This window comes from Bacillus sp. FSL R5-0447 (assembly GCF_038606125.1).
Lineage (GTDB): Bacteria > Bacillota > Bacilli > Bacillales > Bacillaceae > Bacillus > Bacillus velezensis.
Genome location: NZ_CP152012.1, coordinates 4124847 through 4240189 on the forward strand (window position 1 = coordinate 4124847; position 115343 = coordinate 4240189).

The 115343-nt window shown below is 46.4% G+C and carries 103 protein-coding genes and 1 riboswitch (1 of these 104 only partly in view); of the genes, 24 read left to right on the forward strand and 79 right to left on the reverse strand.

The features are described from left to right. From NYE68_RS20785 to NYE68_RS20825, 9 genes are all read right to left on the reverse strand, one after another. Positions 1–6024, reverse strand: partial view of a DNRLRE domain-containing protein gene (locus tag NYE68_RS20785; protein ID WP_324636212.1) — the 5' portion only. The gene continues 1014 nt to the left of window position 1, outside the view; only the first 6024 of its 7038 coding nucleotides appear in the window; the start codon lies at positions 6022–6024; the stop codon falls past the left edge of the window. Between the two features lie 160 nt (positions 6025–6184). Further along, complete coding sequence (locus tag NYE68_RS20790; protein WP_014306116.1) at positions 6185–7249, reverse strand: pectate lyase; 1065 nt, start codon at positions 7247–7249, stop codon at positions 6185–6187. 141 nt (positions 7250–7390) lie between these two features. Further along, positions 7391–8302, reverse strand: coding sequence for a DMT family transporter (locus tag NYE68_RS20795; RefSeq protein WP_015418544.1), 912 nt, complete (start codon positions 8300–8302; stop codon positions 7391–7393). A gap of 147 nt (positions 8303–8449) precedes the next feature. Further along, positions 8450–8896, reverse strand: a complete 447-nt coding sequence (locus tag NYE68_RS20800) for a universal stress protein (protein ID WP_007407802.1) — start codon at positions 8894–8896, stop codon at positions 8450–8452. Positions 8897–8977: 81 nt separating this feature from the next. Next, positions 8978–10375, reverse strand: coding sequence for a 6-phospho-beta-glucosidase (locus NYE68_RS20805; protein WP_015418545.1), 1398 nt, complete (start codon positions 10373–10375; stop codon positions 8978–8980). Positions 10376–10393: 18 nt separating this feature from the next. Next, positions 10394–12229: a beta-glucoside-specific PTS transporter subunit IIABC gene (locus tag NYE68_RS20810; RefSeq protein ID WP_015418546.1), complete on the reverse strand. Its 1836-nt coding sequence runs from the start codon at positions 12227–12229 to the stop codon at positions 10394–10396. A 461-nt stretch (positions 12230–12690) separates the two neighbouring features. Continuing rightward, positions 12691–13863 (reverse strand): DUF262 domain-containing protein, encoded by a 1173-nt coding sequence (locus NYE68_RS20815; protein WP_015418547.1) that lies wholly within the window; start codon positions 13861–13863, stop codon positions 12691–12693. A gap of 1 nt (position 13864) precedes the next feature. Further along, on the reverse strand, positions 13865–14614 hold the full coding sequence (locus tag NYE68_RS20820; RefSeq protein WP_324636211.1) for an FRG domain-containing protein: 750 nt from the start codon (positions 14612–14614) through the stop codon (positions 13865–13867). Between the two features lie 204 nt (positions 14615–14818). Continuing rightward, positions 14819–16225 (reverse strand): glycoside hydrolase family 43 protein, encoded by a 1407-nt coding sequence (locus tag NYE68_RS20825; protein ID WP_254003479.1) that lies wholly within the window; start codon positions 16223–16225, stop codon positions 14819–14821. Positions 16226–16466: 241 nt separating this feature from the next. On the opposite strand from NYE68_RS20825, the gene hutP reads away from it, so the two are divergent. From hutP to NYE68_RS20855, 6 genes are all read left to right on the forward strand, one after another. Beyond that, positions 16467–16913: a hut operon transcriptional regulator HutP gene (hutP, locus tag NYE68_RS20830; protein WP_004393292.1), complete on the forward strand. Its 447-nt coding sequence runs from the start codon at positions 16467–16469 to the stop codon at positions 16911–16913. Positions 16914–17025: 112 nt separating this feature from the next. Continuing rightward, positions 17026–18564: a histidine ammonia-lyase gene (hutH, locus tag NYE68_RS20835; protein ID WP_254003832.1), complete on the forward strand. Its 1539-nt coding sequence runs from the start codon at positions 17026–17028 to the stop codon at positions 18562–18564. After that, entirely contained in the window at positions 18561–20225 is a 1665-nt protein-coding gene (gene hutU / locus NYE68_RS20840) for a urocanate hydratase (protein ID WP_160216646.1), read from the forward strand. The genes hutH and hutU overlap by 4 nt, the downstream gene beginning before the upstream one ends. Before the next feature lies 1 nt (position 20226). Then, positions 20227–21492, forward strand: coding sequence for an imidazolonepropionase (gene hutI, locus NYE68_RS20845; protein ID WP_254003480.1), 1266 nt, complete (start codon positions 20227–20229; stop codon positions 21490–21492). Continuing rightward, positions 21485–22435 carry a formimidoylglutamase gene (gene hutG, locus NYE68_RS20850; RefSeq protein WP_033574318.1) on the forward strand — a complete coding sequence of 317 codons (951 nt, stop codon included), beginning with the start codon at positions 21485–21487 and terminating at the stop codon, positions 22433–22435. The genes hutI and hutG overlap by 8 nt, the downstream gene beginning before the upstream one ends. A gap of 70 nt (positions 22436–22505) precedes the next feature. Then, positions 22506–23924, forward strand: coding sequence for an amino acid permease (locus NYE68_RS20855; RefSeq protein ID WP_033574317.1), 1419 nt, complete (start codon positions 22506–22508; stop codon positions 23922–23924). Positions 23925–23963: 39 nt separating this feature from the next. Here NYE68_RS20855 and NYE68_RS20860 read toward each other — a convergent pair whose 3' ends face one another. The 7 genes from NYE68_RS20860 to NYE68_RS20890 form a co-directional block, all read right to left on the reverse strand. Continuing rightward, positions 23964–25265 carry a pyrimidine-nucleoside phosphorylase gene (locus NYE68_RS20860; RefSeq protein WP_015418556.1) on the reverse strand — a complete coding sequence of 434 codons (1302 nt, stop codon included), beginning with the start codon at positions 25263–25265 and terminating at the stop codon, positions 23964–23966. Between the two features lie 27 nt (positions 25266–25292). After that, a complete protein-coding gene (locus NYE68_RS20865) occupies positions 25293–26474 on the reverse strand; it encodes a NupC/NupG family nucleoside CNT transporter (RefSeq protein ID WP_004393280.1) in 1182 nt (393 codons plus the stop codon). A 92-nt stretch (positions 26475–26566) separates the two neighbouring features. After that, positions 26567–27235 carry a deoxyribose-phosphate aldolase gene (gene deoC / locus NYE68_RS20870; RefSeq protein WP_324636210.1) on the reverse strand — a complete coding sequence of 223 codons (669 nt, stop codon included), beginning with the start codon at positions 27233–27235 and terminating at the stop codon, positions 26567–26569. 90 nt (positions 27236–27325) lie between these two features. Beyond that, positions 27326–28267, reverse strand: coding sequence for a sugar-binding transcriptional regulator (locus NYE68_RS20875; RefSeq protein ID WP_007407818.1), 942 nt, complete (start codon positions 28265–28267; stop codon positions 27326–27328). 70 nt (positions 28268–28337) lie between these two features. Further along, positions 28338–29150 (reverse strand): sugar-phosphatase, encoded by an 813-nt coding sequence (gene yidA / locus NYE68_RS20880; RefSeq protein ID WP_015240895.1) that lies wholly within the window; start codon positions 29148–29150, stop codon positions 28338–28340. A gap of 68 nt (positions 29151–29218) precedes the next feature. Next, positions 29219–29743 carry a hypothetical protein gene (locus NYE68_RS20885; RefSeq protein ID WP_061046544.1) on the reverse strand — a complete coding sequence of 175 codons (525 nt, stop codon included), beginning with the start codon at positions 29741–29743 and terminating at the stop codon, positions 29219–29221. Further along, the gene (locus NYE68_RS20890) at positions 29733–30152 is read right to left on the reverse strand and encodes a DUF3255 family protein (protein WP_007407821.1); all 420 of its coding nucleotides are present in this window, start codon (positions 30150–30152) and stop codon (positions 29733–29735) included. Before NYE68_RS20890 ends, NYE68_RS20885 begins: the two co-directional genes overlap by 11 nt. A 110-nt stretch (positions 30153–30262) precedes the next feature. Between NYE68_RS20890 and NYE68_RS20895 the strand changes: the two genes are divergently transcribed. Together NYE68_RS20895 and NYE68_RS20900 are read left to right on the forward strand one after the other, a co-directional pair. Continuing rightward, complete coding sequence (locus NYE68_RS20895) at positions 30263–30649, forward strand: hypothetical protein (RefSeq protein ID WP_007407822.1); 387 nt, start codon at positions 30263–30265, stop codon at positions 30647–30649. 160 nt (positions 30650–30809) lie between these two features. Beyond that, positions 30810–31172, forward strand: a complete 363-nt coding sequence (locus NYE68_RS20900; RefSeq protein ID WP_007407823.1) for a hypothetical protein — start codon at positions 30810–30812, stop codon at positions 31170–31172. A gap of 50 nt (positions 31173–31222) precedes the next feature. Here the strand turns inward: NYE68_RS20900 and NYE68_RS20905 are convergent, their stop codons facing one another. After that, positions 31223–31615: a hypothetical protein gene (locus NYE68_RS20905; RefSeq protein WP_007407824.1), complete on the reverse strand. Its 393-nt coding sequence runs from the start codon at positions 31613–31615 to the stop codon at positions 31223–31225. A gap of 129 nt (positions 31616–31744) precedes the next feature. Here NYE68_RS20905 and NYE68_RS20910 point away from each other — a divergent pair, with 129 nt between their 5' ends. Further along, positions 31745–32707, forward strand: a complete 963-nt coding sequence (locus tag NYE68_RS20910) for an iron-hydroxamate ABC transporter substrate-binding protein (RefSeq protein ID WP_053573897.1) — start codon at positions 31745–31747, stop codon at positions 32705–32707. Between the two features lie 40 nt (positions 32708–32747). On the opposite strand, the gene NYE68_RS20915 is transcribed toward NYE68_RS20910, so the two are convergent. From NYE68_RS20915 to iolA, 15 genes are all read right to left on the reverse strand, one after another. Then, complete coding sequence (locus NYE68_RS20915; RefSeq protein WP_053573896.1) at positions 32748–33095, reverse strand: YxeA family protein; 348 nt, start codon at positions 33093–33095, stop codon at positions 32748–32750. Positions 33096–33108: 13 nt separating this feature from the next. Beyond that, complete coding sequence (gene yxdM, locus NYE68_RS20920) at positions 33109–34977, reverse strand: ABC transporter permease YxdM (protein WP_053573895.1); 1869 nt, start codon at positions 34975–34977, stop codon at positions 33109–33111. Continuing rightward, positions 34952–35725: an ABC transporter ATP-binding protein YxdL gene (gene yxdL, locus NYE68_RS20925; protein WP_007614823.1), complete on the reverse strand. Its 774-nt coding sequence runs from the start codon at positions 35723–35725 to the stop codon at positions 34952–34954. The genes yxdM and yxdL overlap by 26 nt, the downstream gene beginning before the upstream one ends. Before the next feature lie 143 nt (positions 35726–35868). Beyond that, positions 35869–36846 (reverse strand): two-component system sensor histidine kinase YxdK, encoded by a 978-nt coding sequence (gene yxdK, locus NYE68_RS20930; RefSeq protein ID WP_015418563.1) that lies wholly within the window; start codon positions 36844–36846, stop codon positions 35869–35871. After that, entirely contained in the window at positions 36843–37532 is a 690-nt protein-coding gene (yxdJ, locus tag NYE68_RS20935; RefSeq protein WP_015418564.1) for a two-component system response regulator YxdJ, read from the reverse strand. Before yxdJ ends, yxdK begins: the two co-directional genes overlap by 4 nt. Positions 37533–37639: 107 nt before the next feature. After that, positions 37640–38512, reverse strand: coding sequence for a class II fructose-1,6-bisphosphate aldolase (fba, locus tag NYE68_RS20940; protein WP_254003490.1), 873 nt, complete (start codon positions 38510–38512; stop codon positions 37640–37642). Positions 38513–38514: 2 nt separating this feature from the next. Next, positions 38515–39357: a 2-keto-myo-inositol isomerase gene (gene iolI / locus NYE68_RS20945; protein ID WP_007407832.1), complete on the reverse strand. Its 843-nt coding sequence runs from the start codon at positions 39355–39357 to the stop codon at positions 38515–38517. Between the two features lie 88 nt (positions 39358–39445). After that, positions 39446–40315, reverse strand: a complete 870-nt coding sequence (locus NYE68_RS20950; protein WP_007407833.1) for a sugar phosphate isomerase/epimerase — start codon at positions 40313–40315, stop codon at positions 39446–39448. Positions 40316–40334: 19 nt separating this feature from the next. Next, on the reverse strand, positions 40335–41369 hold the full coding sequence (locus NYE68_RS20955; protein ID WP_015418570.1) for a Gfo/Idh/MocA family oxidoreductase: 1035 nt from the start codon (positions 41367–41369) through the stop codon (positions 40335–40337). Positions 41370–41391: 22 nt separating this feature from the next. After that, positions 41392–42687 carry an MFS transporter gene (locus NYE68_RS20960; protein WP_163094125.1) on the reverse strand — a complete coding sequence of 432 codons (1296 nt, stop codon included), beginning with the start codon at positions 42685–42687 and terminating at the stop codon, positions 41392–41394. Between the two features lie 12 nt (positions 42688–42699). Then, positions 42700–43596: a myo-inosose-2 dehydratase gene (iolE, locus tag NYE68_RS20965; RefSeq protein WP_163094128.1), complete on the reverse strand. Its 897-nt coding sequence runs from the start codon at positions 43594–43596 to the stop codon at positions 42700–42702. Positions 43597–43611: 15 nt separating this feature from the next. Continuing rightward, positions 43612–45525: a 3D-(3,5/4)-trihydroxycyclohexane-1,2-dione acylhydrolase (decyclizing) gene (gene iolD / locus NYE68_RS20970; RefSeq protein ID WP_022554007.1), complete on the reverse strand. Its 1914-nt coding sequence runs from the start codon at positions 45523–45525 to the stop codon at positions 43612–43614. Positions 45526–45549: 24 nt separating this feature from the next. Further along, the gene (iolC, locus tag NYE68_RS20975; RefSeq protein ID WP_324636209.1) at positions 45550–46542 is read right to left on the reverse strand and encodes a 5-dehydro-2-deoxygluconokinase; all 993 of its coding nucleotides are present in this window, start codon (positions 46540–46542) and stop codon (positions 45550–45552) included. 23 nt (positions 46543–46565) lie between these two features. Beyond that, a complete protein-coding gene (gene iolB, locus NYE68_RS20980; RefSeq protein ID WP_136396737.1) occupies positions 46566–47381 on the reverse strand; it encodes a 5-deoxy-glucuronate isomerase in 816 nt (271 codons plus the stop codon). A 73-nt stretch (positions 47382–47454) separates the two neighbouring features. Next, positions 47455–48918 carry a methylmalonate-semialdehyde dehydrogenase gene (iolA, locus tag NYE68_RS20985; RefSeq protein ID WP_069007567.1) on the reverse strand — a complete coding sequence of 488 codons (1464 nt, stop codon included), beginning with the start codon at positions 48916–48918 and terminating at the stop codon, positions 47455–47457. A gap of 444 nt (positions 48919–49362) precedes the next feature. On the opposite strand from iolA, the gene NYE68_RS20990 reads away from it, so the two are divergent. The 3 genes from NYE68_RS20990 to NYE68_RS21000 all read left to right on the forward strand — a co-directional run bounded on the left by NYE68_RS20990 (position 49363) and on the right by NYE68_RS21000 (position 52636). Next, entirely contained in the window at positions 49363–50118 is a 756-nt protein-coding gene (locus tag NYE68_RS20990) for a DeoR/GlpR family DNA-binding transcription regulator (protein WP_007614879.1), read from the forward strand. A gap of 77 nt (positions 50119–50195) precedes the next feature. Continuing rightward, positions 50196–51128 (forward strand): aldo/keto reductase, encoded by a 933-nt coding sequence (locus NYE68_RS20995; RefSeq protein WP_324636208.1) that lies wholly within the window; start codon positions 50196–50198, stop codon positions 51126–51128. 119 nt (positions 51129–51247) lie between these two features. Continuing rightward, complete coding sequence (locus tag NYE68_RS21000) at positions 51248–52636, forward strand: sugar porter family MFS transporter (RefSeq protein WP_007407844.1); 1389 nt, start codon at positions 51248–51250, stop codon at positions 52634–52636. Positions 52637–52678: 42 nt separating this feature from the next. Here the strand turns inward: NYE68_RS21000 and htpG are convergent, their stop codons facing one another. Further along, on the reverse strand, positions 52679–54559 hold the full coding sequence (htpG, locus tag NYE68_RS21005; protein WP_324636207.1) for a molecular chaperone HtpG: 1881 nt from the start codon (positions 54557–54559) through the stop codon (positions 52679–52681). A 171-nt stretch (positions 54560–54730) separates the two neighbouring features. Then, a complete protein-coding gene (locus tag NYE68_RS21010) occupies positions 54731–54979 on the reverse strand; it encodes a hypothetical protein (protein WP_324636206.1) in 249 nt (82 codons plus the stop codon). Between the two features lie 127 nt (positions 54980–55106). Between NYE68_RS21010 and NYE68_RS21015 the strand changes: the two genes are divergently transcribed. Next, entirely contained in the window at positions 55107–55928 is an 822-nt protein-coding gene (locus tag NYE68_RS21015; RefSeq protein ID WP_324636205.1) for an SDR family oxidoreductase, read from the forward strand. Positions 55929–55985: 57 nt separating this feature from the next. Here the strand turns inward: NYE68_RS21015 and NYE68_RS21020 are convergent, their stop codons facing one another. The 4 genes from NYE68_RS21020 to NYE68_RS21035 all read right to left on the reverse strand — a co-directional run bounded on the left by NYE68_RS21020 (position 55986) and on the right by NYE68_RS21035 (position 60290). Next, positions 55986–56585, reverse strand: a complete 600-nt coding sequence (locus NYE68_RS21020) for a response regulator transcription factor (protein ID WP_007407848.1) — start codon at positions 56583–56585, stop codon at positions 55986–55988. Next, positions 56582–57718: a sensor histidine kinase gene (locus NYE68_RS21025; protein WP_033574306.1), complete on the reverse strand. Its 1137-nt coding sequence runs from the start codon at positions 57716–57718 to the stop codon at positions 56582–56584. The genes NYE68_RS21020 and NYE68_RS21025 overlap by 4 nt, the downstream gene beginning before the upstream one ends. A 118-nt stretch (positions 57719–57836) precedes the next feature. Next, positions 57837–58886: a fatty acid desaturase gene (locus tag NYE68_RS21030; RefSeq protein WP_031379177.1), complete on the reverse strand. Its 1050-nt coding sequence runs from the start codon at positions 58884–58886 to the stop codon at positions 57837–57839. A gap of 246 nt (positions 58887–59132) precedes the next feature. Further along, positions 59133–60290 (reverse strand): TetR/AcrR family transcriptional regulator, encoded by a 1158-nt coding sequence (locus NYE68_RS21035; RefSeq protein ID WP_268540396.1) that lies wholly within the window; start codon positions 60288–60290, stop codon positions 59133–59135. A 141-nt stretch (positions 60291–60431) separates the two neighbouring features. Here NYE68_RS21035 and NYE68_RS21040 point away from each other — a divergent pair, with 141 nt between their 5' ends. After that, positions 60432–61769 (forward strand): aldehyde dehydrogenase family protein, encoded by a 1338-nt coding sequence (locus NYE68_RS21040; protein ID WP_060673788.1) that lies wholly within the window; start codon positions 60432–60434, stop codon positions 61767–61769. Positions 61770–61806: 37 nt separating this feature from the next. On the opposite strand, the gene NYE68_RS21045 is transcribed toward NYE68_RS21040, so the two are convergent. Then, entirely contained in the window at positions 61807–63027 is a 1221-nt protein-coding gene (locus NYE68_RS21045) for a PQQ-binding-like beta-propeller repeat protein (RefSeq protein WP_105322168.1), read from the reverse strand. Between the two features lie 130 nt (positions 63028–63157). Beyond that, positions 63158–63577 (reverse strand): DUF5391 family protein, encoded by a 420-nt coding sequence (locus tag NYE68_RS21050; RefSeq protein ID WP_015418581.1) that lies wholly within the window; start codon positions 63575–63577, stop codon positions 63158–63160. A 145-nt stretch (positions 63578–63722) separates the two neighbouring features. Between NYE68_RS21050 and NYE68_RS21055 the strand changes: the two genes are divergently transcribed. From NYE68_RS21055 to NYE68_RS21065, 3 genes are all read left to right on the forward strand, one after another. Beyond that, positions 63723–64034, forward strand: a complete 312-nt coding sequence (locus NYE68_RS21055) for a helix-turn-helix transcriptional regulator (RefSeq protein WP_015240918.1) — start codon at positions 63723–63725, stop codon at positions 64032–64034. Positions 64035–64112: 78 nt separating this feature from the next. After that, a complete protein-coding gene (locus tag NYE68_RS21060) occupies positions 64113–65279 on the forward strand; it encodes an MFS transporter (protein ID WP_015418583.1) in 1167 nt (388 codons plus the stop codon). Positions 65280–65348: 69 nt separating this feature from the next. Continuing rightward, positions 65349–65804 (forward strand): RDD family protein, encoded by a 456-nt coding sequence (locus tag NYE68_RS21065; RefSeq protein ID WP_014419310.1) that lies wholly within the window; start codon positions 65349–65351, stop codon positions 65802–65804. A 37-nt stretch (positions 65805–65841) separates the two neighbouring features. Here the strand turns inward: NYE68_RS21065 and NYE68_RS21070 are convergent, their stop codons facing one another. Next, positions 65842–66528 carry a VOC family protein gene (locus tag NYE68_RS21070; protein WP_061890913.1) on the reverse strand — a complete coding sequence of 229 codons (687 nt, stop codon included), beginning with the start codon at positions 66526–66528 and terminating at the stop codon, positions 65842–65844. A 298-nt stretch (positions 66529–66826) separates the two neighbouring features. On the opposite strand from NYE68_RS21070, the gene ahpC reads away from it, so the two are divergent. Together ahpC and ahpF are read left to right on the forward strand one after the other, a co-directional pair. Continuing rightward, positions 66827–67390, forward strand: coding sequence for an alkyl hydroperoxide reductase subunit C (gene ahpC, locus NYE68_RS21075; RefSeq protein ID WP_004393188.1), 564 nt, complete (start codon positions 66827–66829; stop codon positions 67388–67390). A gap of 13 nt (positions 67391–67403) precedes the next feature. Next, positions 67404–68933 carry an alkyl hydroperoxide reductase subunit F gene (gene ahpF / locus NYE68_RS21080; RefSeq protein ID WP_324636204.1) on the forward strand — a complete coding sequence of 510 codons (1530 nt, stop codon included), beginning with the start codon at positions 67404–67406 and terminating at the stop codon, positions 68931–68933. Positions 68934–68977: 44 nt separating this feature from the next. Here the strand turns inward: ahpF and NYE68_RS21085 are convergent, their stop codons facing one another. Together NYE68_RS21085 and NYE68_RS21090 are read right to left on the reverse strand one after the other, a co-directional pair. Further along, positions 68978–70210, reverse strand: a complete 1233-nt coding sequence (locus tag NYE68_RS21085) for a Fic family protein (protein ID WP_077392051.1) — start codon at positions 70208–70210, stop codon at positions 68978–68980. A 139-nt stretch (positions 70211–70349) separates the two neighbouring features. Further along, the gene (locus tag NYE68_RS21090) at positions 70350–71696 is read right to left on the reverse strand and encodes an amino acid permease (RefSeq protein WP_007614904.1); all 1347 of its coding nucleotides are present in this window, start codon (positions 71694–71696) and stop codon (positions 70350–70352) included. A 145-nt stretch (positions 71697–71841) separates the two neighbouring features. Continuing rightward, positions 71842–71922: riboswitch (glycine riboswitch) on the reverse strand. A 298-nt stretch (positions 71923–72220) separates the two neighbouring features. On the opposite strand from NYE68_RS21090, the gene fbp reads away from it, so the two are divergent. Further along, a complete protein-coding gene (gene fbp, locus NYE68_RS21095) occupies positions 72221–74146 on the forward strand; it encodes a fructose-1,6-bisphosphatase (RefSeq protein WP_014419314.1) in 1926 nt (641 codons plus the stop codon). 39 nt (positions 74147–74185) lie between these two features. On the opposite strand, the gene NYE68_RS21100 is transcribed toward fbp, so the two are convergent. The 6 genes from NYE68_RS21100 to NYE68_RS21125 all read right to left on the reverse strand — a co-directional run bounded on the left by NYE68_RS21100 (position 74186) and on the right by NYE68_RS21125 (position 80520). Further along, positions 74186–74644: a (2Fe-2S)-binding protein gene (locus tag NYE68_RS21100; RefSeq protein ID WP_015418586.1), complete on the reverse strand. Its 459-nt coding sequence runs from the start codon at positions 74642–74644 to the stop codon at positions 74186–74188. Then, the gene (locus tag NYE68_RS21105; RefSeq protein ID WP_324636203.1) at positions 74637–75479 is read right to left on the reverse strand and encodes an FAD binding domain-containing protein; all 843 of its coding nucleotides are present in this window, start codon (positions 75477–75479) and stop codon (positions 74637–74639) included. Before NYE68_RS21105 ends, NYE68_RS21100 begins: the two co-directional genes overlap by 8 nt. After that, positions 75466–77796 carry a xanthine dehydrogenase family protein molybdopterin-binding subunit gene (locus NYE68_RS21110; protein ID WP_225045640.1) on the reverse strand — a complete coding sequence of 777 codons (2331 nt, stop codon included), beginning with the start codon at positions 77794–77796 and terminating at the stop codon, positions 75466–75468. The genes NYE68_RS21105 and NYE68_RS21110 overlap by 14 nt, the downstream gene beginning before the upstream one ends. 5 nt (positions 77797–77801) lie before the next feature. Then, positions 77802–78422 carry an NTP transferase domain-containing protein gene (locus tag NYE68_RS21115; protein ID WP_324636202.1) on the reverse strand — a complete coding sequence of 207 codons (621 nt, stop codon included), beginning with the start codon at positions 78420–78422 and terminating at the stop codon, positions 77802–77804. Beyond that, positions 78419–79435, reverse strand: coding sequence for an XdhC/CoxI family protein (locus tag NYE68_RS21120; RefSeq protein WP_040238697.1), 1017 nt, complete (start codon positions 79433–79435; stop codon positions 78419–78421). Before NYE68_RS21120 ends, NYE68_RS21115 begins: the two co-directional genes overlap by 4 nt. A 68-nt stretch (positions 79436–79503) precedes the next feature. Next, positions 79504–80520, reverse strand: a complete 1017-nt coding sequence (locus NYE68_RS21125; protein WP_095352497.1) for an FUSC family protein — start codon at positions 80518–80520, stop codon at positions 79504–79506. A gap of 313 nt (positions 80521–80833) precedes the next feature. Between NYE68_RS21125 and NYE68_RS21130 the strand changes: the two genes are divergently transcribed. Then, complete coding sequence (locus NYE68_RS21130; protein ID WP_064108051.1) at positions 80834–81388, forward strand: hypothetical protein; 555 nt, start codon at positions 80834–80836, stop codon at positions 81386–81388. A gap of 58 nt (positions 81389–81446) precedes the next feature. Then, entirely contained in the window at positions 81447–81608 is a 162-nt protein-coding gene (locus NYE68_RS21135) for a hypothetical protein (protein WP_004393168.1), read from the forward strand. Positions 81609–81853: 245 nt separating this feature from the next. Here the strand turns inward: NYE68_RS21135 and NYE68_RS21140 are convergent, their stop codons facing one another. From NYE68_RS21140 to NYE68_RS21180, 9 genes are all read right to left on the reverse strand, one after another. Beyond that, positions 81854–84154 (reverse strand): P-loop NTPase fold protein, encoded by a 2301-nt coding sequence (locus NYE68_RS21140; protein WP_342493992.1) that lies wholly within the window; start codon positions 84152–84154, stop codon positions 81854–81856. Positions 84155–84326: 172 nt separating this feature from the next. Then, entirely contained in the window at positions 84327–84980 is a 654-nt protein-coding gene (locus NYE68_RS21145; protein WP_324636200.1) for a HEPN domain-containing protein, read from the reverse strand. 2 nt (positions 84981–84982) lie between these two features. Further along, on the reverse strand, positions 84983–86182 hold the full coding sequence (locus tag NYE68_RS21150) for a DUF262 domain-containing protein (protein WP_324636199.1): 1200 nt from the start codon (positions 86180–86182) through the stop codon (positions 84983–84985). An 82-nt stretch (positions 86183–86264) separates the two neighbouring features. Beyond that, positions 86265–86744 (reverse strand): 23S rRNA (pseudouridine(1915)-N(3))-methyltransferase RlmH, encoded by a 480-nt coding sequence (gene rlmH, locus NYE68_RS21155; RefSeq protein WP_053573868.1) that lies wholly within the window; start codon positions 86742–86744, stop codon positions 86265–86267. Positions 86745–86824: 80 nt separating this feature from the next. Then, positions 86825–86995 carry a CxxH/CxxC protein gene (locus NYE68_RS21160; RefSeq protein ID WP_004393147.1) on the reverse strand — a complete coding sequence of 57 codons (171 nt, stop codon included), beginning with the start codon at positions 86993–86995 and terminating at the stop codon, positions 86825–86827. 153 nt (positions 86996–87148) lie between these two features. Further along, positions 87149–87319, reverse strand: coding sequence for a hypothetical protein (locus tag NYE68_RS21165; protein ID WP_165458403.1), 171 nt, complete (start codon positions 87317–87319; stop codon positions 87149–87151). 287 nt (positions 87320–87606) lie between these two features. Then, positions 87607–88302: a hypothetical protein gene (locus NYE68_RS21170; protein ID WP_039063862.1), complete on the reverse strand. Its 696-nt coding sequence runs from the start codon at positions 88300–88302 to the stop codon at positions 87607–87609. A 111-nt stretch (positions 88303–88413) separates the two neighbouring features. Then, on the reverse strand, positions 88414–89592 hold the full coding sequence (locus NYE68_RS21175) for a hypothetical protein (protein WP_324636198.1): 1179 nt from the start codon (positions 89590–89592) through the stop codon (positions 88414–88416). Positions 89593–89602: 10 nt separating this feature from the next. Further along, positions 89603–90352 (reverse strand): YiiX/YebB-like N1pC/P60 family cysteine hydrolase, encoded by a 750-nt coding sequence (locus tag NYE68_RS21180; protein WP_015418599.1) that lies wholly within the window; start codon positions 90350–90352, stop codon positions 89603–89605. A gap of 182 nt (positions 90353–90534) precedes the next feature. On the opposite strand from NYE68_RS21180, the gene NYE68_RS21185 reads away from it, so the two are divergent. Beyond that, on the forward strand, positions 90535–91515 hold the full coding sequence (locus tag NYE68_RS21185) for an aldo/keto reductase (protein ID WP_254003498.1): 981 nt from the start codon (positions 90535–90537) through the stop codon (positions 91513–91515). 30 nt (positions 91516–91545) lie between these two features. Here the strand turns inward: NYE68_RS21185 and NYE68_RS21190 are convergent, their stop codons facing one another. The 8 genes from NYE68_RS21190 to NYE68_RS21225 form a co-directional block, all read right to left on the reverse strand. Next, positions 91546–92019, reverse strand: coding sequence for a GNAT family N-acetyltransferase (locus tag NYE68_RS21190; RefSeq protein ID WP_254003499.1), 474 nt, complete (start codon positions 92017–92019; stop codon positions 91546–91548). Between the two features lie 47 nt (positions 92020–92066). Further along, on the reverse strand, positions 92067–92201 hold the full coding sequence (locus NYE68_RS21195; RefSeq protein ID WP_007407881.1) for a hypothetical protein: 135 nt from the start codon (positions 92199–92201) through the stop codon (positions 92067–92069). After that, positions 92188–93303, reverse strand: coding sequence for an aspartate phosphatase (locus NYE68_RS21200; RefSeq protein ID WP_324636197.1), 1116 nt, complete (start codon positions 93301–93303; stop codon positions 92188–92190). The genes NYE68_RS21195 and NYE68_RS21200 overlap by 14 nt, the downstream gene beginning before the upstream one ends. A gap of 130 nt (positions 93304–93433) precedes the next feature. Further along, on the reverse strand, positions 93434–94324 hold the full coding sequence (rocF, locus tag NYE68_RS21205) for an arginase (protein ID WP_007407883.1): 891 nt from the start codon (positions 94322–94324) through the stop codon (positions 93434–93436). A gap of 73 nt (positions 94325–94397) precedes the next feature. Further along, the gene (locus NYE68_RS21210; protein WP_015418603.1) at positions 94398–95798 is read right to left on the reverse strand and encodes an amino acid permease; all 1401 of its coding nucleotides are present in this window, start codon (positions 95796–95798) and stop codon (positions 94398–94400) included. Positions 95799–96021: 223 nt separating this feature from the next. Further along, complete coding sequence (locus NYE68_RS21215) at positions 96022–97227, reverse strand: ornithine--oxo-acid transaminase (RefSeq protein WP_004393130.1); 1206 nt, start codon at positions 97225–97227, stop codon at positions 96022–96024. A gap of 229 nt (positions 97228–97456) precedes the next feature. Beyond that, complete coding sequence (locus tag NYE68_RS21220; RefSeq protein ID WP_015418604.1) at positions 97457–98092, reverse strand: SdpI family protein; 636 nt, start codon at positions 98090–98092, stop codon at positions 97457–97459. Continuing rightward, positions 98089–98376 (reverse strand): autorepressor SdpR family transcription factor, encoded by a 288-nt coding sequence (locus tag NYE68_RS21225; protein ID WP_015240946.1) that lies wholly within the window; start codon positions 98374–98376, stop codon positions 98089–98091. The genes NYE68_RS21220 and NYE68_RS21225 overlap by 4 nt, the downstream gene beginning before the upstream one ends. A 204-nt stretch (positions 98377–98580) precedes the next feature. On the opposite strand from NYE68_RS21225, the gene NYE68_RS21230 reads away from it, so the two are divergent. Beyond that, on the forward strand, positions 98581–99966 hold the full coding sequence (locus NYE68_RS21230) for a sigma-54-dependent Fis family transcriptional regulator (RefSeq protein ID WP_033574425.1): 1386 nt from the start codon (positions 98581–98583) through the stop codon (positions 99964–99966). A 41-nt stretch (positions 99967–100007) separates the two neighbouring features. On the opposite strand, the gene NYE68_RS21235 is transcribed toward NYE68_RS21230, so the two are convergent. From NYE68_RS21235 to walR, 13 genes are all read right to left on the reverse strand, one after another. Beyond that, a complete protein-coding gene (locus NYE68_RS21235; protein WP_007407887.1) occupies positions 100008–100727 on the reverse strand; it encodes a cupin-like domain-containing protein in 720 nt (239 codons plus the stop codon). A 13-nt stretch (positions 100728–100740) separates the two neighbouring features. After that, a complete protein-coding gene (locus NYE68_RS21240; protein ID WP_031379192.1) occupies positions 100741–102366 on the reverse strand; it encodes an ABC-F family ATP-binding cassette domain-containing protein in 1626 nt (541 codons plus the stop codon). A gap of 27 nt (positions 102367–102393) precedes the next feature. After that, positions 102394–103584, reverse strand: a complete 1191-nt coding sequence (locus tag NYE68_RS21245) for an MFS transporter (protein ID WP_015418607.1) — start codon at positions 103582–103584, stop codon at positions 102394–102396. 18 nt (positions 103585–103602) lie between these two features. Then, positions 103603–104925, reverse strand: coding sequence for an ABC transporter substrate-binding protein (locus tag NYE68_RS21250; RefSeq protein WP_007407889.1), 1323 nt, complete (start codon positions 104923–104925; stop codon positions 103603–103605). Continuing rightward, the gene (locus tag NYE68_RS21255; protein WP_324636196.1) at positions 104922–105929 is read right to left on the reverse strand and encodes a ThiF family adenylyltransferase; all 1008 of its coding nucleotides are present in this window, start codon (positions 105927–105929) and stop codon (positions 104922–104924) included. Before NYE68_RS21255 ends, NYE68_RS21250 begins: the two co-directional genes overlap by 4 nt. 231 nt (positions 105930–106160) lie before the next feature. After that, a complete protein-coding gene (locus tag NYE68_RS21260) occupies positions 106161–107579 on the reverse strand; it encodes an ATP-binding protein (RefSeq protein WP_324636195.1) in 1419 nt (472 codons plus the stop codon). Continuing rightward, complete coding sequence (locus tag NYE68_RS21265; protein ID WP_015418611.1) at positions 107576–107785, reverse strand: winged helix-turn-helix domain-containing protein; 210 nt, start codon at positions 107783–107785, stop codon at positions 107576–107578. The genes NYE68_RS21260 and NYE68_RS21265 overlap by 4 nt, the downstream gene beginning before the upstream one ends. 490 nt (positions 107786–108275) lie before the next feature. Further along, complete coding sequence (locus tag NYE68_RS21270; RefSeq protein WP_021494631.1) at positions 108276–109472, reverse strand: S1C family serine protease; 1197 nt, start codon at positions 109470–109472, stop codon at positions 108276–108278. 86 nt (positions 109473–109558) lie between these two features. Then, entirely contained in the window at positions 109559–110353 is a 795-nt protein-coding gene (locus NYE68_RS21275; protein ID WP_004393110.1) for an MBL fold metallo-hydrolase, read from the reverse strand. Positions 110354–110367: 14 nt separating this feature from the next. After that, positions 110368–111207 (reverse strand): two-component system regulatory protein YycI, encoded by an 840-nt coding sequence (gene yycI / locus NYE68_RS21280; protein ID WP_014419340.1) that lies wholly within the window; start codon positions 111205–111207, stop codon positions 110368–110370. Continuing rightward, the gene (gene yycH, locus NYE68_RS21285; protein ID WP_014419341.1) at positions 111194–112552 is read right to left on the reverse strand and encodes a two-component system activity regulator YycH; all 1359 of its coding nucleotides are present in this window, start codon (positions 112550–112552) and stop codon (positions 111194–111196) included. Before yycH ends, yycI begins: the two co-directional genes overlap by 14 nt. After that, positions 112542–114377 (reverse strand): cell wall metabolism sensor histidine kinase WalK, encoded by a 1836-nt coding sequence (gene walK, locus NYE68_RS21290; RefSeq protein WP_004393106.1) that lies wholly within the window; start codon positions 114375–114377, stop codon positions 112542–112544. The genes yycH and walK overlap by 11 nt, the downstream gene beginning before the upstream one ends. Positions 114378–114383: 6 nt before the next feature. Next, a complete protein-coding gene (walR, locus tag NYE68_RS21295; RefSeq protein WP_004393104.1) occupies positions 114384–115091 on the reverse strand; it encodes a cell wall metabolism DNA-binding response regulator WalR in 708 nt (235 codons plus the stop codon). Positions 115092–115343 lie beyond the last annotated feature (252 nt).

A 115343-nucleotide genomic window follows, 5' to 3' on the forward strand; every position in this document is an offset into this window, starting at 1 on the left:
GACGGCGGTCAGGTTGTCTTCCGCGTCCCACGTATATGTGTATTTGCCGTCGGATGTGCGGTTGCCGTTTTTATCGTAGGACAGGTCTTCGTCATTCACCTTCGTCAGCTGGTTCATGATGTTGAAGGATGCGTTGACTGATTTGCTTGCGCCGTCCTTTGTGGTGGTAACATTTGTCCGGTTGCCGAAGCCGTCGTACGTATATTGAATGACGGTGCCGTCTTCATGAGTTTCTTTGACGAGCTGGTTGAGCTTGCCGTATTCGTACTGCACCTTTCCGCCCGCTGAGCTGTCGATGACCGTGCGGTTGCCGTTGGCGTCGTATTCATAGCTTTCCCGGAAGATGCTGCCGCCGTTTTTCGCTCCGATATGAAGAGAGCTGACAAGATTCCGCTCATCATATGAGAAGCTCGTGCCGACTTCATTTCCGCTGATGAATGTCTGGACATTGCCGTTTTCATCATAATCAAATGTATAGGCTGAAGTGCCGTCTTTCATTTCAATCATTTGATCAAGTTTGTTGTACGTAAAGCTGTTTGTTCCTTTTTGGCCGCCGTGGCTCCATGAGAAAGTTTTCAGCTTATCCGAATCAGCCGGATACGTCCAGCTTTGGCTGCCGCCGCGGTCGGTTAATTCGGTCAGGCGGTTTTTGTTGTCAAAGGTGCGTTTTTTCGTTGTATTTTGTTCTTTGTTCGTGACCGACGTTTCATTGCCGTTTTTGTCATAGGTAAAGTTGTATTTTTCAGTGCCGTTATACGCTTTTGACTTAACCCGGTCGGTGCCGTCATAGGTCAGCGACACTTCATTGCCGTTGGCGGAAACGGTTTTCGTCAAGTTGCTGTTGGCGTCATATTCACTCTTCAGTACATTGCCAAGCGGGTCGGTTGTTTTGACGAGCTTGCCCATGACGTCATATTCATATTGATAGGTCTGGTCCGCGCCGGCCCGAATCGTTTTTGTCAGCTCATTTCCTTCCTTGTCATAGCTGTGAAGGATGGATGTGCCGTTTGACAGGGTCAGCTTTGTCAGCTGGTCGGCCTGATCGTATTCGTAGGCGGTTGTTTCGCCTTTCGCGTCGGTTTCAGACATTTTCTTTCCAGTCTCGTCATATGAAGCAGTGCTTGCATACCCTAGTTCGTCTTCTTCTTTTGTGACGTAGTTTCCTTTTTCGTCATAGGTGTTTTTCGTCAGGATGCTTCCTTCGATTAAACGGATATCATCAAACCACGCCGTTCCTGTGGCGCTTTTTTGGAACAGAATGCTGAGTTCGATTTTATTGATCGGCTTTGTTTTCGGAATGACTGCCGCCGCCCGGTTCCATTCCTGTGTCCCCTGCGGGAATTTGGCGGTGTAGACGCCCGTCGTGCCGTCCGCATAAGTGACGTCAGCCTGAAGAGCGTAATCATTGTCGTTCGTTAATTTTACGCCGTCAGCCTTGGACATCCCTGTCAGCGTGATATATACCGGCTTATCGTCCGCGCTTTGGCCTAGCGTAACGGTTTGTTTTGCGGCCGCATTGGCTTGTGATGCATTTGTGCGGGACGCTTTTAATGAGCTGTCATCATCGAAGCCTTCATCAAGGTCAGCAGCGGCTCCGCTTGTGCTCCAGCCATCTGTTTTGGCCGTGAAACTGCTGTTTTGCACCGGGTTATAGCTTGAAGAGACTTCGCCTTTTTCCAGCTGAACCTGATCAAACCACGCTTTTCCTTTGCCGTCCTTGTCGTTATGATCCACTTCCATATAGACGATGGCTTTTCCTGCATTGGCCGGTGTTGTAAAGGTGATCTGCCGTTTCGTCCAGTCATTCTTTCCGGCTAATGCGCCTGATTCATTGTGAATCCATTGAATGCGTTTTTGGTCTTTGTCACGCAGATCAATGTTGAAATACGCTCTCGCCTTCGTCAGATCCGTTTTGATCTGGCCGCTGAGTGTATACGTCGTATTCGGCTCCAGCTGCACTTCCTGCGTTGCGGACGCATGGCCGTGCTCTGTTCCGGCAGTAGAGGATTGTGAGGTGATCTCCAATGCTTTTTGTCCGGACAGCGCGCCGCTTCTTCCTTTGACAGACGCGATGCTTCCGCTGTCTCTCGTAGCAGTGAGATTCCAGCCAAGCTTTGTTCCTTCAAAGCTGCCGTCTTTCAGCAGGCTCGCCGAAGCTGCCAGCTCTTTGCTTGATTGAATGAGATTTCCGTACTTGTCATACACGGCGGCGGATGAGGATTTTCCGCTTTGATCCGTCTCAGAAACGGCATCAAGTCCGTCGTACGCAATATCAGTGATGTTCCCCTCGGTATCCTTCATTTTCGTTACGTCATTGTTTTTGTTGTACTGATACGTTTCGGTGCCGTAGTTGTCTTTTACGGCTGTGACGTTGCCGTCTTTATCATATTGATAGCTTTCTGTCGCTTTGCCCGCATCCGCGTCGTTCGGGTCGGTGTCCTGAATGACGTTGTTGCCTTCGTATACAGTGTTGGTCGTGATTTTCAGCCCTTCGGCATCATCGATCATCTGGATCGGGTTGCCCGCCTCGTTATAGCCGTACTGCACTTTGCGGCCGTTCGGCTGCGTCATGAGCAGCGTTTTTTTGTCCGCGTCATAGCTGTAGTCGTACGTTTCTTTTTTCGCATTGACGGCTTTGGCCAGACGGTGGCCGCTGTATTGGTATTCAGTGAACAGCGGTTTATCATCCGTGCTGTTTGCGGAATACTGCTTGACGAGGCGCCCTTCGGCATCATAGTCGTAGCTTGTGACGCTGCCGTCAGTATCCGTCACCTTTTTGAGAAGGTCTTTGTCATATGAATATGAAATCTTTTTGTTTTTCGGCCCTGTAAGAGATGTGACATGGCCGTTTTCATCATAGGTAAATGTCAGCTTGCGCCCTGATGCGTCTGTTATGGCGGTCAGCTGATTGCTGTCGTTATATTCGTATACGGTTGTGTTGTTGTGTCCGTCAACGATTTTTTGGAGCTTGCCGCCTTTTTTGCTGAAATAAGCGTTCGTCTGATCTTTTGTTTTTAATACAAATTGATCGCTTGTTTCCGTAAGTTCGAGATAAACGCCCGTCGGCGGCTGATACGTGCCGTCAGATTTTTTCGTGAAGACATGTGTTGTCGCGTCCTCATCAATATAAACGGCTCTGCCGTCTTCAGAAAGGATCGACGTTTCCGCATCGGCATACCAGCCTTGGCCGAACATATGGTCAGAGCTGTCAAGGCTGTTGAAGGTCCGGGAGAGTCCGAGCCCCGGTCCGCGTCCGTCGATTGACATATCTTCCTCATTGACGATGACATTTCCCGTCGCGCCGTTCAGCTGTCCGTCCGGAATGTCGATAATAGACCAGAATTCTTCCGTTCCGAGGAATTCCGCCCCTTCATGGAAAACAGGGTTAAAAGGTGCCGTCGGTATGCTGTCACCGTTTGCGTCATAGGCGGTCAGCGTGAAGGAATAGTTCTTCTTCCCTTTGTAATTGCCGTTTGCGTTTTCGTAAACAGGTGAAGGGTCAAGCGCCAGTTCGCCGCCCTTTCCGTCCGTGTGAAGCTGGAATCTTCCCGCTTTCACTTCATCGGCTGAAGGCCAGATGTGTTTGTTTTGGGTCGTCCAATGATCGGTATCCCCGACATCGAATGATTGATAGTCTTTTCCGTTGTAGATGTTGATTTTGTAGCCTTTGGCGTTTTTGACTTTATCCCATATGAGATTGACATAACCCGTTTGGCTCGATTTCGTGTTCGTATAGACATAGCCTGTCAGGTTTTTCGGCTTTGCGATATCAGGCAGCGCCGGACTCGCTTCCGGTGAGGCGATCGCTTCTCCGTCTTTGTTATAAGCAATGACTTTAAATCCGTAGGTTTTCCGGTTCGCATCTCCGCCGGCGTTTTTATAAACGGGGCCCGGGTTGATCGGCAATTCCGCGCCTTTTTTGTCTTTCAGGTGAAGCGCATATTTTCCGGCGCTGATTTCCGCCTTTGTCGGCCAGATGTTTTGATCTTTTGTGGACCAGGATGTTTTATTTCCGAGGTCAAGCGTTTCAAAGCCTTTGCCGTTAAAGACTTGCATTTTATACCCGGCTGCGCCTGATACGGCTTTCCAGGAAAGATCAAACCAGCCTGTGGCGTTGTTGTTATTAAAGCCTTTCGTGCTTGGCTTCTGAACTCTTCCGATATTCGGAATGACGGGCTTGGCGGCCGCAGACATGGCGCCCTCTCCCTGGTCAAACACCGCGCTGACCGCGACCCAGTAATTTTTACTTGCCGGATAGCTGCCGCCGGCGTTTTTATAGACCGGCGAAGGATTAAGCGCTAATTCAGTTCCGCCTTTTCCGTCTGTATGCAGCTTATATTTGCCGGAGTCGATTTCCGCTTTTGTCGGCCAGATGTTTTTTCCTTTTGTGCTCCAAGAGGTTGCATTGCCGACCGGAATGGCCTGGTATTCTTTCCCGTTATAGAGCCAGACTTTATAGCTTTTGGCGCCTTCAGCTTTTTTCCAGCTGATATTGAAAAATCCTGTCGAATCTCCGTTATGATACGCTTTGACAGACGGCGTGTCCGCCTTCGGAATTGTGTATGTCACTTCAATGTATGGTTTTTTAGCAGAGTTTGCTGATGACATCAGCTTCTTCCAATATTCTTTTCCGTTGCCGTTTGCGTGAAGCTTAAAGCCGTAATTGGCGCCGCCGCTGTTCCACGACTTGACTGCGGAGGTGACATCGAAGCTTGCCCATTGGCCTTTATAGACCTCGGCTTTGCCGATGTTTTTGGAGCCCGGCTTGTTCTTCCACGTAATCTTGGCATTGTCGTAATTGCTGTTAACGGTGTCGAGCCAAAGCCCCGTCGCTTTTGATCCGTAATAGGAGTGGGCTGTGTACGCTTTGAGCGTCGCTTTCGTCACCGTCATGTTTTTGATCGGCTTTAGATTATCAAACTTCATAAAAGCGTAGTTCGTTCCGGTTGTGCCATCATAATATCCAGTTTTCAGCACGTACGCTTTCAATCCGGCATCCCATTTCTGCGATGCGGCAGAGTAGTTTGTCGTCGGGTACGCGCTCATGACAAAGGTATCGGATGACACAGATACTGATGTTGAAGGGTCAATAGATACCGGATAAACCCGCTTGGGATCTTTCAGCCATTTTTCATCGGCCGTTACATGGAGCAAGTAGCCTTCACTGTTTTTTTCAAGCTTGAAGCTGACATCTTCTGACCTGCTGACTTCACCTGACTTTTCGTCGAGATCTGAGTCGGTCATAAAGGGCTTCGGCACGGTGTAGACGACATTGTCTTTATCATCAGAAAACGCGATCGAGCCGTCTTCCTGTTCTTTAGCCTGAAGGTCGGTTTTGATTTGAAAGGTGAAGGAATTGTAGCCTTCATATTTGTGAAGCACAAGGTCTTCTTTTATGTTTTCGTTAAATGTGTAGGTTTGTAAATCAATTGCAGGAAACACTTGCTGATACGTAAGCTCGTTGCTGTCTTCCCTTACTTTTGCTGAGGCATCTGTCGGAGTGATTGCAGCCTGATCGGGGCCTTTTGCGCCGGTTAATGAGTATGTGAGCTTATGATCATCATGTTCAAATGTAGCGTATAATCCGTTTTTCATTTGCTTCAGAAAATCGGAATTCAGCACTGTATTTTCCGTTCCGACTTCCTTTGAGCCGGTTTTCAATTCAGGAGAAACGTCTTCCCAGTCCGCATTGGCGGTTTCTTTCGTATGTATGGGGTCTGTGTAGATTTCCTGTTTGTACACACCCTCGCCTTCATAGTAAAGCTTTGAATTCTCAGTTCTTTCTGACGTGATCTCACCGTCTTGATTGATATCTTTTTGATCAAAAGGCATCTGCTCAGATGCTTTTTCCGCCGGAAGATCTTTTTCCGGGTCTGCGGCCGGAATGGCGGCGGTTTTCGCTTGATCTTGTTTTTCACGCGTTTCTGCCGCAAACACATCGGCAGGCGCAATGGAAATCATCAGCGTTGCCGCAAGAGTGCCGGCCAGCCATTTTTTCCACTTGTTCTTTTTTCCTATTTTCATAGGTTCTCCTCCTTCTTTTGTAATATAGGCTTAACAATAGTAATATTATTGAAATTGTTTATCAATATTTTCCTAGGTATTTAAGGTTATTTTAAGGATTATAGGGATTTTGAACCTTTTATCATATAAAAAAACCGCCGGCTGCCGGCGGTTTTTCGTATTATGGATAGCGGAGATTTGTATTTTGCGCTCCCGCGTAAGATTGGGCGAAGTTTTTGGCGTCCTGGGCTGAAAGGGTTCCATAGCTGTAATTTGATCTCGGATTCCAGCCGGTGCGCGGTGATTTCGGGGCTTTGAGCGACGGGAATGAACCGATGTCGGTGAATTGGGCCGTCCCGTAGTCGTCTATCATTCCGCCTTTTTCATTTCCGTTACCGAAATAGTTGGCTTCTGAGAAAACAGTCGCGTTTGTATGAATGGTGAATCCTAAATTGAAATTGGTCACATAGTTGTTTTTCGCGTGAAAATAGCCGTATCTCATCAGGCCCGGTGAACGCACATAGACGTTATTAAAATAGTTGTTGGTGATCGTCATATGCGGATAGCCGATATAATTGCGTCCCTCGTTATCATCATTCGGATAACCGAGAATCAGGCCGTACAGATGGTCTGTGAATTTAGAGTTAGACAGCGTCACAAAATCCGCTTTGGCGCCGACATACAGAAGCTTTCCCAAATCGCTGTGGCTGTTCGGATTGTAACTGTGTCCTTCAAACCAGACGTGGTCAATCCAGTAATTCTGTCCGTTCGCTATGTACATCGGAATGTCGTTGTTGCCTGTAATGGCGGCATTATGGCTGATAATGAGATTTTTGAAAATCACATTGTTTGAGCCGGAGCCGGTGGTCAGATAGATGTTGGTCAGCCTGTGGCTGGTATAAGAGCCGACGATGGTTTTATTGGCGCCGACTGTCACAACGGCTTTACCCGGGGAAGAAATATCACTTGTGATGACGATGGTTTTGCGGTCCGTTCCGCCCGCATTGTTTTTCAGATCATTGAGATTGCTGACGTAGACGACAGGGCCGCCCTGGCCTCCCGATACGGCGGATTTTGCTTTTCCGTTATGATCCTTCGCATTGCCAGCGAATCCGGTAAGTCCCTGCATCACATCCGGATAAGCCGCTGCCGCTTCTGCCTGCTTGGATGCGGAACATACGATGGCCAGACAAAGCGCAAAGCCGAGTGCAGCCAAGAAAGCGAGATGACGCGTCTTCTTTTTCATGCCCTTCACTCCTTTAATCTCTTAAATTGTAAACACATGAAGTATTATACAATTACTATCCTCTTTTTCCATGATCTGTTTGTCTGCTTTTTCGTTATGGCTGAAAAGACCCAAAATAAAAAAAGCAGCCGATACGGCCGCCTATATACGGGTGCTGTCTGCCTGAGTTTCCGCCGGCACGGCTTTTTGCTTTCGAATCAGAGACAGCGCCATTCCCGCAAAAATCAATACAATCCCCAAAGATTGATAAAGGTCGGGGCGAAATCCCGTAAATACGGTGTCAAGCACAATCGCCACCGCCGGATCAAGAAATACGATGATTGAAATAAACCGGGTGGATAAAAACCGCAAGCTGTCAAAAAAGAGCAAATACACAATTCCCGTATGAATGATACCGGTCGACACAATCATGATCCAGTTCACATGCGACAAATCAGAAAAAGCGCCGAAACGGACGAACGGGAGAAGGATGATAACGCCCAACCCGGTCTGCAAACAGGTGACGGCGTATGGGCTGAGGCTGTTGATGCCTTTCCCGGCCAGTGTCGTAAAAGCATAAAAAAGGGCGGCCAGCATGGCCCAAATAATACCCGATCCCATCAGCTGAGAAAATGATGTACTCCCGTTAATGCCGGAAATCAGGGCGGTGCCCAGAAAACAAATCACGATAGAAGTGACGGACACAATATGCAGTTTCTCCCGGTATATAAGGCTCCCTAGGAGAAGGACGAGAACCGGAGCCAGATGATAAACGGAAATCGCTATCGTCACTGATGTCTCCTCAAACGATTTAAATAAAAACACCCAGTTTAACACGAGAAAAAATCCGCAGGCCAGTGTCTGCAGCAATTCACGCCGGTTCCATTGTTCGGTGCGGTATCGTCCGGAACCAAACCAGCAAACGCCCAGAAACAATGAGGCGCACAGACATCTCACAAAGACCAGTTCAATTGAAGGCACATTCGTATGTTCTGAGAAAAAGCCGATTGATCCGAAAATGACCATGGAAATGACCATTTTGATGACGGCATTTGATGTTTGTTCAGCTTGCATTGATTTGCTTCCCCCATATCATTGACTGTTTATTCAGATAAATACTAACAGCCATTTTACTTGATTCAGAGGAAGATTTCACCCTGTTTTTTAAAAGCCGGCGGTCTTTTCTCATGAAAAAAACCCCGCATCAGCAGGGTCTTCTGTTTAATGAACGATCAGTACAGGACAAGGAGACAATTGTGAGACCTTATGGCTCACGCTTCCGAGCATCATTTCTTTAAATCCGCTGATTCCGCGGCTTCCGACGACAATCAGATTGAAATGCTGTTCTTTCGCTATGTTTAAAATTTGATGCGCAGGTTCGCCTTGGACGTACAGGCTTTCCGCGTTTACTCCGCTTTCTGCCGCTTTCTGCTTGGCATCTTCCAGAATGGCCGCTCCTTTTTGCTCGACTTCATGTTTGATGTCTTCAATGAAGTTTTCCGGAACATAGACAATCCCTGTTAAGGCTGATGTGGAGACAACGGCTTCACGTCCCGCATAGAGAATGGTGAGTTCAGCCTGCTGTTCTTTCGCCAAATGGATCGCTGCGTCCAGGGCTTTATTGCTCATGTCTGAACCGTCTACTGCTGCAAGAATTTTTTTAAACATATGAATCCCGCCTTTCTGCTTTTATTGTCCTCCTCTCTTTGCTGAATGTCAATTTTGCCGGCTTTCTCCGGAACATTGCGCTTACAGACTTTCTCCGTTTGTGGCGATGACGTCTTTATACCAATAAAAACTTTTCTTTTTCTTTCTTTCAAACGTGCCTTTTCCGTCATTGCCGCGGTCGACATAGATATAGCCGTAGCGTTTTTTCATTTCTGCCGTTGAGGCGCTGACGAGGTCAATCGGCCCCCACGACGTGTAGCCGATCAGGTCGACGCCGTCTTCAATCGCCTCTCTTGCCTCTATTAAATGATCTCGCAGATAATTGATGCGGTAGTCATCCTGAATGGTTCCGTCCTCCTCCGGCTGATCAACCGCGCCGAGTCCGTTTTCGACGATGAAGAGCGGTTTCTGATAACGGTCGTACAGCGTGTTTAAGGTGATGCGCAAGCCCTTCGGATCAATCTGCCATCCCCATTCGGAAGATTTCAGGTACGGATTTTTCACGCCGCCGAGAAGATTCCCCTTAGATTGCGCCAAATCCTCAGGAGCCGTGCTGGCCGTCATCGACATGTAGTAGCTGAAGCCGATGTAATCCACCGTATGTTCTTTCAGAAGCGCCTCGTCTCCTTCCTTCATCTCGATCGTAATTCCGTTTTCTTTAAAGAAGCGTTTCATGTAGCCCGGATAGCTGCCCCTCGCCTGTACATCAGAAAAGAACAGCGTGCTCCGCTCTTTTTGCAAAGCCGCATATACATCCTCCGGCTTCGGCGTCATCGGATACGTCGTCGTCGCGGCGATCATACAGCCGATCTGTGAATCCGGAATGATCTCATGACCGGCTTTTACCGCCAGCGCGCTCGCCACAAATTGATGGTGGGCCGCTTGGTACATCGTGTTTTGTTTATTTTCGCCTTCCCGGAATATAAGGCCGCCGCCAGTAAACGGAGCGTGAAGAACAACGTTGATCTCATTGAAGGTCATCCAATATTTCACCTTGTCTTTATAACGGGTGAAAACCGTGCGGGCGTACCGCTCATAGAAATCGACCATCCGGCGGTTTCTCCAGCCGCCGTAGTTTTTCACAAGACCGAGCGGCATCTCATAGTGAGAAATCGTGACAACCGGTTCGATCTGATGTTTTCTCAATTCGTCAAACAAACGGTCGTAAAATTGCAGCCCTTCTTCGTTCGGTTCTGTTTCATCACCGTTTGGAAAGATTCTCGTCCACGCAATGGAGGTGCGGAACGCTTTAAAGCCCATCTCCGCAAACAGGGCGATATCCTCTTGATAGCGGTGATAAAAATCAATCGCGTCGTGATACAGATTCAGCGCATCGTCTGTCTCATGAAACGGAGACATAATGCCATCCGGGGAGACATCCGCCGTAGAAAGTCCTTTGCCTCCTTCTTTATAAGCTCCTTCAATCTGATTGGCAGCCGTTGCGCCGCCCCATAAAAAACCTTCCGGAAATCTCTTCATGTTTTCTCCACCTTTTTTTCAGGATAACGCCAGAAGCGCTTCGTTCGGTTTGACCATTCCGCTTTTTTTCACGTCTGTAAATGAATATTGATCCGTATTCGTAATGATGACCGGCGTGATTACGTCAAAACCGGCAGCCTTTATCTCGTCGATATCAAAAGTAATCAGCAGATCTCCCGGCGCGACAGTATCGCCTTCTTTGACGTGCATCTCAAAATGCCTGCCATCCAGCCGGACGGTATCAAGCCCGATATGAATGAGAACCTCGGCTCCCCGGGTGCTCGTAATGCCGATGGCGTGCTTTGTTTTAAATACGGCTGTCACCCTCCCTTCTACGGGAGAAACCGCCGCGCCCTCTTCAGGCAGAATCGCAAAACCTTTTCCCATCATTCCGCCGGAAAAGACGCTGTCGTTCACTTCGCTTAATGCTTTCACTTCGCCTTTAATCGGGCTGTGAATGATTTCTCCGCCTGCCGTCACCCCCGGCGCTTCAGACGCTTTGCCCCGTTCGGACTGTACATCCTCAAACCCGATCAGCAATGCCGCCGCAATACCGGCCGCAAACGAGATAAAAAGCCCGATCAGCGCGTATAGAAATGTCGGCCCGATAAAGACCGGAATGCTCGGCAGACCGGCGTTTCCGCCGACAATGTAGGAAGCGACGCCCGTTACACCGTAAAAAGCTCCGCCTGCCGCGCCGCCGATTAAAGCAGCCGCGAACGGTTTTTTCAATCTCATGTTGACGCCGTACATCGCGGGTTCGGTAATGCCCATCAATGCCGTAATGCCCGTTGTAAACGCCAGCGATTTGAAGGTTTTGTTTTTTGATTTTAAGAAAACCGCAAATGACGCGCCGGCCTGCCCCATATTCGCCAAAAACATCGCAGGCAGAATGTAATCATGTCCGTTTTGAGCGATGTTATTGATCATGATCGGCACAAGGGCATAATGCATCCCCGTCATAATAATGAGCGAAAATGTGCCGGCAAGCAGAATCATCGCGGCAATACCCGCATGATTGAACAAATCATTGACGCCGACAGACAGGTAATTCCCGAGAATCGCGCCGAGCGGGCCGACTGTGATCAAGGTGACAGGGACGACGATCACAAGCGTAAGCATCGGAACGGCAATCAATTTCAAAGATGAAGGCGTGATTCGGTCAATCCCTTTCTCTACATAGGACATCAGCCATATCGCCAGCAAAATCGGGATAACTGTCGATGAATACGTGGCAGCGGTTACAGGAAGACCGATAAAGGAGATGCTTTTTCCTGCCCCAAGCAGGGCCGTTAAATCCGGATGCAGAATCGCACCCGCCACAGCGGCCGCCACGTACGGATTACATCTGAATTTTCTCGCCGCGCTTACCGCAAGCAAAAGCGGCAGAAAATAAAACGCACCGTCACCGACAGCCGTGAGAATGCTGTGAGTCTGGCTCTTCTCCGACAACCAGCCGAATGTCACCGCTAGCGCGACAAGCCCTTTTATCATGCCGGCTCCGGCAATGGCCGGCAGAATCGGTGTAAACACACCGGAAATCACGTCAAACATGGCGCTCAGCACATTTTTCTTCTGCTTCGAAGTTTTGTTTGCGCTTTCATCGTTGAGCCCGCTGTTCTCCATTAAAGCCTGATACACCTTCGGCACATGATTGCCGATAATGATCTGAAATTGCCCGCCACTGATATTTGTCCCCATCACGCCTTCCGTCTGTTCCAGCCCGCTCCGATCTGCTTTCGCATTGTCATACAGATTAAAACGAAGCCGCGTCATGCAATGGATGACACTCTGAACATTCTCCTCGCCGCCGACAAGTTGTAAAATCTCTTTTGATATTTTATGATAGTCCATGAGTATACCTCCTTAAAAATGGGGGAACCGCCGGACGAAAGGTGCCCGCCTTTCTCCGGCTTTTTTTGTTATGAAATCAGCATCACCTCCGAAAAAAGGGTATAAAAAAAACCCAAACTGCACAGCACACGGGGGTCTTCCCCTGTCTGACGCAATTTAGGTTTTGCCTGCGGTTTGCAGTAACAATCCTGGGTGAATGATATTGGGTTGATATGTATACTTTAGCACTGGATTTATTGGGTGTCAACGCTTACATTTAAATATTGCTCCAACTACCATTTAATGCTTTATTTATAAAATAATTTGTTTATTTCTATTATAATCAAAAATCTATTCCATATCCTTATAGAACAATTTAACATTAAGTTTGTCCATAAATCAGCGTGGAGTAAAGAAAGTATAATTTATAACAATAGTCCGTAGCTGTTCTAATCACTACGGACTTATAGCAATTTAAACTTTTAGTCTTCAACAACTTGTAAGAATTCAAAGTTCATTTCGTTAATCAATTCGTTCATAGCTCGAGCATTTGTAGAAGAAGCGTTAAACTTAGGATCTTCTAAATACGAATTTTTTAAAGCATCAGATATATAAGTGAGAAAGTTATCTATTCCAGCTTTTTGTTTTAATCTAGATAGTGAGATACCTTCTTTAATCATTTTGTGAATAACACCAGAAAGTATCATTGCTATAGTTATCTGAAACCTATAACCTTTGCTTGAGACACCATAAATTTCTTTAGAAAAGGGGTGCTCAATCCTTTCTCCAATTACTTCAATTATTTCATTAAATGTATTAAATCTATTTATGATCTCATCATATTCCTTTTGTGATTGTTGTGGATTACGTACTTCTAGTTTAGATTTATGTTTCATATACTCTTCAGCATAAACTGATGATTTCGCGTATCCTGTATTGAGTCCATTTTCAAGTATACTCATTATCACAAAAATATTTTCTTGTATTTTCTTCTTTTTCACCCTATCTGTTGTTGCATTGTAAGCCCTTTGAATCTTACTAGAAACCTTTTTATCATTCATTTTTTGAGCAAATTTATTTACAAAACTATTCAATTTAGAATTATAAACAGCATGCCGTATATCCTGCGGTGTTAATGGCTTAGTACCTTTATTATATCTACTGAAAATCTCCAATTCTAATTCGAGACCAGGGAAATCAGTAAAAACGATAGAGGCAAGTTTGTGCGATAAAATTTTCTCTTTAATTTCAAATTCGCAATCACTAAATTTTTTTCCATTTAACTCCACCATTATATTTAGTCCTGAAAGTTTAAATTGATTTTCTTTAAACCTATGAAATGCTCTCAGTCGATGTTGTCCATCTACTACGTTTAAAACTTTAACTCCCTCATAACGATCATTAGCTAAAAAAACAGGTGGTATTGGTATACCAAGAAGAATTGACTCAATTAAAGAACTTTCGTCAGCAACTGATGCTCTGTAATCTCTCTGATAGTCAGGGGCAATTATAATTGAATCAGTATAATCAAGTTTGAGTTCATCATCTAGCTCTTCCTCTTTATCTAGTTTTTGAAGTTTATATCCATTTGTAATCATAGATATAATATCTTTTATAGCGATATCCTGAGGTTTATAATTTATTTTAGCTAGCAAGTTACTCACCATCCCTTACATATTCTAAAATACTCTTTTTCATTATTATATCTTTTGTAACAGATTCCAATTCTGGATAAAGTGTTGTATAACCTATTCCCATAGAATAAAGAGAGGACAGTATATCTTTTTTGCACTCTCCTTTGATCACTAATCTTCTAATTATATTTTCATCTTTCAAATTTGATAAAGGTTGGCAGTTATCTTGAAAATATACAAAAAGCCCATTTTGTGCGTTAATTCTTTCATTTAACTTTCTAGCTTTGAATGCTATCGGCCCATCAAAATTGTCTAAGTTTATTCTTTCACCATTAGAAATATTAATTATATCTGAACGTGATGCAAACTTATAATTCAATTCTAAAGGATTTAGAAACCATACTTCTGCATCACATTCTTCATTTTCATGGAAGGAGTTTTCAACAGCAAACATTAAAGAAACTACATGCGAATGAGTAAAATCTAACAATTTAGTTGGGATACCGTAATGTTGTGCATAAACCATCCACTCATAGTCATCTCTGATATCTATAGGTTGCTTCACATAATTGTGACAATTCACTTTAAACTCATTTAAAAAATATTGAATTGATCCTCTCGAATATTTCCTCTTTTTGTTATTATCCAATCTAAGGGCACCAGGTAACAATTCGTATTCTTTTTCCTGTCCTCTTGATAAAATAAACTCTTTAGGTAGCGCTTCTACAAATTCAGTAAATTGACTTAGCCTTTCAATAGGTTCATCTAACAATATAAATTTCCTCCTATTTTTTAACGTGTCATTTATTTTATGTTGTAGTCTAATAAATTTATCGGCTAACTTTCTTTTTTATTTAGTTGAATATTACGTATCTGTAAAGGTTTAACTATATAAAAAACGAATCTCTTCTTCAGATAATAATAAAGAAGAGATTCATTCCTTAGAGATTTATATCATATATTAAACTTTAATTGGTTACTTCACTCCCCAAACAGCCTCCCCATCACCGCTCAGCACACTAAACGTCACAACTTCTTTCTCTCTCGCTGAGTCCCATTCTTTCAGGAAGACGCCGTCATAATTTGTGCCGTTCAGGTTGATTCGGGCTTTGCTGCTGTCCGTTTTTGTCCAGGTTCCGGTCATTTCCCCGGAAATGGTGCCGTCGTTGTTAAGCCGGATGGTTTTTGGGGTTTTGATCGTAGCTGTAATGTCTTTTCCGTGCTGGATGAGTTTGTAGGCTCCGGATGCGGCGGATGCCGATATCTGTGTATCCGGTTCTCCCGCGTAGCGGTATGGCGCTGCAACGGGCCATCCGTCTTTGTTCATGTACAGCCGATGTACTCTGACTTCGTGCTCTTCGCCTCTGTTCGGGAAACGGGTGTGGAAAATGAGGTATGATCGTTTCGTTTTCCCGTCGTAAAACACGGAGTTGTGTCCCGGCGATACGTAGCCCGAGCCTTTTTCAGATTGTGAGGCGAAGCTGTAGCCGCCCATGAGTTTGACCCCGTACGGTTCAATTGCTTTGTCGTCGAAGAAACTGCCGTCTTTTCCTTTGGCATCAAGCATGTTATGGCCTGCGGCGTCATAGTACGGACCGTCCGGATTTTTAGAGCGCGCCACACGCATATGATAACCGCCGGCTGCGTCAAGTCCGCCGAATGACAGATACAGATAGTAATATTTCGTTTCCGGATTGTAGCTGATGTACGGGCCTTCGATTCTGCTGTGATTTCCGCCGAGCAGTTTTTTTCCGTAGCCTTGGTTCGGGAGCGGGAAACCGGTTTTCGGATTCATTTCCAGTATAAAAATCCCCCCGGAGTAAGAGCCGTACACCATCCAGAGCTTGCCTTTATGGTCAAAAAACGTTTGCGGATCTACGACGTTCGGGTGAACGTTTGCATTATACGTCGTGCCGTCTTCGCTTTTTCCTTCCATGCCCGATTTCAAAAAGATGCCTTTGTTTTTGTAGGGCCCTTCGATTTTGTCACTCACGGCAACACCGAGAGCGGATCGCGGCGAGTCTCCTTTACAGGCGTTATAGTACATGTAATATTTCCCGTCAGACAGCTGGGCGACGTCCGGCGCCCACAGCGTATCAGACTGGGCCCAATCGAATGTCTCTTTTAATTCGGTGTAGACGTTCGGGATCAGGGGATTATTGGGATTGACGCTTGAAGACATCTGCTGCCACTGCATCAGGTTTTTCGACTTGGCGGAAGCCAAATGCGAGCCGAATACATAATATGTATCTCCTGTTTTAATGACGGACGGATCATGCACGCTGACCTCTGAAAAAACCGGATGCTGGGCTTTTGCCTGCGGCAGAGTGAATCCGATGACCGCTGCTGAGACCAGGCACACACGAAAGAAACTGGTTTTCATTTTCTATAATCTCCTCGCTCTCTTCTTTTCTTAAAACGCTTTCAAGACAACGCTCCATTTTATGACGCGGATGGCGGAAATATGTGATCAACAGCGCCGGCTTCGCGATGTACCGCTTTACTTCGATAACAATCTGATTTGTGAAAGACTGGAAAAAAAGTTTTGACTTCTGATTCGCAAACACTTAATATAAAAAACAGTTACTAGTTATCAGAATATTTGAGAATTGAGTGAAGCATATATGACCTTACACAAAGACCGCCGCATCGGGCGCTTGTCCGTCCTTCTTCTGCTTCATGAGACTGAAGAAAACCAGCAGATCAGCCGGCTGGAACGGGACGGCTGGAAAGTCTGTCTCGGCAGGGTGGGTTCAATGGATGCGCATAAGGTGGTAGCCGCAATTGAAACCGCTTCCAAAAAGAGCGGTGTCATTCAATCTGAGGGTTATCGCGAATCACATGCGCTGTATCATGCCACAATGGAAGCTTTGCACGGAGTGACGAGGGGCGAAATGCTGCTTGGCTCGCTGCTTCGTACCGTGGGCCTGAAGTTTGCCGTCTTACGGGGAAATCCGTATGAAAGCGAGGCGGAAGGCGATTGGATCGCCGTTTCACTTTACGGCACGATCGGAGCTCCGATTAAGGGGCTTGAGCACGAAACATTCGGAGTCGGAATTAATCACATATGAATCAGCCCATAGATTTCAGATGATAGGGGGCTATGCGTGAAATATCATTTTCATGGCATAGCTCCTTTTTGTATGGGCGCTTTACCAAAGTAAAGGAAAAGGGGTTGAAATGATGGTGACGTTAGACGGTTCCTCACTGACAACCGCAGATGCCCAGCGTGTGCTGTTTGATTTTGAAGAGGTTCAAGCATCTGCCGATAGCATGGAACGTGTGAAAAAAAGCAGGGCGGCGGTTGAACGGATCGTTCAAGAAGAGAAGACCATTTACGGGATTACGACGGGATTCGGCAAGTTCAGCGATGTGCTGATTCAAAAAGAAGACGCTGCGGATCTGCAGCTGAATCTGATTCTTTCTCACGCGTGCGGCGTCGGTGATCCATTTCCGGAATCTGTATCGCGGGCCATGCTGCTTTTGCGCGCCAATGCCTTGCTGAAAGGCTTTTCCGGCGTGCGGACTGAGCTGATTGATCAACTGCTCGCGTATCTCAATCATCGCATTCACCCGGTCATCCCGCAGCAAGGGTCACTGGGGGCGAGCGGGGATTTGGCGCCGCTTTCTCATCTCGCACTGGCGCTTATCGGTCAAGGCGAAGTCTTTTACGAAGGGGCCCGGATGCCGACAGCTCATGCTTTAGAACAGACAAACCTTCAGCCGGCCGTCCTGACCTCTAAGGAAGGGCTCGCGCTGATCAACGGAACGCAGGCCATGACCGCGATGGGACTGATCGCTTACCTCGAGGCCGAAAAGCTGGCCTATCAGTCGGAACGGATTGCGAGCTTAACGATCGAAGGCCTTCAGGGTATTATCGATGCGTTTGACGAGGACATTCATGCCGCCCGCGGTTATCAGGAACAGATGGATGTCGCAGAGCGAATCCGCTATTACTTGTCAGACAGCAAGCTGACGACCGTCCAAGGGGAGCTGCGTGTCCAGGACGCCTATTCGATCCGCTGTATTCCTCAAGTCCACGGCGCATCATGGCAGACATTAGCGTATGTAAAAGAAAAATTAGAAATTGAGATGAATGCCGCGACAGATAACCCGCTCATTTTCGAAGACGGCGCCAAAATCATCTCAGGCGGAAACTTTCACGGACAGCCGATCGCCTTTGCCATGGATTTTCTCAAAGTGGCGGCGGCCGAGCTTGCGAATATTTCTGAACGCCGGATCGAACGGCTTGTGAATCCGCAGCTGAATGACCTGCCGCCCTTTCTGAGCCCTCAGCCCGGCTTACAATCCGGAGCGATGATCATGCAATATGCGGCGGCCTCCCTCGTGTCAGAAAATAAAACCCTGGCCCATCCCGCCAGTGTCGATTCCATTCCTTCATCGGCAAACCAGGAGGATCACGTCAGCATGGGAACCATCGCCTCAAGGCACGCCTACCAGATCATTGCGAATACGAGACGGGTGCTTGCCGTTGAAGCCATTTGCGCGCTGCAGGCCGTGGAGTACCGGGGTGCGGAACATTGCGCCTCGTACACAAAACAGTTCTATCACGAAATGAGAAACATCGTGCCGTCCATACAAGAAGACCGCGTGTTTTCTTATGACATCGAGCATCTGAGTGACTGGCTGAAGAAGGAGTCTTTTCTGCCGAATGAGCATCACCAAAAACTGATGACCAATGAAGGGGGACTTACAAGATGACTGATGTAAAGAAATCAATCCGCGCCGGCCGCGGCACCGAACTTGAATGCTTAGGATGGGAGCAGGAAGCCGTGCTCCGCATGCTCCGAAACAACCTTGACCCGGAGGTTGCCGAAAAGCCGGAGGATCTGATCGTATACGGCGGCATAGGCAAGGCCGCGCGAAACTGGGATGCTTTTCACGCGATTGAGCGTTCCCTCAAAACGTTAAAAGATGATGAAACACTGCTGATCCAATCCGGAAAACCGGTCGGACTGTTCCGCACGCACAGCCGCGCGCCCCGCGTCCTGCTGGCTAATTCGGTTCTCGTGCCGAAATGGGCGGATTGGGAGCATTTCCATGACCTTGAGAAAAAAGGACTGATGATGTACGGGCAGATGACGGCCGGCAGCTGGATTTATATCGGCTCACAAGGTATTTTGCAAGGCACCTATGAAACCTTTGCTGAGCTTGCGAGACAGCATTTCGGCGGCAGTCTGAAAGGAACCCTTACGCTGACGGCCGGACTTGGCGGAATGGGAGGCGCTCAGCCGCTGTCCGTCACGATGAATGATGGCGTCGTCATCGCCGTTGAAGCGGATGAAACACGGATTGATAAACGCATTGAAACAAACTATTGCGACCGTAAAACCGCATCAATTGACGAAGCGCTGCGCTGGGCCGAAGCAGCCAGACAAGCCGGAGAGCCTTTATCGATCGGCCTTCTCGGCAATGCGGCTGAGGTGCATCAGGAGCTTTTGAACCGCGGCGTCCATATTGACATCGTGACCGATCAGACTTCCGCTCACGACCCGCTGATCGGCTATATTCCGGCAGGATACTCACTTGAAGAGGCCGACCGTCTGCGCCGGGATCAGCCTGAATTATACGTAAGGCTTTCCAAGCAGAGTATGAAAAAGCATGTGGAAGCCATGCTCGCCTTCAAGAAAAAAGGGGCTATCGTCTTCGATTACGGCAACAATATCCGCCAGGCTGCCAAAGATGAGGGGCTCGCCGATGCTTTTGATTTTCCGGGATTCGTTCCCGCCTACATCCGGCCTTTATTTTGTGAAGGAAAAGGGCCGTTCCGCTGGGCCGCGCTGTCGGGAGACCCTGAAGATATATACCGCACTGACGCTTTATTAAAAGAGCTGTTTCCAGAAAATCAAGCCCTTCACCGCTGGATTGACATGGCACAGAAAAAAGTCACATTCCAAGGCCTGCCGTCCCGTATTTGCTGGCTCGGCTACGGTGAACGGGAAAAGATGGGGCTCGCCATTAATGAATTGGTCAGAAACGGCGAGCTGAAAGCCCCGATCGTCATCGGAAGAGACCATTTAGACTGCGGATCTGTCGCCTCTCCGAATCGGGAAACAGAAGCGATGAAAGACGGAAGCGACGCGGTCGGCGATTGGGCGGTGCTGAACGCGCTGATCAACACGGCCTCAGGCGCAAGCTGGGTTTCTTTTCACCACGGCGGGGGCGTCGGCATGGGGTATTCCCTTCACGCGGGAATGGTCGCGGTCGCTGACGGCAGCATCCTTGCGGAACAACGGCTTTCCCGCGTTCTGACAAGCGATCCGGGAATGGGCATCATCCGCCATGCGGACGCAGGTTATGAAAAAGCGGCTCAAGTCGCCGAGGAACAAGACATTATGATACCGATGAAAAAGGAGCGGTAACATGCCGAAACAAATAGATACCCTACTCACCAACATCGGCCAGCTGCTGACGATGGAATCCGGCGGCCCCCGATCAGGCGAAAGCATGCAGGATCTTCGTGTCACGGAAGATGCCGTCATCGGCATTTCCGACGGGCGCATTGTTTTTGCCGGACATCAAGGAGCGGAGGAAGGATACGAGGCAAGAGACATCATCGACTGCGGGGGACGGCTCGTCACCCCCGGCCTCGTCGATCCCCATACCCATCTTGTATTCGGAGGGTCCCGGGAAAAAGAACTGAATTTAAAAATTCAGGGCATGTCCTATTTGGATATTCTGGCGCAAGGCGGCGGTATTTTGTCAACGGTCAAAGACACGAAAGCCGCTTCCGAAGAAGAACTGATTAAAAAAGGGCTTTTTCACCTCGGACGCATGCTGTCATACGGCATCACGACGGCGGAAGTAAAAAGCGGGTACGGACTCGACAAAGACACGGAGCTGAAACAGCTGACCGCGGCCAAAAAACTGGGCGAACGCCAGCCGGTCGACCTTGTCACAACTTTTATGGGGGCACACGCCATTCCGCCTGAGTACCGGAACAGCCCTGACGAATTTCTGAATCGCATGCTGCAGCTTTTGCCTGAAATAAAAGAAAAAGGCCTCGCGCAATTTGCCGATATTTTCACAGAAACAGGCGTCTTTACCGTCAGCCAGTCACGGGACTACCTGAAAAAGGCGTCTGAAGCCGGTTTCGGCCTGAAAATCCATGCTGATGAGATTGACCCGCTCGGCGGCGCGGAATTGGCGGCAGAGCTGCATGCTGTTTCTGCCGATCATTTGGTGGGGGCGTCTGACGAAGGCATCGAAAGGCTAGCGGCCTCCGGAACGATCGCCGTCCTGCTGCCGGGCACGACTTTCTATCTCGGCAAACACACTTATGCGAGAGCCCGGGAGATGATTGATGCGGGCGTACGGGTCAGTTTGGCGACTGACTTCAACCCGGGCAGCTCACCGACGGAAAATCTCCAGCTCATTATGTCGATTGCCGCGCTTCATTTAAAAATGACCGCAGAAGAAATCTGGCACGCTGTCACCGTTAATGCCGCGTATGCGATCGGAAAAGGCGAAGAGGCCGGACAAATTAAAGCCGGACGGGCGGCTGACATTGTCATTTGGGAAGCGCCGAATTACATGTATATCCCGTATCATTACGGCGTCAATCATGTACACCGTGTCATCAAGAATGGAAAGACGGTTGTCTCAAGGGAGGGAGCCGCTCTTGGATAAGTATCCGTTTCTGCAAAAAGCCGGCTCCCTCTTCAACGACCGCCATGTGACAAGGATCGGCGATGTGACGGAAGCGTGGGCGGGACAACCGATCAAAGGGCCGGCTTTGATCGGCGTTCCGCTTTCTAAGTCGTCAATCAGCCATTCCGGCGCCTGCTTTGCACCCGGTGCGATCCGCCGGGCGCTCGGCGGGATTTCCGCTTATTCCGCGGAGCTGCGGGAGCATGTCATTGACCATCTTTACGATATCGGCGATATTCAGATTCACGTCACGGATGTCGTCACATCTCACGAACACATTTACCGGACCATTCATGACATTCTGACGGACCAGCCTGACTGGGTGCCCGTCATTCTCGGCGGCGACAACTCCATTAGTTATTCCACCATTAAAGCCATTGCGGAAACGAAAGGAACAACAGCCGTCTTTCAATTCGACGCCCACCACGACGTCCGCAACACAGAAGACGGAGGACCGACAAACGGCACGCCATTCCGCCGGCTGTTAGATGAAAATATCATAAGCGGACAAAACCTGATTCAGCTTGGAATCAGGGAGTTCAGCAACAGCTTGGCATACGAACAATATGTAAAAGAACGGCAGGCAGACGTGCATACAATGGAGATGATCCGGGAGAAAGGGCTCCTCCGAACGATACAAGAGGTCTTGCCAACCGTTCAAAAAAGAGCCGACGCCATTTTTATTTCGGTTGATATGGATGTGCTGGATCAAGCTCATGCGCCCGGCTGCCCCGCGATCGGCCCAGGAGGCCTGTATACCGAAGAACTGCTTCAGGCGGTCCGGTTTTTAGCCCAGGAGGCTGACATCTCGGGTATTGAGATCGTTGAGGTTGATCCGACACTTGATTTTCGCGATATGACAAGCCGGGCAGCCGCACACGTCATTTTACATGCATTAAAGGGATTTAAATTGTCACGTTAAAGTCAAATCCGGCACGCGTGCTCTCGGCTGCCGGAAGGTTCTCACGCCACGCAAAAAGGGGGAGATCACGATGGATGTTGATCAAGGCGGCAATCAATTAAAGCGCACGATGAAAAGCAGGCACTTATTTATGATTTCATTGGGAGGGGTCATCGGCACGGGGCTGTTTTTGAGCACAGGGTATACATTAAGCCAGGCCGGGCCGGGCGGGACGATCGCCGCTTACCTGATCGGCGGCTTGATGATGTATCTTGTCATGCAGTGTCTCGGAGAATTGTCAGTAGCCATGCCTGTGACCGGTTCATTTCAAACGTATGCGACAACGTTTATCGGGCCGTCCACGGGTTTTATGGTCGGTATCATGTATTGGGTGAATTGGGTGGTGACGGTAGGATCGGAGTTTACAGCTTCCGGTATCCTCATGCAGCGCTGGTTTCCCCACAGCAGCGTCTGGATGTGGAGCGCGATTTTCGCGGCTCTCCTTTTTGCCGCCAATGCATTCTCCGTTAAATTGTTTGCAGAAACAGAGTTTTGGTTTTCAAGCGTCAAAATCGTCACCATCCTTTTATTTATCATCTTAGGCGGCGCCGCGATGTTCGGTTTGATTTCATTGCACGGTTCGGGTGAAGCTCCGATGCTGTCGAATTTCACCTCACACGGCGGACTGTTTCCGAACGGCTTTCTTGCGGTTTTCATCGCAATGATTTCCGTAAGCTTCGCCTTTTCAGGAACGGAACTGATCGGCATTACGGCTGGCGAAACCGCCAATCCGGCAAAAGATATTCCGCGTTCGATCCGAAATGTCGCCTGGAGAACGGTCATCTTTTTTATCGGCGCCATTTTTGTGCTGTCCGGACTGATCTCCTGGAAGGAAGCCGGTGTGATTGAAAGTCCGTTTGTCGCGGTCTTTTCCCAAATCGGTATCCCATACGCCGCAGATATCATGAATTTCGTGATTTTAACGGCTTTGCTTTCGGTCGCCAACTCCGGACTGTATGCTTCCACCCGGATGCTGTGGTCTCTTGCGAATGAAAACATGATCAGCGCCCGGTTCAAAAAAGTCACGCCGAAAGGCATTCCGCTGAATGCTCTGCTCGCCAGCATGGCCGTTTCCTGCATATCCTTGATCTCAAGCATCGCCGCCCCGGGCACGGTCTACGTGGTGCTTGTCGCAATAGCCGGATTTGCCGGCGTCGTGGTGTGGATGAGCATCGCACTGTCTCAGCTGTTATTTCGAAAACATTATGTGAAAAACGGCGGATGCGTCTCGGATCTGACCTTCCGCACACCGTTATACCCTCTCGTTCCGATCGCCGCTGTGATCTTATGTTTCGCTTCATGCGTAGGCCTTGCATTTGATCCCAATCAAAGAATCGCCCTCTTCTGCGGAATTCCTTGTATGATCCTGTGCTATCTCATTCGTTTTTTGAGAAAGAAACAGCCGAAACAATCCGTCCGCGACATTCATTTGGATAAAACCATGCCATAAAAAAAGGCACATACTGATGAGGTATGTGCCTTTCTTCTCTTATTCCGTAATCAGCGTATGAATCAGTTTCGGCGCTTCCGCTTTTTCTGAGATGCGGATGTTGTCATAGACTTTGGCGGTCACGTCTTCAACGTTTTCGCGGTTGGCGTAAAGGGTGACGAGCGGCTCGCCTTTTTCGACGTTGTCACCGACTTTTTTGCGGAGCATAATGCCGACGGCAAGGTCGATTTCGTCCTCTTTTGTCGCACGTCCCGCGCCTAACAGCATCGCTGCGACGCCGATTTCGTCAGCGACGATTTCTGAAACGACACCCGCTTCTTTTGCCGGAACGTCAATTTTGTACGCCGCCTGCGGAAGTTTGGACGGTTCGTCAACAACGGAAGCGTCTCCTCCCTGATTGCTCAGGAACTCTTTGAACTTTTCAAGCGCTTTGCCGTTTTTCATGACTTCCTGCAGCTTCGTTCTCGCTTCTTCCAATGTCTCAGCTTTTTTCGCCAATACGACCATTTGGCTGCCGAGCGTGAGGACGAGTTCGTTTAAGTCTTCAGGCCCTTCCCCTCTTAATGTATCAATGGCTTCTTGTACTTCCAGGGCATTCCCGATCGCAAAACCGAGCGGCTGCGACATGTCAGAAATCACGGCCATCGTCTGGCGGCCGACGTTGTTTCCGATGCGGACCATTGCTTTGGCGAGGTTCACGGCGTCTTCATCCGTTTTCATAAACGCGCCGGCGCCCGTTTTGACGTCAAGCACGATGGCATCTGCTCCGGCGGCGATTTTTTTACTCATAATTGAGCTTGCGATCAGCGGGATGGAGTTCACTGTACCCGTTACATCACGCAGCGCATACAGCTTTTTATCGGCAGGCGTCAAGTTGCCGCTTTGTCCGATGACGGCTACCTTGTCGCGGTTCACAAGCTTGATGAATTCATCTTTTGACAATTCCACGTGGAAGCCTTCGATCGCTTCCAGCTTATCAATGGTTCCCCCCGTATGGCCGAGACCGCGGCCGGACATTTTAGCAACGGGAACGCCGAGCGCCGCGACGAGCGGTGCGAGTACGAGAGTTGTCGTGTCGCCGACCCCGCCCGTAGAGTGCTTGTCGACCTTAATGCCTTCAATGGCGGAGAGATCAATCGTTTCTCCTGAATTCACCATCGCCATTGTCAGATCGGCGCGCTCCTGATCCGTCATATCCTGAAAGTAAATCGCCATAGCCAGCGCGCTTGCCTGATAATCAGGGATGCTTCCGTCCGTGTATCCTTTTACGAAAAATTGAATTTCTTCTGTTGTCAGTTCTTTTCCATTTTGTTTTTTTACAATAAGATCTACCATTCTCATGATCTATCACCTGTCCTTCATTTATGTTCAGTGAATCAATCCGACGATCGCCGCTGTCAGGAAGCTGACGAGCGTTGCGCCGTACAGCAGCTTCAGCCCGAACCGCGCGACGACGTTTCCTTGTTTTTCATGCAGCCCTTTCACCGCACCGGTAATGATTCCGATAGAAGAGAAATTCGCGAATGAGACAAGGAATACAGATACCACTGCCTGTGTATGCGCACTGAAATGGAAATCGCCGGATGAGAGTGTCTGCATCGCCACAAATTCATTCGATACCATTTTCGTCGCCATAATGCTTCCAGCGCTCACCGCTTCATTCCACGGAATACCGGTTAAAAACGCAAACGGCGCGAAGACATATCCAAGCAGCGCCTGGAATGTAATGCCGAAGACCGCATTAAAAACGCCGTTGACCAGAGCAATGAGTGCGACAAATCCGATCAGCATCGCCGCTACAACGACGGCGACTCTGAATCCATCCATTATATACTCACCGAGCACTTCAAAAAAGGATTGCTTTTCTTCTTCAGGAACGACGATCAAATCCTCTTCTTTGCTGACGGTGTACGGGTTGATGATAGAAGCGATGATAAATCCGCCGAATAAGTTCAGCACAAGCGCCGTCACGACGTATTCGGGCTTCAGCATCATCATGTAAGAACCGACGATCGACATTGAGACCGTCGACATTGCGGATGCGCAAAGCGTATATAAGCGCTGTTCAGTAAGATAACCGAGCTGTTTTTTCAAACTGATAAAGACTTCTGATTGCCCTAAAATCGCGGATGCGACAGCGTTGTAAGATTCGATTTTCCCCATTCCGTTCACCTTGCTTAACGCAAGACCGATATACTTCGTGATGAAGGGGAGGACCTTCCAATGCTGCAGAATTCCGATTAAAGCGGATATAAAGACGATCGGCAGAAGCACGCTCATGAAGAACGTCGTCTGTTTCGCATTCACAAGCCCGCCGAATACAAAGTTAATCCCTTCTGATGCATATTCCAGCAAGTAGTTAAATCCTTTTGCAAAACCGCCGACAAGAAAATTCCCGATACCGGTGTTGAGGAGAATATAACCGAGAATCAGCTGCAGCACGAGCATGACGGCGATCGGCCGGATTCTGATTCTTTTTTTGCCGTTGCTGGCAAGCCAGGCAAGACCTAAAAACACAATGATTCCGATAATTCCGATGAGATACTTCATATGTGTTCTCCTTTTATTTGTATTCGCTTACAATTTTTTATGCATCAACAAAGAAAGAGGATGGCGGAAGCTTTCAGCTTCCGCACTGCTGATTAATAGTCGCTGCTGCCGCTGTCTCCGCCGCTCACGATAGAGACGCCCGCACTTGCGCCGATCCGGCTCGCGCCCGCAGCGATCATGCTGTCAACATCAGCTTTTGTTCTGATGCCGCCTGATGCTTTGACCCCGATGTCCGGTCCGACTGTTTTTCTCATGAGAGCGATATCTTCAGCCGTTGCCCCGCCTGTAGAAAAACCGGTAGACGTTTTGACGAAATTTGCGCCTGCGGATACCGCCAAGCGGCACGCGCGCTCTTTTTCTTCATCTGTCAAAAGGCATGTTTCGATGATCACTTTGATGAGTGCTTTTTTATCAGCTGCTTCAACTACCGCGCGGATATCAGCTTCAACCGCTTCATCATCGCCGTCTTTTAATGCGCCGATATTGATGACCATGTCAACCTCAGTGGCTCCTTTTGAGATGGCATCCTTCGTTTCAAATGCTTTTGTTTCCGATGTCGTTGCGCCGAGAGGAAATCCGATAACGGTGCAAACGTCAACTCCAGTGCCTTTCAGTTCCTCCGCTGCGAGTTTGACCCAAGTCGGGTTTACACAAACGGAAGCGAATTTATATTCTTTTGCTTCTTTTATCAGTTGTAAAATATCCGCTTTTTGTGTATGCGGTTTCAAAGCAGTATGGTCTATTTGACTTGCAATTGACATTGTATGCACTTCCTTTTTCCTAGGATACGTTTAGAATAACCGAATTTTGAACATATGTAAATTGGTAATTGAAATTATGTTCATGAATTGTCACAATTCTTGAATGAGTTTTTTGGCCGTATGCTGATCGGTAATCAAAACGTTGGCGTACTTTCCTTTCAGGGCACCGTGAATGGCCTTGCATTTTCTGCTGCCGCCCGCCACCAGAATCGAACGCTCTTTCATTTTCAAGTCGCTGAGCTCGACTCCGATCGTCCTGCCGTTAATGCTGCTGCTGCAAATCCTGCCTTCCTCGTCAAAAAAGCGCGAACAAATATCGCCGACTCCGCGTGCTTTCAGCAATTGTTTCTCTTCTTCCCGGAAATAGCCGAGTCTGAAAAGCAGCGCCTCATCCCGGACGGTTCCGACCGTAAACAGGGCGATATTGGCTTGTCTGCCCATTTCAATGATCCGCTTAATATGTCTGTCCCGTTCGACCATCTGTTTCACATCGGCGCTGTCAAATATAACCGGCAGCGGCAAATACCTCGGCATGGTCTGAAATGCTTCGGCGAACAGCTGAATCGTTTCTGACGAGTACGTATTGACATTGGAATGACTGATGCCGCCTTTCAGCTGCACGACTTCAACGCTCTTTACCTGCTTCGGCTCCATGCGGCTTGCGATCTGGTACATCGTCGTCCCCCAGCTTACGCCGAGTATATCGCCGTCCTTTACGGTTTTATGCATATAGTCTGCGCCATAGCGGCTTAAGTAATGTGTAATGGCCTGGTAATCGTCGCTTGGAGAAAAGACGACGTGCGCCTCAAGCAGCCCGTATTTTTCTTCCAGCTTCGCGCCGAGTTCGTCCAGATCCTCAAACGGGTCCATGACGCGAATTTGAACATACCCTTTTTCCTTTGCGTACTGCAGCAGCCTTGAAACGGTGGGGCGTGACAGATCAAGCCGTTCGGCGATCTGCTGCTGGCTGTAATCTGATTGATAATATAGTTTTGCCGCTTCTATGCTGAGCTGCTGTTTTTCACGATCCATGTCGCGCCTCCCCTCTCCGCTTATCATATCACCAAAACACGCGGTAAAAAAGCACCCTCTGATGGGGTGCCTATTTTTTCAGCACAAGCTCCTGAATCGCATGCGCCACGCCGTGTTCGTTATTTGATTTCGTTTCAAAATCAGCTATCTCCCTTACTTCCGGGATGGCATTGGCCATTGCCACACCGCAGCCGGCCCACTGAATCATGGACATGTCGTTGCCGTTATCGCCGATTGCCATGACGTCTTTCTGTTCAATGCCGAGTTTTTCGGCCAGCAGCTTGACTGCGTTTCCTTTACTGACTTTCGGGTGAAGAATCTCATGGAAGAATGGCGCGCTTTTGACCATTGTGTATGTTTCCTTGAATGATTCCGGAATGGAAGCGATCGCTTTCTCCAGCTTGTCCGGATCGTCAATGAACATGACTTTCGGAATCAGAATATCCTTCGGCACTTCATCGATCGTGCGGAAATGAAGCGGCACTTTCGTAATGTATGATTCGTATACCGTGTATTCACTGATATCCCGGTTCGGCGTGTACAGATTGGCTGTGTCAAAGTAATGCATCGGAGTATCCAGCTGTAAGCTCAGCTCGTAAAGCGACTTCAAATCCTCATAACCTAATGACTGCTCGGCCACGACACCGTTTGTATACGTATTTTGGACGAGTGCGCCGTTATAGGCAATCACAAAGTCGCCTTCTTCCTGTAAGTTCAGCTCTTCCAAATACCGACGCACGCCGCCGATCGGCCGGCCCGTGCACAGGACGATATTGACCCCTTCCGCTTTGGCGGCATCAAGCGCCCCGCGGACTTCAGCCGTCACTTCATGATGATCGTTTAGTAGTGTTCCGTCCATATCTATTGCGATTAACTTGTACATCCTGCATCTCCTTTGTATCCTTTTCTTCTTATGCTTTCATCATATCGTTTTTTCGTTTCAATGAAAAATCAAACGGACGAGTTTCTCCGCCTTCTCTTCGTATACCGGGCCTGCCTCCGGATGCGGGGCCGTCTTTTCCCCTTGTCAGCTTGTTCGCCGCCGTCATCTGTTTTCTGCTTCAAGAGCATCAGCCCCGCCGCAAAGAAAGGGACGGCCGCTATGTCCAGAAGGGCAAGCTTTATTCCCATCGCTGCGGGAAAGTATGCCCATAATGAACGGCTGTTCCGCCTGATCATGATATAAGAAACGATTTCCAGCAGGATAAACAGAGCGTTCACCCACAAGTAAATGAGCAGCGCCGCAAACAGAAACAGCAGGAGCGTATTCCGCAGCGTGCCGGAAAACAGAAGAGCGCGCATCATATCAAAGAATGAAAAAGACTGCATGCTTCCGTTGACGACATTGGGATTGTAAATGGTAAAACGCCCGAACTGATCAAAAAGCATAAAAAATAACCATAACAGTGAAAACCATTGAATGATATGTACGATGACACCCGTCAAAACGAGTCTGTCGGCAGCCTTATTTCTCATGTGCATCCTCCCCGCCGGTTTTTATTCTTGTCATTGTTTTTGTTTCTCCGTATATCTTCCAAATGAGCGTACCGTTTTTTCCTCTTTTCAACGTGCTTTTGACGGGGTGCGGATGGCCGAGGTATTCAATCTCGATCGTCCCGTCCGTGTTTTGTGAGATCACCTTGTACACATCTGAGGGCATGGCAACCTCGCCGCGGCCTTGAATGACCTGCTTTGTCAGCACGCTGTCTTTCGTAAACGTGACGGTTTCAGATCTGACCCCGTCCATCGGGCCCGGCTTCAGCCCCGCATCCCATGTCCCGTAATAAAAAGGGGTATCGTCTGCTTTCTTTTGCGAGCAGCCTGTTATCATGACGCATCCGAAAACAAGAACCGTCATGATGAAAATCCGTATGTTCCGCAACATGATCACCTTCCTTTGAAGCTTTTTTACGCCTGTAACTTAGGCGGATGCCGTGGCACTGTGCAATTGACTACATAGTGTATAAAGACTTCACTAGATAAGGAGAATGATGAATGAACCCATATCAGTACTACACCCCGCCTGCCTATTTCCCTCAGCAGCAGGAATACGAAGTGAACCGCGTTGAGTATGAGCCGTATCAGCAGCAGGAAAGCTATTATTATGCGCCCCCTCAGTCCGAAGAACGGCAGCCGACAGGTTTAGAACGGAGAGTTGCCCAGCTTGAAAGACAAAACGCCGAGCAAACGAGAGAGCTCACCCGCCTCTCACAAGAAGACCAGCGCCAAAACCGGGAAATCACGCGTATGAATGAGCAGATCAGACGGCTGAGCCAGTCCATTGAAATCCATACCCGCCGCTTAAACCGTTTGAATCAGCGCCTGCGCGCAGTCGAAAACAGACTCAATATTCCTTTTCACGCTACAGAAGGCGGCTTCTGAGAAAAAGGGCCGGAATACAAAGCTCGACAGGCCATCCCGAGCCTTGTATTCCGCTCTGTACATAACAGGTAAATATTTGAATCCTTTTCTTGCATGAATGCCTCTCCTATTCTTTCACATGATAAATGTGTAAAATCAATCACTCCAGGAGGTCTTCATGATGTATCAAAACCAATACAGCGGAAATCAGCTGCAGCAATGCCGCCAAACAGCACAGCAGCTTATTCAGCAGACACAGCAAAGCAGTCAGCAGTACAAGCAAATGCTCCAGCAGGAACAGCAAAACATTCAAATGCTTCAGCAGATGCTTAACCATGAACAGCATGCCGTTCATACCATTCAGCAAGCGCTGCAGGGGCATGAAGCGGCCATTCAAAAATGCCAGCAAATCGTGAATGTGTGCAATCAGCTTCAGCAGGAAGTAAGCGGACACATGCCTGCACCGATGGCAAACGCTAATGTTTCTTCATTCCCGCAAACACAGCATCACACACCGTTTCAGCAGCATTCATACCAGCAATAGGCCGGTCATGCAAATGACAAAGCGCGAGATACCGGCTTTGTCATTTGTTTTTATCTCTGTTTTGTCAGATCAATGCGATGAGCGGGTTTTCCGCCGAATTTTGCTTCAGCCTCATGCCTTACCGCTTCAAACGCTCTTGCTTCGACGTTTTGTTTAAACACATCAAGCTGTATCAAATAAGCCGCCCGCACTTTCAGCCCGTGGATGATGGAGATGACCCATAAAGGCAGCACGATATACACGCCCGGCGTGCTCGGCAGCACAAAAGCAATTGCTAAAATAATAAAATAGATAAGTCCGTATTTCAGCCATTTTTTGTTCTTGGCCCGGTAGCCGATATAGAAAAATGCCAAGAAAGCGGTCAGCGCAAACGGCGCAAAAGTCAGCAGCAGCCACCAGCTGTGCAGCACTTCCCACCAAGTCCCTCTTTTCGTAATCAACATTCATTCCTCCTCCTTTACTACTATAACATGGATAATCAAGGAAGGTTTTCTATAAAAAACATAGACGGAATGACGTCTTCCTGCTATATTAATAATGATAATCATTATCACTGAAATAGGGGGATCATTATGAAGAAGCAATCATGGCTGATCGGCCTGGCACTTCTGCTTGTTTTCGCATTAAGCGCTTGCAGCGGCGCGAAGGAAAACAACGGATCGGCATCAGGCAAAGGAAAGACAGACATGCGTACATATGAATCAACAAAAGGGAATATTGACATACCCGCACATCCGAAGCGGATCGTCACTGACTTTTATGCAGGTGAGCTGCTGTCCGTTGACGCAAATGTCGTGGGGGCGGGCTCATGGACTTTCAAAAATCCGTTTATCAAAAAACAGCTGAAAAACATTACTGACATCGGCAATCCCGTCAATGTGGAGAAAGTGATGCAGCTGAAGCCTGATTTAATCGTGCTGATGAAGGAAGACCAATACGAGAAACTATCGAAAATCGCACCGACGATTGTCATTCCTTTTAACACCGCAAAGAATACGAAAGATACGGTCAGCCTATTCGGCGACATTGCCGGGGCGAAGGATAAAGCCAAAAGCTTTATGGCAGACTTCAACAAAAAAGCCGAAGCGAATCAAAAGCGCCTCAAAAACGTGATCGGCAAAGACGAGACAGTCGGCCTTTATGAAACGACGGATAAAGGCGAAATCTGGATTTTCAATGACAATTCCGGCCGCGGCGGCCAAGCCGTTTATAACGCGCTCGGATTGAAAGCGCCGGCCAAAATTGAAAAAGACATCATGAAAACGGGCGCCATGAAACAGGTTTCCCAAGAGGTCATCCCTCAATATGCGGCTGATTATATGTTCATTACCGATTACAATCCGAATGGAGAAAGCAAAACATTTGAGCGTCTGAAAGATTCATCCGTTTGGAAAAATCTCGATGCCGTAAAACACAATCGTGTCTTTATCAACGATTTCAACACCTTCTATCCGTATGACCCGATTGCCGTCAGCAAACAGATGGATATCATCACCGACATGCTGATCAAACGGGCTGAAGAAAATAAAAAATAAAAAAAGCGGCACAGTCATGACACTGTGCCGTTTTCCCTGTTCACTTTAATTTTGACTGTACGGAGCCCGGCATATCTTCAAATCTGATTTCTTCCCAGGTCTCGACATATTTTCCTTTCGCCTTCACTTTCAAATACGCGTTCTTCCGAAGATCTTTCCCGGCGAAAAAGGTCACTTCTTCTTTTTTCCCGGATGCGTTATATCCGTCTAATGTATACTCAGTACCGCCCGGGCTAAGATGTTTGCCATCTCGATCAATCTGTACATAAACATCTTGCTGGTGAATAAACGGATTAAATCTGTCTGTAACATCATTATGAAAAAAGAGAATTCCGTATATGACGGCAGCGGCCGCCAAGACGGCCAGGATTGCCAATGCTTTTTTCATCTGTGCACTCCCCTTACTTGTTCATTTTTTTCAAATAGCTTGACCGCACTGTGAGGAAGAACAGAAGCTGAAAGATGAAAAACCCTCCGATGGTCAGACTGAGCGGCCCCGCTACATCGGAATAGCCTTCCACGGCCAATGTTCTCAAGGCAAACAGCGTATGCATGACGGCAATGACGAAAGGAAAGAAAAAGAGAATCGCCAATTGTATCGTCACGCTTTGTGCCATTTCACGCTCACTCAGGCCGATTTTAGCCAGTGAACGATAGCGCTCCCGGTCCTCATCTAAATCAGTGAACAGCCTGAAATATAAGAAACTTGCTGCCGCGACAAAGAATACAATTGCGATAAACAGGCCGATAAATAAACTCAGGCTCGGCAGCTGCACCGTATCATAGTACGTCCCGGCTTTTGCCATAAAATCAGAATGCACGTCGATATAGTTGCCGTAAATCTCATTTTTCAAGGATTGGCTGATCCCAAGACTGTCTTTCCAATGATCATAGCTGTAGCCGTATAATGACGCTTTTTCACCGAGTGATTTAAGCTGATCAAAGGTTTGATCGTTCACCGCGATGATGGCATTTAATGAAATCAGCGGTTTTTCGACTTCTTTTACCGTCAGTTTTTGGTCAGACGGCTTGCCTTTTTGGTTCAGCAGCTTCAGCTGATCCGGTGCTTTGTTTTTGAAATTCCGGTCATACGTACTCGGAAAATAGACAGCCTCATCATGTTTCAGGCCGTTCAGCTTGACATGGAAGTATGTTGACACATCCGATTCGCTGATCATGTAAACAGGGGGAACAGTATCTCCTTCCTGATAGCGGACATAGGAAACATTTATTTTGTCTTTCTTATACGTAAAGCCGTGTGTTTTCAGTTCATGGTCAATTTTTTTCAAATGAGTCTGTTCTTTTGGATTATTGCTGTAAGATAAATACTCCATCTCATAAGCGGACTCTTCCGCCCCGACGGTCGATTTGTACATCGCGAGCACGCCCGTCGCCGTAAACGCTACCGCGGAAATAATGCTGACGATAAAGAACAGGCGGGCATTGTCTTTTAAACGATAAACAAGATCAGAAACCCAAATGACATTTTTCCCGCGCAGATAAAAGGTTTTCCACTTCTTCAGCGCGCGCAGAATCCAGATGCTGCTTTGGCTGAAAAAGAAATACGTGCCGATGACGGTAAGCAGCAAAATGATAAACGGTTGAGTCCCGTGGACATTGCCTTTAAGGACCATGCCGTACCCGCCGCACAGGCAGGCGATGCCGAATATAGACAGAAGCACGGACGGCTTCGGCTCCGGCTTGATCTTGTCAGTGCCCTTTATTAATTTGATCACCGTATTTGATCTGACAAAAAGGATCGTGAACTGCGATAAAAGGAAAAATAAGAGCAGGAATCCGCCGGCCGTAATGCCGAGCGCTTTCCAAGGCATGTACAGAGGCAGCGCCTCCATTTCTAAAATATAAGCGCCGACCGTAAAGAACGTTTTCGAAAAAATGAAGCCTCCGATAATCCCGGCTGCGATCGACATGACGCCGATGATCATGTTTTCCGCCGTAATGAGCTTTCTCAGCTGCACCGGCGTAATGCCCTGCATCAGCAGGATGCCGAATTCTTTATTTCTCGATTTCAAAAATGCGTTAACCGAATACAGAACAAATAAGAAAGAAAAAACAAAGATCATCCATTCCGCGGCGGTTAAGCCTTTTCTGGCGATGTTATTCAGGTAGCCTTCCTTTAGTGCCGGATGAAACAGGAACATCGCAAAGGTAAAGAAAATCAAAACGGAAAAAGCGCTGCTTAAAAAGAAAGCAAGATAGGCCCTTTTGTTTCTCGTGACGTTTTTATAAGCGAACTGAAGAAAGGTCATTTGCGTTTCCCCCCAGCATAGACAGCACATCAAGAATCTGCTCATAAAAGACTTGGCGGTTTTCCCCGCGGTAAATCTCATTAAACAGTTCGCCGTCTTTTATAAAGATGACGCGGCGGCAGTAGCTTGCCGCAACCGGATCGTGGGTCACCATCAAAGCCGTGATATGATCATCCTGATTCAGGCTCTGCATCGTTTCCATGACGTCTTTTGACGCTTTGGAATCAAGGTTTCCCGTCGGTTCATCGGCCAGAATGAGTGACGGCTTATGAATGACCGCTCTTGCGATGGCGGCCCGCTGGCGCTGTCCGCCGGATACTTCAAACGTCCGTTTGTTGAGCAGGTCTTCAATTCCGAGCTTTGCCGCGATGCCGTGCAGTTTTTCTTCCATGACAGACGGCGCCTCTTTTTCAAGCGTTAACGGCAGCATGATATTTTCACCGATCGTCAGTGTGTCCAGAAGGTTGAAATCCTGAAACACAAATCCGAGCTGCTTGCGGCGGAAATGAGCGAGCTTTGTCCGCTTCAGCCGGTGCGGGTTTTCTCCGTGAATCAGGATATCGCCTGAATCCGGCCGGTCGATCGTTGAAATGATATTCAAAAGCGTTGTTTTTCCGGAGCCGGACGGTCCCATCACCGCCGTGAACCCGCCTTCTTCTATTGAAAACGAAATTTGTTTTAAAGCTTGATAGGACACTTGTCCTTTATAGGTTTTATTTATATGTTTGACTTCAAGCATATTCGCCATGAAAATCCTCCTTATGGTTTTATTCTTGTTGGTCTGGGCTGCTTTCATGTAGTGCCGGGGCATTTAACATAAAAATCCCCTTGACATAAATCCATGTTATCAAGGGGAAACAGAACGAGCTATGTTGTTTTCTTAACGCAGCCTTACATTTTTGTAAGAAATGAAAATCGGACCGATGTCCCTTCACCGGGGGACGAGCTGATGTCCACCGTATGATTGAGCTTGCCCGTAATTTCTTTGACGAGATGAAGGCCGATTCCCGTAGATTCTTGGAAACGCCGTCCGTTTTCGCCGGTGTAATAAGGGTCAAACACCCGCTTGATATCTTGCGAGGGAATGCCGACACCGTAATCTTTGACTTCAAGCACCGTCCTGTCTTCATCGCGGAAGACATTCAGCTCAAGTCTGTCACTCTTGCCTGCCGAATACTTGACCGCGTTTGTGACCACTTGGCCGATCGCAAATTTGAGCCATTTCGCATCGGTGTAAATCTGATGATCATCGCGAATATCCATTTTCGGATAGACGCGGTATTGAATAAAAAATCGTTTATAGCTTTGAATGACCGATTGGAGAAGCTCTGATAAGGAAACCGCTTCAACTTTAAAATCCCGCTCAAACAGGTCAAGCCTTGAAGAATAAAGAAGCGTCTCCAGCCCGAATTCAATCTGCCGGACCTCTTTTTTGATTTGTTCAAAGACGGGCTCATCCTCTTCCTGAATGATTAAATTAATGACCGACAGCGGCGTTTTTACTTGGTGCACCCATTGGTTCATATACGTCACCCGCGCGTCCAGCTTGGCTTCGGTCTCATGGAGCTTCTGGTGCTGCATCCGGGTCAGCTCCATCTGCTTTTCATACAGCTCTGAACAAAACACTGAAGAACCGAGATACGGGATGTCCGTCCCTTCCTGCTCCGAGCTGAGCCAATGATACACACCCCGGTCTTTGTACCAGCGATAGGCAAGATATCCCGCCAAAATAAGAAGCTGCACGCCCAATATGTAAAACAGGTGGGAAAAAGAATGAAGACCCGCAAACCAGTAATAAAAGAAGACAAACAGCCCTTGAAGGAGAAAAAGCAGAATCAGCACGGCATGAGACCGGAGAAACAGCTTCATGACAGCGCCCTCAGCTGGTAGCCTTCGCCCCGCACCGATTCAATGGAAACAGGCGCATTCAGCTCCCGCAGTTTTTTTCTGAGCCGCGTGATATACACGTTAAGCGTATTATCATCGACGAAAATGTCGGTGTCCCACGTTTTTTCCATGAGCCGGTCTCTTCCCGTCACCTTTTCTCCCCGCTCCAGCAGCACTTCCAAAAGCTTGCTTTCTTTTTTAGAAAGCTCGCTTTTTTCGTCCTGAAAGCGCAGTTCAAACCGTTCCACAAAGAGCTGCACACCGGCATATTCAACCACTTTCTCTCCCTGCTTGGCGGCGTACGCTCCGTATGCCCTGCGGATCTGGCTTTTGATTTTCGCCAGCACAATATCGTAGGAAAACGGTTTTTCGATATAATCATCTCCGCCGTTTTCAATCGCCATCACTTGATCCATTTCCCCGCTTCTGGCAGAGATAAAAATGATCGGGCTTGTGGAGTGCTGGCGGATCTGGCGGCACCAATAATAGCCGTCATAAGACGGCAGATTGATATCAAGCAGCACAACATCAGGCTTTTCCCGCAAAAAAACATCAAGAACAGCCGTGAAATCATCGGCGGCCACGGTTTGATATCCGTATTTTTCAAGGTAATTCTGCAATAGTCCGCGAATGTCTTCACTGTCTTCCACAATCATGATTTTATTCAAACTGAACCACTCCCGTTTCTTACACTGCTGCCATCATCATAATCGTTTCGGGCGTACGGGCGCAACACCGCACAAAAAAACCGCCATCTTGGCGGTTTCCGTTCTCATCAGCCGACCTGCTGTTTTACGGCTTTACCGGCTGATCCGAACTCTCTCATTTTGCTTCGCACTGTCTCTTCCACGGCCTCAATGCCGGGTGTCATGTAGCCGCGCGGTTCGTACAGATCACCGTTTTTCTGAAACATGCGGCGTGTTTCGTCTGTCCAGGCGACCATACATTCCGTGTTGATATTGATTTTCGCGTGGCCGAGCGTGATGGCTTTTTTGATCTGATCCTGCGGAATCCCGGATGCTCCGTGGAGAACGAGGGGAATATCAGTCATGCGGGAGATAGCCTCCATTTCTTTAAATCCGAGATTCGGTTCACCTTGATATTTGCCGTGGACGGAGCCGAGGGCGGCGGCCAGCGCGTCAATATTGGTTTCTTTGACGATCCGCTCACATTCGGCGACATCGGCATAGCGGACCCCGCCGACCAGCCCGTCTTCCATGCCGCCGACCGTGCCGACTTCTGCTTCTACTGAGACGGCGTGCTTAGCGGCATAATCGGCGACTTCTTTTGTCATCGCGATGTTCTCATCAATCGGATGATGGGAGCCGTCAATCATCACTGAGCTGAAGCCGGCGTCAATGGCCTGTCTGCAGCGTTCCGCACTGCTTCCGTGATCAAGATGGAGCACGACGGGAACGGTAATCGCCATTTCTTCCATTAACGCGCCGACCATGGCGGAAATCGTTTTAAATCCGCCTAAATAGTCGACCAGACGATCGGAAGCCGCGGCGATGACCGGCGATTGCTCCTTTTGTGCCGCTTGCAGAATCGCCTTTGTCCATTGGAGGCCGTTGATATTAAATTGGCCGACTGCATAATGCTCCCGTTTCGCTTCTGCAAGAAGATGTTTCATGGTGACAAAAGCCATGTTCACGCCTCCTTCATGAAGTATTTTGATACGACGGCTTCCGTTGTTTCCTTTGCCGTTTTGATCGTTTCCTCCGCAGTCAGCTTATAATATTCAGGTCTGAACAGCTCTACGGAGACAACATCATTGAATCCGATTTCTTTTAACGCTGACAGATGGGCGTCTAAGTCAATCGCACCCTGTCCAGGCCAGACGCGGTCTTCATCCGTTAAAAAGCCGATCGGAAAGTCTTCTGTATCGTCGATATGATAGATGAAAATTTTCTTTCCGTCCGCCTGCTTCAAACTCTCAATATTGGAGCCCATCGCGTGGAAATGGAAGCTGTCAAACACCAGTCCGACATTATCGCGGCCGACAGCGTTCACGATGTCATACGCCTGTTCAAATGTATTGACCGTACATTGCGGGTGGCCGACAAATTCAAGGGCAATGTTTACGCCGTACGGCTCCGCGATGTCCGAAAGCTCAGTCAGCACCTCTATGCTGCTCTTTTTGATCTCCTCTTTCAAGATTTTCCGCTCTGTCACAAGCGGCACCGCCACCACATATTTCACGCCGAGCGTCCTGCAGGTTTCCATCATGCTTTTGAATTCTGAAATGATCTCCCTATAGCCCTTCTCATCACGGTTGTTGAAGAAAACCAGTGCGTTCAGGGCAAGCGGTTTAATGTGATGGGTTCGAAAATATTCCGCCAGATCGGCCAGTGAATGGTCTTTTAAGTATTCCGGCAGCTTATCCATTGTGCGGATTTCAATATAATCATAGCCGTGCTTTTCGCATAGTTCTAAATCCTGTTTCAGGTTTGAATTCTCCAGCGTAGTCGCTTCATTAAAGCAAAGTTTCATGTCAGCCTCTCCCATCCAACGTTTTCGATATGAAGGGAGTCCGGCAGGAGGGCTTGTTTGCCCCGCTCCGCCGAACTCCGTACTCAGCTTATGCCATGCCTAATTCTTCCTTTAATTTCTTAAGCGTGGTCCGGCTTGATTCATCCGCTCTTTCGCCGACCCAAGCAAAAACGGCGTTCGTCGCAATTCCATCGAATTTCATCTCTCTCATCTTTCTGAAAATCGTCTCAAAATCAACCTCGCCTTGCCCGATGTCCAAATGCTGGTGAACCGTTACTTTCGCGTCAGGCGGGTTGACGATATAGCGAAGGCCATGCGCCGCTTTATGATTAAAAGTATCTGCAAATAAGACATGTGTGAGGCGGTCGCCGGCTTCATCAAACATAGTCGCAATATCGCCTTTGCCGTCATCATAGAAGAACGTATGCGCAGTCGAGTAGACAAGATTGATCCAATCCTTGTCAAGCGCGCGGATCATATCCATCGCCCCTTTGTGCGTTTCGATAAAATCGTATGGATGAGCCTGCAGATTGAGTTTAACGCCTTCTTTTTCAAAGACGGGCAGCAGTTCATCCATGGATTTGATGAATTTTTCTTCACTTGTCAAAGGATCATATTTTGAACCGCTGAATTCACTGTTCATCAAATCCACTTCAAGTTCAACCGCAATTTCGATCGCCCGTTTCCAGTTGCGCACGGCGGCCTGACGACGGTCTTCATCAGGACCCGCCCAGTGGTAAAGCGGAAGAAGAGAAGACAGCTTCACACCTGTATCTTTTAAAAGGCGCTTCAATTGTTTGATTTTTGCTGAATCGACTTTCGGATATTTATAGAAAGGACAAAAATCCTCGCGCGGGGACAATTCGATATATTCGTATCCGAGCTCCGCCGTTTTATAGACCATTTCTTCTAACGTTAAATCATCGCGGTACATGGATGGATCTAAGGCCAGTTTCATTTCTTTCACTCCCGATCTATTATTTGTTCACAGTCGTAAATGATTGGTAGAATGCCGGTTTCTCTTGCAGCGCCACAGGCTCTTTCTGTCCGGATTCCTGAGCTTTTACGCACGCGTCAGTTGTCACCGCGGCAATATAACCGTCCCATGCCGTCGGACCGCTGACTTCGCCTTTATTCCGGATCGAATCAATGAAGTCTTGAATTTCCACATCATACGCAGCCACAAATCGGCGCTGCCAGTCCATCAGGATATCGGTGCTGAATTTCCCTTCTTTTCTCAAGCTGATGCTTGATGGTTCCGGAAGCTTGATAATGCCGTCTTCCCCGACGATCTCACATTGAATGTCATAGCCGTATTTACAGTTCACGTAGATTTCGGCATTGATGACGATGCCGCCTTTTGTTTCAATGATGACCATCTGCGGATCTTTCAGATGCGGCAGCGCATTTTTTGATTTCTTCGGATAGATGACCTGTACGGATTCATAGTCGTCATTGACGAGCCAGTGGAGGACATCAATTTCATGAACGAGCGTATCGACGACGGCCATGTCCGTTGAATAATTCGATGCGACTGTCGGGTTGCGGTGCGCACAGTGAATCATCAGCGGCTCGCCGACCACGCGGTTGTCGATCGCTTCTTTCAGCTGAACGTAACCGCTGTCATATCTGCGCATAAAACCTACCTGCACCAATCGTTTTCCCGTCTTCATTTCTTCCTCGACAATGCGCATACAGCCTTCTGCCGTTGTCGCAAGCGGCTTTTCACAAAACACGTGCTTGCCGTGCTGAATCGCTTTCAAAACGCTGGACTCGTGAGCCGGGCCCCAGCTTGTCACTAAGACGGCATCCACATTTTCAGCAGCGAGGAGGCTGTCGTCATCAGGATAAACGGAGGCGTTCAAATTGAAATCCTGAACGGTCTGCTGCGCGGCCTCCTGATTCACATCTGTGACAGCGGTAATTTCCGCACCCGACAGCTTATTTGTGATGCGGTTGATGTGCTCTTTTCCGATAGCACCGGTTCCGATAACACCTATACGTAAATTCATTGATCGCCACTCCTTCTGATAATCAAATAATGGTTCTCGTCTTTCTTTTCTCACTGCCGTCCTGAGGAGCGCCGTAAAGTTCCTCCTGTATCTGTTCAAGCGACTTGCCGGACGTATTCGGCGCGAAGACAAGCCCGATGATCATACTGGCCGTCACACATATGAGCAGAATACCGGCCATAAAACCGATGCCGAATTGTGACATGATGACCGGCACAAATAAACTCCAAATGCCGATTGAAATACGGACGAGAAAGAACATGAACCCTTGTGCTGACGCTCTGTATTCTGTCGGGAACAGCTCGCTTGCCCACAGCTGGTAGTTCGCCTGCTGGCCGGCTCCGTTATTGATGCCGATCGCTAAAACAAACAAAAGCAGCATCGGGAGCCCCTGAAACGGCAGTAAAAACAGCGACCAGCCGACAACGGCCATAAATGCGCAAATTCCGAACACCGTTTTCCGATATTTATCTGCAAAAGGCATGAAGATACAGGCGACGCCGAGCCCGGTGAAGATAAACAGGGCCATCTGCAGAATGTTGGCCGTATTTGCGGATACGCCGCCGACCTGCTGGTAGATGTACGGCATGAAGAACCCCATGACGCCCGCTGCGAGATTCCATACGAGAAACACACCCATTAAAAACAAAATGTTCTTGAAAAATTTCGGCTGAAGCAGGTCAAAATAAGATGTTTTTTTCACGGCGGCAGGCCGCTCTTCACTGTTTTTCCAGGCATCCGACTCAGGTAAACGCTTTCTTATCACATATGTGATCAGGGCGATCACCAATAGATGCGCAAAGACAATTTTATTTCCTAAAAGCCCGAGGTCACCGACCAAAACGGATAACAGCAGAACCACAACGGCTCCTGCGGCCCACGCCACCTGCGCCACTCCGCAATGCCTCGCCCGGTTTTTCTCGGGGGCGTTTTCCGCGATAATGGTCCATGAAGCCGTAATATCCGCGCCTACAGAAATCCCGATAATCATGTATCCGCATAACAGCATGGGAAAGTTGAATCCAAACAAAACCAAACAAATTCCTAAGGCGTAGACGAGCATACTGTTTGTGTATACAGCTTTTCGGCCGACCTTATCAGCCAAATACCCGCCGAGCAGCGCTCCGATGGCCGCTGATATCGCGTTTGCGCTGAAGGCGCCGAGCAATCCGATCTGGCTGTCGGACAGCTTTAAATAGCTGACCCACATAGATAAACCCGCTGATCCTGCCACAATGGAACCTGCATCAATGTAATTGGCTAATGCTGCGGCGATGGTCCTTTTGCTGAAAGCTGATTCCGCCTTGGCATTATTCATATAAGTCCCCCTCTAATTTGCAGGATCAAGCAGCTCACTGTCGATGTACTTTCTCGCAATCAGCGCGTACTCAAGCGGATTGGCGACTGCCGGGTCTTGTTCGGCTTCGATGACGATCCAGCCTGAATAATCATGACGGACGAGCGATCGGTACACTTCGGTAAAATCGATGCATCCGTCTCCGGGAACCGTAAAAATGCCCTGTAAAAACGACTGCCTGAATGACTTGCCTTCCTGTCTGCACCGCTCCATAATGTCAAACCGCGCGTCCTTGAAATGAACGTGTCTGATCCGATCCATATGCTTGTTGAGAATTGTCATATAGTCTCCGTCCGAGATATAGGCATGCCCGGTATCATAAAGTAAATGGACATACCGCGGGTCCGTTCCATCCATCAGCCGGTCAACTTCTTCCGCCGTCTGGACGCCTGTGCCGAGATGATGATGAAAAACCATGTCCAGCCCGTATTCGTCAGCGATTTTCCCGAGACGGTTCAAGCCTTGGCACAGCATATCCCATTCTTCATCTGTGAAGTGCGGTTTTTTCTTAAATACATCAATGTCCAAGCCTTGAACACTGTACGTCTGTTCAGAAACGGTGGCGACATCCGCTCCGACTTTCTGCAAATAATCACAGTGTTCTGTAAATTGTTCAGCCGTTTTTTCAATACCGTCTTGAATGATAAAGCTGCTGAACCATTTCCCCGCAATCCGTAAGTTCCGGAGAGCCAGCTCCTTATTCAGGACGGAGGGTTCAGGGAAAAACCCTCCCACTTCCGTACCTTGAAAGCCGGCGACAACAATATCGCTTAACAAATGCTGCAGCGTATTCCCGGCTCCGATTTCCGGCATATCGTCATTGCGCCACCCAATGGGAGCGATGCCCCACAGAATATCTTGTTTGCCCATCGTGATGCCTCCCCTCTAGTACTGCTTCGCAGACTTCAGCTTCATCTCTTTCGCTTCGTATGCCCGCTGAACGCTTTCCTGCTCCGACACTTCCGCCACGCCGACATGCCACCAGCTGTCATAGCCGTCCGTCATCGTTTTCGGCAGAACCTTCATTTCAATTAAAGTGGATACGTCTTGCGTTTTCGCATCTTCAAGCGCCGCTTTCAGTTCTTCAACCGTATTGGCTCTGTATGTTTTAGCGCCGTAGCCCTCTGCCACCTTCGCGTAATCAACGTTTAAAATCTGATTGTCCTCTGTGCGGAACTCGCAGAAATAACTGCCGCTCCCGTGATCCATCTGCAGGTTGTTGATACAGCCGAATCCCGAGTTGTCAAAGAGCAGGACATTGATTTTTTTGTTATATTGAAGCGCGGTAATCAGCTCTGAGTGCAGCATCAGAAAGCTTCCGTCGCCGACGAGTGAATAGACTTCTTTGTCGGGATGGGCCAGCTTGAGGCCGAGCGTGCCCGATACCTCATACCCCATGCAGGAATAGCCGTACTCGAGGTGGTACGTATTCGGGACGTTGGAATGCCACAGCCGCTGCAAATCTCCCGGAAGAGATCCCGCCGAACTGATGACGACGCTGTCTTCAGGAATCGTGTCATTGATGGTCAACAGCGCCGTTGTTTGCGGCAGCTCAGTCTCGAGCGCGTCGGCATACTCGTTTAACACATCCTGTGAGAAATGGTTCTTAATTTCCGGTTCGAACGCGTCACGTGTAAAAGTGACCTTGCCGAGCCGGTCCCGTTCAGCCAGCCATTCATCTTTCCAATCTTTAATCGCCGTGCCGAATGCACTTTTATATCCGTCTAATAAGCCGTGCAGCCTGCCGAGCGTCACTTTCGCATCGGCTACGACCTGAAACGCGTCAAGCTTGTAAGCCTGCATGCGGCTGACATTGATATTCAAAAATTTTGCTTTGTCAAAATCAAACGCTGTTTTCGAGGATGTCGCAAAGTCCGTGTACCGTGTGCCGACACCGATGATCAGATCAGCCTGGCGGGCGGCTTTGTTTGCGGCGAGTGTGCCCGTGATGCCCATGCCGCCCAGATTGTTGGCGAAATCGGCTTCAACCGTTGACTTGCCGGCCTGCGTTTCGACAAGCGGAATGCCGTATGTTTCAGAAAGCGCGATTAATTCCTCACGCGCGCCGGAGTACTTCGCGCCTCCGCCCACTAAAATGACGGGACGGCTGCTCTCCTTAATTTTTTCCGCGGCGCCTTTCAGTTCACGCTCGCTCGGCTGCATCCGGTCAATGTAATGAACGCGTTTTTCAAAGAAGCTTTCATCAAAATCAAATGCTTCTCCCTCTACATCCTGAGAAATGCAGATTGTCGCCGGGCCCGCTTTTGCCGGATCTGTCATCACTTCAAATGCCCGGATTAAGCTGCTCATCAGCTGCTCGGGGCGGGTGATGCGGTCCCAATAGCGGGACACGGGCTTTAACGCATCGTTTGTCGTGACGGCGGCACTGTATTCCTGCTCCACCTGCTGAAGCACCGGGTCAGGCTGCCTCGTCGCAAAGGTATCGGCCGGAAGCAGCAGCACCGGGATATTATTGGCCAGCGCCGTACCCGCGGCAGCCGTCAAGTTAGCGGCACCCGGACCGACTGATGTCGATACCGCGTAAATTTTTCTTCTCAGCATCTGCTTGCTGTATGCCATCGCGGCATGCGCCATGCCTTGTTCGTTTTTGCCTTGATAGACTTTCAGGTGCCCGGCGTCCTGCTCAAGCGCCTGCCCGATCCCCAACACATTTCCGTGGCCGAAAATCGTGAAGATGCCCTCAACGAACGGCTCTTCTTTTCCGTCAACATGAATGTACTGCCGGTTCAAGAATTTAATCAGCGCTTGTGCTGTCGTTAAGCGAATTGTCTTACCCACAAACGATCCCACCTTTTATACGTTCTATTTACCGTTAAGACTGTGCTGCGCTTCAATCAGTTCGATAATTTCACCGGCAGCCGGCATTGCCTCTGAGGAGCTGTGTTTGCTGACGACGATGGAAGCGGAAGCGCTCCCGTATTTTAAAGCCGTTTCAATATCCCGGCCGCTGACAAGTCCGTAGATGAAGGCTGACGCATAGGAATCACCCGCACCGAAGGTCTTCAGCACCTTTGTTTTATAGGCGTGCGCCCGGAAAACTTCTCCCGATCTGCTGTATGCGTATGATCCGTCAACGCCGTGCTTAATGACGACAAGGTCAGCAGAGTGCGCAAACAAATGGCGGACGGTTTCATCGTTATCTCCGCCGCTGCGGTTTTCCATTACGTCAAATTCATCACGCGTACCGATGACGATATCGGATTGTTCCGCCACCAGCGTGTAGTACACGGCTGTTTCTTCTGCCGATTGCCATGTATACGGACGGTAGTCGAGCTCAAACACGACTTTTACGTCATGTTTTTTTGCGATATGCACCGCTTTTAAGACGGCTTCGCGCGACGGGCTTTTTGCAAGCGCCGTGCCTGACACCAGCAGCATTTTCGCGTTTGCGATGTAGCCTTCATTGACTTCGGACGGCTCAAGATACAAATCCGCCACGTCATCCCGGTACATCAGAATGCTGCACTCTTCGGGACTGAGAATTTCCGTAAAAGCGATCCCGGCTTTGCGCCCTTCTCTGTCAACGGTCATTTGTGACGTATCAACGCCCTTTCCCTGCATATAAGAAACGATGAATCTGCCGTGCTGATCATCCGGGATTTTGCCGATAAAACCGGCTTTTAATCCGAGCTTGGCGCTGCCGATCGCAATATTTGCCGGGGAGCCGCCGACATATTTAGAAAACGTCATCGTTTCTTCCATCGGCCGGTTGTATTCCGCAGCGTTCAAATCAATACACGCGCGCCCGATCGCGACAATATCAAACTCTTTTTCTTCATTAAATGTATATTTCATCGTTATCTGCCACTCCTCACTTGTCAGCGTTCCAGGATCCATTCATGGGCCGGATCATTATGAAACTTCCATTTTCGTGTCGGTCCCGCCATTACATTCAGGTAGTAAGAGGTATACCCGTCCGGAACACCAACCGGGTGATAGCCCGCCGGCACGATGACAACGTTTTCATTTTCTGCGGTCATCGTCTCGTCAATCGAGCGGTCGTCCGTGTACACACGCTGGAAGACAAACCCCTGCGGCGGGTCCGTTTCATGGTAATAGGTTTCTTCTAAAAAGGATTCAGCCGGCAGATTGTCTTGGTCATGTTTATGAGGCGGGTAGCTCGACCAGTTGCCGCTGTCCGTGTAAACTTCAACAACGAGAAGGCTGTTTGCCGATGGATCTGAATCGGGGAGAATGTTATGAACGGTTCGTTTGTTTGCCAGCTTGCCGCGATGTTCCACACCGTTGTCTTCCGCTTTAATCAGCTTTGTCGGAAGCTGGTGTTCGGACGGAGAATAGCACAGCGCGACCCTCGCCCCGCTGACCGCTGTGATTTCAAAAGAGCGGTCATTGGACACATAAACGCTGTCCGTCGGTTTTCTTTCAAATACGCTTTCACGGGTGCCGATGCTTTCAAATGTCTGATCATAATCAGTGACGGTGATTTTTCCCGTTACCGCAACGATGCAGCACTCCGTCTTTTTCAAATCTTCTGTATATGCGGAACCGGGAGTGAGGTCAACGACTTTAAATCCGACGTATTTGAGGTCTGAATTGGCTGAAGTGACGTCATGTATGATGTTCACGCCTTGATAAATCTCATCGGCCTGCGGTTTGCGCAGCAAATGACTCATGTTTATTCCTCCTTAATGGATGGTAAAAGAAAACCCGGACGGAATCACAAAGCCGTCCGGGCCGGCTGTCAGATCAATTGAAGTCAGGAGACGGGTATCGTGCCGTCACGACTTTTTTACGTGTATAGAAGTCGACGCTGTCTTTTCCGTTTGCGTGCAATGTGCCGAAGAAAGAAGACTTCCAGCCAGAGAACGGGAAGAATGCCATCGGCGCCGGGACGCCAAGGTTGATGCCGAGCATCCCCGCGTCAATATTTTCACGGAAGTAGCGGATCGCGTTCGCATTTGAAGTGAACAGACACGCGCCGTTCGCAAATTCAGACTGGTTGGCGATGTCCACCGCTTCTTTTAAGTTTTTCACGCGGATGACCGACAGAACGGGCGCAAAGATTTCATCTTTCCAGATCGTCATATCCGTCGTCACGTTGTCAAAAATCGTCGGTCCGACGAAATAGCCGTCTTCCGTTGCGTTTTCACGCCCGTCACAAAGAAGTCTCGCTCCTTCTTCGATGCCTTTTTCAATATAGCTGTGCGTGCGTTTTTTGTTGTCCTCGCGGATGACCGGGCCTAAGAACACGCCGTCATCCAGTCCGTTTCCGATCTTGATGTCCGCTGCTTTTTCCTGTAATTTCGCCATAAACTCATCGGCGATTCCCTCTTCAACCGTCACAACCGCGCATGCCATGCAGCGCTCTCCTGCCGAACCGAATGCCGCGCCGATAATGTTTGTCACCGTATCTTCAAGGTGGGCGTCATTCAGCACGATCGTGTGGTTTTTCGCGCCCGTTAACGCTTGCACGCGTTTCAAATGTTCGCTGCCTTTTTTGAAAACATACTCGCCGACAGGTTTTGAACCGACGAATGAGATGGCTTTAATACCCGGATGTTCAAGAACGCCGTTTACGACGTCATGCGCGCCGTGCACGACATTGAAGACGCCCTTCGGCAGACCGGCCTGTTCAAACAGCTCTGCCAGTTTTTCCGTTAACAGCGGCGTGCGCTCAGACGGCTTCAGAATGAACGTATTTCCTAACGAAATTGCCATCGGGAACATCCAGCACGGGACCATCATCGGGAAGTTGAACGGTGCGATACCGCCGACCACCCCGATCGGATAGCGGTAATTCGCCGCCTCTACATCCGTCGCAATAGAGGCAAGTGAATCGCCCATCATGAGTGACGGCGCGCCCGCTGCGAATTCGACGTTTTCAATTCCGCGTCCCACTTCACCGAGTGCCTCCGTCGTGTTTTTACCGTTTTCCAAAGTAATCAGACGGGCAAGCTCTTCTTTGTTCTGCTGGAGAAGCTGCTGATAGTTAAATAGAATTCTCGCACGGCGCGGCACTGCCGTCTTTGACCATGTTTGAAATGCCTCTGACGCTGAGCGGACGGCGTACTCTACATCCTCCCGCGTAGAAATCGGAACCTGGCACATCACTTCTTTTGTAGCCGGATTGATAACGTCTTCATATTGATCTGTCTTACTTTCAACCCATTCACCATTGATGTAGTTTTTCAGTTTTCTGATCTCTGCCATTCTCATTGCCTCCTTAAATAGTAAACATCCTGTTCAGCTGGATAATAACGGATGAATATATTCATCTTTTACATATAAAAGACATGAATTAAACGCTTACAAATGCTAAAATGATGGTGACTCCCAATCTTTCCATGTAAAAGTTGGTCATGTGCCGGAAAAAGCAAACGGTTACATCTTTCACTTTTGATTTTACAGGTTATGTTTTGGTCATTTCTTGGTTACATTGTAAGCCCAACACATCTTCAAGTCAATCTAAAAAATCAAAATTTTTTCATTATTTTTATCATACTTTTTTTGATCGGGAAAACAGGAACTTGGAGAACCGTGTCGAATCGGAGGGGATGATCCCTCTTTTTTATCATTTGTTAAGTAACTATTGATTAACTTCTGGTGTTTATTATATATTTTAATTACTTTAAGAATTCTAGAAGGAGTTTTTTTATGAAACTGATGCGGATTCAGGAGATGGAAGAATACATTCTCAAACACGGAGCCACTTCGCTGGATGAGCTGTGCGAGGTATTCAACGTCTCTAAAAACACGGTCAGACGCGATATTAATAAGCTTGCGGAAAAAGGGGTTATCAAAAAGGTATACGGCGGCGTGACGTCAGCCGAAAAATCTGTGCTCGTCCCTTTTGAAAACCGCACCATTCAACATCAGGATGAAAAAATCAAAATCGCCCGCTATGCGTCACGGTTTATCGAGGATCACGATCTTGTATTTATTGATTCCGGCACGACGACCAAATCGATGCTGGAGACGCTTGATCCAGATAAGAATGTAACGGTTTTGACGAACAGCCTTGATATTATTAACGCCGCTTCATCCATGAAAAATATCGACCTGATCATCATCGGCAATAACTACAAACGGAAGACAAGGTCGTTTGTCGGCATTGATGATCCGAGCACACTCAATAAATACAACATTAACAAGGCGTTCATGTCCGCTACCGGGACAACGATCACCCACGGCCTGACGAATTCCGACTTACTGGAATACGAGGTGAAAAAGAGAATTTCCGAAAAGGCGAACGAAGTGTATCTGCTCGCGGATCATTCCAAATTCGGCAAATCCACGCTTTTGACATACGCGCCTTTCGACCGGCTTCACAGCATTGTCACTTCTCAGCAGCTCGATGAGGAATATACAAAGTATTGCCAAGAGCATCAAATCGACATTCACTTGGCATAGCGTTATAGTTAATAGAGAACGCTGCCGTATTTTTCCGGCAGCCGCTATGATATCCAATTTTTTCAGGGGGCGAAAACATGAGCAAAGTAACAATCGGCAAAACTGACCTAAAGGTATTTCCGATCGGTTTGGGAACAAATGCGGTCGGCGGACACAATCTCTATCCGAATCTGAATGAAGAAACGGGAAAAGAATTGGTTCGGGAAGCGATTAAAAGCGGCGTTACCATGTTAGATACCGCCTATATTTACGGTGTGGGCCGTTCTGAAGAATTAATCGGCGAGGTGCTGAAAGAATGCAACCGCGAGGATGTCTTCATCGCCACAAAAGCCGCTCACAGAAAAGAAGGCGATGACTTTGTTTTCGACAACTCACCGGCTTTTCTGAAACAATCGGTCGAAGACAGCCTGAAACGCCTGCAGACTGATTACATCGATTTATTCTACATCCATTTCCCGGATGAGCACACGCCGAAGGACGAAGCCGTTCAAGCGTTGAATGAGCTGAAAAAAGAAGGAAAAATCCGTTCCATCGGCGTATCCAATTTCTCTTTGGAACAGCTGAAAGAAGCCAATAAAGACGGCTTAGTTGACGTGATTCAAGGAGAATACAACCTGCTGAACCGTGAGGCGGAAAAGACTTTCTTCCCTTATACGACAGAACACGGCATCTCATTCATTCCGTACTTCCCGCTCGTATCCGGACTGCTGGCCGGCAAATACGACGAGAACACCACCTTCCCTGAAGGCGACCTGCGCAATGATCAGACGCATTTCCAAGGGGAGCAGTTTAAAGAAAACATCAAAAAAGTCAACCAGCTCAAACCGATTGCCGAAAAGCACAATGCCGATACGGCGCATATCGTGCTTGCCTGGTACTTGGCGAGACCTGAAATCGATATCCTGATTCCGGGCGCCAAACGCGCGGATCAATTAAAAGACAACATGAAAGCAGCCTCCATTACGCTATCTGCTGAAGAAATCGCGTTTATCGACAAGCAGTTTTCCTAAGAAAAAAACACGCCTTTTAAAAGGGGCGTGTTTTTTTATGTTTATATTTTTCTCTTCGGGGAATGAAATAGTTATCTAAATAAACTATTATGCGTTCCAAAAGATGAGGAGGATCATCTGTGAAGAAAAACACCAAAAAATACCTGATTTACTTTTTCGGAGCATTAGGCGGGCTGCTTTACGGCTATGACACCGGTGTGATTTCAGGGGCTTTGTTATTTATTAACAATGATATTCCTTTAAACACGCTGACCGAGGGATTGGTCGTCAGCATGCTGCTGCTCGGTGCGATTTTCGGGTCCGCCTTAAGCGGGACATGCTCTGACCGATGGGGCCGGAGAAAAGTGGTTTTCGTCCTTTCACTCATTTTTATTATCGGTGCGCTTGCCTGTGCGGCTTCGCAAACCGTCACCATGCTGATTATCTCCCGTGTCATTCTCGGGTTAGCCGTCGGCGGCTCAACGGCGCTGGTTCCCGTTTATCTATCTGAGATGGCGCCGACGAAAATACGCGGAACGCTCGGCACATTGAATAACTTAATGATTGTAACCGGAATTTTACTCGCATATATCGTGAATTACATATTCACCCCGTTTGAAGCTTGGCGCTGGATGGTCGGTCTCGCCGCAGTACCGGCGGCGCTTTTATTAATCGGAATCGCGTTTATGCCGGAATCTCCGAGATGGCTCGTCAAACGCGGCCGTGAGCAGGAAGCCAGACAAGTCATGGAAATGACCCACGACAAAGAGGATATCGCTGTTGAATTAGCGGAAATGAAACAAGGAGAAGCCGAGAAAAAAGAATCTACGCTCGGCTTGCTGAAAGCCAAATGGATCCGCCCTATGCTGCTGATCGGGATCGGCCTTGCCATCTTCCAGCAGGCGGTCGGTATCAACACGGTGATTTACTATGCGCCGACCATCTTTACAAAGGCCGGACTCGGCACTTCGGCGTCCGTTCTCGGCACGATGGGCATCGGTGTCTTAAACGTCATCATGTGTATCACCGCCATGATCTTAATCGACCGGATCGGCCGGAAAAAACTGCTGATGTGGGGAAGCGTCGGCATTACCTTGAGCCTGGCGTCACTATCAGCCATTCTCCTTCTGGCCGGCCTGTCAGCTTCAACAGCTTGGCTGACCGTGCTGTTTCTCGGCATCTATATCGTCTTCTACCAGGCGACATGGGGTCCCGTCGTATGGGTTCTGATGCCGGAGCTGTTCCCGTCAAACGCACGCGGAGCCGCAACCGGATTTACGACATTGATCCTGTCGGCAACCAACCTGATCGTTTCACTGGTATTCCCGCTTATGCTGAGCGCTATGGGCATCGGCTGGGTATTCGGAATATTCTCAGTCATTTGTCTCTCATCCTTCTTCTTCGCTGCTTACATCGTTCCTGAAACGAAGGGCAGAAGTTTAGAAGAAATCGAAACGCACTTGAAAAAACGGTTCTCCTTAAAGAAGCGCAGCAAACAAAATCAAATTCTTAAACAGCGCACACTGTAATAAAAAAAGGAATCGCCCCCGCTGGGCGATTCCTTTTTGGCGTCATACCATAACTTTGCAAATATCATTCGTAAATTCGACCGGATCATGGATCGGCAGCCCTTCAATCAGAAGCGCCTGATTGTAGAGAAGATTTGTGTATAATGCAAGCTTTTCCCGATCTTGTCCGTGCGCGTTCTTTAGCGTCTCAAACACTTCGTGATTCGGGTTGATTTCCAGCACTTTTTCCGCTTTGACCTGCTGGCTGTCAGGCATAGCATTCAACACTTTTTCCATTTCGATCGTCACTTCGCCGTCTGTCGCAAAGCAGACCGGATGAGATTTTAAACGTTTCGACACTCTGACGTTCTTTACTTTATCCGCAAGAATCTCTTTCATGCTTTCGAACAGGTCTTTATATTCGTTTTCTTCGGCTTCAGTCTGCTTTTCATCCTCATCACTGTCGATGCCTAAGTCAGCGCTGGATACGGATTTGAACTCTTTTTCCTCATAGCTTGTCAGCATTTTGATCGCGAATTCATCAATATCTTCCGTGAAATATAAAATTTCGTAGCCTTTGTCCGCCACCATTTCAGTTTGCGGCAGCTTTTCAATCCGCTCATATGAATCGCCGGACGCGTAATAGATATATTTTTGATCCTCAGGCATTCTGGACACATATTCGTCCAGAGTGACGAGCTTTTTCTCCTTAGATGAATAGAAGAGAAGCAGATCTTTTAATACGTCTTTATTCGCGCCGAAATCATTATAGACGCCGAATTTCAGCTGTCTGCCGAAAGATTCATAGAAAGATTCGTATTTTTCTCTTTTGTTCTTCAGCAGGCTCTTCAGCTCGGCTTTGATTTTTTTATTGATGTTTTTCGCAATCAGCTTCAGCTGGCGGTCGTGCTGCAGCATCTCTCTGGAAATGTTCAGCGACAGATCCTCAGAATCGACCATGCCTTTTACAAAACTGAAATGGTCCGGAAGCAGGTCGGCGCATTTGTTCATGATCAGCACGCCGTTGGAATACAGCTCCAATCCTTTTTCGAATTCCTTCGTATAATAGTCAAACGGCATGTTTTCCGGAATAAACAAAATCGAATTGTAGCGCACCGCTCCATCGACGCTGATATGCACATGGGTCAGCGGTTTATCAAAGCCGTAATGCTTCTCGGCGTAAAAAGCCTCGTAATCTTCATCCTTCAGCTCGCTTTTATTTTTTCTCCAGATCGGCACCATGCTGTTGACCGTCTGTTCTTCCTGAACTTCTTCAAATTCGTTCTCGCTGCCCTCTTTCGGCTTGTTGACCGTCTCTTCCATTTTGATCGGGTAGCGGATAAAATCAGAGTACTTTTTCACGATCGCTTTGATGCGGTAGTTTTCTAAAAACTCATCATAGCTTTCATCTTCTGTGTTTTCTTTTATTTGCAGGGTGATTTCCGTACCGACGGTTTCCTTGTCACACGGCGCGATCGTGTAGCCGGCAGCCCCTTCCGACTCCCATACATACGCCTCGTCACTGCCGAGCGCCTTACTTTTCACCGTGACTTTATCAGCCACCATAAACGCCGCATAAAATCCGACGCCGAACTGGCCGATAATGTCATGGCCATCTTTCGTGTCATTTTCTTGCTTGAAAGCGAGTGAACCGCTTTTCGCAATCGTGCCGAGATGCTGTTCAAGCTCGTCTTTTGTCATCCCGATACCGGTGTCTGTGACGGTGAGCGTTCTCGCTTCTTTGTCCGCCGTCACTTTTATGTAGTAATTGTCTTGATCAAACGTTAATGAATCATCGGTTAACGCCTTGTAATAGATTTTGTCAATCGCATCGCTTGCGTTGGAAATTAACTCGCGGAGAAAAATTTCCTTCTGCGTGTAAATGGAGTTAATCATCATGTCCAGCAATCGCTTGGATTCTGCTTTAAACTTTTTTTTCCGCACTTCAGATCTCTCCTTTAATTATGCTTTGATGTTATGTAAAATCTTTTCAGCATCTATTTATCATATACAGTGACAATTGTCAACTAGGATTAGCAGATGCATATATTGTAAATTTAACATGTTAATGGATTCATTTCACCCATTTTATCAATAAAAAAGAGAGAATGTTGATCATCCTCTCCTCTCTGCTTCTTTCCGGCGGCCGAATTCCTTCTTCATCCATATGTATGACGGGTAGAAAAACAAACTAAATAAGATAAGAGATCCCAAGTTTCGCAAAGACTCATGCAGAACATTTCTTACAGTGAGAGGAAATATGATGTCCTGAAATAGAATAGAGATAACGGTGTAAATCACAAATCCCATAGGAACAATGGCATAACAATAAAACGCTACCTCCTTCTTATGCTGTATCTTCAAAATATGTAAACCTCCCAATGATGTATATACATAATATTAACATATTTAATAGGTATTTAGAAACAGACCTCCGTATGTTTATCCCCCTATTCAGCGGGAACAGATATAAAAAAGGAGGAATCGCAATATGGGAAGATTAACAGACAAAACCGCAATCATCACAGGGGCCGCGACAGGCATCGGACAAGCGACGGCACGGGTTTTCGCCGATGAAGGCGCCCGCGTGATCTGCGGTGACATCAATGAAAGCGAACTGAATGAAACCGTCAGCGCTATCAGAAAAAACGGCGGAGAAGCAGAAGCCTTTCACCTTGATGTATCAGACGAAGAAAACGTAAAGTCTTTTGCGGACGGCATTCAGCAAAAGTACGGAACAATTGAAATTCTGTTCAACAATGCCGGTGTTGACCAAGAGGGCGGAAAAGTCCATGAATACCCGGTCGACCTGTTTGACCGGATCATCGCCGTCGATCTGCGCGGCACATTTCTGTGCAGCAAATACCTGATTCCGCTCATGCTCGAAAAAGGAGGCTCCATCATCAACACCTCTTCCATGTCCGGCCGGGCCGCAGACCTTGACCGCTCAGGCTATAACGCCGCAAAAGGCGGAATCACGAACCTGACGAGAGCGATGGCCATTGATTACGCCAGAAGCGGAATCCGCGTCAATTCCTTATCGCCGGGCACAATTGAAACGCCGCTCATTGATAAATTGGCAGGCACGACAGAAGACGAAATGGGCGAGGCGTTCCGTGAAGCCAACAAATGGATCACGCCGCTCGGCCGGCTCGGAAAACCGGAAGAAATGGCAGCCGTCGCACTCTTCCTCGCTTCAGACGACAGCTCTTACGTCACGGGAGAAGACATCACCGCAGACGGCGGCATCATGGCATACACTTGGCCGGGGAAAATGCTGATTGATAAGAAGTGGAAGGAAGAGACGGAGTGACGATAGTAATAAAAAAAGCCAGTGTAAAAAACACTGGCTGAACAAGCTGAGGGCGGGTTACTTAAACCAGCCCTTTTCTTTTGATCGGGTAATGGCTTCAATTCGATTTTTCACTTCTAATTTATCCAGGATCATCGAAACGTAATTGCGGACTGTGCCGCTTTTGATGCTGAGGGCGTTTGCGATTTCTTTCGTGTTTTTTCCGTCCGCGACAAGCTCGAGCACCTCTTTTTCCCGTTCGGTCAGCGGGTTTTCTTCACTATAGATGTCCTCCATTAATTCAGGTGCATAGACGCGTCTCCCTTTCATGACGCTGCGGATGGCGCTGACGAGCTCATCGCTCGGGCTGTCCTTGAGCATGTACCCGCTGACGCCTGCTTTTAGCGCCCGCTGAAAATAGCCGGAGCGGGCAAAGGTCGTCAAAATGATGATTTTCACACCGCTGTCCTTGAGTTCTTCTGCCGCTTCAAGACCTGATTTCCCGGGCATTTCGATATCCATCAGACAGATGTCGGGCGCATGTTTTTCCACGAAATCGATGGCATCCTGGCCGCTTGTGCCTTTACCGACAACCGTCATATCCTCTTCTAAATTCAACAGCGAACCGAGTGCGCCGAGCAGCATTTGCTGATCCTCGGCAATGAAGATGTTGATCATCTGCTACCATCCTTTTCTTTTGATTTTGAATCATTCGGGATTCTCATGGTCAGCTTTGTTCCGGCGGCTGTATCAATGGCTAAACTGCCGTTTGCGAATTCAAGACGTTCCCTCATTCCAAGCAGGCCGTGCCCCTTTGAAAAAAAGCGGTCTTCTTTGCATTGAAAGCTGCCGTCATCTTCTACCGTAATGACAACCTCTTTCCAAAGCTGCTGAATGGTGATGCGGCATACTTTGGCGCCGCTGTGTTTCACGACATTGGTGACGGCTTCTTTAATGCACATGCTGACGATGTTTTCGTTCAGCAAAGAGATATGTTTGGGCGCTTCTTTTTCTTCATACACAAAATCAATTCCTGCCGCTTCAAGAATTTGCCGAACATTGCCGAGCTCATCCTTCAATCGGATGCCTTTCATCGATGAGACGATTTGTCTGACCTCATTTAACGAGGTGCGGGCCGTCTGCTGCACGCTTTTCAGCTCAGTGCGGGCCTGTTCAGGGTCCTTGTATATCAGCTTTCGGGCGAGGTCGCTTTTCAATCCGATTAAGGAGAGCTTTTGTCCGAGTGTATCGTGAAGGTCCCGGGCGATGCGCTGCCTTTCTTCCAGCTTCACAAGATCGGCGATTCGCTCATTTGCATATTCTAATTTCTCCTCAAGGCGCTCCCGTGCCTTTCTGCTTCGAATGCTGAGCGGGAGCAGGATGGCACTGATCAGAGTGATGACGATAAACGGGATTTGCGTCAAAAACCACTCTTTTTTCAGAACAAGGCTGAAGTTGACGGCAACCGCCGCACTGATGATATGAATGTAATATAAGATGTAAAAAGGAACTTTGTCTCGGATATGGCCGATGAAGTAGGCGATAAAGAAGGCGAAGTAAATATAGCTGAACAGCATAACTGAGCCGGTCGAAATGCCGATCAGAAGAAGCGCCCATAAGTAAAGCGGCCAGCCTTTTGCAACAAATGCGAAGCGGTATGCGCCAAAGAAAACAAGTGTGAAAATGATGCCGGCCACGATGACAAAGGTAGAAGAGCTTTTAAAAATAAAATAAAAAGGCAAGATGAAAAAAATCGTCCATATATAAGGAGAAATCCCGTTCAGTTTTTGAAATTTAAAATACTTCTTCATCTTTGTTCCACCTTCTGCTGCTTGTGTCTACCATCACTTTATCAAAACACCGCCTTCATTGCATCCTCACGCATGAAGAGAAGGCCCTTTCTGATAAGAGAAAGAGCCGCGCGCCATATCAGGCATTTTTCTTTAAAGGTTCTTTCGGCACCGGATGGGGCGCCGGTTTTTTCCGCGCCTCCCGAAAGGTGACAAATTGCTTTTCGTCCTCATCCCACAGACGGAATTTCATGGATTCAAGACTTGTTTTAAGCGTAATGGTCGGTACGTTTTTTAAAGGCTCGTGCCCCTCATGGGCGGCTTCCAGCTTGTAGTTCGGCACTTTCGGGCTTAAGTGGTGGACATGATGGTAGCCGATATTGCCTGTCAGCCATTGCAAAAGCTTCGGAAGCTTGTAAAAGGAGCTTCCTTCTACCGCGGCCTGCACATAGTCCCAATGCTCATCGGCTTCAAAATAAGAGTCCTCAAACGTGTGCTGAACATAAAAGAGCCAGACGCCGATTGACCCCGAAATAAGGAAGATCGGACCCTGAACAAGCAAAAAGTTTTCCCAGCCGACAAGCAGGCACGTCGCAGCAGCCAATAAGACAATCGCCGCGTTCGTGAAATAGGTGTTCCAGCGCTCCTTGCGGCGGGCGCCTTTTACATTGAAACGGTTTTTAATCAGAAATACGTAAATCGGGCCGAGAATAAACATAATAAACGGATTGCGATAAAGTCTGTAGCGTACTTTTGTCCAGGCTGAGGCTTCGTTGTATTCCTTAACGGTCATCATCCAAATATCGCCGGTGCCCCGTTTATCTAAGTTGCTGCTCGTCGCATGATGAATGGAGTGGCTGCGCTGCCATTGAAGGAACGGAAACAGTGTCAGCACACCTGAAATAAACCCGAACAGCCGGTTCAGTTTCTTTTGTTTGAAAAAGGATTGGTGGCAGCAGTCGTGGAAAATAATAAAGATTCTTGTCAAAAATCCCGCTGCTATAACAGTAAAGGCGAGGGTCAGAAGATAGGAGACATTGAGGCTGAAGTAAGCAAGAAACCAAAGGGCAAAAAACGGCACAAACGTGTTGAAAAGCTGATTGACACTATGCTTTGTATCGGCGCCGGAAAATGCGGCAACCTGCTTTTTTAAAGACGCTTGTTTTTGAGTTGCGGCGTGATTGATCATGAATGTCATGTCCCTTCTTTTTTCATTATGATCCCAAGTATAACGGGGCGCCAGACGCTTTTGTAGTAGCAGCCATCATGCCCCGAATATGACATTTGTCATGTTTGGCGGCAGAATGCTGATCAGGCGTCATATGGAAGGTATCTTTTTTAAGGGATAAAGCCGGACACTTCATAGCGGCACTTCTCGAAGAAAACAGCAAAAAAGAACCCGGCCTGTTTTCGGCTGAGTTCTTTTTCATCATCCTTACAGCAAAATCACCCGATACTTCTTCACATCCAAAAACTGCAGAAACTCCCGGGCCAGCATGTCCGGCGCGTGGTCTTTTCCTTCATGAAGACGATATTGAATCAAACCGGCGAGCATGGATGCGACATAATATGCATAGAGTTTTTTGCCCGCCTGAATGTGCAGGGGCTGATGAAGATAAAACGATTGCAGCGCTCTGAACATTTCCGGAATGACGTCAGGCACTCCGGAGCCCTCTCTCAGAAAATGGACGAGCGGCAGGCCGTCCGACAGTGCCGAAAAGAGACGGACGAGCGCGGCTTCCGCTTCTTCCATGGAGCAATCGGCAGGCTCTCCTTTTACCGTCAATAATCCGATCAGATCCCGGCATGATTGATGGATGATCGTTTTCAGCAACGCTTCTTTGTTGGCGTAATGGTCATAAAAAGTGGCGCGGCGGAGGTTGCTTTGACGGGCAATATCGGAAATCGTAATCGCCGCGTACTCTTTTTTTTCCGCCATTAAGCCGATCATGGCTTCTTGCAAGGCCTGCCTCGTTCGGGTCACCCGGCGGTCGGCGGGCTTTTTTTCTTCTTGTTCCGGCACCCGGCGGCCAAACAGCCAGTAAAACCGTTTTTGAGAAATCAAATCCCACACCTGCCCGCTGATCGCTTCCGGTGATGCCCCGGGCTCCTCATTCAGCCAGTACAACACAATGGCATACGTGTATAAAGCGCGGTAATGAATGTACATATCCTGTTCAGTCGGTGAGAAATCCGCATTGACCGGTGACAGCAGCACATCATGCCGGAACACATCTTTTAAAAAAGCATGAAAGTGAAAATACGGCATTTTATTGCGATCCATCATCGTTTGAAAAAACACCCGATGCCGATCAATAAAAGACAGGGTCGGATGCACTTTTTGCCATCCGCCATGTAAATGAAGCACATCTTTATGCTTCAGCGAATCGTACAGCGCTTCACTCAGCCCGTCTTTCATTTCTTCCTCTATATCCTCTAAAATCGCATATTTATCTTCGTAATAAAGGTACAGTGTCCCCCGGCTCACACGCGCCCGTTCGGCGATGTCCTTCATGGTCACACGGCGGATATCCCGCTCTCCAAGCATGGCCAAAAGCGCTTGTTTGATGTCAGTTGTCACAGAATCCGGCATAAGAGACACTCCTTTCATTAGACAGATCACCGCAATTTGTACGGTAACGTATAGATGTGTTTACGCTGTCTTTGCCGCAAAAACACATCACATTATAATAGGCCCTGAAGAAACAAAAAAGCAACCAGAGGAGGAAGACCGATGGATCAGCATATAAAAGCAGACATCAAACGCGTCTTTGAGCTTCAGAAAAAAAATCAAAAAACGCTGCGTGCTTCAACAGCCGGGCAGCGCAGAGAAAAGCTTCAGCGCTTTTTAGATGCCGTCACCGCACATGAAGAAGAAATCATCGAGGCGATCAGACGGGACGTCCGCAAGCCTTATCATGAGGTGAAAAGAGCGGAAACGCAGGGAACGATCAAGGCCATTAAAGATAATATGAACAATCTCGACACCTGGATGGCGCCGAAACGCGTCGGCTCATCCGTCAGCCCCGACGCTGACGGCGTATTAATGTACGAGCCAAAAGGCGTCACCTTAATTCTCGGCCCGTGGAATTATCCGTTTATGCTGACGATGGCTCCGCTTGCAGCTGCCATTGCGGCCGGCAACAGCGCGATTGTGAAGCTGTCTGATTTTACGATGGAGACGAGCCATATCGCCGCGACAGTTATTCGCGAGGCATTTTACGAAGAAGAAGTCGCTATTTTTGAAGGTGAGGTCGATGTCGCCACAGAACTGCTCGACCAGCCGTTTGACCACATTTTCTTCACCGGAAGCACGAATGTCGGTAAAATCGTCATGACGGCAGCGGCGAAGCACTTGTCGTCCGTCACGCTTGAGCTTGGCGGAAAGAGTCCGACGATCATCGACAGCGACTATGATTTGATGGACGCGGCGAAAAAAATCGCCGTCGGCAAATTTGTCAATGCGGGGCAAACATGTATCGCACCTGACTATCTCCTTATGAAGAAAGAAGTGCAGAGCACCTTTACAGATCTCCTGCAAACCATTGTCAATGCAGGTTTTATGGAGGATGATCATACGGTTGACCGCAACAAATTCACGCAGATTGTCAATGACCGCAACTTTAACCGTGTCAAAGCCCTGTATGATGACGCCATTGAAAAAGGGGCGAAGACGGCGTTCGGCGGCGTATTCGATGCGCATGACCGCACGATTTCTCCGACCGTGCTGACAAACGTCACGCCTGATATGAAGATCATGCAGGAAGAAATCTTCGCACCGATTCTGCCGATTATGAATTACGAAGATATCAGTGAAGCCGTTGATTACATCACTGAACGGGACAAGCCGCTTGCCTTGTATGTATTCAGCCATAATCAGGAGCTGATCGATTATGTGCTGCAGCATACGACATCCGGCAATGCTTCTATCAATGATGTCGTCGTTCATTTCACTGACGTCAACCTTCCGTTCGGCGGTGTCAATACGAGCGGGATCGGTTCATATCACGGTGTGTACGGCTTTAAAGAATTTTCTCATGAAAAAGGCGTATTTATTCAAGCCTCTAAATAAAAAAAGAATCCGCGCAGATGACGCGGATTCTTTTTTATTATTTTTTTGCCCCGAATGCGAGCAGTTTCGTATAAGTGCCGACGTAAAGCGTGCCGTCTTCAGCCAGAACCGGGGAGGAAATGACATTGCTGTCTGTTTGATAGCGCCATTTTTCATTACCGTCAGCGTCAACCGCATAGACATTTTTATCGTCAGAACCGAAGTACACATTGCCGTCCGCATCAATCAGCGGCGCCGTTCTCACAGGCCCGTCCGTATAGAAAGACCAGTTCATATTGCCGGTTTTGCTGATGGAAAACAGCTCGCCGCTTCCGGAACCGATATACACATTGCCGTTATGGTCGATCGCTAATGAAGAGCTGGAGAAACCGTTTAACGGGAACGTCCACTTTACAGCACCCGTTGATGTATAGGCGTATAAGCTGCCGTCCTGGTTTCCGGCGTAAACGGTGCCGTCTCTATCAATAACCGGATAACCTTTAAACCCGTTGGACGTCGTTTTTGACCATTTCACTTGGCCCGTTCCGGAATTGATCGCGTAAAAGATATTATTGTACGTTGCCGTATACAGCGTGCCGTTTGACGCTAACACGGGAGCGGAGCCGACCACGCCGTTTGTTTTAAACTTCCACTTTTGCGTCCATGTCGAAGGCGACGTCGGTTTAATCGCATAGATATAGTTATCCAGCGTCGACACATACAGCGTGCCGTCAGAGCCGATAGCCGCATCGGAACTAGGCGCTCCGCTCAGCGGAACTGAAGTTAAAATGGTTCCGGTTTCTTTGTCGATGAAATACAGTTTTTTATCGTGAGAAGGAAGATAAATGACACCGTTTGTTCCGAGCACCGGAGTCAGCGTATAGGTCGTCCCGAGGTTTTCCGTCACCCATTTCACAGTACCGTCCGGATGATACGCCGTCAGCTTCCCGTCTTTTGATTGAATAAATACGGTGCCGTCCCCGTCAACCGCGGCTCCCGCACCGTTTTGAGGATTGGCCGGAACATTCTTTTCCCATTTTAACGCGCCATCGGCAGTGCTTGTAAACCGGCTTTCTCTTGACCAGTTGAACATCGTCGGAGACATCGCATGCGCGTCATACCGTCCCGCCAAGAAACCGGATGCCGCATGATTTTGTTTAAATACCGTTTCCGCAGCTTGAGCAGCCGCCGGATGCAGCCATTTTGCCCCCGGCAGATCAGAAACCGCTCCCACAGATAAAGCCGCAGCAACCGCAGCGCCGGCCGCCAATGTTTTCATTCGCAATGAAGCTGTCTTTTTTTTCAATGTCAGTTCCTCCCGTTTCTATTAAAAGCTGCTATATCACTTCGATCATACCATAATTAACCTATGAAATATTTGTATTTTCGGTAGATTTATAGAACAAATGTCACATAGCCTGCTGATGCTTCGGGGATGATCGAAACGCGGCAATATACCACACCACATTGACGATAAAAGCCGCGCCTGACCAAACGAAAAGGCCGTAATAAAGAGACAGCTCCTGCCCTAAGGAAATTGCGGTCAATAACGCCACCAACAAGACAGCCGCGCAAATGATAAGCCCGATTCCGCAAAAAACGGCCATGATGATTTTCATGACACGAATACCGAGCATATACAAAATGAGCGGGACCGCATATATAACAAAGATCTGGCCGACGGCGGCCCACATGCCCGCGGAATTAAAACGATTCGCGTTCGGCCCCGTTTCCGCAAGCGGAGAAAGCGAGACGAGGACCGGCAATAAACAAAACAGCAGAGCGGAAAGCAAGGTCACCGCAACCGCACCTTTTTTCTTTTGATTCATGTGAATATCCTCCTCCTGACAATAACCCGGCTTTTTTACCGGTAATCTGATAATATGTTATATTTTAGCACGATTTTTACTTAATTTGAGAATGTTTTGTCAAAAACGAATTTACAAATCCAGAAAAATAGATATAATAAACGTTATGGAACCGATATTGATTCATAAAGCGCTATCTAACAAAACACGAAGTGATATTATGACGTGGCTTAAACACCCGGAAGACCATTTTGATGAAAGACCTTATCTTGAGCAGGGACTCAGTTTCCGCACCGGAATTTGCGTCGGTGATATTCAGGCAAAGTCGGGGCTAGCGCAGTCCGTCATCTCCAGCTACCTGCTGACCATGCAAAAAGCCGGCCTGCTGGAATCCGAACGAATCGGAAAGTGGACCTATTACAGAAGGAATGAAAAACAAATTAAAGCCTTTGCTGACTATGTTCAGCACCAGCTATAACCATGAAAGGAGGGCTTTTTTTGTTCTAACATATCTATTTTTCTGTATATGTAGTTATAAAAGGAGGAATACATAACAATGAAAAAAAGCAGCTCCATCTTCATTCTATTTTTGGCACTGGGGGTTTTCGGGATTATCACGACCGAGATGGGCATTATCGGCGTTCTTCCGCAAGTGGCGGACAGATTTCATATTTCTGCTTCAAAAGCGGGATGGCTTGTCAGTATTTTCGCGTTCATCGTCGCTGTGTCGGGACCGTTTTTGACCTTGCTTGCTTCAGGCATAAACCGGAAAGTCATTCTGCTTTTGGCGGTGCTGATGTTTGCCGTTTCAAATGCGGTCTACGCGTATACGGCGCATTTCAGTGTCATGCTGGCGTTTCGGATCATTCCGGCTTTATGCCACCCGGTGTTCTTTTCTGTAGCGCTTGCGGCCGCGGCCCGGCTTGTCCCCGCCGGCCAATCCGGAAAAGCCGTAACGAAAGTCTTTTCAGGCATCACCGCCGGCTTTGCGTTCGGCGTGCCTTTCACGTCTTATCTGGCGGATCGTCTATCCCTTGAAGCCGCCTTCTTATTCGGCGCTATCATCAGTCTCATCGCATTCACGGGCATTCTTCTCTTTTTGCCATCCATGCCGGTCACAGAAAAAATGTCTTTCAGAAGTCAGCTCGGCATCCTTCGCAAACCGGCTTTGTGGCTCAATATCGCTGCCGTCACCTGTCTCTTTGCGGCCATGTTTTCTGTCTACAGCTATTTTGCGGAGTATCTCGGACGGGTGTCGCATATGAACGGCACATGGGTCAGCTTCATGCTGATGAGCTTCGGGGTGATTATGATAGCCGGAAATTTCGTCTTCGGCGCTTTGTTATATAAAAATATGAAAAAGACCGTCATTCTGTTTCCGCTTCTTTATACAGCCGCCTACTTGCTCATATACGGGTTTGGAACGTCTTTCGCGCCGATGGCCGTCCTCGTCTTCGTATGGGGCGCCGTTCATTCCGGCGGTCTCATTGTCAGCCAGACATGGCTTACTGCGGAAGCAAAGGAGGCGCCCGAATTCGGCAACAGCCTGTTTGTCTCTTTTTCCAACCTCGGCATCACCATCGGAACGGCGGCGGGCGGCTGGTTTATTTCACATTTGGGAATCCATCAGCTGATGTGGTGCGGCATCATGTTTGCCCTTCTGGCTTTCGGGCTGATCATGGGACGCTTGGCATGGGGAAAGAGGCTGCTCGCAAAAGCTTAAGCTCCGTTGCAAAATCCGGAATGATTACGTATAATATTCCAGATTAAAGCAAGGGAGAGAAAAAGATACATGGAAAGACCGGCAGGATTTTGGATTCGGTTTCTGGCTTACGTCATTGATCAAATCATCATAGGAATTCCGATTTTTATCATTCAATTTATGGTCTCTTTTTTATTTGCGGCAGGCGTTGCGGCGGCTGACCCCTTCATGACCGAAAATCAGTTTAACATCTCTTTTCTGGTGTTCGGCGTCATCCCGATTCTTGCGAGCTCTTTTGTGATCAGTATCTTATATTTCAGCCTGCTCACGGCCTCAAAGATGCAGGGGACACTGGGAAAAGCATTGCTCGGCCTTAAGGTCGTCAATGAAGATGGCGGACGGATTTCCATCGGCCAGGCCTTCGGACGCGCTTTCGCATATATCATATCTAAGCTTATTCTTTATATCGGATTCATCATGGGCGCCTTCGGAGAGAAAAAAACGCTGCACGACATCATGTGCAGCACCCGTGTTGTCTATAAATAACGACCTCAAGTCCGGGCCTTTTGAGCCCGGGCTTTTTTTATGACGGCTGTGCCCGTCTGATGTCAATGCCGCCCTTTCCGTCAGCCTCAATGCGGATCGTCCCGTTCACAACGACAGACAGCGGATGGAACTCCGCATGCTGATCAGAAAAAATCCAGCGGCGGCCGCTCGGCCCTAAAAGCAAAAACGCCCCATCATTGTAATCACCCATAAAATGAAACCCGTTTTCCCTAAGAGGCGCATGCTTTCTCACCGGAATGCCGAAACGCTGCAGCTTTCTCCCGGTTGATACGACTTCGGCAGCCGTCAGATTCACCTCGCCGATATTCAGAACGGACTCAATCGAAAAATGTTCCGCGCTTGGCGGCGATGTTTCTCTCGCGATGAATTCCGCCAGATTGTTGGACGGATCTTTGAAATAAAAGGAACGCGCCTGAATATGAGAGAAATACACCTCATCCTCCCCATCTTCCGTTTGAAAAACGACTTTATCCTTTATCCACGCCTTCGCCTCATCAAAACGATTATTCGGAATGTTAAACGCGAAATGATACGTAGGATGAGAGTGAGAATCGGCGCGCCTGAATTCCAACTCACTTTCTCCCGCCTTGATGGTAAACGAATCACCGGACTCATCAATTAAAGGAAAACCTAACACCCGTTCATAGAAGTGTTTCGTCTCCTCCAACGCACAACTGTACAAAGTAATGTTATTTATTTGCATGATCATACCCCCTTTGGTTTATACTGCCATATAGAAGGGTTGATTCCTACTGTTTCGATTCACCAATTGAGAATCCCCCTTTCGCCCGGCGCTAAATATGACAAACAGCGCCAAACCGCTTATACCAGGCGTTTTTAAACATCTAAAGCAAAAAAAGCAGAAAATAATACCCCATATAGCTTGACAAAAAATAAATGTTATTTAATAATCTATATATAATTAGAATTATTATTGAAAGATAAAGTGAATGCTTTGTCTTTTTAATATATTTCAAATCACATTTCAGGAGGAAGATATTATGTCTTTAATCGGAAAAGAAGTACTGCCATTCGAAGCAAAAGCTTTCAAAAACGGTGAATTCATCGATGTAACAAACGAAGATTTGAAAGGTCAATGGAGCGTTTTCTGCTTCTACCCAGCGGATTTCTCTTTCGTTTGCCCGACTGAACTTGAAGATCTTCAAGGACAATACGCTGCACTGAAAGAATTAGGTGTTGAAGTATACTCTGTTTCTACAGATACTCACTTCGTACACAAAGGCTGGCATGACAGCTCTGAAAAAATCGGCAAAATCACTTACGCAATGATCGGTGACCCATCTCAAACGATCTCCCGCAACTTCGACGTTCTTGACGAAGAAACTGGTCTTGCTGACCGCGGAACATTCATCATCGACCCTGATGGCGTTATCCAAACAGTTGAAATCAATGCAGGCGGTATCGGTCGTGACGCAAGCAACCTAGTAAACAAAGTAAAAGCAGCTCAATACGTTCGTCAAAACCCAGGTGAAGTCTGCCCGGCTAAATGGGAAGAAGGCGGCGAAACACTTACACCTAGCCTTGATTTGGTAGGTAAAATCTAAGGAGTGCATTCCATTGGTACTTGATGCAAATATCAAAGCACAATTAAATCAATACATGCAGCTAATTGAGAACGACATTGTTCTCAAAGTAAGCGCCGGTGACGATGACACTTCTAAGGACATGCTGGCTCTCGTTGACGAGCTGGCTTCCATGTCATCTAAAATTTCAGTTGAAAAAACTGAATTAAACAGAACACCGAGCTTCAGCGTTAATCGTACCGGAGAAGACACAGGCGTTACATTCGCCGGTGTTCCTCTCGGCCACGAATTTACATCATTAGTGCTGGCATTGCTTCAAGTCAGCGGCAGAGCGCCTAAGGCTGATCAAAAGGTCATTGACCAGATTAAGAACATCAGCGGAGAATACCGCTTCGAGTCTTATATCAGCCTGACGTGCCACAACTGCCCTGATGTCGTCCAAGCATTAAACATGATGAGCGTGCTCAACCCGAATATCACTCATACAATGATTGACGGCGCGGCATTCAAAGAAGAAGTGGAAAGCAAAAACATCATGGCTGTTCCGACTGTATTCTTAAACGGTGAATCTTTCGGAAGCGGCCGTATGACCATCGAAGAGATTCTCGCAAAAATGGGCAGCGGCGCAGATGCGTCTGAGTTTGCCGACAAAGAGCCGTTTGACGTTCTTGTTGTCGGCGGCGGACCTGCCGGCGCAAGCGCGGCGATCTACACGGCGCGTAAAGGCATCCGCACCGGTGTCGTCGCTGAACGCTTCGGCGGCCAGGTACTCGACACCATGAGCATCGAAAACTTCATCAGCGTTAAAGCGACTGAAGGACCGAAGCTCGCTGCAAGCCTTGAAGAGCACGTGAAAGATTATGATATTGACGTCATGAACCTTCAGCGCGCGAAACGCCTTGAGAAAAAAGACCTCTTCGAACTTGAACTCGAAAACGGCGCTGTACTGAAAAGTAAAACAGTGATCCTTTCAACAGGTGCCCGCTGGCGCAATGTCAACGTACCTGGTGAGCAAGAGTTCAAAAACAAAGGTGTTGCATACTGCCCGCACTGTGACGGACCATTGTTTGAAGGCAAAGACGTAGCCGTTATCGGCGGCGGAAACTCCGGAATCGAAGCGGCGATTGACCTTGCAGGTATCGTCAATCACGTGACTGTGCTGGAATTCGCGCCTGAACTGAAAGCAGACGAAGTCCTGCAAAAACGTCTTTACAGCCTGCCAAACGTCACTGTGCACAAAAATGCACAAACGAAAGAAATCACAGGCGACCAAAACGTAAACGGCATTACGTTCGTTGACCGTGAAACAGGCGAAGAAAAACACGTTGAACTCCAAGGTGTATTCGTCCAAATCGGCCTCGTGCCTAATACAGAATGGTTAGCCGAAACGGTCGAACGCAACCGCATCGGCGAAATCATCGTCGATAAGAGCGGCGCGACAAGCGTTCCCGGCCTATTTGCCGCAGGGGACTGCACAGACGGCCCGTACAACCAAATCATTATCTCCATGGGGTCAGGTGCAACTGCCGCTTTAGGCGCATTTGATTATTTGATCCGGAATTAATGTGAAAGCCGCCATATGAATGGCGGCTTTTTTAAATATACTAATTAAGAAGGCAGTATTTCCTCTAAACAATCCTCGCTGATTTTATAAGATTTTGGCCTTCTGCTTACCAGCTCAACAAATCCTTGCTGTTCTAAATAATCCATTACTCTGTTAATTTTATGTCTCGATTTATTTGAGAGCTCCATTAAATCTTGCACCGACAGCGTAACCTGATCATTTACAAATACATTAATCGTGATAATGATATTAAAAATATCACGTTCATCTTTATAATCAGCCCATTGATCGCTATCAATATAGTTCCTAATTCGTTTCAGTTTCATTAAATTAAATTCAAGATCCTCAATAATTCCTTTTTGTCCTGACAGAAGCAATTCCAGCATATCCATTAAATAAAAAGTCAGCTCTCCCCGGTTTAAAGGTGCGGGAATTTCCTCTAATGCCTTATAATACTTATCTTTGTTCTTATTAACTGCGTAAGAAAAAGTGATGGCTGAATATTTTTCTAAGTATCGGGACAAATAACTCCCAACGATAAGGCGTCCTGTTCTTCCATTGCCGTCATAAAAAGGATGAATGTATTCATAGTAGTAATGAGCTGTCATGTAACGATACAGCTGGGGATGTGTTTCATCATGAAGATAAGCAATTAAAGCCTCAAGCGCTTCTGTTATCTTTTGTTCAGAATTAACGCCGATATGGGTGGTCATGTTCCCATCGTTCACTTCAACATAGCCTTTTCTGAATAGCTCACCATCCGGCGCATCTTCTGTTCCGATTTCATCTGCGACCAGCTCGTCATATAATTCCCTAAAGTCATGAATGCTTGTAAACGACGGAATTCGGTCTATAAATTGATATGTTTTCATCAACCCGACAAACCGCTTATGTGAGGGCTCGGATTGTTCTAACGCTTTAAGAGCCTCTTTCAATTCTTTTTTTGTACTGCGGATTCCTTCAATTTCATTATTACTCTGTGCTTCATTAATAATTAATTTATCAAAATAAGGTTTGACAGCAAATTCAGGGAGCTGACTGATAAGGGATGAAATTTTGGAACTGTTTAACAACACTTCATTATTCAGCTTCATGAGTTTATGTGTATTCACATAAAATAGCTCAAATGAATCGTCCGTGGATCGGCCTTTTCGGAACCCCCGTATGTTTAATGATGTTGAATAACTGCCATAGCTGCTTGTTCTCTTTTTAAATTCTTTTTCATATGAATCAGCATCCGTTTTATAAAAAAGCTTAGATAACTTCTCATACTTCATATTATCACCTCGCTTAATTTAAAATTATACACTTTTTTAAATTATACAATCATTATAGCCTGATTTCTAACAAATATTCTCGCTTTCCAATCAAAACAAAAAACGGCATACTGCATGGCAGTACACCGTCTGAAGCAATTCAATCTGTCTTTCTCCCTCTCGCCCGATAGATAAGAAATAATCCAATAAACCACAGCGGCGTCAGCAGCAAAGCCGGGCGCGTTGCATCCGCAAACAGCATAATCACCAGAATGACGGCAAACAACGCCAGCACGGCGTAATTGATAAACGGCGCAAACGGCGCCTTGAAAGACGAGCTTGCATGTAAGTCCGGACGGGTTTTTCTGTATCTGATATGACAGACAAGAATCACGCCCCACACCCAAATGAAACAAATCGCGCTGATGGTTGTCACGATGCCAAAGGCCGCTTCCGGTATCAATTTGCTTAAAAGAGCGCCGGCTGACAGCACAATAACCGATATCCATAATGCGCGGCTCGGCACATGATTTTTATTCAGCTTCGCAAAACTTGCAGGCGCCTGTTTCGTTTTGCTTAAGTTATACAAAATCCGGCTTGTTGAAAACATCCCGCTGTTACAAGCAGAAGCGGCAGACGTTAATACGACAAAATTAATGATTCCCGCGGCTAACGGGATGCCGACCAGACTGAAGGTCTTCACAAAAGGACTTTCCGCCGCATTCAGCTGCATCCACGGGTTAATACATAAAAGAATGAGCAATGCCCCGACGTAGAAAAATAAAATCCGTAAAGGAATTTTATTGATAGCGGACGGAATATTTTTTTTCGGATTTGACGTTTCCGCCGCCGACACACCCACTAATTCCACACCGACATAGGCGAAGATCACCATCTGGAACGAAAGCAAAAAACCTGAAAATCCGTTCGGGAACAAGCCGCCGTGCTCCCACAGATTCGCCGCTGAAACCGTTCCGGTATGCGTTTTGAACCCAATCACCAGCAGAACCACCCCGATGACAATTAACGCAAGAATCGTGACTACCTTAATTAAGGCGAACCAAAACTCCAATTCTCCAAAAATCTTAACCGTTAACAGATTAAGCCCTAATAAAATAAGCAAACAGATAAGTGCCGGAATCCACTGCGGAATATCAAACCAATATTTCACATACACACCGACGGCGATCACATCCGCCATAGCCGTCATAATCCAGCAAAACCAGTAGGTCCAGCCGGTGACAAACGCTGCACGCGGCCCTAAATACGCCTCGGCAATATCCGTTAATGATTGGTAGCCCGCTTTAGATAACAGCAGTTCTCCCAGCGCCCGCATGACGAAAAAAAGCGCAATACCTACAATAAAATACGCAAAGATGATAGAAGGACCCGCCAGCTGAATCGCCTTACCGGACCCTAAAAACAATCCGGTGCCGATCGTGCCGCCAATGGCGATCAGCTGCACGTGCCGATTCGATAAGTCCCTCTTTAGCTCTCGCTGCTCCACATCTGACTCCTCCTTACCTCTCTAGTGAACGACGAGCAAAAAAAGCCAATAAAAAAAGAGATTGGATGCCCTCCAATCTCATGGTCATAAGAATATCAAATTATATTTGCGCCGCTGACAATCAACAGCATGACAAATACATATTCGGTACTCTTCTGTCCTTTTGCCTGAGATTGTGAACCCTTCGGCGCCGCGGAAAACCCGCGGTCTCTCCAGAAGCCGCTCCTGCTGTAGTGCGACCCACAGCAATCATAGCCTGCTACGTATTGAGTTTCTGATAGGAATACCTATCAGCTAACTTTTTATTTTAATGGAAGTTGAATTCATTGTCAATAGGGGGATGAGCTCACGGCGTTATCCCGGTCCAATTTTCGATGCCTGAAGCGCCGTATTTTCCGTTTTCATTGTCTCAAAAAGGCGTTATGCGGTACTATCATATAAGGTCTAACAATTTAAACATTATGTCATACTTTAAATTCACCTTACCATACAATTGCTCGTAAATAAAAAGGGGATGGACGAGATTGGAAACGAAATATTTAGATCTGCTCGCACAAAAATACGATTGTGAAGAAAAAGTGGTCACGGAAATCATTAATCTGAAAGCGATACTGAACCTGCCGAAAGGAACCGAGCATTTCGTCAGTGATCTGCACGGGGAGTATCAGGCATTCCAGCACGTGCTGCGGAACGGTTCAGGAAGGGTAAAAGAGAAGATCCGCGATATTTTCAGCGGCGTCATTTACGATAGAGAAATTGATGAACTGGCGGCTTTGGTCTATTATCCTGAGGACAAACTGAAGCTGATCAAACATGACTTTGATACGAAAGAGGCACTAAACGAGTGGTATAAAGAAACGATTCATCGGATGATTAAGCTCGTTTCTTATTGTTCTTCCAAGTACACCCGCTCCAAATTGCGCAAAGCGCTGCCCGCCCAATTTGCTTATATTTCTGAAGAGCTTCTGTACAAAACAGAACAAGCCGCCAACAAGGAACAATACTATTCCGAAATCATAGAACAGATCATTGCGCTCGGCCAGGCCGATAAGCTGATCACCGGCCTTGCCTACAGCACGCAGCGATTGGTGGTCGACCATCTGCATGTTGTCGGCGATATTTACGACCGCGGACCGCAGCCGGATAAAATCATGGAAGAACTGATCAACTATCATTCAGTGGATATTCAATGGGGGAATCATGATGTTCTCTGGATAGGCGCTTATTCCGGCTCAAAAGTATGCCTGGCAAACATTATCCGCATCTGTGCCCGCTATGACAATCTGGATATTATTGAAGACGTTTACGGCATCAATCTGAGACCGCTATTGAACCTTGCCGAAAAATATTACGATGATAACCCGTCTTTCCGCCCGAAAGCGGACGAAAACAGACCGGAAGATGAGATTAAACAAATCACAAAAATTCATCAGGCGATCGCGATGATCCAATTCAAGCTTGAGAGCCCGATTATTAAGAGACGGCCGAACTTTAATATGGAGGAACGGCTGTTACTGGAAAAGATCGATTATGACCGCAATGAAATCACGCTGAACGGAAAAACATATCAGCTGGAAAACACCTGCTTTGCGACGGTGAATCCTAAACAGCCTGACGAGCTGTTAGAAGAAGAAGCAGAAGTCATGGACAAGCTGCTGTTCTCTGTTCAGAACTCCGAAAAGCTGGGCCGCCATATGAATTTTATGATGAAAAAAGGCAGCCTTTATTTAAAATATAACGGCAACCTGCTGATTCACGGCTGTATTCCCGTCGATGAAAACGGCAGCATGGAAACGATGATGATAGAGGATAAAGCTTATGCGGGCCGTGAGCTGCTCGATGTATTTGAACGGTTCTTACGAGAAGCCTTCGCCCATCCGGAAGAAACCGATGATCTGGCGACAGATATGACTTGGTACTTATGGACAGGCGAATACTCTTCCCTCTTCGGAAAACGCGCCATGACAACCTTTGAGCGATACTTCATTAAAGAGAAGGAAACGCATAAAGAAAAGAAAAATCCGTATTACTATTTGCGTGAAGACGAAGCAGCCTGCCGAAACATCCTGAAGGAATTCGGCCTCAACCCGGATCACGGCCATATCATCAACGGCCATACACCGGTAAAAGAAATCGAAGGCGAAGATCCGATCAAGGCAAACGGAAAAATGATCGTCATCGACGGCGGCTTCTCCAAAGCCTACCAATCCACAACAGGCATCGCCGGCTACACGCTCTTATACAACTCCTACGGCATGCAGCTCGTCGCCCATAAACACTTTAACTCCAAGGCCGAAGTGCTGAGCACCGGAACCGACGTCTTAACAGTGAAACGATTAGTCGACAAAGAGCTGGAGCGGAAGAAAGTGAAAGAAACAAACGTCGGTGAAGAACTGATGAAAGAAGTGGCGATTTTGGAGAAGCTGCGGGAGTATCGGTATATGAAGTGAAGAATATGGAGTTCAGGGATGATTCTCTGGGCTCTTTTTTTACGGTTTCCCTGTATGTAAAACGGATTTAACCGCTTCTTCAATCTCCCTATAACCCGTACATCTGCAAATATTGGACTCCAGCCAATTTTTTATCGTGTCATCACTTGCATTCGGCTCAGTATTCACTAAAGCATGACAATTCATGAGAAAACCCGGTGTGCAATAACCGCATTGAAACGCGAATTTTTCAATAAAAGCCTTTTGAATCGGCGTATTGATCAGTCCTTCAATTGTCGTAATGTCCTTTCCTTCCCCTTCTGCCGCAAGCATTAAGCAAGATTTCATCGGCACCCCGTCCGTTAATACCGTACAGGCGCCGCAATCCCCATTTAAGCAGCCCGGTTTTGCACCAGTTAATCCGAGACGAAGACGAAGAGCAAATAACAAAGTATCAGCCGGCCTGACCGTAATCTGTCTTTCCTCGCCATTTACTTTCAACGTAATAGGATCAGACATTTGGACCTCCTTCTAATTCCCGTAGGGCATCTAAAATTGTATTTTGCAAGACAAATATTCGGTACTCACTTGAGCCTTCTGCATCATCAAGAACGGGTTTGGGTACATACTGTAAAGACCTGCTTACTCTTTCTTCTGCTGATCGGCTTTTATCGTTAAGCACAGCCTCCATTTCAGCAGAACGAAACGGAAATGGACATACGCCGCTGAAGGCCATTCTGATCTCATCATCTTTTTTCAGCGCACAGACCGTCACCAATGGATACCCGACATTCCACTGCTGTCTTCTTTTGATACTGACAAATGGCAGGTCAACGTACGCTCGATCGACAACGACATGAAATAAAAAATCACCTTTTTGCAACTGTATTTCCTTGTTAAATACTTTATTTATGGGACGGTAATGAATCCCCGCTCTCCCTGCAATCCCTATCAAACTATCGGAAATTAACAACGGCAGCACGGCCTCACGGTAATAGATGCCCCCGCAAATGTTTCCGCCCAGGCTGATCTTATTTCGAGTCGTCCGATCGGCTATTTCACTGACTGTTTTACTTAATAGCGGAAATGGATTTTCTTCCTCCAGTTTCGTTAATGACACGCCCGCTCCGATCACCAGATCATTTTCATAAAAGCGGATGGTTTGAAATTCCGGAAGCGCGTTCATATCTATCACCGCATCCGTATAGATGATATTCAGCCTTCCTAACGTGATAATTTCCGTGCCGCCGGAATAATACATTGGTGTTTTCTTTTCGGCCGCAAGCGAGTGAAATAGATTGATTGTTTCTTGAATGGTCTTCGGTTTAAAATAATCAAAATCAAACGGTATCATCTTTCCACCCCTCTTGCGTCCTCCATAATCGTTCGGGAATGAGAGGAAGTTGATTCAATTGGACACCTAAAGCGGCGGAAAGGCAATTTCCCAATGCTGCCGGCATCCCCAACAGTCCGTGTTCCCCGCCGCCGCGCGCTCCATAAGGGGCAATCACATGCGGGGTTTCAACAAATTCAATGATATATTCAGGCTGCTCTCCATAGTGAAGGGGGCGGTATGTTCTAAGCTGAGGATTTAATACTCTGCCATATGAATCAAATACAAAGGTTTCTCTTCCTCCAAATGCGATTCCCATACTCATCCCCCCCATTACTTGACCCCTAGCAGCTTTTTCATTCAGTACAGTTCCTATATCCACAACAGAATAGGCTTTTGTAATTCGATACGTATAATCCCGTTTATCCAACTCAACTTCAATTCCCTGAGCACCGACAGCCCACTCGGGTCCCGGCTTCCCCCTTCCCGTTTCCCGGTCTAAATTCGTCATCCGGGTTAATGTGTAATTGCCGCTCGCAATGATTTGGCCGCCAATGGTATTTCCATTTGGAAACGTATATCCGTAAGCAATGTCTTTTATTTCAACATGTACAGAAGGATGATCTATAAAATAAACCTTTCCGTCGGCCACTTCCAATTCCTCGACAGGAACCCGCAACACACATGATGCCACGTCTTTCAGCTTTCGAATGGCTTCCTCCGCTGCATTCAGTACGGCTCTTCCGGCCATTAACGTCCCTCTGCTCCCCACAGTTTTCCAATGCTCGGGTGTTGTTTGTGTATCTATAAGCATTTTCACGTGAATTTTGCTTATATCCATTTTCATTCGTTCCGCCAGGATTTGGGCTAGCACTGTTTTTGTCCCTGTTCCAATTTCCACTACCCCTGACATCAAATTAATGCTTCCATCGGGATTAAAGGTTAGAATCACCCCGGACGTTGCATTTGTATCAAATGTTGAGGTTTTCCAAATGCAGCTGATTCCCTTCGCCCGTATCTTCCGGCCATCGATTTCAATTCGCTGTCCCTCGTCCCAATTCATTAATTCCTTTAATCTTTCAATGCATTTCGGCACATTTCCGACCGTGCTTGAATTGAGAAGAACTTGAGTCGGTGTGGTGTCACCGGGGCGAATGGCATTTTTATAGCGGAGTTCTAATGGGTCCATGTTCAGCTTTTCCGCCAATACATCCATCGTCCGCTCAAAGGCAAATAACACTTCAGCATGGCTGTAGCCCCTGAATGCACTTGGATATGGATGATTCGTATACATACAATATGAATCACACCGTATATGATCGATCGCGTACGGACCCGTACAATCAACCACCGCAGCCCGGCTGATGTCCACTCCTTTATCAGAATACGCTCCGCCATCAAATAAAAGCTGAATGTCCGCCGCCTTTAAGATTCCATCCTTTGTAGCCCCTAATTTGACAATGGCATCCAACCCGATATGAACGGGCGATGTGATCAGATCCTCTTCTCTCGTATTAAACAATTTGACGGGCCGGCCTCCGACTGCTTTTGATGCCAAATAGGCAATCACCTCTAACTGAACAGCTGCTTTTCCCCCGTACGCTCCTCCTACTAAAGGCGTTTTGACGATCACCTTTCCGGGTTCGATTCCAAAATACCACTGCATTAATTTTTTAATGGCAAAAGGAGCTTGAGAGGATGTGGTAATGATAATCTCCTCATCCGCCCGAATTTCAACAATCGAGCATCTTGTTTCCATCGCAGCGTGATCAGAAGGGTTAAAGGAAATCTGGAATTCTGCTGTCACATCACTTTCCCTAAACCCGTCTTCAATATTTCCTTTTCTAACCTTATCCACGTTTGCGATATTGGTCTTCGGAACCGGGAATACACCTTTTGTCTTCTCATAGCGGTCCGCATGTTCATGGACGAGCGGCGCATCCTTTTGAAAGGCCTCACGGGGGGAATTGACGACGGGAAGAGGTTTATAGGATACTTTGATGGCATCCGCTGCCTTTTTAGCTGTAATCGGATTTTCCGCTACAACAACAGCAACCGGCTCACCATGGTATCTGACCCTTTTATAAGCAATCGGCGATCTGTCTTTAATTTCTTCACCTGCAAGCGGAAAAGGTTCATCACCCAATATCGCTCTCACGCCGGGAATCTTCCAAGCCTCTGAAAAGTCCATAGACACAATATCGGCATGAGCATATGGACTGACCAGCATTTTTGCGTGTAATGTGCCTGTTTCTTGAAAATCATCCGTATATTTCGCTTTACCCGTCACTTTTTCAAGGGCCTCTTTTCGAATGACACTCTTCCCGATATACTCCAACTCATTCACTCCCCGAATTTATTCAGCAGCAGCGTATAATCTTCAACTGTATCGACGTCATAAAAAAGCAAAGGGTCTTGAAAGCTGATCATTTTTCCCGTATTGATCATACTTTCACGGATCACATGCCGGGCGCCCTGATCTCCCTTTAACTGATGCAATACCGGAAAACATTGATTTGAGAATAAAATGGGGGGCATGGGAAGATATTGATTTTCAGCGGCGATAAATAAATAGCGGCGCTCCTTGTGATAGGAATCAATTAACGTATTGATGATATCTGCGGTGACAAACGGCTGATCTGCAAGGAGAATGATAACAGCGTCAGCCTCGTACTCTGCCGCTTTTTGTAAACCGCATTGTATGGAATGGCCTTGGCCCTTATCCGCTTGCTCACATTCTGCCTGACTCCACTTATTTGATAAAGGATTTAAAAAGAAAACATCCGAAAGCCAATGCAGTGGATCTCCCTTTCCCGTAATAACGAAAATATGATCTAATTCAGATAACAAGGCATTTTTAAGAGCCATACTTCCAAGGGAGACTCCATTGAGAACTAAACTTCGCTTATCCGTCCCCATGCGTCTGCTTGTACCGGCTGCCAGGTAAATGGCTGCTGTTTTCATAAGAGAGACCTTTGCTTTCGCATTTCTTTAATCATCTCGCCAACAATACTTACAGCAATCTCTTCAGGGCCCTGTGCCCCGATGGGAAGTCCGATAGGGGAATGAATATCCTTCGGAATCTCAGCTCCGCCTAATAGCCGTTCAGTGCGCCTTCTAGGGCCTAATACACCTTTATAAAACACATTCTCGTTTTTTAATGTATGTAAAATGATCTGATCTTTTTGAAAGCTGTGCGTCATAATGACAACAAAATCTCTTTGGGTCATGCTCAGGCCTTCCATGACTTCTTCCGGTGCTCCTGTTATCAAATGGCCGGCTTCAGGAAAATGGCCGTGATGACATAAAGCGGGACGCCAGTCAATCACCGTCACATGAAAGCCAGTGCCAGCTGCCAAAGAAACTAACGGCTTCGCATCTTCCCCTGCTCCGAATACATATAAACAAGGTTTTGGCACCATCTGATGGATAAAAAATAAATCAGAGGTATGTTCATCCCTCTTGATTCCCTTTTCCGTCTGTCTCAGTTTTTGAATACGGCCTTGTTCCATAACATCCCCGGTTCCAAACACTTCGCCATCTTCCACTATGTACAGATCTTCCTTTGGCTCTAACGTTTTAGTGAATCGTTTCATTCGGGTCACAGACTTTTTTTCATCTAAGCATGTCTTGACTGTCATCAGATTTCGTTCCAATTCCCCTTTTACAGGCTCAAGTAAAACCGTCAAAACACCATTACAGCCAATGCCCTGTCCCCAGGATAAATCGTCCTCCGCGCTCATATCAAAGCGGACAATCAGCGGCTCTCCTGCAGCCCAGACCTGTTCCGACCGTTCAACGAGGTCTTCTTCCAGACAGCCGGCGGATAACATTCCGACTCTTGTTTTATCCCCTAAAATCAGCATGGAGGCCCCTTCTTTCTTATAAGCGGACCCCTCAGTTTTAATGATGGTAGCCAGTACCTTAGCTTTCTTAGAATTGGCGATGACATCCAAAATCCGGTGTATATCATCCATTTCATGTCCCCCGTTTTACCTGATCATATCTGCATCTGTATATCCGTATTCTTTAATCCCGGAAAACATTACAAACGCTTCAGCAATTTCTTCGTTTCTAAAAAAAAAGAGTCTTTATAGACCTTATGACCGGGCGGCGGGTGAGACAGCATGTCGGAACGGAGAGATTCCAATAACATGATCTGTTCCTTCTGTTTCCAATTGTCTGTTTCACCCTGCTGTATGCCTTTAAAACCCGCAAAGTATTCACTTAACACTTGTAAATCATTCCCCAGCTCCCTTTTGTCACTTGAAGATAAAGCTCCTTCTTTTTCCCATTCTTTTAACGTTTTCACTATATTTGATAGATACTCAAATCCGGCGTTCAACTTTTGCATCTCTATTTGATAGCTTGAAATGATGATTTTATGTTTTTTTCTGACGGGGTTGAATTTTAAGCTGTCAGAGGCTGTTTGCAGCATCTCTTTTGTCATATGCAGCTCTTGCAGAAGATGGTTCATTCTATACGCCATAAGGTTCCCTTTTCCTTGCCCCCACTCTGATTGCACCCATTTGGAAAGGTCTGAAAGTGTGCCGGAAAGCTGACGAGCCAATGTTTGAAAAGAGTCCGCTGCCTTTTTTGTGTAGTCCGGCGGAAAAAGGAACATGTGAACCAGAATGGCAATGATGACCCCGATCACCGTATCGATGATTCGATCGAATGCATAATCTTTAGCGTTTCGTTCAAACGTAAAGACCAACAAAATGGTGAGCGCTACCTGATGTAAAACCGTTACATCTATTCGCAACCACTTCGCAATGTAAGTACCGCCTAATAGGAACAGCCCCAGCATCCAGCCATTCATTGGCAAGTGACTGACAAGATAGGATGTTAGCATGATCCCAATCGCAGTTCCCGCAATACGATGAAAAGAAAAGCGAATTGACTGATCTATCGTTGGCTGCAAACATAAGATAACAGAAAGAGGCGCTAAATAGGGGTGATCAGAGCCAACTAGTTTTGCCGCTTCCCAAGAAACAGCAGATGCAATCGCCATCTTCCAAACCAAAGATGTTTTGTTTTGAATTTTTTCACTTTTCATCATACGCCCCCTCCTTTCAGAAACCTTTTCCACTAGGTTTCCGTGACGGAAAGGGATTTATACTGTCGTGTGGAAAATGCGAAAAGAAGCTGTTGTTTGCAATAAAGGTGCTTCTCTGGGCTCTTCTGGTTTCTTCCCTCCTTGATAACTTCGCATCAGATATGAACCCTACTCTCCTATGACTTTCGAAGGGAAACATACAAACCTTGTTGGTTAATGTGATGAAATTGGGTGAATTTTTTATCATTTTATATGGTAAGGGTTTAAGATGCAGAATGCCTTTGTTAGTATGGCAACCAAAGGAGGAGGATCAATTATGCAAAGCAAAATGAAGCTAACCGCAGTGAAACTGGCAGCCTTGGTATTCCTAGTAGGTGCCTTTGCCCTCCCGGTTTTACCCCATGCTGCGGCTGCCGCAGCATCCCAAGCTACATACAAAGTTGAGAACCTCAACGACAGTGAGCTGAAGATGACGTTCAATCATGCAGATGTTCATATTGACGCTAAAGGCAATGCAACCCTAAAAGACAACATAACGGGCGAGGAGCAGGCTCTTCCGAAAAGCTCTACTGACAAAAATGGTGACCCCGTTACACTGAAATATGAAAAAATCAAAAATGGCATTTTAGTCAAAGTCGTAAACAAAGACGCTGGAAAAACGAGCGGTTCAATCAGCACCCAATCAGTCGGGAAATGTATTTTAGGTACTGGCGGTGGTGCGGTAACTGGCGGCGGCACACTGGGTCTCGCAGGAGCTGCTGTAGGAACAGTTACAATACCCGGCATCGGAACAGTAGGAGCGGGTGCCGTTGGAGCAATTACCGGCGCTGTTGGCGGTGCAATGACAGGAGCTGCCGCATCTTGCTTTTAACCATGAAGAAAAAGGGGCCCGCGCCCCTTTCTTTTACTAACTATGGAAGGTGGTCGACATGTACAAAATCATCATTCCTTCAATACTAGCCATCTTCATTCTCTGGATACTCTTACAGATTTCACTGGAGATAAGCATCGTTAAGAATCCATTGAATTACTTTATCGTATTCATTGTCTTCTTTCTCTTTATAAAGATGGTGAAAGAGAAGCAACAGTAGGTTGCTTCTCTTAGCTGTGGAAACCGGATTTGCAGTGGAATTTTTTGTGTTTTATTCATTTGTGAAAGTCAAATGTGATGTATCCTCCGTTAAATTAGCCTGCCACAAAACGGAGATTTTAAAGATTCTTATAACAAAAAAGAGATAATTAAACATACTGTCTAATAATGCGTTTTTTACCTTCTTTCAATAAATATTTCTTTTTTATGATAAGGCTGTTCATGTCTATTATAATGGTGTTTTACTTATTTGAGTTCACCTGCGGTTGCCGCTACTTCATTTTTATTCTCTAAAAGACGGGGTTGTATTACTTTATCCAGGTAGGATTTCATTCTACCGGTACTAAAATGAGTTCTAGATTCAGATGCATAAAATAGATATACATCATCTTTTAACTCATTGTATTCATTTATAATTACATTATTGATCATACTCTTAAACCTCTCAAAAGCTTTCCTACCTTCCTCAGAGAACCAAAATATAACAAGTTTGTTTCTTTTTTGGTTATTGGAATTGTGTTCTTTTAATAAGTGTATTAATCTATAACCCATATCCATATCATTACTTGTTGTAAAATTCCTATACTTTATTTCAAAAATAATGTCACCCAATTTATTATTCTCTGCAAATATATCAAATTGATTAATTGATATATTTACATCTTTGTTTTTCCAACTATTATACACATTGTAACCAAATACTGTTAGATATCTATTAATAACATAAAAACAATACTGTTCAAATAGTTCAGATATTGAGATCCTAATATAATTGGTATTCCGGATTATCTCATCAACCTCTTTTATACTTAACATTTCTCCGTGTCTAATTTTATTACTTAATCTGTATAAACCTTTGTTTTTATCACTTAACCATTTCCCCTCTAAAATACCCATGTCCACTAGTTTCTTCACAAGTTTCACGAGGCTCTGTTTACTGTATTTGTTTTTATCTCCTTCTATATCTACTAGTATATCCCTGCAGTATTTTTCAATCTCTATCATACCTTCTAAAAACTTTATTTTTCCTTGAGATTGGTCATTACTAATACCATCTATTTTTATATTTGCTTGCGCTGTCCATCTGTAATAGATTTCTTCATCATTATTATTTGATTTTTTTTCCATCAAGTTTTTATCTAACAAACTGTTTAATAACTTATTACACATTTCATTTAATTGAAACTTAGTCCAAAATGGATATTGTTCTGAGTAATCTCCTTCGAAATCATAAACTTCACTATTGGTGAAATATGTGTTACCTTTTAATTTCATTTTCTTAACCCATATAAATAATTGATAAGTTAAAAAGTCTTTAACTCCGCTATCAAAATCAGAGCTGTCTATATTTGTTTCAACTATCTTTGTTATTATCTCTAGTATTATTGAATCAGTTTTATAAGAATCTAAATTAGATTCATCTATTAATAAATAAGATTCATTACTATCCCACTCTATATCTTGTAAAATTAAATTGTTAAATCTTCTCAATGTTCGATAAGAATTCAGAATTAATGAATCCTTATAATTACTTATTAATTCAGTATTTATATTAGGTGAATCGATTAAATAAGAATTAAACAACTTCTCTAAACCTATATTAGTAGTCAATGGAATATGTATACTCTTCGCAAAAATACTTGTCATAATTGAATCATCTAACACACTGGAATTTATAAATTTATAATATAATTTTTGTCCCGATATTACAATAAAACTAGCTAAATCTGATAAAAGCAGTGGTTTTAAAGCAGATATTATACTTGTCATATCATTTTCGTTTTCAATTTTATCTAACTCATCAAGAACAATTATTGTTTTTATGCCTTCTTTATTCAATTCCTCTAGAATATTTCTTAGATGATACTCAGCTATTTCATCATCATATAATGACTTTCTATTTAATTCTTCTACACAGGAATTTCTCTTTTGAATTTCAAGTTTTAATTTTGATCCATCTATAATAAACCAGCATATACTCAACACTAATAAGCCAACATCCAAATTCTTAAAAAAATTGGGAAGGATATCGAAGCTAATATTTAGGCTCATAAGAACTACTACCACTAATGGCATTAAAGACTTAACTATATCCTTTAAATTAAAACTCCCTTCCAAATTACTATTAAACTCTTTTAAATTCTTAAAATTTGAACTGCTGAAAATCTCATAAAAAGTATGATCATAGAGCAATTCAATATTATCTATTAATTGTTTATTTTTTATTTGTTTATATATTTCACTTGAAGATAAAGTGAGATATATTTCTCTTATTAGCTTTCTCAGAATCAATGAATAATCTTCATATTTAGAAAGATTTAAGTGTACAAATATATAACTTTTATCTTGTATCTCTTCTTCCAATTTCTTAATCAGTGTAGTTTTTCCTGTGCCTCTATATCCCGATATCAAAAAGCAAGAATTATTTCCAAACAACAATTGTTGCGTTAACTGATTTTTAATTTCATCTACAGCTACATCATAATTGACACTATTCTTTATATTCGTTGAGGAACTTATCTTTTTTGAATCTATTCTCACCCTCATAATATAATCTCCCCCTTCAAAAAGAATAACTACTTATGTATAAAAAAATATATTATAGTGTTTTTTCACTCTCAAAAAAACGAATTGAAATATACTTTGTAGATGTTAATATCTATATCTGATAATAATCTGTTTGCAAAAAGGAATAAGCATTAAAGCTTATTCCTTTAGGTTACTCTTTTAGCATATTATCAATTATTTCATCCAATTCTTTTAACCCATGCTTAATTATTTCCAAATCATTTTTCTCAGTAGTTAAATCTATCGGTTGCTGAGTATGTACCGAGGTGTGCGCTGTTTCTCCTCTTCTAGAGCCAAAAGAATCCATAGTACTTAACCATGCTGTATCTAATTCAAATATATCTATTCCTAGTGGAACTAGTAAATTGATGAGGTTTTTTTGTTTAAGTCCGTGATTCATTTTAATCTTTTCCTCTTTGAAATCTGCACATATTTTTCCTATTTTTTCTTCTAACTTCATATATTTTCTATTATTATTTCTTTCACTCACCTCCTCATATCCGTTGATTTCAGGATTATCAAGAAATTTGTAATGAGCAAACAGAGAAAGAAGGCTTGTACTTATTTTCTTATATTGAAACCAATTACTTCGCGAAAAATTTAACAATTCTAACGCTCTGTCCTCTAAGTAGCTTTCCACTTCTGCGTGACATAGTACTCTATAACCCCTACACATATCTAATTCCTTAGGGTTTAAATCAATGACAGATTTTTCATATAACTGAGATACATAATGATTTTCTAAGTCATTTAATCTGCTCTCTAAATTATTATATCTATTGGAATAGGTCTTAACGTCCTCCACCATTATTCCTCCATCTTTATACTCAATCGGTTATCGGCTTTTACCAGTTTTGGAACTGGAAAGTCTGCAAAGGTTGATATTATATCAGCAATCTTATTAAACCTAAATCTAACTTTAGATAACCCTTTAGTAGAAGATGAAATGGATTCATTGAATTCACTATCAATTGTACTGATGTTTTCAAAATCTTTTTTGAATCCTTCCTTATTCTTTTTAATACAATTGTATATTTCCTTATTTGAAAGATAAAAAGTAAATACCTCAAATAAAGGTCTATTAAATCTATTATTATACTTATTTCCGTCAAATCTGCTAAAAGCACTTTTACCAAAAATATCAATACATAGATTGATTGCGTTTTCTAAATCCCTAAAGTTTCCCTTGATTTCACTCTCTTTTTTTTCCCAGTTTTCATTCAATAACAGACAGGTGTTATCTAAAAACAATTTTAAGTTACCTTCATTTCTTTCTAAGTTATGTTTAAATGCATAAAACCTTAATGCAAGTTCTACATCCCTCATACGGGAGTCAGGTTCGTTATTATTAAGAAGTTCCCAGAATGTTTGACTATTTGCAGTTGCATCATCTAAAAAGTCTAAAAATGGGCCCGGATGAAGTGCTTGTCTTAACTCCTGAGGTGAAAGTTTCTTACTTCCTGTATTTAAGCGAAGGAAGACGGTAAATAAAAATTCCTCATTTGGCCAATTTTTTATGACAACCGTTCGAATTGTTTGATTTTCAAACTGATTTTTGTAATCTACATAGCTATAGTCATCTTCAATTTGTTCAATGATTTTCCCATTGATTTCTGTTAAAAATTGGAGACTCTTCAACTTTAACTTGTTAAAACCACTTTCTTTTTTTGCGCAAAATTGTCTAATTGCAAGAAGCCTCTGCTTTCCATCAATAACGATATACTTACCCTTATTGTCTTTTTTCTCAGCAAGTATAATTGGTGGGACGGGAATTCCCAGCATTAATGATTCCACTAGCCTTGATTTATTCATATCATTCCATGCATCCCTACGCTGGAATTTAGGATTTAAATCAATATTACCTTTGCTAAGTTGAGAGTTAATAGTTTCTACCGTCCAATCAGTTCCCCAAATTACTGCTTCAGAAAAAGTATCAGGAACTGTTCTTAGATCTTCTTCACTTTCTTCCTCATATTTTTCAAATTCTTCATAATTCACATCAAACATTTCCAACACCACCCTTATAAATTTTTTAGTTATGTCTTAGAATCTTATTTATTTTCCTAAAATCCGTCAATAAAACCCTCACTCACTTATGATAAGGCTCCCCACGATTAATCCGAAACGCCCGATAAATTTGCTCCACCAAAATCAGCCGCATCAACTGATGAGGAAATGTCATCTTCGAGAATGACAGTTTGTCGTCTGCCCGTTTCATGACGGCGTCGCTTAGGCCGAGTGAGCCGCCGATGACGAAGGTGATTTTGCTTTTTCCATAAGTCGCCAGCTTATCTATTGTATCGGCCAGTTCTTCGGATGTTTTCATTTTTCCTTCGATGGCGAGGGCGATGACGTGGGTGTCCGGGCTGATTTTGGCCAGGATGCGTTCGCCTTCTTTGTCTTTGACGTTTTTCATGTCTTGGTCGCTCAGGTTTTCCGGAGCTTTTTCGTCCGGGAGTTCGATGATGTCGATTTTTGCGTAGGCTGAGAGTCGTTTTTTGTATTCTTCAATGCCTTGCTTGAGGTATTTTTCTTTTAGTTTTCCGATTGTCACAATATTGATATTCACAGGTCATCCCCACTTTAGAAACAAGTTATTCATATATATTGTCCACAATTGTGGATATCTTCTCTGTATTTTGTGTAGGATCATTCGTTCCCTACTAGATATGTTGCAGTGTCCCCACATAATTCACAGGCTGTGGATAAACTGTTAGTATGTTCGATTTTTCTGATTTCGGGCGGAAGCTCATGATCATCTATGTACATGTCCAGCACGGTTTCAATATGTTCTTCACAAGAATAATAAGCGGTTTTCATCGTTACGTCCTCCGGTTTTCTTTTGCACGCGGCAATTCTTCTCTTTTCAATATAACCTATTTATACACATGTTAGTAGTGCTTCGGGCTGAGTTTTATCCACAATTCGGCAAATCACGCGCAAAAAGAGCCGGTGTTTTCAGCATCCGGCTCTTTACGTGTTTTCTCTTTTTTCTAAGCGAAGGACGAACAGAATTCCTAATAGACACGCCAGCAGTGTAGAGCAAACATCAATCCAGTCCGGCTTTCCGCCGTTAAAAAAAGAGTTGGTTATTACGGAAACCAGGAGAATGGTTACGGTCACCGCGGCAAGCTTTTTCTTCATCGGCTCCCTCCTAAATTCCTCTATCTCTATGTTCGGTCGGCTTTTCTCTTGTTATATAGCCTTATCATAAGGGTCACAACGATATATACAATCATAATCAATGCCCCGTTGCTCATATCAGGGTATCCAATCAACATATTCATTATGACAAAAACAATGGTTATACAAATGACGGACAACAATAAGAAGATACTGAATGATTTCAAATGAACACCTTCTTTCTTGCAGTAACATTTCATTATAAAAAGCTTACCAAAAGCGGCAAGCTTTTTTCAAATCTGCATATTTCAACCAAAGAATTGTTCACAAATTTCTTTAGCACCTGCTTCGCCAACTCCATTTTCAATTGCTAAACATAAGGGCGAGCACACTACTGCGCCGACAGCACCTCCGACAGCCATACAAGCACCTGCGCAAGCAATACTGGATCCCAGCCCCAGCATTTTTGTGACTAAATCGTTACAGGACTCCAATTTTGATTTTGTCGGAGATGCTTTTTTGACAGAGTTCAATAAAGCATTATTCCCCTTGCCTTTTAATCCATCTTGATTAAAATCTTCATTAATAATTTCTTTATCGCCAACTCTTAATTTGAAATTTCCTTCTTTTTTTTCTTTGTCCCATTTTCCTATACCCTCTACGGATAAAACGATTTGCTCAGTGTTTAAATTAATATACCTCTGCGCAAATGAATGATTTTGCTGATCTTCATAATGAACCAATGCAATCTTATGATCTTTATTATTTAAAACAGTCACAAAGACTTCTGTTTTATCCATATCCAAATCATCTCTGTCTTTGACGATATTCAAAGCTTTTTGTCTGTCTTTTTTACTTCCTTCAGACTTAATCGTTTTATCACAGACAGGGCATGTGATTTCATCTTTTATTGTCTTTGTACTAATAGCTTCTGTCACACCTGAAAAACTGAACATAAAAACAAAAATAACTACTCCCACAAACCATTTGAAACGTTTTTTCACTATATATCCTCCTTTTATTCAGTCTACTACTCTATATCCTCAAACGAGTACAGGTAAACCAATAAAAGGTTTTTTTGTTTATATAATCCAAAGTTTGTGTTTTCATTATGATTACTGCTTTTCCTTCTCAAACCCGCCCATCACCTGCACATCATACAGCTTGAGATGGCTTTTCGGCGTGACGATATCTTTCAGGTTCGGGGTGGTCAGGTCGTTCAGCTTTTTGCCCGTTTTCAGGTCGAAGGATTCGATTTTGGCGGGCTTTTTGTAGCTGTACGTAAACAGATACAGCTTTCCGTTTTGATGGGTCAGCTCTTTAAAGTCGGCTTTCATTCGTGATGCGGGGAGCTTGAAGGCTTTTTTGCTTTTTCCGGTCTCAGGGTTGATACGATACACGTTTCCGAAGCCGTCAACGAAATAGAAGCTGCGCCGCTCCATGAAAAAGCTTTTTTTGAAGCTGAACGGCATGGAGTCATAGATCGTCTGTTCGTCATTTTTATAAGCGGCGATGTCATACGTTTTGATGGCGCCGCTGTTTTTCATGACTTTCACCATTTGATAGATGTGATCTGCTTTTTCCCCTCTGGTGACAAAGCAGACGGCGCTGTCGTCCGCGGCGAGCTGGGATTCGACAGACATGCCTTCTTTATACGTCCACGTCGCGATTGATGTTGTATGGAGCTTCTCTTTATCAGCCTGAATGTCTTGGATGTGATAGCCTTTTTCGTCATCTGTCGGCGTGAGCGCGAAAAGATGATCTTTAAAAAAGCCTGAAGCGCGGATGTAGTGCGGGATGACGTTTTGCTTCCACTTGCCGTCAATCTGGCGGTACAGCTCTGAGCGATAGCTGCCGCCGCTCTTGTCGTAGCCCGAATTATACAGCGTGTAAAAGCCTTTCGCCCGTTCGATATATCCCGCGCTGTCTCCCGTATGCTGGTACGCTCTTTTATACGTGTGAAGGCCGTCCTGAACGGTATAGATTCCTTTTTTGTCCTCCAGCAGCACGCTGCCGTCATGCACTTTGGCCGATCCGAGCTCAAGCCCCTTCATGTGATAAGAAGAGAGCCGTCCTTTGTCATCGGCGAAGAGGGCGTAGCTTTTTCCGCCGCCGAACGTGTCTTGGTCAGCCGCCGTGGAGAAATACAGCAGCGCCTCTTTATCTTTCAGAAAATCAGGGTCATTTAATGTGTCTCTCGCAACCTCCGCAGGATCTTCCGTGCGGAAATAGAAGAAGCATAAGACCGCTGCGGCGGCGATGATCACTAAGGGTATCCAGATGATTTTTTTCACGTTGTTCTCCTTAGTGAATGGTCAGAATCGTGGTTGTGTAGGACGAGCTTGTGATGTCGCGCGGGTATACGCCTAAGCCGCCATTAGAGTCGATATCAATCCCGGCTTTTAAGAGGAATGCCGACCACAGCAGTTTTGAGCAGTTTTTGGCGCCTTCATGGCCCGTATTTCTGTTATTGACGAAGTTGAAGGAGTACTCATCACCGACTCTTGATACAGCCCAGTCAGCGGCGGCTTGTTTTTGGGCATCGGTAACTTTCACGGTCTGAACGATTGAATTGTCTTCGACTTCTCTGCCGTTATAAGCAATCTGGCGGACACCGTCTCCCGGCACGGATTCAACAATTTTATCAGCGGATGAATACATGCCGACATGCCCGTGGTTGTAATAAGCCGTGTATGAGTTCGTGTAATAAATATTGCCTTTTGTGCTTTTCGGAAGTTTTTTGGTTCCTGACGATCCGCCCATCGCAGAGAGCCCTTCTTTGGAAGCGGTTACATTTCCCTGCACCTTGTCTGCCGTGATTTCTTGATGAAACTGCTTGAGAATTGCTTCTGTTGAAACGTGCTTCTGTTTGGCAAGCTCTTTGGCGGATTGGAGAACGTCTTGAGGAGTCGTGCCCTGCTGAAGGTCTGCGATTTCTTTTGCGTAGCGGGCTGCTTCTGTTTCTTTCGCTTTTACATTCAAACCGGAGAACGACAGAACCATGGTGAATGACAGGGCAAACGGGAGGATGGCTTTGAACAGCTTTTTACACATATTACTTCGCCTCTTTTCTTTGAGTATAATTTTTCCACATTTGTATTATATGACGGAATTGCGATAAAAAAATAGATAATTTACAGATTTTTAAAAATTTTATAACAATATGTAAATCATATGCATAAATCATTTTCAAATATCAGGAAATCCAGTTATCATACAAGAAAGGGGGAGGACATATGAAGGACAGAACGATCGGTTCGATGCGGGTTTCCGCAATGGGGTTAGGGTGCATGGGCATGTCGGAATACTACGGCAGCCAGAGTGAGGAAGAGTCGATTTCCACACTGCATCATGCCGTTCATCTCGGCGTGAATTTGTTTGATACGGCTGATCAATATGGATTGGGTGCAAATGAAGAGCTTGTCGGCAGAGCACTCGCCCCATTCAGAAAGGAGCTTTACCTCGCGACGAAATTCGGTTATGTCCGAAGCGAAAAGGGTGAGTTTATCGAAATTAACGGACGGCCCGATTATGTGAAAAAAGCGTGTGATGCCAGTCTGAAACGTCTCGGGACGGATTATATCGACCTTTACTATCTGCACCGGGTTGATCCGCGGGTGCCGATTGAAGAAACCGTCGGCGCCATGAAGGAGCTGATAGACGAAGGAAAGGTGAGGTATATCGGATTGTCAGAGGCTTCCGCAGAAACGATCAGGCGCGCCATCCGCATTCACCCGATTGCCGCGCTTCAATCGGAATATTCTTTATGGAGCAGGGAAGCAGAGGAGCATGTGCTGCCCGCCTGCCGTGAGCTCGGCATTTCATTTGTGCCTTACAGTCCGCTCGGCAGAGGTTTTCTTTCCGGAAAGATGACGTCGGCCGAGCAGCTGGATGCCGATGATTACAGAAGAAGAACGCCGAGATTCCAGGGAGACAATTTGGCGGTGAATATTGGGCTCGTCCAAAAACTTAACGCCATTGCCCGGGAAATGAATATCACCGCGCCTCAGCTTGCGCTCGCATGGGTTCTTGCAAACGGCGATGACCTTATTCCGATTCCGGGTACAAAAAAGAAACACTACTTGGAAGAGAACCTCGCCGCTCTCGACATTGTGCTTCCCGAGGATGTGAAGGCGCGGTTGGATGAGATGTTTCCGATCGGCACGGCGGCCGGCGAGCGTTATCCGGAACACATGATGACATTGTTAGATGAATAACAAAAGAGGCCCCATCGTGCGGGCCTCTTTTCATGACAGCTTTTTGCTCATGATGACATCCGTCTCCAGAAATCCGGTCTTCTCATACAGCTTCCGCGCCGTTTCGTTATGAGCGAACACATGGAGAGAAATCTTGCGGACACCCAGGTCTTTGGCTTTGTCCTCCAGCCTTGCGAGCGCCTCTTTCGCATAGCCTTTGCCGCGGAAAGGCGGATGAAGGCCGAAATCATAAATAAATGCGTCCTGCTGCGGGTGGTCCGGATCGGCGTGCAGCCACAGCCAGCCGGCATTTTCCTTTCCGTCCAATGTCAGCGTCCATAAATAGTGATCGGCCGTCTCCAAGCCGTCAGGAAGCAGGTCATTAAACGCCAGCTCCGCTAATTCCGGCGCTTTGTCAGGCAGCCACGTTCCCGCTTTTACCTTTTCTTCAGCGTAATGCTTGGTTGAATGAGCGAGATAGGACTGAAATTCTTGTTCTGTCATCGGCCGCAGCGTGATAGCCATTGAATCACTCCTTACAATACACAGACTGAAAGCGGTATCATGCAGTATTATCCGAAGGCTCCGTTTTCCGCCGGTTTTATGATTTGTTCGGCTTGTGCCGTTGAACCAGTTTGCGCAAATAATCCAATCGAAATGAGACTTGCCAAGGCTGCTGAGAGTACAATGAATTTACATGTTTTCATTACGAATCCCCTCCGTTAATCTCAAAATTTGGTCATTGGCATCAATTGATTCTTGAAAATACTTCGCCGCCGGTTTGTAATTCTCCTGTTTTTTAAAATGCGCCGCGGCCTGATACGACAAGTCGGAAACGTCACTCCACAGCTCTTTCCTTCTTAACTCGGCGAAAGCTGATTCAAGCGCTTCTTCATTGCGGTCAATAAAGACATGCTGTAAGATGCGCAGCTTTTGGGTGTATACGGGCTCGTTTTTTTCTTCAGCGGCATTCAGCGCTTTATGCAGCCAAAACCGGCCCTCATCCGCCTGTTCCTGTTTCAATAACACTCTGGCCAGCATGTACAGACTCCGCACCGAATACGCTGATCGCAAATGCTCCTTTTGATCGAGAGCCGTTTCAAACTCGACCCGCGCCTCCTCAAGCTTTTCCTGTCTTTCATAGCAAATGCCTGCATTAAAGTGGGCGAGCGCCTTAATATGCGGATCGCCCGCTTTGGCGGCTTGATGAACCGCCGTCTGCAGGAGCTCTTCGGCTTTCTGATAGTGAAACAAGTCCATTCTGTTACAGCCGATCACCATTAAACACTGTGCTTCTCTGACCGCGTACATTTCATTGGCTTTGTAGATCTCCAACGCTTTTTCCGCGTGGTTCATCGCAAAGTAGTTTTGGCGGATTTCATAGTAGGCAATCGCCACTTGATAATTAAACTCGGCTCTTTCAATCTCATTCGGTATGTGCCGGAGCCTGCTTTCAGCAATCCGGTAAAAATTAATGGCATTCATAAACCGTTTACGGTAAAACTCGTGCATTCCGGAAAAGAAATAATAATAGTATTGAATCATCTGGTCTGTTTTTTCTTTATCGGCGTTCAGCTGGATCGTTTTTAAAATGCCGTCTGTTTTCTCATACTCTTCCATTAAAAGCTTATAGCGGGAATCAATTAAATTAAAATAAAGGAGCACCGTTTGATTTTGTGTCATATTTTGCAGATCCGTAAGCAGTTGTTCTCTTAACGCCTCAGCCGATTCGGTGTTGTGCTTTTTGATTTCCTCATACCAGTCACTGATTTTTTTCGCAACTGTTTCGTGGGCCATCACTTCAGCCATCTGTCAGGACACCTCCCTTTCCCATTTTGTGTAATAAATATATCATATTTACAGGTTCAAAAAGAGGGTGGCAGCCCGCTAGTTTCCTCGTGGCAACAAAAAAACCTCCGCAGGTGCGGAGGCGCATATTTTATAACAGTTTTTTTCCTAACAAAGATTCCACCAGCTCGACCGCTGTTTTGCCGGTTTTGTTTTTGTGATCGAGGATCGGGTTGACTTCGACAAATTCAGCTGAAGTGATGATGTCGGCATCATACAGCATCTCCATTGCCAAATGGCTTTCACGGTAGCTGATGCCGCCGACGACAGGTGTGCCTACGCCGGGTGCGTCGCTCGGATCAAGGCCGTCGAGGTCAAGGCTGAGATGAACGCCGTCACAGTCTGACAAGTAGTCAATGGTTTCTTCAATGACCTTTGTCATGCCGAGGCGGTCAATCTCATGCATCGTATAGACCTTCATGCCTGTTTCCTTAATGTATTCACGCTCGCCTTCATCAAGCGATCTCGCGCCGATGATGACGACGTTCTCCGGCTTGATTTTCGGGGCATACCCGCCCAGGTTCACCAGCGTGTCGTGTCCGACGCCGAGGCTGACGGCCAGCGGCATTCCGTGAATATTGCCTGACGGCGATGTTTCCAGGGTATTTAAGTCGCCGTGCGCGTCGTACCAGATGACGCCGAGCTGTTTATAGTGCTTTGCCGTTCCTGTCAGCGTTCCGATCGCGATGCTGTGATCGCCGCCCAAGACGAGAGGGAACCGCTCATTCTCAATGACGCTGTCCACCTTTTGGGCGAGCTGCTCGTTCCCCGAGAGCACAGAGTTCAGATTTTTCAGCTCTTCATCATTTTTGAGTTTTTCACGATTGACGGGGATGTCGCCTAAGTCTTCCACCGCATACCCCATGTCAGATAACCGTTCAATGAGATGCGCGTAGCGGATGGCGCTCGGGCCCATGTCCACTCCGCGGCGTGCTTGTCCTAAATCCATCGGCATTCCAATAACTGAGATATTCTTGTTCATCCGTTTTTCCACCTCAACATGTTGTATGTTGTCCTGTGCGGGTTTCTCAAAGATGACTTGGACACGAAAAGATTTAAAGCTCTATCTGTTTTTCTGACTGCTTATGCTTTTTTACATACAGATGATAGACGATAACGCACACCGCCATGAACGGGATGCCGCAATAAAGGGCGAGCCGCTGTTCTGAATCAAATGCGAGGCTGATCAGAACAACTGTGTTTAACGTCAGCCCGATAATAGGCAGCACCGGGTACAGCGGTGTTTTAAACTTCAGGTCTTCCACTTTGCCGCCTTCACGGATGTATTTCCGTCTGAACATCAGCTGTGACAGGGAAATCGTAATCCAGCCGACCTGCGCGCTTAGTCCGGCTAATGATAAGAGAAACATATAAACGGTTTCCGGCGCTGCCACTTTAGACAGCAGTGACAGGCAGGCGACGGCCAGCGTCACGATCAGAGCGTTCATCGGCACCCCGCGTTTATTTGTTTTGCCGAGTGATTTAAAGGCTTGTCCTTCGTTCGCCATGGCATATAGGATACGCGTCGATGCAAACAGGCCTGAGTTGGCCACTGAGAGCAGCGCAATTAAGATAACAAAGTTCATAATATCGGCGGCATATGGAATACCGATTTGTTCAAACACCACGACAAACGGGCTTTCGACTACTCCCGCCTGCTTCCACGGAATCATGCCGGCAATGACGATGATGGAGAGAACGAAAAAGACAAGCGTTCTCCACACCGTCTGCCGGATAGAGCGCGGAATCGTTTTCTCGGGATTTTCACTTTCTCCCGCGGCAACCCCGATCAGCTCCGTTCCCTGGAACGCGAAGTTTACGGTAATCATCGTAATAAGCATAGCCTTAATGCCGTTCGGAAACAATCCATCCTCATAAAAATGAGAGAAGAAAGGAGCCTGCTCGCCGTGTTTCATGTCAATCAGGCCGAACATGGCGGCGCCGCCCAAAATAATAAACAGCAGAATGACTAAAATTTTAATACCGGAAAACCAAAATTCCGACTCAGCGAACGCTTTTGTGGTAATGGCGTTCAAAAGAAACATCAGTCCGACAAAGACGAGGCACCACACCCATACGGGAACATGCGGAAACCAGCGGAGCATCAATTGTCCCGCAGATAAAAACTCAATGGCGCATGTCACCGCCCAGCCGAGCCAGTACAGCCAGCCGAATGCGAAACCGAAAGCGGGGCTGATGAATTTGGTTGCGTACGTCTGAAACGACCCTGATACGGGAAGGGCAACCGCAAGCTCGCCTAAGCAGAGCATTGTCAAAAACATTATAAAACCGCCGACCAGATAAGACAGAACCGCGCCCAGCGGTCCCGCCTGGTTAATTGTAAATCCGGTACTCAGGAAAAACCCGGTGCCGATCACTCCGCCCAAAGAAATCATAAACAAATGGCGTGATTTCATTGTGCGCTGAAGCTGATTCTCTTTTTGATTTGTATTCACTATTCTGCACCCCTTCAGCAACTTGTATTGGAACCAAGCCGGTGCTTTGAAACCGATTTGCTGTCCAAAGAGCCTCTATTTGTATATGAATGTTATATGAAATTCATTTTCGTACATAAAGATACATTATACTAAAATACTGTCGCCGCGCAAATAGAGTGTGCTGAATTTTTTATTTGTAAATTCCATACAAGCCGAGGGAAAGCATTGCCGCATCAAGGTTTTACGCGTTTTGAAGCACGTTTGTGATCTTTTGGATCGCCCAGTCCAAGTCTTCCTTGGAAATCATTAACGGCGGTGCAAAACGGATCACGGTATCATGTGTTTCTTTGCATAAAAGCCCTTCGCCTTTCAGCTTTTCACAGTACGGGCGGGCCGCTTCTGTCAGTTCAACGCCGATAAACAGGCCGCGTCCGCGCACGTCTTTTATGATCGGGTTATCGATTTTCTCAAGCTCTTCTTTAAAATAACGGCCAAGCTGAAGGGAACGCTCTGCCAGCCCTTCTTCCTCAAGGACTTCAAGAGATGCGAGCGATACCGCGCAAGCGAGCGGGTTTCCGCCGAATGTCGAGCCGTGGGAACCCGGGTTAAACACGCCGAGAATGTCACGGTTCGCCGCGATGCACGAAATCGGGAAGACGCCCCCGCCGAGCGCTTTGCCTAAGATGAACATATCCGGTACGATATTTTCCCAGTCAACCGCGAATGTTTTCCCTGTGCGGCCGAGTCCCGTCTGAATTTCATCAGCGATCAGAAGCACATTTTCTTCCTTACAAATGGCGGCCGCTTCTTGTAAAAATCCTTCCGGCGGAATGACGATGCCCGCTTCTCCCTGAATCGGTTCGAATAAGAAAGCGGCTGTGTTCGGCGTGATCGCCCTGCGCAGCGCTTCTGCGTCTCCGTATGGAATTAATTTTATACCCGGAAGCATAGGTCCGAAACCGCGTTTATACTCATCTTCTGAAGAAAGGGATACCGCAAGCATCGTTCTGCCGTGGAAGTTGCCGATACACGCAATGATTTCCGCCTGATTATCCGCTACTCCTTTGACCTCATATGCCCAGCGTCTCGCCGCTTTGACAGCGGATTCAACAGCTTCCGCCCCCGTATTCATCGGCAGAATCATATCTTTTCCGGTCAGCTTGGCTGTTTTCTCATAAAACGGACCGAGCTGATCATTATGGAACGCGCGTGACGTCAGAGTGATTTTATCCGCCTGATCCTTCAGCGCCTGAATGATCTTCGGATGTCTGTGCCCCTGGTTCACCGCAGAATAAGCACTCAGCATATCCATATATTGATTACCTTCAGGGTCTTTTACCCAAACACCCTGCGCTTCGGAAATAACAATCGGCAGAGGATGATAGTTGTTCGCGCCGTAATGTGAAGTTTGGCTGATAATTTCTTGAGATTTTGTGAAAGCTGACATAATCTGATTCCCCCTTGTTTTGTAATCATTCAACATTAGATCTTGCTTTCCCTTTTTATAAAGCAAGTTCCGTGCCAATCCGAAAAAACGGGATGTTTCGCCAGCATTCTTTCTTTTCCCGCAAAATTTTCCGGCAGTTTGCGTGCAAACTTCAGCCAAGCGCAAAATTTTTTTGCGTTTCCCGCTGACAAAATAGGAGCAATCCAATTAGATTGCTCCTACTCAACAGTTATTTATTCAATTGTCTCTGATATACAATGTAAGAATATAGTAAAGATAATATGATACAGCCGATTGCAGCCATGAAAATGACTGACACTCTATACACCGGCGGCAAAAAAGCTGCAAGCATCATGAGCATGCCCGCTAAGACAAAAAGTTTCGAACTGACCCTGTGTGTATCCTTCCAAACTCTTTCACTGCTCAGCGTCCAAGGTGTTCTTATCCCTAAAAAGAAATTAGGCTTAACGATCTGAATGAAGTTTCCAAACACCATGAAAATGACTCCCACTATAAAGTTTCCTAAATAAGATATAGGGAGATCATATCCCAGGCCGGTCAAGATGGTAATCAGATTAATGACAAACAGAACCGCAAACATTGTATTAAAGATAGCCATATATGGCCGGATAAACGTTTTGTAGTTATTTTTAGGATCAATCTTAGGGATGATAACCATTAAAATATATAGAATAATCATGATGCCAATAAGCATCATCATCGCATTAGCTTTCGTTTGGTAATCATTTGCACTTCCGTTTAATCCCCAGTGTGTCGCCAAATTGTCCGGTAAAGATGAATATGTGCAAACCCATGTGAAAACAGTTAAAACTATGATTCCTGCCGAAAAGAGATATTTTTTCATGATTCCCCGCCTTTCTTATTATCATGTTCTGAATCAGTCAGAGAAAAGAACCAGCCTATAAGATCCTGTAATACAGTGGTATTTAATGAATACATAATAAATTGGCCTTTCCTCTCATCGTGAACCAAATCAGTATTTTTCAATATGGTAAGGTGATGAGAAATACTGGGTTTTGACATGTCGAAGTGTTCCGCAATTTCTCCAGCCGTCATGTCTTGTTTCTTTAATAAATCCAAAATTCTTCTCCTTGTAGGATCGGCCAGTGCTTTAAAAGCTTTATTCAAAAACTTTCCCCCTCTCATACATACATGATTTAGATATTTAAGTATATATCTAAATATCAACCATTTCCCTAAAAAAGTCAATGGTTTTATTACCTCAATTTCCATTTACTTTTAAACATCGTCCAAGCGCAAAATTTTTTTGCGTTTCCCGTTCGATTTATTTTAAAATAATGAATGTTAAGACGATTGAGAGGGGGAATTGACCTGCACACAACCAGCGAATTTTACACACTCGTGTTACAAAGCATTCTGGAAGAGATTGATGTCGGGCTGCATGTGGTGGACGAAAAGGGCAGCACCGTCATTTACAATAAGAAAATGATGCAGATTGAAGATATGGATGAACGGGACGTCCTGCATAAAAACCTGACTGATGTATTTATGTTTTCCAATCAGCAGGACAGCACGCTCGTTCAGGCCCTTCAAGAAGGCAAAACGATTAAAAACGTGAAGCAAAGCTATTTCAATAACAAAGGCCAGGAAATCACGACGATCAACCACACCTTCCCGATTGTGCAAAACGGCGAGATCAAGGGAGCCGTGGAAATCGCCAAGGACGTCACCAAGCTCGAACGGCTGATCAGGGAGAACATGCACAGGAAAGAACAGAACAGCTACACGTTTGACAGTATTCTCGGCAACAGCCCGGTCATTCGGGAAGTCATCGAAAACGCGAAACGGGCAACCCGCACATCATCATCGGTGCTTTTGGCCGGCGAGACGGGAACGGGCAAGGAACTGTTCGCCCAAAGCATTCACAACGGCAGCCAGCGCTCAGGCGCCCCGTTCATCTCACAAAACTGCGCCGCCCTGCCGGATAGCCTGGTCGAAAGTATTTTATTCGGCACGAAAAAAGGCGCCTTTACCGGAGCCATCGACCAGCCCGGCTTATTTGAGCAGGCGCAGGGAGGCACCCTGCTCCTCGATGAGATCAACTCGCTCAATCTCAGCCTGCAGGCAAAACTGCTCCGCGCCCTTCAGGAAAAGAAAATCAGGCGCATCGGATCAGCGCAGGACAAACCGATTGACGTCCGCATCATCGCCACGATGAATGAAGACCCGATCACCGCCATTTCGGAAGAGCGGCTGCGCAAAGATTTATACTACCGCTTAAGCGTTGTCACACTGATCATTCCCCCGCTCCGGGAGCGCAAGGAGGACATTCTGCCTCTGGCCGAAGTCTTTATCCAGAAAAACAATCACCTGTTCCAAATGCATGTCGATTCGATCAGTGACGATGTGCAGCGATTCTTCTTGGAATATGACTGGCCGGGCAACATTCGCGAGCTTGAACATATGATTGAAGGCGCCATGAACTTTATGACGGATGAAACGACAATTACGGCGGCCCACCTGCCTTATCAATACCGCATGAAAATCAAACCGGCTGACACGGAAACCAAAGCCGCCGCAAGCACCCAGCCCGGCACCGATTTAAAAGACAAAATGGAAAACTTCGAAAAATACATGATCGAAAAGATCCTGAGAAAACACGGCAATAACATATCCAAAACGGCAAACGAGCTCGGAATCAGCAGACAGAGCCTGCAATACCGCCTGAAAAAATTCGGTCTGGACCGGATGAAATAAATCCATACAAAAAAAGGCTGAGTTGCTCCTCAGCCTTTCGTTTATATCTGATTGGCAAGCCGCTCTCCGGTAAACCAAAAGTTCTCACTCACTGCCAATGTATGTTCCGTATTCTCGACTTGATGCCACCAATGGCGCGGCGCGTAAATGATTTCTCCCGCCTTTTGTCTGAAGCGGATCGGAGAGGCCTTTTGCACCAGCGGTTTTTGCTCAATGTCTTTTTCATCAAAGACATTGATATTTCCTTCGTACAAATACGGAGAGTCGTCCGGATGATAGAAGATCCATTCCTTCTCCCCGAAAATGACGCCGTTCCACGCGTGCGTGTTGTTAAAATCCTGATGCAGCGGTGTGCCTGTCTGCTTAGAACCGAGAAAGAACCATTTCCAGTCCCGTCCCGTTTCTTCATCCGCTCTCAATGTGTCTTTTGTAAAATACTCGGGTGCGGAATAGACAAGGTCTAAGTCATTTTGGTTCAGCTGCGTAAAATTCCAGTCACAGTACCATTTGTCATCATTCTGATCAATGTACTCGATATAGTTGGAAAGCTTTACTTGTTTAAACGTTTTGACCCCTTCGATATCTGATTTCCGGATGGTGACCATTCTGTCTCCATAGTGTTCATCAATGTATTCAAGCGTCCACGGCCTGCATTCCCAGTGATCCATTGCCCCCGTCAAAATAAAAGGTTTCTTATCAGCATACTCGCTTACAAAAAGATCGTACGATAACTCATTGATTGTCAGTCTGTCAATGGTCATATCCATTCCCCTTTTATTCGGCAATCTGCCGTTTTTTTTGTTTGGCGTAACTGTATGGACCTGAAAAGATGGTGACGTTTTGATTCTCAAGCCAGAAAATCTTGTTGAACTTCTCCAGCAGGTTTCTGTCGTGAGAAACGCAGATGATGGTGCCTTGAAACTGCATCAGGCTGTTTTCGAGAATTTCCTGAGATTCAATATCCAAGTGGTTGGTCGGCTCATCCAGGATCAGGACATTCAGCTTTTTTTCCATTAAGATGGACAGCTTCAGCCTGATTCTCTCACCGCCCGACAGGACGGAAAGTTTTTTAAAGACCGACGACCCGTAAAATCCGTACTTGGCCAGCATATTCCGGGCCATGCCCTCTTCAGTCAGCAGATTTTCTTTAAAAAATTGCAGAATCGTCTGACTCGAATCTCCTACATGGCTCTTTTGATCAATGTAGCCTATCTTAAGATTTTCTCCCACTTTAATGGTGCCGTCCGACAGTTCTCTTTCCCCGATGATGCAGCGGATCAGCGTTGTTTTGCCGACGCCGTTTCTGCCGACGATGCCGATTCTGTCTTTATGCTTTATGCGCAGATTCACATTTTGATATAAAAGGGAAGATCCGTTGGTCACCTTTCCGTTTTCAATGAACACAATATCTTTTGAACCGGCGCCCGCTTCCTGAAATGCGTTTTTTAATTTTTGCTCCGTCCGGACCGGCTTATTGATCAGCTCGATCCTTTTCAGCGCCTTTTCCATATTATTCGCGCGTCTGTGCAGGCCGACAGACGGCGGATTTGAGCGGTTGGCCCATTCTCTCAGCTGGGCGATGGATTCCTTCATCTTCTGTATTTTTCTCTGCTGTTCTTCATATTTCTCAAACTGGGCGATGATGAATTCTTCCCGCTTTTTCAAGTATTCGCTGAATCCGTAAGGCCAAATCTTCACCTCGGTATCGTCAATCTCGAGCACCTTCATCGCCGTTTGGTCGGCAAACGTTTTATCGTGGGTCGTAAACAGAATGGTTTTGTTCGATTTTTTAATAAACCCTTCAAGCCACTCAATCGCATGGACATCCAAATGGTTGGTCGGCTCGTCCAGCAGTATAACGTCGTCGTTGCGGATTAAAATTTCGGCAAGGCCGGCTTTTGTTTTTTCGCCGCCGCTCAGCTTTGAAAACGGCTGATCCTTTAATTCGCTGAGGCTGAGCCCGTTGCATACCTCGTCAATCATCGCATGCATCTGGTAGCCGTTGTTCCGCTCAAATGTTTCCGTGTATTGACTGTACTTTTCCAATAAAGCAGTCAGCTCGTCATCACTCATCGGTTCCGAAAGCTTCAGCTCAATGGCCTTCATTTCCTTCTGGATCGCCGCGAGAGCTTCAAACGATTTTTCCAGATATTGATACAACGTCAGATCCTCATGGGGATCAGCGATCTGCTTCAGCAAACCGACCTTCGCCCCTTTGTTGATCGCAATCGTTCCTTCATCTGCCTCAAGCTCTCCGGAAAGCACCCTGAACAGCGTGCTTTTGCCGGAGCCGTTCGGCCCGGCCACAAGCACTTTTTCGCCTTCATTGATGAAAAAAGAAACTTGTTTGAAAATGGTATCTCCCGCTAAATTTACCGTAAGATTATGAATATTCAGCAACTCACATCATCCCTTTGTCATTCTGGTTCAAAGCTCGACTTTATTCTGGATGGCGACGCTCGCTTTCAGTTTGTAAAAGCTGAGCATCATAAACAGCGACAATAAGATGGATAATACCCCGATTGCGGTCAGCAGCAAAGCTGAATCAAAATAGTCCGTTAAGAATCCGATAAACGGAAAGGCAATGAACATGAAGAGCGAGGTCATCAAACTGATAATGGACAGCAGCGTGGCTCTCGTTCTGGACGGAATCTCATTATTCACCACCTGACTGGATACGGGTTCTATCACATCATAGAGCGCGTTAATGACGACAAAAGCTGCAATCGTCACGTACAGACTGTCCGAAGGTATAAACAGGTAGGCCGCCCCGATGATGCAGAATGTCAGCAGAAGCACGCGCCTCGGCGTGAATTTTTCCGCCGGCTTGGAAGAAAAGATGGAGCACAGCGCCTGCAAGATGGACAGTCCCGCAAAAATAATGGATATATTGCGCACGGACAGCCCTTCCTGACTTAACAGATCTTGTCCGTACATATAAAAAACCGATGTAATCGCAAAGAAAACGGAGAGTGACAGCACCAGATATTTAAAGGCTTTGTTCAGCCTGAAGAAATCTTTGACTTCTTTTAAGATGTCACCGACCGTCTGCGTTTCGTGTTCACTGTTTTCAAATTTGATTTCCGTCAGCTGTGTAATGACCGCCATTGCAATCAGCTGAGTGACAATCCCGGCGATAAACACATACGACCATGATATTTCCTGCAAGTAGCCGCCGATGCCCATGGCGATCGCAAGACCGAGTATGACAAGTCCGTTATAATTTCCGATGGATTTGCCGTACCATTTTTCTTTCCCTTGTTCTTTCAGTGAATCAAACAAAAAGGCATGATCCGTTCCTGATATAAACGTCAGCCCGATACCGTATATAATATGGGCGATGAAGAGGGCGATGAAGTTATGGAAGCTCAGGAACATCACCAAATAGACAATGACCATAAAATGGCCGAGCAAGAGCGATTTTTTTCTCCCGATTCTGTCCGAGATGACGCCGCTCGGCACTTCCGCCAGAAACATCGCCAAATTCAGGACCGATTGCAGGATGCCCACTAGAAACAATGAATAATTCATGCTTGTTAAATATAAAATCCAAATTCCCCGTTCGAAAAAGAAGTTTCCGAAAAAACCGGAGAAGTAAAGCAAATTTCGATTCCGCAAATGAATACCCCTTTCCAGCTATCTGCATTTAACATCATGAACAGAAAGGAGCCCGTCAGTCTTTACACTAAAACCCTCTATACATGGATCTTGCAGATACAGACTTTTCCCAAAACAAATTGGGCAATAATGAGTTGTATTCTCGAATAACCCAAAAAGTTCCTTCTTTTTTTCAGATCCTACGGCATCAATGATCGTTTTTTTCTTCCCTGGATCGCTGATGTCGCGGATGAAATATTTGATATAGCTCAGCTCATGCATGTAAGCCGGCAGGAACAAATGGAGCTCAATATCAAACCGGCTTTTATCCATATGGTAATAATCATTGAAATGACTGACGCGGGAGACGGACACGTCCGCTCCGGCCCGTCGAAACAAATCAGCCAGCCTTTCAATGATCTCTCCGTTGGGATAATAATCGGCATAAACGATTCGGATCGGTTCTTCTCTTGTCAAAAGGGGCGGATCTTTCTGCGGTGTCCTCCCGCTTTCCCATATACCGATCAGTGAATCAGTCGGTGTGATGATATGCCCCAAATCCCCGGCCAGCTTTTGTTTATCAAAATAATGCTGAATGAAAGTTCTCAGCATGTCGTCCTTTACCTTGAAGGTAAATAACATCGGCAAATGATTTTCTTTAAAATCAGCATACTGCCGATACCTCATGTTTGAATGATGAAATTGGGTGTGGCAGGTCACGTCCGTTTGATTCGCTTCGTACAGCCCGATGCTTTTTTCCAGATCATCATTCAAAATAAATTGGATGGTCTGAACCGTGCGGTGATCCGCGGGCGTCATTTTATATTGCGGATTCCGCTCAAATTCCAGCCCCTTCTCAAACGTGCGCTTGAATCGGTACGGGCCGTTTTCCGGCACATCGCCCCCGGCGGTCCCCGGAATCAGAAAGCTGCTCTGCAAAACGGCTTCTATTTCATCAGACGGCTCGTCCAAGGTGACTTCAAAGCGTTTTTCGCCTGTTACGTTCACCCCGAGCTGATCGGATGAGACGAGGCCTTTTACATACGGAACGGCCTGTTTTATGTTCAGGAAACTGCCAAGATGGGGGCTTTGATTTTCTTTCGTCAGATGATAGATGATCGTTTGAACCACACCCTCGGCGTCACCTAAATAGTCCGGGTGAATGTCCACCTGACAGGTGCGGGGATCTTTGCGGATGATCCGGCAGTTATAGCCGTCCTGCAGACTTTCATACATAATGCTGCACATCATCTTGCTTGTGTAATCCTGCGTATCTAATGGGTTCAAGCGTATCGGGCTTGTGTCGATTTCTATTTTCAGAGGGTCGCCCGGTTTTCTCGCCGTACGATGCATCGTCTTCATAAAGCGCTTTCCTTTTGAGAAAGTTTCGTTTCTGTAATATGAAGGCCGTCAAAGTCCAGGCCGATGCGGGTATTCAGGGATTTCGGGCTTCCGCCTGCAAGGTATGTGATAATGTCATGAGACATAAACGAGGATATAATACCGTTTGTCGCTCCTAAGGAACCTTTGATCGGTTCATCGGGGTAACAGTTCAGAAGTCCGGCCGGCAAGTTTTTTTCATAGGTGACGCCGGATTGATAGGATACAGGCGTGAGCAGAGGCCCCCATTGGCCGCTGAAGCTGCCGACACCCCCGGTCATAAATGCAATATTCCGCTCCTTACAATACCGGTAAACCCATTCAGAAATGTTATGGGGTTTGTCAGCAGCATTTATGACGATATCAATTTCGTACGGATCTAACACACGCAGGTCCTGCGGCTGTGTAATTTCCTGATGGTAAAGTGCTGCGTCCGCATGGGGATTGATACCCGCAATATAATCTTTGCATTCTGAGATCTTTAATTTGCCTACAGAAGATTGATTATAGACGAATTGTCTGTTCAGGTTATGTACTGATACGGCATCGAAATCAATGAGAATAAAATGCTGCATGCCCGCCGCCAAAAGATTTTGAAGAATGATCGTTCCGACGCCCCCCAGACCCACGATCGCTGCCCTGCTGCCGTCTAATCTCTTTTGGATCAGATTGGGGTTTTGGTTGTATTTCTCAAAATGGTACAGCTGCTTTTCAGTGATGCGGCCTTCACGGCCGTTTTGCCATGGCTCTATTAAAGCATCCAATTTCATTAATGCATCGAAAAAATGGTTTCCCGCTTCCTCTCCCAGAAGATCAGAAAGCTCTTGTTTTTCACAGCCGATGATCAGCCGTTCAACCGCCTCTTTGATCTCACTCGTATGCGCAAGCTTAATCGCCTTTCGATTTTGAATGATAATATGCGCCGTGTAGGTCAGCACCTGCACGCTGTCTTTAAACTTCCAGCGCTTACAGTCCGTTGACATCATGACATACCCCCTGAAAGATAATAACTCCCCAATGAGGGGAGTCACGGCTTTACTAGCAGCGATGCACCAAGCTTGCTGTTTCTGTATCAAGATCAAGTTCTTCAATCTTCATCAGTACACACCCCCTTTACCAATAACTAGATATTATCACCAATATTGGAAAAGGACAAGTTATTTTTTGAAAATTTAGAATTTACATATAAATTGTGATATTTCTTCCTGCTTCCCGGTTTATCCCGGCAGCCGGATGATGAACACGGAGCCTTTTCCCTGCTCACTTTTCACTTCAATTGTTCCGTTGTGACTGTCGATAATGGTTTTTGTAATGGCAAGACCCAGCCCCGCGCCGCCGGATTGACGGGATCGGGAGGTTTCCGCCCTGTAAAACCGGTCAAACAAATGAGGCACATGCTCCGGAGCGATTCCCGTTCCGTTATCCGCAATCATAAGCATGATTCCTCCGTCTTTCTGCAGGGAGACGGTGATGACACCCGTGTCTTCATCCGTATGCTGCACCGCATTGTAAAAGAGGTTGAGAATGGCCTGCTTCATTTTGTCTTTGTCAAAAACGGCTTCTATCTTTTGATCGACAAAGAACTCGAGCTTCCGGTTTCTCGCGAGCAGCTTCAGCTGAGCCTCCATTTCCAAAATGACGTCTCCCAATGCGCCTTTTTTCATTTCAAAGCTCGGCACCCGGTCAATCTTCGCGAGAAACAAAAGATCCTCTATCAGCTTATTCGCCCTGGCGGATTCCGCGTACATGCTTTGAAGCGCTTTTTCTTTCTGCTCCGGCTTCTCCGCCGCTCCTCGCATTAACATTTCGATACAGCCGTGAATGGAGGTAAGCGGCGTTCTCAGCTCATGCGATGCGTCTGATACAAACTGCCGGATTCGTTCCTTCTCTTCTTTTTCCGCCTGAAAAGAGGTTTCAATCCGTTCCAGCATCTGATTGATGGAGATGCCCAGCGACTCAATTTCTGCCTGCCTTTTATCAATCGGCAGCCGCTTATCGAGACTGCCGGCATGAATGTCACCCATCAAACGCACAATGCGGGACAGCGGCTTGAGTGTGAGCCGGATCACCGGCAAAAAAACAAACAGGCCGATGACCAAAGCGGCAAAGGAAAGCACCGCGAAAATGCTGATCTGGCGGAAAAGCGAATCATTCAGAGGCTGGGTCAGCGTGCTCATCTGCACAACTCCCGCCTGCCTTCCGTCAACGGAAATCGCCTGAAACACGACGATGATTTCCTCACCCGCCTTATTGTGAGCCACCTGATAGTGAAGCGCCATTGTATCTGTCAGCGCATCCCGGTACACTTTTTTCGGGAAAGAAGGAGCGGCCCCCGCGTTCGGGTCTTCTGATAAAACAGACATCTTGTATGATTGATTGATAAAAGCAACCGTCACACCGGGGTAAATCAAATTCGGATGAGCCGGTGTTTCGGAACGGGCAAGGGTTTTGATTGACCTCCATACGCTTTGATCCATTGAATTGATATCACTCTGAATGCTGATCGCCTGATTTTCATACATCGTCCGTGTCATAAACATGTACTGAGTGCCGCCGATGAAACATAACAGCAAAGCCAAAATCGCCAGTGACCTGAACAGGAGCTGGAATCGCAGGGTTCTGTACAGCCGTTTCATGCCAGATCCACCCTGTACCCGGCGCCCCGAACCGTGCGAATCACCTTGTGTTCTTTGTCCTTCAGCTTTTCGCGCAAAGAACGGGTGTACACCTCGACGATATTGTCTTCCCCGAGGACCGTTCCGTAATGAAGCCCCATCGTTAAAGAATCAATGAGTGCAGACTCGCCGTCTGCACTCAGCTTGATGCCTTTCAACTTTTCCATGATGCAGTCTCTCCTTAGATGTATCAGCCTGTGTTTATTTTTTTCGCTTCCCCTTCTATTATTCGCTTTTATCTGAAACAAAACGGAATCTAAGCTGAATTGGTGAAAGGAAACGCTGAAAACGGAGCCATCTGCAAATAAAAATCATTATCTACGCTTCAATTCAGCAGCACCAGTTCTAGGTTCACGTCTCCTTTTTCTACATATACCCATTTTTAACTGAACGTGTTGTGACCCACGTTCAGTTCTTTTTTTATGGCTTCTGAAAAAAGGCATAAAAAAGCGCCCCGAAAAAGGACGTTTGATATGACATGTTTCATTTTCTTAAATTCTGCATTCTAAAATAATTCTTCCTTCACATTCACCTTCAATTTCATTCAATACGATGACCACATCAGCCGTTTTCATGTGTTTCACCTCCCTGTTTCATAATAGTATAATATTAACAAATAAATCAATAAAAAACAGCCCGGAAATCCGGGCTGTTTTTTTATTTCTGTAATCGATCCGCTTCTGTCAGTTTAACTTCCGCTGTTTTTTTCTTTCCCGAACGGTAAAACGTGATGTTCACACGGTCGCCGATCTTTTTGCGATACAGGCGCTCACGGAGATCCACAACGTCATTGACCTTATGTCCGTCGAACCCGGTAATCACGTCGAGCTTTTTCAAACCCGCTTTTCCGGCCGGTGAAAACGCGTCGACACCCATAATGACCGCCCCGGTTTTAACGCCTTTCGGAAGTTTCAGCGTTTGGCTCCAATGGTAGCTCGCAATATCCGTTAAGGATTTCATCTCAATACCGAGGAAAGGCCGTCTGACTTCTCCGTATTTTTCTAAATCCTGAATAACGGGAATGACAAGCTTTGACGGGATGGACAGGCCGATGCCTTCAACGGCGGATTCAGCGATCTTCATTGAATTGATGCCGACCACCTTGCCCGATATATTCATCAAAGCGCCTCCGCTGTTGCCGGGATTAATCGCGGCGTCGGTCTGCAGCACTTCCGCATTCCAATCCGGCTGTCCGTCGCCGTTTGAGTCAACGGGCACTGCCCTTTCCGTGCCTGAAATGATCCCCTGTGTCACTGATCCCGCAAATTCAAGCCCGAGCGGATTTCCGATCGCAATGACCGGTTCTCCGACTTTGACTTGATCAGAATTGCCGAACTGGGCGGCCGATTTGATTTTATCAGACTTCACCTTCAGCACGGCGAGATCCATCAGACGGTCGCTCCCGATCAGCTCAGCAGGCACGCGTGAGCCATCCTTCAGGCTGATCTCAATTTCAGTCGCACCTGCAATGACATGGTGATTGGTTACGATATAAGAAGTGTTTCCGTTCTTTTTGTAAATGACGCCCGACCCGCTTCCCGCTTCGCCGCCCTCTCCCCAAATATCGGTCTTTTGGATATTGAGAACACCGACTACCGAATCTGATACACGGCTGACCATATTCGTGACAGCATCGTTGACATTTACGTTGACTGTTTTCACCTGTTCGCTGCCGAGACGCTGGCTGGTGCTTTTTCTGCTTTCTCCATGGTCTCCGCCTGTCCAGTACGGCAGCAGGAAAGCCATGAGCGCGGCCCCGACGATGACGCCGATCAGACTTGATAGAAAGTACCCTCTCTTGCTGCGGCGGGGCTGTTCGGAGGCGTACTGTTCATCATCGCGATTATAATCCACCCTATCTCAAATCCTTTCAAGAGTACTCGATTTGCTTATAGTGTGGGTCAGATCGCGGATTAATAATCATGATTCATTTGGAAAAATTACACGGCGCACAGCGGCGTCGGGATTTTCGGATCGGTATCAAATAACTGAAACGTTTCCCCGGCGACAAATCCTTTCGCAGCCAATGTCTGCTGCACGGACATTCTCGCCAGTTCCTTCATATTGTTGTCCTGGCTCAGATGCGCCAAATAGATGCGCGATGTGCCGTCGCCGATGACATCAGTCATGGCGAGCGCCGCGTCTTCATTCGAGACGTGGCCGACATCGCTTAAAATCCGCCGCTTAATGCTCCAAGGGTATCTGCCCATTTGCAGCATGCCGACATCATGATTGCTTTCAAACACAAACACATTGGCCGAACGGATAATGCCTTTCATTCTGTCGCTCACATACCCGGTGTCCGTCATCAGCGCGAGCTTTCTGCCTTGGTAGTGGAAAACATAAAACATCGGCTCGGCCGCGTCATGAGAGACGCCGAATGACTCAACATCAAGCCCGCCGAAGGATTTCACGCTTTCCATCGGGAACAAAAACTTTTGTCCGGTATCCAGCTTGCCGATCTGATTCTCCATCGCTTTCCACGTCTTTTCATTCGCGTAGACGGGAAGACCGTACTTTCTCGCAATGACGCCGAGCCCTTTAATATGGTCGCTGTGCTCGTGAGTGACAAAGATGCCGTCGACGTCGTCTATCTTGCGGCCGATTCTCTCCATCAGCCCGTCCATCGCTTTACCGCTCAGGCCGGCATCCACCAGAAAAGAGTGCTCCTCTGTCTCCAGATAAAACGCGTTTCCGGTACTCCCGCTCGCAAGCACGCTAAATTGCAAGCCCATTGTGTCTCACTCCATTATTTATTTTGATTGTTATCAATGACTGTGCTTTCCAATGCGTTCACAGTGTACGTTTGCAGTGTCTTTTTCTTCGTCCCTTTTGACTTATCTTCAATTGTAATTCTCCATACCGGCGCCAGCACCTGCGTACTTGTCAGCGGATATTGGGCAATATAGCCGAACTTAACGCTTTTAACGGCGCAATTTGCTTTTAAGTAATTTTGAGAATACAATAATTCGACCGCATCAAGCTCAGGAATCAGGCTCTCCGTCTGGATTCGCTTGAATGACTCCAGCATGGTCTGCTCGTAAGATACGACCTCGTTTTTATCGTTCAGATGCAGAATCACCTGTCCGATCGCATCCGTGGACGAGTCAAAATCCTGATAAATAAACTGGCCGTCATACATCTGGTAAAAAATGATCTGTTTTTTATCCTTGTCGACTTTCCACAGTTTATATTTTTCGCCGCCGGTTACTTTAGAGCTGACGAGCGATTCCGCATCCTCCTGCGTTTTTTGCTTCGATAAACCGACCGGATCGGTAAATTTCATTTTCAGCGTCGTAACCTTGTGATCATCCGCCGGCATCTCCATTAAAGGCTTTTGATCTTTCAAAGCATCAATATCTTCAGCGGTAAATACCTTTTGGCCCGCCGTCAGCCGGTAGCCCGTCGCGGAATCAGAAGACAGGTTGCCGAATGTGATATGATCCATCTCCATGTCTTTTTCCACGTTTGAATTTTTAATCACTTCGTATTCACTGCTCGAGCGTTTTTCAAAAAACTGATAGCCGAGAAAAATATCGAGGATGAGGAAGGCAATGATGAAGATCGTTTTTGTCTTATTCCACTCCATTATCGTCCTCCTCCTTCCCCAGCAGATCTTTCGTAATCGGGACGATCTTCCCGTTGATTTTCATACTCCAGACGGGTTCCAGTTCAACGAGATCATTCGTTGATGAAGAAACCATTTGATAGGACAGGAAGATCTGGTCGATTTTATTCACGTCGTATTTATCCTGCTGCTCCAGCAGAGACACAACCTCATTGCCGTTCATCATTTTTACGTCTTTTGTTTTAATCGGATTCGGTCCGAGAACATAGTTCGGCCGCTTGTAGCTGAGAACCTCGTCATTGGCCCATTGCAGGGTCAAAACAGGTCCGGATCCGAAAGGCTTAGACGTGCTGTTGATGACAGGCATTTGGTCTTTAAACATGTAGAAACTCAGCTGCTGGTTATCACTCACATTGAAAAATTGATAATGATCCGTCCAGCTTCCCGTATCCTCTAAATATTTATAACTTTTCTTAATCAGCTCGCCTGTTTGATAAGAAGCGCTTTGTGCCAGGTTCCGATGCTGGAATTGAATCTGCCGCTGTGTCGAATTGATTTCCAGACGGCTGATTCCGTCAGTCAGCACATTCCGATTGTAATTCGGGTCTTCTCTGACCGTGCTCGGATCATTAAAAAGCGTCTGCTTAAACAGGTTCGTCTTAATGGTTTCAGTGATAAATTCTTTTTCCTTCATATTAAATCGCGCATTCGGCATGAGAAATTCTTTGCTTTTTCCGACCGAATAGAGGTGGTATAACGGCATACTCGACTTTTTGCTGTACAGCTCATTCATCAGATTGCGGTAATTCGCCGATTCCACAGTCACTTCCAAAATCAGCTGCTTGCTGTATGAGACCATGTAAATCTTCTTATTCGTCTTATTCTCATTAAACGGAATGACAATATGGTCAAATGAGCTGTATTCCATTGACGGATTCGACCATTTAAACATCGTTTGGAAGAAATCAATCGGAATGGTGTCATTGAATTGCAGATCGAGCTTTGCCGAATTGCCGTTTCTGCCGTAAAGCCAATTTTTAAAACCGAGCTTGTCGTATTGATCGGAAATATCCTTCATCCCTTTTACTTCCCATTGCGGCAAATCCGCCCACAGGTCATTAAAGAGCGTCTCATCATTCACTTTGTAATGAGAGCCGTTTGTATGAATAAACATATCCCGGGGTTTTACCGTTTGCGACACTTTTTGGCTCGTTTTGTCAATTTTATGCTTTTCCCGGACAGTCGATTTGGTTGAGGCCGTGCCTTCTGAAAAATTGGGCTGGAATGTCCAAATTCCCCATGTTAAAACAAGACTAATGACGACCAGCACTGACAGTATGACTGTTTTTATATTTTCACGCCTCATCCCAATCATCCTCTTGCTCTTCTTTATATGGAAGAGTAAATGTAATCTTCGTTCCTTTGCCTTCTACACTGTCGGCCCAAATGTCTCCGCCGTGCGCCTGAACCATCTCTTTTGCAATCGCAAGGCCGAGCCCGGTGCCGCCGAGTTTTCTCGTGCGCGCTTTATCCACTCTGTAGAAACGGTCAAAGACTTTTTCCACATCTTTTTTCGGAATGCCGATACCTTCATCTTTTACGCTGATATAAAGCAGCTCTTCTTTCTCATTCACATCGACTGAGAAAGTGACATGTCCGCCTTCCGGTGAGTATTTCAGTGCGTTAGAAATGATATTATCGAGAACCTGCGTCACTTTATCCTGATCAATCTCCACGTACAGATTTCTGTCCGGAAGCTCGCGGATAAATTCGACATGCTGTTCTTTCGTCATTTCAAAACGATCGATAATCAGTGACATAAAGCGGATCATATGAATCCACTCCCGATTAAACTGATAATCTTTGCTGTCGAATTTAGAAAGCTGAAGCAGGTCGTTCACCAATCTGATCATGCGCTCAGTCTCATTTTGGGTCACCATTAAGAAACGCGGAGCGATATCTTTGTTTTCCCACGCGCCTTCTGCAAGCGCCTCTAAATAGCTTCGCATGGTCGTCAGCGGTGTCCGCAGCTCATGAGACACGTTGGCAACGAACTCTCTGCGCTCCCGATCGAGTTTTTCCTGTTCGGTGACATCATAAAGAACCGCGATTAAACCGTCGATTTTTCCGTGCTCTCTCTGAATAACGGAAAAATTCACCCGCAGTACAGTCGTTTCATCGTCACGTTCGATCTCCAGCAGCATTGAATCCTGCTGTTCTACTAAATCCTCAAATGTAAAGTTCTCTTTTATGCCCAATAAAGACGTAATCGGCATCTCTAAAGCCGTTTCACGTGAAACATTCAGCAGCTCAAGCGCAGGGCTGTTTAAAAGAATAATAGCCCCGTTGCGATTCGTTGCGATGACACCGTCCGTCATATACGCGATAACGGAAGAAAGCTTTCTTCTCTCCCCTTCCGTCATGGCTTGGGCATCTTCAAGTTCTCTCGTCAGATGGTTGAATGTCGTTGCGAGCTGACCGATTTCATCATGCCCGTATTTCCGCACCTTTCTGGAGAAATTCCCTTTTGCCAGTTCCATCGCCTGCTTACGCATATCTGACAGCGGATGGGTAATGGTGCGGGCGAGAAAAATACCGAGAAGAGCCGTCAGAACAAGGGCTAAGCCTGTTCCTGAAGCAAGAATCGAGTTGACGGTTTTCATCTGGTTAAAGGTATCTTCCATACTGGCCACGACATAAATCGCGCCGACAACTTCCTGATTCTCTGTGACGACAGGTTTTGCTGAAATCAGCACTCTGTTTTTGCTTTTAGGATCATAATATTTTTTTGAATAGGCCTGTTTTGTTGAGAAAATCCGTTTAAAAATCGGGTCAGTCGTCTGTTTTCCCGCTATTTCCTCGCCATAAGGCCTCGAAGAACCGACGACCTCATAGCTTTTATCAACAAATGTAATCTCCCGTATTTCATTATTTTTCGTAAAATCATTCAAAATCCGTTTGACATCATCTTTAATGACGGTGCTGTCATTGTCTCCTTTATATTCCTGCTCAATATAATAGGAAAGATTGTCAATCCGCTGATTTAAGGATAATTCATAGGACTTGAGAAGAGAATTCTCCACCTGTTTCACAAAGTACACGCCGATAATCTGCATGGCGATGATAATGAGAAGCACATAGATCAGCGTGATCTTAAACTGAATCGACCGAAAAAAACCAACCTTATTCATCGCCGGTTAGTCCTGTTCAGGGTTTCTCAAGTAATAACCGACACCCCGTCTTGTGACGATCCAGTTCGGATGGCTCGGATTATCCTCGATTTTCTCGCGAAGGCGGCGCACTGTTACATCCACCGTTCTCACATCACCGAAATAGTCATAGCCCCACACAGTCTGCAGCAGATGCTCACGCGTCATAACCTGTCCGATATGTTTGGCTAAGTAATGAAGCAATTCAAACTCACGATGGGTCAGCTCGATCGTTTCTTCTCTTTTTGATACGACATAAGCGTCAGGGAAGATGACGAGAGAACCGATATGAATGTCATTAGAAGCTGATTCTTCCTCAGCCGGCGCAACCGTAAGCTGGCGGCGCAGGTTCGCTTTGACGCGGGCCAGAAGCTCACGCGTGCTGAAAGGCTTCGTGACATAGTCATCCGCTCCGATTTCAAGCCCGATGACCTTGTCAATCTCCGAGTCTTTTGCCGTCAGCATAATAATCGGCATATCATATTTTTTCCGGACTTCCCGGCACACTTCAACCCCGTCTTTATTCGGAAGCATAATATCTAAAAGAATTAAATCAGGCTGAAGCTCCTCCACCATTTCCACGGCTTCGTTTCCGTCGTACGCACAATGCACGTCATAGCCTTCTTTTCTTAAATTAAACTCTAATATATCTGCAATCGGTTTTTCATCATCGACTACAAGGATTTTCTTATCCATCATCTTGATTTTCCTCCTGCCAGAATGACTTCATTTCATCTATTGATGTTTCATGATGATCACAATTCGGATCGTGAAAAACGTTCCCCGTCTATTATAACGGTTTCAGGTCAAAAGATAAAAAAATTAAAGAGAACAGCGCAAAAACGTATTGAACTGCCATCCTTTTGTCATGTTTTTTATTTTCTTTTAAAAAATAATATTTTTTTGAAACCTCACAAAAAAAAACGCCGTCTAGTGTTTGACGTCTTC

What these genes read in the sequence shown, in the direction of transcription:
- NYE68_RS20790 (WP_014306116.1), bottom strand. Translation starts at nt 7,249, where the DNA reads ATGAAAAAGAAGACGCGTCATCTCGCTTTCTTGGCTGCACTCGGCTTT.
- NYE68_RS20795 (WP_015418544.1), bottom strand. Translation starts at nt 8,302, where the DNA reads ATGCAAGCTGAACAAACATCAAATGCCGTCATCAAAATGGTCATTTCC.
- NYE68_RS20800 (WP_007407802.1), bottom strand. Translation starts at nt 8,896, where the DNA reads ATGTTTAAAAAAATTCTTGCAGCAGTAGACGGTTCAGACATGAGCAAT.
- NYE68_RS20805 (WP_015418545.1), bottom strand. Translation starts at nt 10,375, where the DNA reads ATGAAGAGATTTCCGGAAGGTTTTTTATGGGGCGGCGCAACGGCTGCC.
- NYE68_RS20810 (WP_015418546.1), bottom strand. Translation starts at nt 12,229, where the DNA reads ATGGACTATCATAAAATATCAAAAGAGATTTTACAACTTGTCGGCGGC.
- NYE68_RS20825 (WP_254003479.1), bottom strand. Translation starts at nt 16,225, where the DNA reads ATGAAAACCAGTTTCTTTCGTGTGTGCCTGGTCTCAGCAGCGGTCATC.
- hutP (WP_004393292.1), top strand. Translation starts at nt 16,467, where the DNA reads ATGACCTTACACAAAGACCGCCGCATCGGGCGCTTGTCCGTCCTTCTT.
- hutH (WP_254003832.1), top strand. Translation starts at nt 17,026, where the DNA reads ATGGTGACGTTAGACGGTTCCTCACTGACAACCGCAGATGCCCAGCGT.
- hutU (WP_160216646.1), top strand. Translation starts at nt 18,561, where the DNA reads ATGACTGATGTAAAGAAATCAATCCGCGCCGGCCGCGGCACCGAACTT.
- hutI (WP_254003480.1), top strand. Translation starts at nt 20,227, where the DNA reads ATGCCGAAACAAATAGATACCCTACTCACCAACATCGGCCAGCTGCTG.
- NYE68_RS20855 (WP_033574317.1), top strand. Translation starts at nt 22,506, where the DNA reads ATGGATGTTGATCAAGGCGGCAATCAATTAAAGCGCACGATGAAAAGC.
- NYE68_RS20860 (WP_015418556.1), bottom strand. Translation starts at nt 25,265, where the DNA reads ATGAGAATGGTAGATCTTATTGTAAAAAAACAAAATGGAAAAGAACTG.
- NYE68_RS20865 (WP_004393280.1), bottom strand. Translation starts at nt 26,474, where the DNA reads ATGAAGTATCTCATCGGAATTATCGGAATCATTGTGTTTTTAGGTCTT.
- deoC (WP_324636210.1), bottom strand. Translation starts at nt 27,235, where the DNA reads ATGTCAATTGCAAGTCAAATAGACCATACTGCTTTGAAACCGCATACA.
- NYE68_RS20875 (WP_007407818.1), bottom strand. Translation starts at nt 28,267, where the DNA reads ATGGATCGTGAAAAACAGCAGCTCAGCATAGAAGCGGCAAAACTATAT.
- yidA (WP_015240895.1), bottom strand. Translation starts at nt 29,150, where the DNA reads ATGTACAAGTTAATCGCAATAGATATGGACGGAACACTACTAAACGAT.
- NYE68_RS20885 (WP_061046544.1), bottom strand. Translation starts at nt 29,743, where the DNA reads ATGAGAAATAAGGCTGCCGACAGACTCGTTTTGACGGGTGTCATCGTA.
- NYE68_RS20890 (WP_007407821.1), bottom strand. Translation starts at nt 30,152, where the DNA reads ATGTTGCGGAACATACGGATTTTCATCATGACGGTTCTTGTTTTCGGA.
- NYE68_RS20895 (WP_007407822.1), top strand. Translation starts at nt 30,263, where the DNA reads ATGAACCCATATCAGTACTACACCCCGCCTGCCTATTTCCCTCAGCAG.
- NYE68_RS20900 (WP_007407823.1), top strand. Translation starts at nt 30,810, where the DNA reads ATGTATCAAAACCAATACAGCGGAAATCAGCTGCAGCAATGCCGCCAA.
- NYE68_RS20905 (WP_007407824.1), bottom strand. Translation starts at nt 31,615, where the DNA reads ATGTTGATTACGAAAAGAGGGACTTGGTGGGAAGTGCTGCACAGCTGG.
- NYE68_RS20910 (WP_053573897.1), top strand. Translation starts at nt 31,745, where the DNA reads ATGAAGAAGCAATCATGGCTGATCGGCCTGGCACTTCTGCTTGTTTTC.
- NYE68_RS20915 (WP_053573896.1), bottom strand. Translation starts at nt 33,095, where the DNA reads ATGAAAAAAGCATTGGCAATCCTGGCCGTCTTGGCGGCCGCTGCCGTC.
- yxdM (WP_053573895.1), bottom strand. Translation starts at nt 34,977, where the DNA reads ATGACCTTTCTTCAGTTCGCTTATAAAAACGTCACGAGAAACAAAAGG.
- yxdL (WP_007614823.1), bottom strand. Translation starts at nt 35,725, where the DNA reads ATGGCGAATATGCTTGAAGTCAAACATATAAATAAAACCTATAAAGGA.
- yxdK (WP_015418563.1), bottom strand. Translation starts at nt 36,846, where the DNA reads ATGAAGCTGTTTCTCCGGTCTCATGCCGTGCTGATTCTGCTTTTTCTC.
- fba (WP_254003490.1), bottom strand. Translation starts at nt 38,512, where the DNA reads ATGGCTTTTGTCACCATGAAACATCTTCTTGCAGAAGCGAAACGGGAG.
- iolI (WP_007407832.1), bottom strand. Translation starts at nt 39,357, where the DNA reads ATGAAACTTTGCTTTAATGAAGCGACTACGCTGGAGAATTCAAACCTG.
- NYE68_RS20950 (WP_007407833.1), bottom strand. Translation starts at nt 40,315, where the DNA reads ATGAAACTGGCCTTAGATCCATCCATGTACCGCGATGATTTAACGTTA.
- NYE68_RS20955 (WP_015418570.1), bottom strand. Translation starts at nt 41,369, where the DNA reads ATGAATTTACGTATAGGTGTTATCGGAACCGGTGCTATCGGAAAAGAG.
- NYE68_RS20960 (WP_163094125.1), bottom strand. Translation starts at nt 42,687, where the DNA reads ATGAATAATGCCAAGGCGGAATCAGCTTTCAGCAAAAGGACCATCGCC.
- iolE (WP_163094128.1), bottom strand. Translation starts at nt 43,596, where the DNA reads ATGGGCAAACAAGATATTCTGTGGGGCATCGCTCCCATTGGGTGGCGC.
- iolC (WP_324636209.1), bottom strand. Translation starts at nt 46,542, where the DNA reads ATGAAATATACATTTAATGAAGAAAAAGAGTTTGATATTGTCGCGATC.
- iolB (WP_136396737.1), bottom strand. Translation starts at nt 47,381, where the DNA reads ATGAGTCATTTGCTGCGCAAACCGCAGGCCGATGAGATTTATCAAGGC.
- iolA (WP_069007567.1), bottom strand. Translation starts at nt 48,918, where the DNA reads ATGGCAGAGATCAGAAAACTGAAAAACTACATCAATGGTGAATGGGTT.
- NYE68_RS20990 (WP_007614879.1), top strand. Translation starts at nt 49,363, where the DNA reads ATGAAACTGATGCGGATTCAGGAGATGGAAGAATACATTCTCAAACAC.
- NYE68_RS20995 (WP_324636208.1), top strand. Translation starts at nt 50,196, where the DNA reads ATGAGCAAAGTAACAATCGGCAAAACTGACCTAAAGGTATTTCCGATC.
- NYE68_RS21015 (WP_324636205.1), top strand. Translation starts at nt 55,107, where the DNA reads ATGGGAAGATTAACAGACAAAACCGCAATCATCACAGGGGCCGCGACA.
- NYE68_RS21020 (WP_007407848.1), bottom strand. Translation starts at nt 56,585, where the DNA reads ATGATCAACATCTTCATTGCCGAGGATCAGCAAATGCTGCTCGGCGCA.
- NYE68_RS21025 (WP_033574306.1), bottom strand. Translation starts at nt 57,718, where the DNA reads ATGAAGAAGTATTTTAAATTTCAAAAACTGAACGGGATTTCTCCTTAT.
- NYE68_RS21030 (WP_031379177.1), bottom strand. Translation starts at nt 58,886, where the DNA reads ATGATCAATCACGCCGCAACTCAAAAACAAGCGTCTTTAAAAAAGCAG.
- NYE68_RS21035 (WP_268540396.1), bottom strand. Translation starts at nt 60,290, where the DNA reads ATGCCGGATTCTGTGACAACTGACATCAAACAAGCGCTTTTGGCCATG.
- NYE68_RS21040 (WP_060673788.1), top strand. Translation starts at nt 60,432, where the DNA reads ATGGATCAGCATATAAAAGCAGACATCAAACGCGTCTTTGAGCTTCAG.
- NYE68_RS21045 (WP_105322168.1), bottom strand. Translation starts at nt 63,027, where the DNA reads ATGAAAACATTGGCGGCCGGCGCTGCGGTTGCTGCGGCTTTATCTGTG.
- NYE68_RS21050 (WP_015418581.1), bottom strand. Translation starts at nt 63,577, where the DNA reads ATGAATCAAAAGAAAAAAGGTGCGGTTGCGGTGACCTTGCTTTCCGCT.
- NYE68_RS21055 (WP_015240918.1), top strand. Translation starts at nt 63,723, where the DNA reads ATGGAACCGATATTGATTCATAAAGCGCTATCTAACAAAACACGAAGT.
- NYE68_RS21060 (WP_015418583.1), top strand. Translation starts at nt 64,113, where the DNA reads ATGAAAAAAAGCAGCTCCATCTTCATTCTATTTTTGGCACTGGGGGTT.
- NYE68_RS21065 (WP_014419310.1), top strand. Translation starts at nt 65,349, where the DNA reads ATGGAAAGACCGGCAGGATTTTGGATTCGGTTTCTGGCTTACGTCATT.
- NYE68_RS21070 (WP_061890913.1), bottom strand. Translation starts at nt 66,528, where the DNA reads ATGCAAATAAATAACATTACTTTGTACAGTTGTGCGTTGGAGGAGACG.
- ahpC (WP_004393188.1), top strand. Translation starts at nt 66,827, where the DNA reads ATGTCTTTAATCGGAAAAGAAGTACTGCCATTCGAAGCAAAAGCTTTC.
- NYE68_RS21085 (WP_077392051.1), bottom strand. Translation starts at nt 70,210, where the DNA reads ATGAAGTATGAGAAGTTATCTAAGCTTTTTTATAAAACGGATGCTGAT.
- NYE68_RS21100 (WP_015418586.1), bottom strand. Translation starts at nt 74,644, where the DNA reads ATGTCTGATCCTATTACGTTGAAAGTAAATGGCGAGGAAAGACAGATT.
- NYE68_RS21105 (WP_324636203.1), bottom strand. Translation starts at nt 75,479, where the DNA reads ATGATACCGTTTGATTTTGATTATTTTAAACCGAAGACCATTCAAGAA.
- NYE68_RS21115 (WP_324636202.1), bottom strand. Translation starts at nt 78,422, where the DNA reads ATGAAAACAGCAGCCATTTACCTGGCAGCCGGTACAAGCAGACGCATG.
- NYE68_RS21120 (WP_040238697.1), bottom strand. Translation starts at nt 79,435, where the DNA reads ATGGATGATATACACCGGATTTTGGATGTCATCGCCAATTCTAAGAAA.
- NYE68_RS21125 (WP_095352497.1), bottom strand. Translation starts at nt 80,520, where the DNA reads ATGATGAAAAGTGAAAAAATTCAAAACAAAACATCTTTGGTTTGGAAG.
- NYE68_RS21130 (WP_064108051.1), top strand. Translation starts at nt 80,834, where the DNA reads ATGCAAAGCAAAATGAAGCTAACCGCAGTGAAACTGGCAGCCTTGGTA.
- NYE68_RS21135 (WP_004393168.1), top strand. Translation starts at nt 81,447, where the DNA reads ATGTACAAAATCATCATTCCTTCAATACTAGCCATCTTCATTCTCTGG.
- NYE68_RS21140 (WP_342493992.1), bottom strand. Translation starts at nt 84,154, where the DNA reads ATGAGGGTGAGAATAGATTCAAAAAAGATAAGTTCCTCAACGAATATA.
- NYE68_RS21150 (WP_324636199.1), bottom strand. Translation starts at nt 86,182, where the DNA reads ATGTTTGATGTGAATTATGAAGAATTTGAAAAATATGAGGAAGAAAGT.
- NYE68_RS21160 (WP_004393147.1), bottom strand. Translation starts at nt 86,995, where the DNA reads ATGAAAACCGCTTATTATTCTTGTGAAGAACATATTGAAACCGTGCTG.
- NYE68_RS21165 (WP_165458403.1), bottom strand. Translation starts at nt 87,319, where the DNA reads ATGAAGAAAAAGCTTGCCGCGGTGACCGTAACCATTCTCCTGGTTTCC.
- NYE68_RS21180 (WP_015418599.1), bottom strand. Translation starts at nt 90,352, where the DNA reads ATGTGTAAAAAGCTGTTCAAAGCCATCCTCCCGTTTGCCCTGTCATTC.
- NYE68_RS21185 (WP_254003498.1), top strand. Translation starts at nt 90,535, where the DNA reads ATGAAGGACAGAACGATCGGTTCGATGCGGGTTTCCGCAATGGGGTTA.
- NYE68_RS21190 (WP_254003499.1), bottom strand. Translation starts at nt 92,019, where the DNA reads ATGGCTATCACGCTGCGGCCGATGACAGAACAAGAATTTCAGTCCTAT.
- NYE68_RS21195 (WP_007407881.1), bottom strand. Translation starts at nt 92,201, where the DNA reads ATGAAAACATGTAAATTCATTGTACTCTCAGCAGCCTTGGCAAGTCTC.
- NYE68_RS21200 (WP_324636197.1), bottom strand. Translation starts at nt 93,303, where the DNA reads ATGGCTGAAGTGATGGCCCACGAAACAGTTGCGAAAAAAATCAGTGAC.
- rocF (WP_007407883.1), bottom strand. Translation starts at nt 94,324, where the DNA reads ATGAACAAGAATATCTCAGTTATTGGAATGCCGATGGATTTAGGACAA.
- NYE68_RS21215 (WP_004393130.1), bottom strand. Translation starts at nt 97,227, where the DNA reads ATGTCAGCTTTCACAAAATCTCAAGAAATTATCAGCCAAACTTCACAT.
- NYE68_RS21220 (WP_015418604.1), bottom strand. Translation starts at nt 98,092, where the DNA reads ATGAAAAAATATCTCTTTTCGGCAGGAATCATAGTTTTAACTGTTTTC.
- NYE68_RS21235 (WP_007407887.1), bottom strand. Translation starts at nt 100,727, where the DNA reads ATGACCATTGACAGACTGACAATCAATGAGTTATCGTACGATCTTTTT.
- NYE68_RS21250 (WP_007407889.1), bottom strand. Translation starts at nt 104,925, where the DNA reads ATGAAGACGATGCATCGTACGGCGAGAAAACCGGGCGACCCTCTGAAA.
- NYE68_RS21255 (WP_324636196.1), bottom strand. Translation starts at nt 105,929, where the DNA reads ATGATGTCAACGGACTGTAAGCGCTGGAAGTTTAAAGACAGCGTGCAG.
- NYE68_RS21260 (WP_324636195.1), bottom strand. Translation starts at nt 107,579, where the DNA reads ATGAAACGGCTGTACAGAACCCTGCGATTCCAGCTCCTGTTCAGGTCA.
- NYE68_RS21265 (WP_015418611.1), bottom strand. Translation starts at nt 107,785, where the DNA reads ATGGAAAAGTTGAAAGGCATCAAGCTGAGTGCAGACGGCGAGTCTGCA.
- NYE68_RS21275 (WP_004393110.1), bottom strand. Translation starts at nt 110,353, where the DNA reads ATGGGCTTGCAATTTAGCGTGCTTGCGAGCGGGAGTACCGGAAACGCG.
- yycI (WP_014419340.1), bottom strand. Translation starts at nt 111,207, where the DNA reads ATGGAGTGGAATAAGACAAAAACGATCTTCATCATTGCCTTCCTCATC.
- yycH (WP_014419341.1), bottom strand. Translation starts at nt 112,552, where the DNA reads ATGAGGCGTGAAAATATAAAAACAGTCATACTGTCAGTGCTGGTCGTC.
- walK (WP_004393106.1), bottom strand. Translation starts at nt 114,377, where the DNA reads ATGAATAAGGTTGGTTTTTTTCGGTCGATTCAGTTTAAGATCACGCTG.
- walR (WP_004393104.1), bottom strand. Translation starts at nt 115,091, where the DNA reads ATGGATAAGAAAATCCTTGTAGTCGATGATGAAAAACCGATTGCAGAT.